Origin of the sequence: Peribacillus sp. NPDC097295, from assembly GCF_044761665.1 — a bacterium.
In the GTDB taxonomy this organism is placed as follows: domain Bacteria; phylum Bacillota; class Bacilli; order Bacillales; family DSM-1321; genus Peribacillus.
Genome location: NZ_JBIWCW010000004.1, coordinates 114,968 through 230,310 on the forward strand (window position 1 = coordinate 114,968; position 115,343 = coordinate 230,310).

Sequence of the window (115,343 nt, forward strand, 5' to 3'; positions counted from 1 at the left end):
TAAGACTAGAGGCTACAACACTTGTATACTATTTTTTTCCTTGCAGAAATTATTACAACAAACAGTGTGGCTTTCGTATCTGCAATCATTTTAAAGTCCATTTTTCCTTTGAAGCCTTGCCATCCTTTTTTCTAAATCCAAAAGATTCTTTTTCAGGTTTTTCCCAGTTCCCGTCTTCATCATTTCTTCGTACGCTTTTTTTGTACATATAAGAGCAGAAACCGCGTCCTTAGATTGGTGTTCCAAAATTTTCGCACATTCTATCTGAGCCTCGATTCTCAATTGAGGACTACCACCCTTCAACGCCACTTCTTTCCAGATCGCAAGTGCTTCATCGAATTTCCTTTGTTTCTTTTTCTGGAAAGCTATGGCGTGACCGGCCATGAGCCGATCTTCCTCATTCCCCACTTCCCTTATTTTTTCATACGTTACAACTGAATCTTTCTTTTTCCCTAAATACGCGAACCAGCGAGCGATTTCCAATGATTCTTCCGTATATCCATCCATTTGGAGGATTTTTCGGGACAAGTGAATATATAAAGTGATAAGCGATAATATATCCAGTTCATTATGTTTCATGATTCCAAAAAGAATTTCAGGGTTCTTCCGCTCCACAAAATCGAAATAAATCATCGGCGCCAAGTATCCCGGAATATCATCTTGCCGGCTAAAACCTAAAATATCTGTTTCCACGGCAGATAATTTAACCCGTTCCAATTTATTTTTCCAAAGGCGCCTTGATGCATGATACAAATCAAAATGACCGAATTCCGGAAGTTTTGGGACATGCTCTTTAATCAAGGTATGCCTGGTTTTTAACTGTGGCCAATCGAATGCCTTGCCATTATACGTAACGAGTGTTTCATAATTGATGTTCTCAAGAAAACTTTGGTAAAGCGGGATTTCACTGCCAGGCTGCGGTAGGATATGCTGCTTGACGACAACTTCTTCCCCTTCAAGATAAGCATAGCCTAGTAAAAAGATCGTATTTCCAGCTCCGCCTCCAAGCCCTGTCGTTTCCGTATCAAAGAAAAAAAGTTCTTCGCTCTTAACCCCTTTGGCAGAAAGGGGATGCTCAACGGAAGATTGGTTCCACGCATTTACAATCCTCTTCAATTCCAGGAATGAATACAAACCATGCTTATGTTCCAACGGATAACGTACTTCTCGTACGAAACAATAATCACCATCGAAATGATAGGCAACGGTATCGTTCCCGATCCACTTATCAAGAAATGGAATATCTTTTTCCAACCTACCCGGCTCCTCTTTCGGCGAAGGTCGATCCGGTGCTTCAAGGTTCATGTGGTTTTTCATTCGATTCAGTTTATTTTTTAATGACAAAATTACACCTCTATTCATGTGTTTCGGCCATGTTCCATAATCGTTACCTGTCCTTAATACCTTCAGGCTAGAATTGATCCAATAACTGAATGCTTCTATTTTTGGCGTGTATACCTTCTATTTCAGTCCCTATACACGAAGGGCATCCGTCTTTGCAAGGACATTTCCGAATAAGATTCTTCGCCGCATCCCTAACATGGTCAAACCGCTTATAAACATCTTCAGCTAGCCCTATCCCTCCTGGATAATGATCGTACAAGAAAATGGTGGGAAGCTGGGTATGCGCCGCTTTTATCTGTGCAACGACATGGATATCATTCCTATCGCACATAACATGAATGGGGACTATATGCCCTAAAACATTTGCAATACCTTGTAGGAGCTGCTCCAATGTTTTTTCGCCAAGTGTAGAATCAACTTCTTTTAATTCTAACCAGGTTGCGCTAGTATGCAGTTCTTCCTCTGGTAAGTAGATTGGGCCAGAGCCTATATTTTCAAAAGTCGTAAGCTTAATTTTTTTAAATATGCTTGGTAAGATATTAATGGTTACATCGCCATAATTAATGGACGACTCTCTTCTATTTACCGTTTTATCTATTTCCAGTACTTTCAGCTGTACGGCTAAGTTAGCATCTGTATAATACTCCACGTCCACTTCTCGCACATAAGCCTTTTTATGTTCCCAATCCAGCTTTTCAACTTGGTACTGGACACCTTCATGTAAGTATATTGCTTCATCATGCAAGAGGGTCATGGCGCTAAACCGGTCCATTTCACCGATGATTCTTACGTTCGCCGTTTCTGATTGGTCGACTATAACGACATTTTCTTGAGACGCTGACCGTAAACTGATATTGCCAGCAGGAAAGGATTGGTGGGCCCAATAGAATTTATCCCCATTTTGGTGGATAACCCTTTCTTCCACTAGATATTCTAAAATTTCCTTCACGTCCAAGGGCCCGAATTCTTCATTCTCATTAAAAGGGAGTTCATAGGCGGCACACTTCAAGTGGTCAACCAAAATGATTAAATTCTCCGGATTGATCCGGGCAGACTCAGGAGAACGGTCGAAAAAGTATTCCGGATTTTGTACAATGTACTGATCTATGGGGGTTGAACTTGCGACCATCAGTATTAATGCTTCCCCATGCCTTCTCCCTGCCCTTCCTGCTTGTTGCCATGTACTAGCTACACTCCCGGGGTATCCTGTCATGATGCAGACCTGCAACTGTCCTATATCCACTCCTAATTCTAAAGCGTTCGTACTGACGACCCCTAATATATCACCATCTCTTAATCCCCGTTCGATTTCCCTTCTTTGCTTTGGTAAATATCCGCCGCGGTACCCTCTAATTGATTTTGACCCGATTTTATTTTTCACCAATTCCTGCAGATGGCTTAAAATGATTTCCACTCTAACTCGGCTGCGAGCAAAAACGATTGTCTGAATTTTATTCTTCAAGAATTCCTTCGCTAGATTATTAACTTCCACAGTAGCACTTTTTCTTATGTTCAAGGGTTTATTAACAATTGGAGGATTGTAAAAAACGAAATGCTTCCTTCCACTAGGTGCCCCATTATCATCTATTAGCCGCATGGGATTTCCTGTTAGCTGTTCGGCTAATTCTTTAGGGTTAGCGATAGTGGCGGATGTACAGATAAAGATTGGGTTACTACCATAAAATTCACAGATCCTTTTTAACCGTCGAATGACGTTCGCAACATGACTGCCAAACACACCCCTATATGTATGAAGTTCATCAATGACCACATACTTCAAGTTTTCAAATAGGCTTACCCACTTTGTATGATGTGGAAGAATGGCTGAATGCAGCATATCCGGGTTTGTAATGACAATATGGCCAGCCTTCCTTACCACCTGGCGAATAGCAGGTGAAGTATCGCCGTCATAGGTATAGCTTTTGATATCTATTCCCATTTCGTTTATAATCTCGTTCAATTCGCTTTTCTGGTCTTGCGCCAAGGCTTTCGTTGGGAAAATATACAAAGCACGATTGGCATCATTTTCTGCAATGGACTGTAAAACTGGAAGGTTATAACACAATGTCTTTCCAGAAGCGGTAGGAGTTACCGCTACAATATTTTCTCCATTCCTCAATGTTTCGTATGCTGAATACTGGTGGCTATAAAGTTCACCAATCCCCCTTTCTTGTAAAGCGTTCTTAATTCTATCGTCTACGCTGGAAGGTAACGGTCTCGTTTTCGCTTCCCGCGGTTCAATTTCATGCCAATTGATAATATTTTCATTTTGCCTTAGTTCTTTTATTAGTTCAGAAAGTGATTTCTTTCCAATCATACTAGTCACCTCTATTTTAGTTTACCGAATAAACGTTTGGTTGCCTAGTTGGGGTATACTGGAAAACGAAAAAAAGACCTAAAATGCTTAGGTCCCATAGTAAGTTTGCTCCTTCTATTTATTTTCTTCAACAAACCGTCCAATTTCTCTTGCCAGCTGGTCAGGATTTTCAAGCATCCCCATATGGCCGCATCCTTCTAAGACTACTTCTTTAATATGCTTTCCCTTTACGGAAAACGTCTTTTCCAGCGGTATGACTTTATCTTTATCTCCCGCCACCAAAAGGACAGGTAGCTCGGTATCCTTTAATACGTAATTTTTGTCTTCCCTATTTCTCATAGCATGCAAAGAACCGATTGCTCCCGTTTCCTTTGTTTGATACCCGATGTTCTTAACCAGTTCGATATGGGGATCATTTTGATCTGCAAATAACTTCGGGATAAGCCCATCAATGAAAATCGGCATGCCAGCGGTCTCGATTTTTTCAACAGAACTCATTCGTCCTTCCTTACCTGCCTCATCGTCTGGGAAAGCGGTAGAATGAATAAGGGAAAATCCTTTCAATTTATCCGGGAACTTTTCAGCAAATGCCAAAGTGATGTAACCTCCAAGCGAATGACCGAATAAATAAACCTTCTCAATATTTTGTTCTTCCAAAAACAAAGCTACATCCCTAGCCAAATCTTCGATGGAAAAGGATGCCGCATCAGAATCGCTTGCACCATGACCACGCAAATCCACAGCAATGACCCGGTACTCTTCTTTTAACTTAGGAAGCACCTTTTGCCAGTATTCGCGACTACCGCAAAATCCATGGATAAATAATAGTGTCTCACTTCCTTCTCCACTGTCTATGTATGAGAATTTTCTACTACCTGACATATTCAATCCCTCATCCCTTAATAATTGTTTTAATATTGTTATTCCCTGCTTACCTATAACTAAACCAACATAGTCCATTCACATATTTCCGGTTCCTACATAGCCTATAGGCAAAGGAATTTTTAGTTAGGAGGACCGGTGATGACCCCATTTGAAAGGAACGATAATCAGGAAAGAAAAGAACCCTTTACCCACTTCATCAACAAAATGGATCGTTTGTTTTCAGAAAGGCCCCCTAGAGGAATGCTACAGTCACTGGATGGTCTCTTTGGTTCGACAAAAGAACAAAGTTTCCCCGTCCGTCTTCATGAAACTAATACCGAATACATTCTCACGGCAACCTTGCCTGGTATTCCTCGGAGCCATATTTCCATTGATTTATTGCCACAATCGGTTACCATTTCTACGAGAGTTAGTGCCGAGAAGAATCATCAATCAACAAATTTCATAAGAAATGAAAAATCAGCAAGCCAATTATCAAAAACCCTTACATTTTCAAAACCCATTGATGAAAGAAAAGTAAGGGCAAGCCATCGTGATGGTATCCTAACCTTGAATTTGCCAAAAGTAAAAGGGAACCGCATCGAAATCAATGATTAATTTTTTGGACAAATTAAAGTAGACTTAAAAGAGGCTGGGTCCCTTTCAAGTCTACTTTTTCTATTTTCACCACCTAAACTTTGAAGAACCCTCCTACTCCCTTAACCATGGTAGAAACTTGAGAAACTGTATTCATCATTTGTCCAGCCGTATTCATCATTTTCGTAATATCCATCGAACCATCTTGGGTTTTAAATTGGTTCATGACGGATTTAATGCCCGAAGGCTGCTGTTTTTGCATGAACTGCTGTTTTGGATATGGATTATAAACTTGCTGCTGCATTTGCGGAGGTCGTTTGGTCGGCTGGAGAGGATTATCAAAAGGATTGAAACCCTGAGATTGCTTTTGCATATATTGATTGCCCAGCATTTGTTGGCTAGGCGGCATCGGCTGGTTGCCTAGCATTTGTTGGTTGGGCGGCATCGGCTGATTGCCCAGCATTTGTTGGTTGGGTTGCATCGGCTGATTGCCCAGCATTTGTTGGTTGGGTTGCATCGGCTGGTTGCCTAGCATTTGTTGGTTGGGTTGCATCGGCTGGTTGCCTAGTATTTGTTGGTTGGGTTGCATCGGCTGGTTGCCTAGCATTTGTTGGTTGGGTTGCATCGGCTGCATTACACTGCTGCCTGGCAGTGCCCCTGCATTCACGGAGTGTGGCGGCACCTGTTCGTTAGGTGTATAAGCCGCTTGCTGATAAGAATCATGATAGGGCAGCCCGTAGCCTCCATTATGTTGCGAAGGATAAGGATACATCATTGGTTCCTGCTGAGGGTACGGCATTGGTTGCTGATATCCCCCCCAGTATTCTGGCATGGATTGTGTGTACTGTTCTTGATGGGGGAAGACTGGATTATAATCCGATCTCATCATATTTCATGCTCCCTCCTCTTTTTTCCTGACTTGGTTCCTTATTATATGAAAAAAGAGGATATTAGTGTAAAAGATTTATGATAATAATCGGTCTACTTCTGTTTTCACATTGTTAAGGATATATTCAATGGATTGAATGTGACTCTTAAACCGTTTGTAACTGGTCTTCGGAAAAAACGCCTGAACGGCAACATCCGAAAGATTATTGGCGGTTTGTTCAATTTGCTCAGGATACAAATGTTTGAAAGGTGTTTCCTTCATCCACACTTTTATTCCATTTTCCCATTCCGTACAACTAGCTTGGACTTGATCAGCAAAAGGCTTAACCTCCGTGAAGAAATCTTTTTCTTTTCCTTCACTCCGGACACTGTCATATATATCATTCGCTCGATTTACATATATTAATAATTGTTCAGTCAGTTTTTGAAGATTCTCTTTTTGCACAATAATTCCTCCGTAGCCTGTTTCCATCAGTATAATCGAGTTTATGAAAAAATGAAATGCTACGGCTTATATTCAAACTTCAGCTAAAATTTTTGGATTGACAATTGATTTTATCGATTTAACCGGTGAGAGGCGGCTAACATCTTCATTCTCTACCCAGAATTCCCCGGCTTTTTCCATCGATTCCTGAACCTCGTTCACTAATTTATGCTGTTTTGCCCAAAGTTTACAACGAGCTGTATTCATGGACTCACCATAGACATTTTCCAAATGGTCCAGGCTGGTACTGATCTCTGCTATCATACTTAAAATTTCTTCTGTTGCTACACTTTTATCGTTCATGCTGACCCCTCCCATTCTATACGTGTATTATTCTTTTTTTGAATAGAAAGCCCTTCCAGGTTGACAAAACTAGAAGTGAATCGGCAAAGAAAGTGTAAATTTCTTAATTTATAGTGGCCTTCGACAATAAGTAACGAATGAAGCTGGCTATTTTAAACAAGAATACAAGCAGGAGGTGATTTATATGCAGTCGAATGATAGCAAACAGCAGAAAAACGAAAAACGACAAAAGCCGCCCACCGAAAAGGAATTAAGTGGAAATCCGAAGCTTAATGGAGAAAACAAACCCTCTACCTAAACGTAAAGAGGATTGATACACATCAGGGAAGGCAGAATCACCGCCTTCCCTTTTTCATTTTTTTAGAGATCAGGTACTTGAACATTGCGGTGGTATGCAGTTGCTTTTGTTTGTGATCGAACCAATCGGTCAAATGCGGGTCTTCATTCCACTGCGGTTCATGGAACCATTCCTTTTTCACTTTATTCTTTATGGCCCAATTTTTTGGCACAAGAGGCCGGTGATGGACGATTGGATATACTGCCCTCAGCATCGGGGTTTCATATAGCCTGGGTCTCTTTCTGTACTGTTCATAATCAAACCTTGCTCCAGTTGGCTCCGTTCTGCTGGCGAATTCGAAAAAAAGGGGAAATAATTCTTCCCTAAATAGAAGATCAGCCAATCTTTTTCCCAATTCGATTCTTTCATCTACGTTTCGAAAATGCGAGACGGACGCTCCATACAACTCCCCCTTACAGGTTGGAAATAATACTGTACTAAAGTGCATACAGTCTTGAAGAAAAAATAGTATAGAATGAAATACGAGAGATCGCTTTTTGATGATTGGCTCAATAATGTTCTGTTCATTTATAATAAGGGCGGTCATTAATCTATCTCGATCTCCAGATTCCCAAAAAGAGCACCATTCATTTTCGATGAAGCCAGTAATAAAAAAATGTGGGCATAAGTGAAACAAAGGACGTTTATACTTCGTCGAATAATGATAGAGAAGTAACTGCGGATAGGCATCCTCAAAGATTCGCCAATTCGCTTCTTCGTAAGTCAGAAATAACTGCCTTCTATATTTCGGACTCAATAATTTCGAATACCAAACTCCTTCAAGGTCACACATATTCCATCCTGCATTACGTGAAACCATCCCTGCTAGATAGGACCATTTTATTTCCGGATGGAGGACGAAGAAATTTTCATAAGCTTTAGTTCTTGATACATTATCCTTGTTCCATTTTGCTGTATGACCTCTAATGATTGATAACAATTGTTTTTCCTTGTTTGTTATGTGCATACCCACGAACCGCCATTTCCATTAATTATGACAATTTATATCACTTAAATCCTATCGTTCTAAGAAACAATTCTTTTTATTCACATTTTGGTTTCTTTTTTTGCTAATATAGATAGGTGAAAAAAAAGGAGGGGTAAAAGTGGCGTTTAATTATCCCAACGGACGAAAATTCGTACCCCAGCCCATGAAAGAAAGGAAAAGTCCACTAAAAAAATTCAGTTACAGTAATCGGGGAAAAACATTAGAGGATGATTTGAACGAAACCAATCAGTATTATTTAGCACATGGGATTGCGGTCATACATAAAAAACCGACTCCCGTCCAAATTGTGGATGTCCACTATCCTAAAAGAAGTGCAGCGGTCATTAAAGAAGCTTACTTCAAGCAAGCGTCGACCACGGATTACAATGGTGTCTATAAAGGTAGATATATTGATTTTGAGGCCAAGGAAACTAAAAATAGCAGTTCTTTCCCTCTCAAGAATTTTCATGAACACCAAGTTGAACATATGAAGCAAATCGTTCAGCACGATGGAATTGCTTTTGTAATTATCCGCTTCTCTGCGACGGATAGTATATACTTAATGAGTTCAGAACAACTGGTGTTGTATTGGAATCGGATGAAAGATGGTGGACGGAAATCCATTACGCTGGAAGAGGTCAAGGCCAGTTCAAAGAAGATTACGCTTGGCTTTCAACCGAGAATTGACTATATTAAAGTAGTAGATTTACTTATCGCAGAAAATTTTTAGGTTTTTTCTAGAAAGGCAGGTTAGCTGTAATGGCTGAAAAATATAATACAAGAGAAGAACGTAGAAGGCAGGGTCAGTCACAGAAGAAGACACCCAAAAAAGGCCCGAAAAAACCCACGAACATGCTTAAGCGAGTTTTTCTCATTCTCGTTGCAATTGGAATTATTTGTTTAGTTGTCGGAGGAGCTACATTAGCTTACTTTATCAGTGATGCACCGAAACTTGACGAAAAACTTTTAAAAGATCCTGTCACCTCCAAAATCCTTGATAAAGAAGGTAAATTGCTTGGGGAGGTCGGCACTGAGAATCGTGACTTTATCAATTATGAAGATATACCTGAACAAGTGGAAGACGCATTCCTAGCAACGGAAGATTCCCGTTTTTATTCCCATCATGGGGTGGACTTCCTACGTCTGGGCAGCGCAGTCGTTGCCAACGTCAAAAATGGCTTTGGTTCAGAAGGTGCCAGTACTTTGACCCAACAGGTTATCAAACGCTCTTACTTAACACCTGATAAAACGATTAAAAGGAAAGTTCAAGAAATGTGGCTGGCCATACAGCTAGAAAGAAAATATACAAAACAAGAAATACTGGAGATGTATGTAAATAAAATTTTCTTTGCCAATCGTGCGAACGGGATTCTGACGGCTTCCCAGACCTATTACGGCAAAGATCTGGATGAGTTGGAGCTAAATGAAGTAGCCATGCTTGTCGGGTTACCGCAAAGTCCAAGTCGCTATGATCCATATAAATATCCAGAACGTGCAAAAGAACGTCGCGATATTGTACTTCACCTCATGAATAAACATGGGTATATTAGCGAACAGGATATGAAAAAGGCACAAAATGTTAAAATAACAGCCGGACTTCAAGAGGTAGATAAAAACCAAATCGATACGACTGCTTATGATGCCTTCATCGATTTAGTAATAGAAGAAGTCGGAAATATGGGTGACTACAATGTGTTTACTGATGGTCTGGAAATTCAAACGACCATCGATAAAGACGCCCAAGAATACGTTTATAAAATGTTGAATAGTAATGACATCATTAGTTATCCTAGTGAAGATTTACAAGCCGGTGTTACTTTGCTCGATACGAAAACTGGCGAAATTAAAGCCGTCGGCGGTGGCAGGAACACGAACGTCAAACGCGGTTGGAACTACGCAACAGACGCTAAGCGATCACCAGGTTCGACAATCAAACCTATTTTAGATTATGGGCCAGCAGTGGAATACTTGAACTGGTCAACCTATCAACCTATTAAAGATGAAGAGTATACATACTCTGATGGAACTCCCCTTAAAAATGCATCAGGCTCTCATTATGGAACGGTTCCTATTCGGGAAGCCCTATCGAGGTCATTGAATATACCGGCCTTAAAAGCATTCCAAGAAACCGGGAAAGAACGAGCACGTGATTTTGCAATCGACCTTGGCATACCTTTTGATAAAAATAAGGAACTTACCGAATCCGCTTCAATTGGCGGTGGTACAGATGTTTCTACTTTAGAACTTGCCGGAGCATACGGGGCATTTGGTAATGGTGGGATTTATAACGAACCACATACCGTCAAGAAAATTGTATTACGTGATAAAACTACCATCAAAAACAAAACAGAAACAAAACCTGTCATGAAGGATTCCACTGCTTTCATCGTCACGGATATGCTGAAAAGCGTCATGACTGAAAGCTACGGAACAGGAAGATTGGCCAACATACCGGGGCTACCTGTAGCCGGTAAAACCGGATCCACCAACTTCACGCCAGAACAACGTGCAGCAAACAACATACCATCTTCAGGTGTAAAAGACAGTTGGATGGCTGGTTATACGACTAACTATACAGTTGCCATCTGGGCGGGGTATGATAATGCTTCAGGCAAAAAAATGGAATACCTAGGCGATTCTTCTCAAAGAATACCTAAATACATTTTCAAGAATTTGATGGAACACATGGCCCAATCAAAAGAAACTAAAGACTTTGAACAACCGAGCAGTGTTGCAAAAGTTGGCGTCATAAAAGGATCTAATCCTGTAGTGAAAGCCAACCAATACACTCCAAGTGATAGAATCAGTTATGAATACTATGTTAAAGGACACGAGCCAACACAAGTTACCACAGAATATGAGAAAATAGATACACCTAGTGTCAGTGCGTCTTATAATCAGGAAAGCAACGAAATTCAGCTTTCATGGTCTCATAGTGATGGAGATCCACAATTTGAAGTCCAAATGTCTGTTGACGGCGGCTCAAATAGTGTACTAAAAAAATCGAAAGATACTAGTTTAACTATTCCAAACCCTACACCGGGAAGTAAGTATACTTTTTCTGTCGTAGCCATCGTTGATAATCAACGAAGCGACCCTGCTGGTGCTACAGTAGAGATTCCTAGCGCAATTGAAGAAGAGCCTGAGGAAGAGGAAGATATTGAAGAGCCAGCCGAAGATGAGGATTTGGAAGAAGATACTCCTACCGATGAAGAAGGTAATACAGACGAGGATCCGAATAAGAATCCGGACGAAGGCAATACAGATAATAACGGAAACAATGGTAATGGCAACGGTAATGATGATGCCACCAAAGACGACGATGATGTCGAGGATGAGGATCCAGGTAAAGACGATGAGGATAAACCCACAGAAGCTCCTGAACCTGCTCCTGACCCAGAAAAAGACAAAAATAAAAACAAAGATAAAGAAAATAGCAATTAAAAAAAGGTCTAAGCTTAATCGCTTAGACCTTTTTTCGCTTTTAGTAGCTTGTTTCTTACAAAGAGCTTTTCAAATTCGATGAATAATTCGCTGAGCTGTCTGAATGAATGGTAAAACGCCGGTCTTTCCATGATGAAAGATAATCTTTCAACCAGGTTTATCGGTTTAACCGGAAAGGCTTCCATCTGTTTCTTCCATGCACTTAGCTGCACAGGTTTTTCATTCATCCAATAGACTGCCGAAAAGAATAATTTAATTCCTTCTTTCATAGGCTCCAAAGCCAGTCCCGCTTTTCTATTCGAAAAGAACAATTCGCAATCCGTTTTAATGAGCATCCATTTTTCAAACAGTTCAGGTATATGCATTTCCCCACTCTTCCAAGGTGAATACACTTCTTCCCCCCTGAAAAAAAGCAGCTCATATGAAAACACTTCAAACTCATTGGGATTTCTCCACTCTTGATAGTCTTCCTTTTTTAAAGGTTTTATTTCATTAGGGAAGAAGAATGGATTGTCTAATTCGACCGGCACCTTTATTGAATTTAAATCGTTCATTTGGCTTCTATCCTTTTTAGCCGCTTTTTCCCTTCACGACACAAATCAAGAAGCGGACAGGTTTCACATTTTGGAGACTGGGCTTTACAATGATAGCGACCAAAGAAAATGAGTCTATGATGTGTAACGGACCATTCATCCATTGGCACTTTGGTCATTAAGGTTTTTTCCACTTCAAGCACATTGTCTTTCCAGCGGCATATACCCAGTCTTTTGGACACACGCTCTACATGGGTATCCACTGCTATCGCCGGTACGCCAAAAGCTACTGAGACGACCACATTGGCCGTTTTCCGACCGACACCTGGTAACTTGGTAAGCTCATCACGGTCCCTAGGAACTGTTCGATCATATTCATCAATCAGCATGCGAGACAATTTTTGAATATTTTTAGCTTTATTACGATATAGGCCTATTGAACGAATATCATTCTCTAGCTCCTCTAAAGGGACACTCAGATAATCTTCAGGTGTTTTATATTTTTGAAATAAATTATGGGTCACTTTATTAACCAGTACATCTGTACATTGAGCCGAAAGGGCAACAGCAATCACCAATTCAAATGGATTGGAGTGATTCAGCTCACAATGGGCATCAGGAAACATCTCGCCCATCGTATCCAGACAGTAACGAATTTGAGCTTTATTCAGCATGTTTGTTCTCCTTTAATTCACATTACTGTTCGAGCCAATTATAAAAGGGCACGTCTTTCAAAGGTTGTGTCGATTCTATTTTACGGTCCCTTTTCTGGTGGACTCTGAATTTTTGCCCTTGTTCCCTTGCTTGTTCCAAGGTTTTGATTCCGTTCTTTTTCCACTCGAATAAAATTCGGTCTATATAACGGAAATTCAGTTTACCCGAAATGACCGCCTCCCTTAAAGCGGCTTTGATGATATCAGGTTGATGATCATCCTCCATCCACATTGCAAGGGTCTCACATTCAAATGGTGATAAGGGACGCCCGAACTCCTGTTCAAATATTGTATATAGACTTTCCCCTGCCTTCTGTACCTCGGCAGATTCAGCCTTTTTCAAAGTCTTTAAGAAACAGTCCATCATTTTTTCATACAGTGGATCGAGCGAATATTTCTCCTGGCCAATTTCCTGATTATTTTCAACGACCATCTGAACGAATCCTCTTTGAACTAAACGTTGTATTAAGAATAAGCACTCAGATTCCTGTAAAGTCATTCGGTCGGACAGTTGAGATGGTGCTGGAAAGGGATTGTCTTGTTCGATGAAGCTTTGCAATTGGAGTAGGAGAACCATTTCCTGCTCATTCAGCCCCATTGTCTTATAGTTAGTCAACAAAAAGGATGGAATCGTAATCGTTCCTTCCTTAAACCAAGCATATAAATGTTCTTTATTCATGTATTGGACACCTCTAAATAAGTATAACATGAAAAATGTGATTCGAATAAGCTTATAATTTTAACAGAATAAATAGAAAAAAACGGTTATCTGCCCAATCTGACAGAATAACCGTTTCTCTTGTAATCAAGGATATAAGCGGTTCAAAAGGCGTGGGAACGGAATGGTTTCACGAACATGTTCAACGCCGCTAATCCATGCCACTGTCCTCTCCAAGCCCAAACCAAAGCCCGAATGTGGAACAGATCCGTATTTCCTTAACTCCATATACCATTTATAAGCATCTTCACTCAAACCATGTTCAGCAATACGCTGTTCAAGGAAATCCTGATCATGGATTCTTTCCGATCCACCGATAATTTCCCCATATCCTTCTGGGGCAATCAAGTCGGCACATAGAACGACTTCCTCCCTATTTGGATCAGGCTGCATATAGAATGGTTTAATTTTTGTTGGATAATGAGTAATGAATACTGGCTTATCATAGCTTTCAGCAATCGCTGTTTCATGTGGTGAGCCAAAATCGTCTCCCCATTGAATGTCTTCAAAGCCTTGTTCATGAAGGAATTTGATAGCTTCATCGTAAGTGATCCGTGGGAACGGAGCCTTAATTTGTTCAAGCTTCGTTGTGTCACGACCCAGAGTATTCAATTCAAGCTTACAATTCTTCAGTACAGACTGAATGACGGCTGTGACAAATTGTTCCTGGACTTCAAGGTTCTCTTTAAATTCCACGAATGCCATTTCCGGTTCAATCATCCAGAACTCGATTAAGTGCCTTCTTGTTTTAGATTTTTCTGCCCGGAAGGTCGGACCGAAAGAAAATACTTTTCCTAGGGCCATGGCTGCAGCTTCCATATAAAGCTGGCCGCTTTGTGAAAGATAGGCATCCTCATCAAAATATTTTGTCGCAAATAGCTCACTCGTTCCCTCTGGTGCACTTCCAGTCAAAATCGGCGGATCCACTTTGACAAAACCTTCTTCATTGAAGAATTCATATGTAGCGCGGATGATTTCATTACGGATTTTCATGACCGCATGTTGACGCTTTGAACGAAGCCATAAATGACGATTGTCCATTAAGAATTCCGGTCCATGCGCTTTTGGTGTAATCGGATAATCAACCGATTCATGAATGATTTCTATATTTTTCACCTGTAGTTCATAACCAAAAGGTGAACGCTCATCCTTCTGAATGACTCCCGTTACATACATGGAAGATTCCTGTGTGACCGACTTCGCAGTAGAGAAAAGTTCCTCTCCTACATCTGCCTTCACAACCACCCCTTGGATGAAACCAGATCCATCACGGATTTGAAGGAAAGCAATTTTACCACTTGAACGCTTACTAGCAAGCCAGCCTCCAATTGTCACTTCTTGATCGACAAATTTACTAGCTTCTTTTATTGTAATTTTCACGGAATTTCCCTCCAAATTAACTTAACTTACTAAGAAATTTACTCTATTTATTATACCTATAGGGCACCTTACAAGCAAATTATTCACCTAATCTACTATAAATGCAATAGTTTATCTTCCTGAAAGTTATAAAAGTAAAAATAAGAATCCATATCAAACAGATGGAAGGCAAAAAAAAACCTACAAATCCCTTAATGAAAAGGAATCTGCAGGCTAATTACATACTAAGCCATTTTCGCTTTAACGAATGTATGAATTCTTTCTACAGCTGCTTCAAGAAGATCTAAAGATGTCGCATAGGATAGCCTGATGTTATCTGGAGCTCCGAAACCCGAACCTGGAATAACGGCAACTAGAGCTTCTTCCAATAAAGCTGTCGTAAAATCTTCGACATTGCTGAATCCTGTCAATTCAACTGCACGTTTGACATTGGGGAACAGGTAAAATGCCCCTTGTGGTTTAATGCAGCTCACTCCCGGTATTTCTACCAATTTCCCATAAATCGTATTCAATCTACTTTCAAATGCTTGTCGCATTTCTTCCACCGGTTCTTGTGAACCATCATATGCTGCAATTGCACCATATTGAGCGGTTGTCGTAGGGTTAGAAGTGCTGTGGCTTGCTAGGTTTGTCATCGCCTTGATGATGGCTTCGTCACCTGCTGCATAGCCAATTCTCCATCCTGTCATCGAATGTGATTTAGAAACGCCATTGATGATGATCGTTTGCTTTTTCAATTCAGGAGATATTTCTGCAATCGATGTATGTTTTGCTGTTCCATATACCAATTTTTCATAGATTTCGTCCGATATGATCAAAATGTCATGCTCAAGACAAACTTTACCGATGGCAGCTAATTCCTCTTCTGAGTAAAGCATTCCAGTTGGATTACTTGGAGAGTTGATGATGACCGCTTTCGTTTTCTCAGTGATAGCTTGTTCTAGCTGTTGGTTCGTTATTTTATATTGGTTTTCTTCAGAACCGACAATATAAACTGGTTTACCGCCGGCAAGTTTGATTTGTTCTGGGTAACTTACCCAATATGGGATAGGAACAATTACTTCGTCTTCTTCGTCAAGAATCGCTTGGAACAAAGTATAAAGAGCATGTTTAGCGCCAGAACCGACAATAATTTCCGAAGGCTTGTACTCTAGGCCTTGATCACGTTTTAATTTAGCCGCAATCGCTGCTTTCAATTTTGGAAGTCCAGCAGAAGGCGTGTATTTCGTTTGTCCTTCATTCATGGATTGCATGGCTGCATCGATAATATGTTGAGGAGTATTGTAGTCAGGTTCGCCGGCCCCTAAGCCAATAATATCAAGACCTTGCGCTTTCAGTTCTTTTGCTTTTGCTGTGATTGCCAATGTTGTAGAGGGTGTTAATGACTGAACCCGATTAGCTAATTTCATAGTAAAAAATCCTCCATTCTATATACTTCGATAATATTTAAGCCATTCCCCTGTTTTGAAATCGTAATAATCATAATTGTAACGTTCAGAGTCGTCGAGATATGTTACTTCCCAAAGTGGGACATTCTTTTCCATACCAAGCTTAACTGATATGATTTCTTCAGGTTTTAGCTTTTCGTTCACTATGCTTAAAATCTCTTTTTTTGTCTTGCCTTCTTTAAAATCCCTTACAACTATTTTTTTCTTCTCGTCTTCAGGAATCCAGACAATTTTTTTGCTTCCATTTTTCGTCTTTCCAATGATGACAGAATATGAAGTCTGACCATTATATAGGTAAAACTCGTCCTTTGTATCAATTCCGCCTGCTTTCTTCGCCTTTTCAAAAGCCTCATTTCCAGCTTCTTTTTTATGCTGTAATGCTTTAATGTATGCTCCGCTGACAAAACCGATAAAACAAAGGACTAGGATAGAAGCAATAATCAACCATTTTTTCAAGACCGCTTTTCCCTCTCTCTATGTACGATAAATAGTAAATATCGCTTTTTCTTGATCTTTTGAATCCAATGCCAGCCCGAACATCAAATCGTCCTTTTTCAACGTTCGATTCAAAGAATCCACTATCTTATACAAATCAGGTGAATTTTGCAGCCTGACCGTCGAGATCACTTCAATTTTACTTTCCATGAAAATGCTCCTCCGTTTTAACTAAAAATTGTCAACAATCACTGGTATGTATGGGATTTCAAGGCATAACCACCTTCACATTATACCAGTTCATAAGTTATTTTTCTTCATTAATCCGCAAAATTCCACCTATATTCAGGAAAAGAATATTAGATTTTTTAAATCCACTCTTCAATCATATCTGCCATTTCACGGATTGAGACATGTTCCCATTCGGTAGCAGGAATCGATTTTTGAAATTCCGGACCGTATTTAGCAGTGATAACACGCTTATCCAGAACAATTAGCAAGCCTCGATCCTCCGGAGTACGGATTAGCCTACCGAATCCCTGCCGGAACCTTAGGAGGGCTTCAGGTAAAGAATAAGCAGAAAAGGCGTTTTTGCCCTGTTTTTCGAGTAGCTGGCATTTTGCGGCCGTAACCGGCTCATCAGGAGGTGAAAATGGTAGCCTGACAATGACCAGACATGATAAATCTTCACCCGGTATATCGACACCTTCCCAGAGACTTGTCGTACCAAAGAGCACCGCTTTCTCGAAACTTTGGAAGTTCCTGAGTAATCTCATGCGGCTCCCACCAGAAATTCCTTGTGCAAACAAAGTGAAATCATCCAGAACCTCAGAATCCTTTATGGCGTAATATGTTGCCCGCAACATCTCATGTGAGGTAAACAAGACCATCATCCTACCCTTGGCAGCCTGGGCAGCAACAATGATGTGGTTGGCCGCGTTCTCTGAAAATTCCTCAACCGTTAAACAGTTAATGTCGGGGAGATCGTTCGGCACCAAAACCTTCACAAGGTCTTTATAGGGAAAGGGTGAAGGGTAAATGGCTGTCTGGATCTTTTCATTTTCCAAGCCAAGTTGTGTTTTAAAATACTGAAAGGAATTTTTCACAGCTAAAGTGGCCGATGTCATAATCACACTCTTTTGACGTCCAAAATAAGAATCCCACAACCATTTGCTACCGGAAATGGGTTGGACAGTTAATGTAACACCGTGCTGTGGCGCCGCTTTTGTATAATCCAGCCAATAAATGTTTTCTTCATGTGGCATGATGAAACATTCATGTAAGGAATCTCTTGTATCTTGCAGATGTCCAAGCAACACCTCGATATCATTTAGGTAGAACAAGGCATTCTTCCCTAAAGATAACTCATTGTCCATTAACCGGTGCAATCGCTTCTGCAGTTCCATGATGATCGAACCTAACAAATCCACTAACCGTTCAGCTACAAGAATGGCCTGTTTCCAAATAGGCTCATTTATTTTAAAGGAAATTCGTTTTGGACTTACAGACCGTGAGAGCTTTTCTGCCTGAATGGCCAAAAAATAAAAAAGTTGGTCGAATTCATAGGAAAAGTCACTTAGCTTTTGATCAAATACATGGGATGGGTTACCATCTGACAATCCCTTATTCACAAGCAATTTTTCAAGTCTATAAAATAACTGCTTTTGATCGAAGGTTCCGAGCCTGTTAATCATGGTCTTAACTGAAATATAATGGAGCCGGCGTCCAAGTTGTGTAGAAGCAGCCTGTTCCAAATGATGGGCTTCATCCAAGACTAAATATCCTCTTTTGGGAATAAGGGCGTCTTCTGTAAGAAGATCGCTCATTAAAAAGGAATGGTTTGTAATAATGATATCGGCTTTTGCAGCTGTCTTCCTAGCTCGTTCAAAAAAGTCCAGCTGTATCCATGGCTTTTTCAATCCTACATATGTAAGACCATCACTTTGAAGCCTGTTCCAAAACAATTGTCCACCACTAGTAAGATTCAGTTCATCTTTATCGCCTGTTGCCGTTTCCGTCAACCAGACCAATATCTGCATCTTCGTCAAGGCGGTTTCATAATTATCTTCTTTTTCTCTCAATGCTCGCTCGAACTTGGCCAGACTCAAGTAATTGCTTCTTCCTTTTAATAAAACCGCTTTAAAGGAAAAAGGAAGGATTTTCTTCAACTTAGGTACTTCATTTTGAAGAAGCTGGTCCTGTAACTGAAGTGTATATGTAGAGACAACCACAGGCACATGATGCTTCTTGGCAAAGTATACAGCCGGAAGCAAATATCCCAGTGATTTTCCGATTCCCGTTCCTGCTTCTATAATGGCATTCTCCCGAGATTCGAAGGCGTGATGAATCAAGTTCATCATGCCTAGCTGACCATCTCTTGCTTCAAAGGCAGGGTATGCATTTTGAAGCATGGCTATTTTACCCTCATCATCCGCCGGGAATTCCGTCTCTTTATCAATATCTTCACTATCTTCGGTCACCTTTTTGAATGCAAGGCCCCTAAAGGTCGTAATTCCGGGTGAATGGACCTCGGTTTTTGCTAGTTTGCTCGCTATGCAAGCGTCGATTAATTCGGAAACCTCACTTTGTAAGGAAAAAGATAGTCGATATAATTGCTTAAGTGTCATCAATGGCAAGTTTAGGAGCTTTTTCTTCAACTCTAACAATAATAAAGCGGTAGCAAATGCATCGCTATCCGCTTGATGTGGGCGTGAGTGGTCTAAATTTTCTTCTTTAGCCAGCTGATGCAATTTATATCCATCGGATGTCGGTTTCATGATTTTCGCCAACTCAACCGTATCTAGCGTAGAACCATAAAAGGGCTCGAATCCGCATCTTACCAATTCTTCTTGTAAAAAAGATAAATCAAATAAAACATTATGGGCTACAAAGCAAGCCCCTTCAATAAGTTCGGCAATATTCTTTGCAACATCTTCAAAGTCAGGCGCATCTTTTACCGTCTCGTTACTGATTCCCGTCAATTCTTCGATGAACAGGGATATTTCTTGCCCAGGATGGATGAATGTTGAATATGTGTCAACAATCTGATCATTTTCAATGACCACACCTGCAAACTGGATGATCCTATCCCCTTTTTTGGGAGAATTCCCGGTCGTTTCTAAGTCAACCACTACATATCGTTGTGTCATGAATTTGTACCCCTCAAACTTCACTTTCTCTACTAGCTGATGAAATTCTCATATCTTTTTTATACCATACTACAAAGAATAAAGGAAACACTCCGATTATAAGAGAGCCGTATTACTTAATTAATGGAGATTACTTCGCCTATCTTGAAATGGCTGAAAGAATGCAAAAAAAAAGAGACGTCCTTATCATATGTATAAATCATACGTATGATAAGCCGCCCTTTATACTCTACATGACCGTCGCTTGCGGTTCATGTGAAATCAGTTCAATGATTTGGTTATTTTCATTCATGATTGCCACTTTAGGCTGATGTTCACTCAGCCTCTCTTCCGCTACCATCACGTAAGAAATGATAATGATGATGTCTTCTGGCTGAACGAGTCTTGCAGCTGCTCCGTTTAAGCAGACAACTCCGCTACCCCGTTCTCCTGCTATAACATATGTCTCTAACCTTGCACCATTATTATTGTTGACGATTGCCACTTTTTCATTTGGTAAAATGCCCACGGCATCGATAATATCTTGATCTATCGTAATACTGCCGACATAATTCAAATTTGCTTCCGTTACCCGTGCACGATGGATTTTCCCATTCATCATAGTACGATACATGATTATTCCCCCTATAGTTGTTTTATATCGTCAATGTAATATTATCAATGAGTCTTGCACGTTTAAACTTCACGGCCAATGCAATGATGATTTTCCCCTTCAGTACATCAAGTAACTTCAGATCCGGATATTGATAAACTTCAACATAGTCAATTATGCCTTTTGTCTCTGCTTGTATATGCTCCTTGATGAGAGCAATAACCTTTTGTGGATTTCTTTCCCCTCTATCGATGGCAGCCTTCGCCTTCACTAAACTTTGGTACAATTCTTTTGCTTCGAGACGTTCTTCTTTAAGCAGGAAGACATTACGTGAACTCTTTGCCAAACCATCTTCCTCCCGAACTATATCAACAGGTACGAGCTTAATGGGAAAATTGAAATCCTGTATCAATCCGTCGATGATTGCTACTTGTTGTGCATCTTTCATCCCGAAATACGCCTTATCAGGAAGAATGATATTAAAAAACTTGGTAACGACAGTTGCTACGCCATCAAAATGCCCAGGTCTCTTTCTACCACACAAGCAGTCGGTGCGATTTTGAACAATGACTTTGACAGAGGGATCTTCCCCATACATTTCATACACTGTCGGATAGAAAAGATAATCCACTCCCGCATCGACTGCAAGACTTTCATCACGAGCCAAATCACGTGGGTAAGTCTCAAAATCCTCATTGGGTCCAAACTGTAATGGATTGACGAAAATGCTTAAAACGACGAGATCATTTTCTCTACGGGCATTTTCTAAAAGGGCAACATGCCCCTCGTGCAAATACCCCATCGTGGCCACATAGCCTATACTTTTTTTATTGGATTTTTCATGGCGGATTACTTGCTGTAATTCCTTTGCTGACGTAAAAGTTTTCATCTTTTGCCCCCGTAAAGCGCATGAAGATGTTCTTCCTTCATCGTAAAAGAATGCTCTCTAGTCGGAAAATCACTTTTTTTCACTTCATTCACATAACTTTTAATGGAATTCCCAATCAATTCATTAGCATTTCCATATACTTTGACAAATTTCGCTACCCGATCCACCCCGTATGTGATGAGATCATGAAAGACGAGGACTTGTCCATCCGTTTCCGATCCTGCTCCAATTCCAATTGTGGGAATGGTTAAGGTTTGGGTAATACGCTCCGCTACTTGATAGGGGACGCATTCAAACACAATGGCCATCGCCCCTGCAATTTCACATTTTTTGGCATCTTCCATTAGCTTTTTAGCAGCTTCGGCATCTTTCCCCTGAACTTTATATCCCCCAAGCACGCCAACTGATTGGGGTGTCAAACCAAGATGTGCGACAACTGGAATCCCGGCCTTCGTCAAAACGGAAATTTTTTCGACAACATCATCTGCCCCTTCAACCTTCACAGCATCTGCCTTGCCTTCCTGCATAATTCGGGCTGCATTCTTAAGCGTTTCATCCCTAGATAGATGGTAACTCATAAAGGGCATATCCGTTACGACAAAGGTATCAGGAGCCCCACGCTTCACTGCTTTTGTATGATGAATCATGTCTTCAATGGTAACCGGTATAGTAGAGTCATAACCTAACACGACCATCCCTAATGAATCGCCAACCAAAATCATATCGACACCGGACTGTTCCGCTACCTTTGCCGACGGATAATCATAAGCAGTCAGCATGACGATCTTTTCACCATTTTGTTTCATTTCCAAGAAATCACCGGACAACTTCATTTCGTTTCCTCCTTAATTAGAGGAGATGAAAACATCAGCGTTTTATAAACTGGTGTCAAACATTAGGTGCACAAAAAAAGACCGACTAAACAGAGGCCCTGCTCAATAGAATAAATGACCAACACTGGCCTTTATTTTCTTGAGCAAAGTACTTTTCCCTTTAGTCGATCTTTTATTAACATCAGAAGTTTCATCCCTCCGTCCCCGTCCAACCGTTTGGATCAAGGCAGATTTTCAAATATTTTTTGTATGCTTGAGGTGCAGTTCAATCATGATACTGCCCACTTGAATTATATCAAGCCACATTCGATTATTCTATTTATTTTTCTTTAATTCTACAAAAATCTACTGAATTTCTATGTCAGCAGAATAAATAGAATGGACGGTTCCTAGGTCATCTTCAAGAAGCAGAACGCCTGCATCCGTTATTCCAAGTGCCTTACCCACGATTGTCTCATTAACGGTACGTGCTTTAATAACTTGTCCTAAACTGATGGCATAGCTTTCCCAAAGGAGCTTGATAGGCATGAATCCTTCTTGTAGATAAAGTGTATACAAATTTTCCAGGCGTATCAAGAATCGCTGAATGACTTTGGCTCTCGAAACCTGTACCCCACCTTCAATGAGGAGAGAAGACGCTTTCTCCTGCAAGTCTTCTGGAAAGTCTTCTATTTGTTGATTGGTATTTATGCCAACCCCAATAATGACGGAATGTATTCTATCGGATTCCGCCTGCATTTCTGTCAGGATCCCTGTTACTTTTCTACGATTTATTAAAATATCATTTGGCCATTTAATCTGAGGTTGGAGATTGGTAGCATCCTCTATGGCCTGGGCTACAGCCACCGCTGCCAACAATGTCAATTGTGGCGCCTGGTGGAGCGGTATTTTTGGACGCAGTATCAGGCTCATCCAAATTCCAGTGGATTTAGGAGAATGCCATGATCTCATGAGCCTTCCTTTCCCTGATATTTGTTCCTCCGCTATGATAAGAGTACCTTCTTGAGCACCTTCATTAGCAAGCTGGTGGGCAATTTTTTGTGTGGATTCGACCGATTCCTGATAATGAATCTGTTTTCCGAGAGTTTTTGTCTCCAGACCAAATTGGATTTCACTTGTCGACACTTTTTCTGGAGCGGAAATAATTCGGTAGCCTTTTTTCCGAACAGCTTCAACCTTATACCCTTCATTGCGAAGGTCTTCTATATGCTTCCAAACAGCTGTACGTGAACAACCAATATATTCAGCTATTTCCTGTCCGGAGATAAATGCGCCATTCGCTTTTGAGAGGGCTTGCATCATCTTTGTTCTTAAATCAGATTGCATGTATTTAGCCACTCCTTAATTTCGCCTTTTTCATTTTTTATTTCCGAATTCAATACAGCTACCAAAATCTGTTCCAAATATTTTTTTACCCATGGCCCTGGTTTTTCTTTATGCCATGTCAGTAAATCCTCACCCGATACGGCAAGATCGGACATGTGCGTAAGAGAAAGGCTTTCGTGCATTAACTTCATCAACTCTTCGGCCTCCAAAACATTTCGATCATTTACGATAGCCTTGACTTTAGCTGCTTGAACCGCATGAATCTGCCCTGCCTTGAACACTTCTAAGGTAGACGCTTCAAATGTGGGTTCCTTTTTGACTAGTTGAAGAATGCGTTGGATGCTCCTGATTGTTTTCACAGGAAGCTTCCATTCTCGCAATGAAGCCTCAATATTCTTCATGTTGGTATAAATTAAGATGACCGCCCACATTTCAGTCACTGTTAATTGATGAAGCGGGAGGAGTAATAACTTTTCCAAATTACCCTTTTGACCAGCAAATTGAGGAAGATATTGATATAATCCACTTTCCAGAAGAAGATTGAGTGCCTTGATCCGATTGTCGCCTGCTAAAAGCTTTTCAAACTCCACAAGGATTCTTTCAACCGCTATTTCTCTCAAGATAGGGCCATTCTTCTTTAATGAATTGAACGTTTCCTGATCAAGGTGAAAATCCAGCTGACTGACAAACCTTAAGGCGCGCATCATTCTAAGGCCATCTTCAGAAAAACGGTCATGTGGATTACCAACCGTCGTTATCTTTTTTTGTGAAAGGTCACGTTGCCCATTATACGGATCGATGATTTCTCCGGATTTATCCATGGCGATTGCATTCATCGTAAAGTCCCTTCTTTGTAAATCCTCAGTCAAGGAACGAACAAATTGCACGGAATCAGGCCGGCGATAATCCGTATATCCACTTTCTGTTCGAAAAGTCGTAATCTCGTATGTCCCCGACTTCATTATCACAAGGACTGTTCCATGTTCGATTCCGACATCTGCCGTTTTAGGAAAAATCGCTTTCACTTCCAAAGGCGTGGCGGAGGTTGCAATATCTACGTCATTAATGGGTCTACCAAGTATGTAATCCCTTACCGATCCCCCAACAAAATAAGCTTCGAATCCCGCCTCTTCAATCCTTTCAAGAATCGGCACTGCTTCCAAAAATAACTGATCCATCAGCATTCCCTCCTCACTACTCCAATGAATTAGTCCCGAGGATATCCATATAAATTGCTTCATACTCTTTCATGATGGTATCTGAATGGAATTCTGAATTGGCACGTTCAAAAGCAGCTTTTGAAAACTGTTGATGTAAAGTTGGATCGCTTAAAAGTTTAATCGCTTTTTGAGAGACCATTTCGATGTCTCCCAATTCACAGATATAACCTGTTTCTCCATCTACAATGACTTCGGGTATCCCCCCTACATTCGTTCCAATGCAAGGTACACCGCAAGCCATCGCTTCTAACAGTACAAGCCCGAAACTTTCTTTTTGTGATAACAATAAAATCAAATCACTGATCGAATACAACTCGGCCAGGTTATCCTGCTTGCCTAAAAATAATACCTTATCGCTGATACCTAGGTCTTTCGTCAATTTTAAAACAGTCGTGACTTCAGGTCCATCCCCAACAAGAAGAAGCTTACCCGGCACCTTTTTTTGCGTTAAATAGAATGCCTGTACCACATCTTGGACACGTTTGACTGTACGGAAATTAGATACGTGAATGATGATTTTCTCATTTTCCTTGATTCCATATTCATCCCTTAAATATCTGGAATCTGTTTTATGGTAATCCCGTTCATCAATAAAATTATAAATCGTTTTGATATCCTTATCCGGGGCAATTAACTCATGTGTTTGCTGAACAAGTGAATGAGAAACTCCTGTAACCACATCGGATTGTTCAATACCAAATTTGATCAAATTAGATAATGATGGATCATGGCCAAGGACAGTTATATCCGTCCCATGGAGCGTTGTGACGATTTTCACTTTATTCCCTGACATCTGCTTTGCCAAAATGGCGCAAACCGCGTGAGGTATTGCATAATGAACATGCAGAATATCGAGTTCTTCCCGCTTAACAACCTCCGCTATTTTGCTCGCAAGGGCCAAATCATAGGGTGGATATTGGAAGACGGAATATGAATTAACCTCCACTTGATGATAATATATGTTATGGTACATCTTATTTAGCCGGAACGGGAGACTCGAAGAAATAAAATGAATCTCATGTCCCTTTTCCGCTAACATTTTGCCCAACTCGGTTGCAACGACGCCTGACCCGCCTACAGTCGGGTAGCAGGTAATTCCGATTTTTAATTTCATATGCTTATATTTCCCCTAACAAATCAGTTTCGACCAAAAATGGTTTTTTTGACATGAACCCTTCCGCATAGTCGACGCCCACTTCTTTGCCAAACATTCTCTCACGTGCTTCGACAGTCTCGATATAGCCGTTAACAAGCGGAGTATCCACCGTGGTGAGCTTTTGTTCGAATTGACTTTCATAGGCTCTAAGACTATCCAATTTCGTTAAAATCGTAGAAGTGATGTCAATGACAAATTCAGGCTTATGAAAGCCATTTATCATGTAATAGTACATATTTTTAACACGGTGGGCTTCCAGGCCGGAATTCTCCATGTATTTTCTAACACCTGCAGAAAAAACTGCCTCTTCAACTAATTTTGCACAGTTTCCATGGTCTGGATGGCGGTCTTCATGATAAGGTGCAAATACAAGTTTTGGCTTATACTGACGAATGACCCCAATTACTTTTTGTATGTATTCTTCTTTCATATATAATCCGCGATCTGGAAGATCGAGGGAAATCCTCTTGACTCCAAGGATTTCTGCCGCCCTTTCTGCTTCCTTCATCCTCAATGGGACAGTCCCATTGGATGACATCTCAGCCTTCGTCAAATCGCAGATAACGATGTTCTTACCTTGTAGTGCATATTTGGCTAACGTGCCGCCCATACCGATTTCAACATCGTCTGCATGGGCCCCGAATGCCAAGATATCTATATTATTTTTGCTTGTCATTAATCTCACCTTGTTTTTCTCTAAGTTTGAGCCAGTCCATATATCCATGTTTAAGTCCTTGTATAAGAACTTCCGCCGTTCCCATATTCGTGGCCAGCGGTATTTCATAGACATCGGAGAGGCGTATAAGTGCTGATACATCCGGTTCGTGAGGTTGGGATGTTAAAGGGTCCCTAAAAAATAGAACCATATCCATTTCACCCCTGGCTATCATCGCCCCGATTTCTTGGTCTCCCCCAAGGGGTCCAGAATGGAAGCGGTGGATGGGCAATGATACTTCGTCGATGATCCGTTGACCCGTTGTACCCGTAGCGAAAAGTTCATGTTGCTGAAATACTTCCTTATAGGCCATAACAAATTGTATGATATCTTCTTTTTTCTTATCATGAGCAATTAAAGCAATTCTCATCATTTGCCTCCTTAATTCCTACTCGATAATATTTTCTAAACCATATACAAGTACATCGAGTTTCATGACTGTATCGACCGCAAGCTTTACTCCAGACATGAATGATGCACGGTTAAATGAATCATGCCGTACCGTCAAAAGTTCCCCATCACTACCGAACAGTACCTGTTGATGAGCAACAAGTCCCGGAAGACGTACACTATGGATATGCATGCCATCGATATTTGCTCCTCGAGCTCCTTGAATCGTCTCTTTCTCATTCGGGTGACCTTGTTCTTTTGCTTCACGAACAGCCGCTATCATATCTGCCGTTTTGGCAGCAGTGCCAGACGGTGCATCCAGTTTTTGATCATGATGCATTTCGATGATCTCTACGTCAGGGAAGTATTTGGCTGCCATTTGTGAAAACTTCATCATCAAGATAGCCCCAATTGCAAAATTGGGTGCGATGATGCAACCAATGCCTTTTTCCTTAGTCAAAGAATCCAGTTTCTCTAAATCGTCCTTTGAAAAACCAGTCGTACCCACTACGGGACGAATGCCGTGCTTCAGCGCAGTTTCCGTATGATACATCCCCACTTCTGGCGTTGTTAAATCAATTAATACATCTGCTTCTTCATTTGAAAAACACTCATTGATATCTGAATAAACGGGAGCTTCAATCCCACTGAATCCTTCGATATTCGAGAGATTCTCTCCATCATATTTACGATCGATAACAGCGGCTAATTGAAACCCTTCTGTTCTATGTACTAATTTTACCGCTTCATTTCCCATTCTGCCACGAGGTCCTGCTACAATAACTCTGACATTACTCACCTATCATTTCCCCCTCTTCGCCATCATCTTTTTTGTCCATCTGTCTTTATCCCGGGTTGTAAATTTATGCATAACTAAATCATGCGAATCTTGTAAATCTATCCCCAGTGAATTTGCAAAACATATCATCACAAACAGCATATCACCCAATTCTTCTTCAACCGTATTTTCTTTCTCAGTCGATTTCTTCGGCTTTTCGCCATAGTAATGATTAACTTCTCTTGCCAGTTCCCCGAGCTCTTCAGACATGCGTGCAAGCATGGCCAAAGGACTAAAATATCCTTCTTTAAATTGTCCTATGTATTGATCGACCTCTGTTTGCATTTGTTGAATCGTTTTCTTTTTCTCCATAATGTCACCCATTCTTGATTTTGGATTACAAAAATATCATTTCTCTTCCATGTTAGCTAAAAGTGTATGAGATGACAACCGATACGACCTTGTAATCATTGCTCATATGTGGGTAATTAGTTATAATAAGTAAATTATCTGTATACATACGTTTTGGGGGTATAGACATGCTTTACGGTTTAAAATTCAAAAATATGTTATTCATTTTTGTAGGAGCTGGAATTTTTGCATTCGGCCTTGTCCATTTCAATATGCAAAATAACTTGGCAGAAGGTGGGTTCACTGGACTTACCTTGATTATATATCAACTCATTGGAATAAATCCGTCATATTCCAATTTGATCTTAAATATTCCGCTTTTCTTTTTAGGTTGGAAATATTTAGGTCGGACTTCTTTTTTCTATACGATCATCGGTACGGTCAGTTTATCGGTCTGGCTATGGATATTCGAAAGATACCAGTTTAAATTCGACCTTGGTGATGATTTAATGTTGGTTGCCTTGTTTGCAGGGGTCTTTGTTGGTATAGGTCTGGGCATCATATTCCGTTATGGTGGAACCACTGGTGGTGTTGATATTATTGCCCAGTTTGCTCATCGCTATTTAGGAATGGGAATGGGAAGGACCATGTTTATCTTCGATGCGGTCGTTATCGGCCTCTCCATTTTAACCTATTTGGATTACCGAGGAGCAATGTACACCCTCGTAGCTGTATTCATAGGTGCACGTGTGATCGATTTTATGCAGGAAGGCGCCTATGCAGCAAGAGGAGCGCTAATTATCAGTGAGAAAAACGCAGAAATTGCCGAAAAGATCATGAAAGATATGGAGCGGGGTGTCACCGTGCTGAAAGGATATGGTTCTTTCACAAAAACCAATAGGGAAGTCCTTTATTGTGTCGTGGCAAAAAATGAGCTTGTCCGTTTAAAAAATGCCATTACTTCAGTGGACCCCCATGCCTTTGTTTCTGTCAGTGAAGTGCATGACGTGCTGGGCGAAGGCTTTACCCTCGATGAAAACAAAAATCCAATTATACGTTAATCCGCTAATGGATGTATCGAGGGCCATGGAGTAAAAGAGTATATATAGAAAAAGGCATGATTTCGAAATGAAATCATGCCTTTTTTTAATCTTCTTCTCTCATGCCAGTATACATAAGCAAAAGTCGAACTAATTCAAGTACGGCTACAAGAGCAGCAGCTACATATGTCATTGCGGCAGCACTCAACACTTTTTTCGTTTCTCTTTCTTCGTCATTACGGATGACTCCGACGGAAACAAGTTGATCCATTGCCCGTGAGGAAGCGTTAAACTCTACTGGCAGCGTGACTACCTGGAACAATACGGCTGCTGCCATGAATACGATACCCGCTAATAGTAGGCCAGGTATATTAGCTAACATACCAACCAATATCAAAATCCAAGAAATGTTGGATCCAAAGTTAGCAACCGGAACTAACGCATGGCGTATGCGCAAGAATGCATACGCTTCTTGATCTTGAATAGCATGTCCCACTTCATGGGCAGCAACAGCTACACCCGCAACGGAATGACCGTGATAATTATCCGTCGATAACCGAACCGTCTTATCCCTAGGATCATAGTGATCTGAAAGCATACCAGGTGTTTCTTCGACCCTTACATTGTAAAGTCCATTCTGATCCAAAATGGCCCTAGCCGTCTCTGCACCATTCATACCTGATGAAGCTGGCACTTGAGAGTACTGTTTATACGTACGCTTCACTTTCATTTGCGCGTAAATCGGGATTAAGATGATAATCGCCAAATAAATGAAATACATGGTTTCCTCCTAAAAACATTAATTACTTTTTATTCTATGGATAGTAAATGCTTATGTCAAATATAGTGTTCTTTCCAAAAGGGCTTCAGTCTTCCCGTTCCTTTTTTGGTTTTTCACGGTCTCCCTCGTATTTTCTGAAACCCACATAAGAAAGCGTCATAATTATAATGCTACCCGTGGATATGATTACCCACCATAAGGAAGGATCCGTATCATCCTGTCCCATTTCTTCAAAAACAGAGGTAAGTTCTTCCTGTAAAGCTTCAAATTCCTTTTGACTGCCACTTTCCCTCATCACTTCAGGACGGTAATGATCAATATATTGTATTCGGGTATCCAGCTGCTGGATCGTTTCCTTAGAAAGGTCCACTTTTAAACTCGGATATATCATTTCATACTGAGAAAGGAATAAGTTCAATTGATTATTGAATGCAGTGGCGTCTTGTTTGAATGCTGCATCCTTCGTTTGATTGAAAGAATTCATCATTTGATCCTCCATTTCGGTCCATAGAGGCTGATGTGTAGACTTCACTGCATCCATAACAAGCCTAAACTTGGTTACAGAGTTAATCTTTTCAGAATCCCCCTTATTCATATCCCTAATCGCCAACAACGCTTCATTATGTGCTACTGTGATTATCCGAAGTTCGTCCATATCAAGGATGGGCTCTATCGCTGTTTTTTTAATAAATTGATCAGAAAAATATGTCAGCATCTTTTCTGAATCATCATATCGCTTCAACTTGGCCATTTCGAGAGCTTTATCAGAAATGTTATCTAATTTATCCAAATTTGAAGAGGATTCTGCATAAACAGGAAAAATCAAGATGGCAAATAAAAGGGCAGTGATTAATATGAATTTTTTCAACATGCTACTCGTCCCTCCTCATATCTCTACTAAAACGATATGAGCCAAAAAACATGAGTAGACCATGTTCACAATAAAAAATTAAACCCGCTCATACAAATATGAACGGGATGACCTGTTTATTTTATGAAAGAAAGTGTAAACCGCTTTTTTCTTAACCCAAAATACCAACCGACGAAAATAGACAATATACTGAGCCAAAAAGTGAAATAGCCTATCAAATCCATATAAGCCAACAGATCCCGATAGCTTGGCATCATCCCAAAAACATAGTCAATCATCTCATTATGTATCGTCCATATCCCGGCTACAATTAGATGCCAAGGCTTTATCCTGTAGAATGGTGCGTAAATAATCCCCTGAATCGCCATTCCTAAATGAGATGCCATTAACATATAACCTTCTAACGGCAATGAGCCAGTCGTCATAAAGGTCAGCATGTTCATCACAACAGCCCAGATACCGTATTTAAATAAGGTTATGATTGCTAAAGCCTCAAAAAGACCAAAGTTCTTTTTCAATATAAACCCTAATAAAACAAGTGAAAAAAACAAGGAAGCCGTTGGACTATCCGGGACAAAAGCTAGGAAAATAGCCGGTGTGTCCGCCAATTGATAACCATACCAATAATATCCATATACCGTTCCGAATACATTCACTAGTAACAACAAAATGAGGATTTGCCGATTTGCAAACCAACCATATATCACATTCATCACTTTTCCCCCATATTCTCAATACATCCATATTACAGATTCTATCCTATAAAATCCAAGATTTCTTGGCAAATAAAAATTCATTTCATTAAAAAGGGCTGACAACTAAGCTGTCAGCCCTTTTTATTCAACATTATAATTAGAAGACACTACTTTCAACCATTATTTTGCCGATAAACCAGAAACGAATTCTGCTAATGTCTTCAATTCTTCATCAGTACCTTTGAACATGCCAGCTGGCATAGCTCCTTGACCTTTGACGGCAATTTTTGAGACTTCTTCTGGGCTCAAACCTGTATCAATCAAGCTAGGTGCTCCTGCTCCACCCGTGAGCTCTGCTCCATGACAGCTTATACAGCCACTTGATTCCATAATCTTATAACCATCACTATCTTTATCGATGTCAGCACCTTCTACGATTGCTCCTTGCTTTTTAGAAGCTTCCCAATCGTGATGGGCTGCGGATTCCCATGTTAGATAAAACACGCCAGCAATGGCTAGTAACATGAAACCTACAGCAAATGGCCGTTTAGCGGGACTACGCTCAGGACCACGATCTAAAAATGGTGCCAGTAGTAATGCGCCAAAAGCTAAACCTGGTATAACCATAGCTCCAATTGCATTGTATGGACCTGAAGCATAGGTATACTTAAGTAACTGGTAAAGGAATAGAAAATACCAGTCAGGCAGCGGAATGTACGCTGTATCTGTCGGATCGGCTATCCTTTCCAATGGGGACGGATGTGCAACTGTCAAACATAAATAGCCAACGAGAAATACAGCTCCGACCATCCATTCTTTTAAAAGGAAATTTGGCCAAAATGCTTCAGTTTTCCCTGGATACTCAGAATAATCTTTCGGAATATTCGGTTTACGGTTCGCAGAAATACGCGAGTCACCTACGAATTTCATACCTTTCCCACGATGCATCGAATGATCCCCTCCTTTATGAAAAGGTTTTTATGATTCTAATTTCATAATTATTTTATAGTGGACCTGAAATACCTTGTTTGCGAATCATCAAGAAATGAGCCGCCAGTAATGCAAATAATGCTGCAGGCAGGAAGAATACATGAATGGCAAAGAATCGAGTCAATGTCTGTGCTCCAACGATTGTTGGGTCCCCTGCTATCAATGTCTTAAGTGCCGGCCCCATTAATGGTACCGATTCGACAATTGTCAGTGTAACTTTGGTTGCGAATAGCGCTTTCATATCCCATGGCAATAAGTAACCGGTTAAACCCAATGCCAACATAATGAAGAAAATTAATACGCCGACCATCCAGTTCAATTCACGCGGTTTTTTGTAGGCTCCCTGGAAGAATACACGAAGAGTATGTAAGAACATCATAACGATAACTAGACTTGCTCCCCAGTGATGCATGCCACGGACAATTTGACCGAAAGCGACTTCATTTTGTAAATAATATACCGATTCCCAAGCGTTCTTGATATCGGGTACATAATACATCGTCAAGAACATACCTGACAAAATCTGGATGACCGTGATAAAGAAAGTTAACCCACCAAAACAATATACGAATGCAGAAAAATGATGCGCAGGGTTAACATGTTCAGGAACCTCATGGTCAGCAATATCCCGCCATAACGGCGTAATGTCTAAACGCTCGTCCACCCAGTCATATAACTTTGTTAGCAATGTTTACGCCTCCCCGTGCGGTTTTAGTTGACCTAAATAAAGAATTCCGTCTTTTTCTTTCGTTTCAAAGACATCCAAAGGTGAAATCGGTGGTGTCCCTTTCACATTCATGCCATCTTTTGTGTACCTACCATAATGGCAAGGACAGAAGAACTGGTTCGGATTGGATTTATCCGTATTCCACGCTACCGTACAACCTAAATGCTTACAAATTGGAGATAGGGCAACCAACTTCCCATCATCCGTTTTATAAACCCAAGCTGTATTTGTTTCTTCGGACTCATACCACCCGTCGACCTGCTTAAAGCTAAAATCGACGCGGACTGGTTCTGTAGTCAGTTCACTTACCTTCTGCTTAGTTGCAATGTAATCCCCGCCTTTATCTGCGGATAGTACAGGATCGATTGCGAACCTAACCATAGGCATCAACATTCCGGCCGCCATAAATCCACCAACGCCAGTAAGTGTGTAATTAAGGAATTGACGTCGTGAAACATTATGTTTGCTCATGCGTTTTCCCCCCCTCTATTACTATATTGAGAGCCCAATGGACCACTAAATAGCAACACTATAAAACTAGGACATTTCCATGATATATCAATAATTTCCCAAGGTCAATATTTGGAAAACCCAAAAGGTGGCAAGTATGTGTCAAAAATTGAAAAAAAACCTTATTTTTTAACTTTTCCAATAAAAAGTAAATATATCTCTAATTTGACTTACCTGTTGGTTAACCATGTCTCTAGCTTGAGTATTTTCTAAATTTTCAAGCGGAATGGAAGGAATCCAAATTAAATGCTGCTCCAATTCCTTTTCGTACTTTTTCCACTCAATGTCTGATGTAAGGTAAAATACATGTTTAAAATTGTTTGTCTCCAGTTTTTTAGTCCAACGCTTTATCATGTGAAGCTTTTCCTCTTCATCACTCAGGTAATGATAAGTTGGCATTAAAAGCATTCTGCCTTTCATTTGTTTCTCAATTTCCAGGCTTAAGATAGTAATGAATTCATTGTTCGACCCGGACTGTGTCATATGTTCTCCAAAAGAGAGGGGAACCAATGGTATTAACGCCGTATCTACAAACTCTTTTGCTTGGACATACATATCCAATTCTTTTGCTGACCACTTCATAATCTACACTCCAATCCCACTTTAACGAATCAACTCCATTCCATTGTACCATTTATTATAATATCTTTACCATATACCCCTAGTATTCATAAAAATGTAGTTTTTAACCATATTTTCATAAAAAAAATAAAAACCTTTCCTGCGTTCCGGAAAGGTTTTTAAAAGGTTAGCCTAGCACTTTTAATTGATTCAATTGTTCGGTTAGATCCTTAAATGCTTGTTCATCATGTTTATCCAGCGCTTCATCGATTTCCTTGAGAATTCGGTCCCTCTCGAAATGAAGCATGCTTTTCTCTAAAAATTGCTCAGCCAGTAGCTGATCTTTTTCATTGGCAGCTGTCGACTTCGGCATGAACGGATTATTCTCCAATACTGCGGCGTAATGATATGATGAATAGGCTGATTTAAAATTAAGTTGGATATAAATATCCTCATCGCGATTTAATCGAATATCGTGAAAAGATTTTTCTGCATCCGTTGTCATGATATTCGACTTATAAAATCTAAACGGGACTTCTTCCACACAATGGGTAGACATGATAAGACCACGGGGACAATATTGTGCATTCTCTACAAAATGGACCTTTTTCATTAATTGGTCGTGACTCATCAGATAATTTAAAATCCAAACACATTCTCTTCTTTTAAGTTGATAATGATTTAAAAACCACCGAATAAAATCCTTTTTCTCATTTACAGAAACAGGGGTAGCCACCATGAATTCCCTCCTCTGTCTTACTATTTTTTTTAAAACTCTGAACTTTCCCCTAGACGCTCCAATATCATCACATATTCATCATTTGCAGGGTTCAACACAAGGAGCTTATTAAATACTTCTCTAGCTGTAGCGCTGTCTCCTTCTTCAATTAAAAAGAAACCGTAATCTTCAAGAAAATCTGGATTGCTCATGAAAGAATTATATGCTTTATGATAGCTGGTTAATGACTCTTTAAATTGTTCTGTTTTTTGATAACAGACAGCTGCTATCCATTCAAATTGTGGATCATCCTCGCCGTATTTCCTTACCTCACCTATACATTCTAATATATCTTCATATCTTTCATGGTGCATATAGAGTTTAAGTAGGGTTAGCGCAGCTTCCAAGTATCCGGGATCGATGGCCAACGCCTCTCTGAATAGGTTCTCCGCTTCTTCCTCCAAACCGCTTTTCAAGGCAATCTTACCACCGAAGAAATAGAGTTCCTTATTGAACTCGTCTGCTTTGATACCTTCCTTGACGGTATTCAAAGCTTTTTCGAGATCCTCTAGGTGCTCATAACTCTTAGCCAGATATAAATATAGGGAGTGGTACTCATGGTCTATTTCCTTTAATTCATTGAACTTACGAACGGCTGTTTCATAAAGACCAGCTTGGAAAGCCGTAAACGCATATTCAAATAGTGTATTAATTTCAATTCCACTATCCAAAGCTTTTTCAAAATAAGGAAGGGCCTCTTCGAATTTTCCAGAACTACTTAGCGCTTCAGCAAGACGCTGATTGACATTCACCCCTGCAATATCATTTTCCTGTTCTAAAACCTTTATGTAATTTGCAATGGCTTCCTGATCTCTTCCTTGATGGTAAAACAGTTCAGCTAGCGCAAAATCAATGATTATCTCATCTGGCAGTAATTCCTTTGCCTGCAGCAGTTTCCTTTCACTGACCTCGCTCATTCCCTGTAATTGATAAAGGTCCGCTTCTAATAAAAGGGCACTTGGATAGACTTCATCGTCCGGACTGACTTTTTCAAGCATAAGCATTGCTTCATCTTCTTGGTCCATGTCAATGAGGATTTCAGCTAAAGAAACAATCAACTCACCTTCGTCAGGATACAATGCCAGCAAATGCTCAAAAAGATCCTTCGCTTCTTCTACAAAACCAAGTTGAAACATTTCCTCAGCCAACAATAAAATGTCCTCTGCCGACTCTGATGATTTAATTCGATTTATATGTTTAAGAGCTTCTGTTAATTCCCCTTTTTTTAAATACTGAATAACTTGTTCTACTATATTCATAGCTGCTTCCTTCCTTTTTACATAGACTTAGTCTCTAGACAAACAGTATCACGTACAAGCGTCTCTTTTCCTATCACAGAAAGAAGTAAACGAATCGTGAAGATGTTTAGTAAAAACGGTAATGTTTAGTTTACCATACTGCAGCCCTGAAATTCCATCGATGTAATTCCCCCCATTCTTGATAAAAAAAGGTTACTATCTAATTCTCCATAGAAAGGTAAATCTCCTTTTTGATTAAAGAGAACCTTTTCCAATAATAGCAGCAATTAAATTACATGGTTAGTTAAAATGATAGCGTTTACAATATTTTTTCTAGGTAAGGCCGTCATTTTAAAAAAATAAAAAAAGTTTGCAGAACCTGACTGTCCGCAAACTTTTTTCACTTCACTTTATCAAGTATGTTAAATGTTCGAAAAATTGAGGGTAAGAAACATCAATCGCTCCTGGGTCCTCAAGTTCAACTTCACCATCCGTAATCAATGACGCTATCGCAAGCATCATTCCAATACGGTGATCCCCATGGCTCGTCACCGTTCCACCCTTTAGGGATTTACGTCCACGGATAATCAATCCATCTGAAGTAGGCGTTATATCCGCTCCAAGGATGGTTAGCTCCTCGGCCACTGTATCTATCCTGTTTGTCTCTTTCACCTTTAATTCACTTGCATCCTTGATTGTGGTAATGCCTTCCGCTTGGGTGGCTAGAAGAGCAAGGATCGGAATTTCGTCAATTAGGCGTGGAATCAAGTCGCCGCTAATCGTCGTCCCTTTTAATTGGGAGCTCCGCACAGTAACGTCCCCTGCTGGTTCTCCTTCTCCTGCATATAACTCGACCGTTATATCCGCTCCCATGGCCTTCATTACTTCGATAATGCCCGTTCTTGTTGAATTAAGCCCTACGTTCTTCAAAACAACTTCACTGTCCTTTGTAATCGCCGCAGCTACCATGAAGAACGAAGCCGAAGAAATATCGCCCGGTACATGTATAGTGGTCCCTTTGAATGATTGGTTTCCACACACTTTGATTGTGTGCCCGTCTTTTTCAATTTTCCCACCAAACTGCTGGATCATCCGTTCAGTATGGTCACGGGTTGCTTCCGGTTCCACGATGATCGTTTCTCCTTCGGCTTGTAGCCCCGCAAGGATAATGGCAGATTTGACCTGGGCACTCGCTACAGGCAATTGATAGCGAACCCCTTGTAATTGCCCGCCCCTTATGGAAAGGGGCGTGTATTCGCCGTCTTTACGTCCGTCTATGAGCGCTCCCATCTCCCGGAGGGGATTCACCACTCTTGTCATCGGCCGTTTAGCGATGGAGGAATCGCCAGCGAGGACTGCAGAAAAGTCTTGTCCAGCCAAGATACCTAGCATCAGTCGAATGGTCGTTCCAGAATTTCCGACATCCAGAACTTCTCTTGGCTCAGTCAAACCATTGAATCCTTTTCCTTCTATTCGGACCTGCTTGCCATCTTGTTCAATGTTGACGCCAAGCTGCTTGAAACAGGAGATTGTACTTAAACAATCCGCACCAGGTAAAAAATTAGTGACCGTCGTAACTCCCTCGGCAAGCGCTCCAAACATAATCGACCGATGTGAGATAGACTTGTCTCCCGGTACTGCTATCGTACCTCGCAATGATTGAATGTTCGTCTGCAAACTTTTAGTCTTCATACAACCATCCTTCCGCTATTTTTTTAGGTCATGCCAAAATCGTTTCATAATCGGTATGTCTTGCCACGCAATCTGCGGCTTTAATCCGGTCTTCCTCTGTCTGAAAGCTGATGACGAGGACACCATAAATTTCTTCCCTAGTTTCGATGATACGTATATTCGTTATACTGATTCCTTCCTGAGCCAAATAACCGGTGATCTCCGATATGATACCTGAGTAATCAGGTATATCAATATATAAATCGTAAAAGGCTGGAATGGCCCCTTTCATATTGCTCGGCAAGTCGTCCCTATATACCTTGGCATCAGTAAAGAAACGAAAGATTTCTTCAGAATCTTCATTGGCTACGAGCTCTCTGATATGTTCCATTTCCGTTAACCAATCATTCATCAAAGTTAATAATACATCTCGATTATGTAATAAAATATCACGCCACATTTCCGGATTACTGGAAGCTATCCTTGTAATATCACGGAAACCTCCTGCAGCAAGCCTTGAAATCAGTTCATTTTCCTGACTGTATAATTCCGCCTGTTTGACAAGTCCTGAGGCGATGATGTGGGGGAAATGACTGATTACGCCCGTAATTCTGTCATGGGTAGCAGGCGAGACAACCAAAAAGTTAGCTCTTGTGCCACTTAACCATCCTTTCAAATGGTCTATTTTTTCATCCTCAACATCTTCCCCTGGAGTAAGCAAATAAAACGCATGCTCAAATAAATGCAATTTCGCGGCCCCTGCCCCGCTTTTATGGGAACCAGCCATTGGATGGCCCCCTATGAAAGTGTAGCCCCTATTCACCAAGCTGCTCGCAGCATTCACAACGGTTGTTTTTGTACTGGCAGCATCCGAAATGATGACATCCCTTTTCAAATCCAAATGAGCTAATTCCGATAAAATCCGTACCGTTTCATTGACGGGCACTGCCAATAAGATTAAATCCGCTTCACAAGCACCCGCATCGAGAGAAGGAACGGAATCATCAATGATTCCTAATAATGAAGCCAGGTGTGAATTTTTTTCGTTTACATCATAGCCAACAATCACAGCGTCAGGATGAGCATGGCGGATAGCCATCGCCAAAGATCCACCAATTAGTCCGAGGCCGATTACAAAAACCTTTCCCTTCACTCTTCTGTCCCCCCGCTTCTTTTGCTCCTCTAACTTTAATGAAAGATTAAGATAATGAATTAGAAGGCAAAGCCAGTTCATTCAAGAATGATTTAATGGTACGAATCATTCCCTCATTTTCTTCTGTCGAACCTATCGTTACACGGACGCTATTTGGAAAACCGAATGATTTTCCGGATCTTGCAATGTATCCTCGCTCGAGCAAATACTGAAATACCACATCCGCCTCATGTTTGAAGTGAATGAAAATGAAATTACCTTGAGAAGGGTAATAAGCAAGATTTTCCGAATCGCAAAACTCATAATATTGTTGCAGGCCATTTTGGTTCTCCGTCCTACATTTTTCAATGAAGGCTTGATCCTCTAATGCCACGACAGCAATTTTCTGCCCAAATGTATTTACATTGAATGGTTCACGTGATGGATCAAGTTTTTGGATAATATCCTCATCAGCCAATCCATATCCAACTCTAAAACTTGCAAGACCATAAATTTTTGAAAAGGTTCGTAGAATGATCAGATTTTTATATTTATTGATCCACTGATTGGTCCGAGGATAATCCTCTGCCACTGCATATTCACTATACGCTTCGTCCAAAACTACAAGTACATCTTCCGGAACCTTTTCAAGGAATGCTACTAAATCGGTTTCAGGTATGTATTTCCCTGTCGGATTATTAGGCGTACAAATCCAAACAACAGACGTATTCCCATCAATGGCTTTTAGCATACCATCTAGATCATGTGCCCCATCAATATGCGGAACCTCTCTAACTTCTGCCCCTTCAAGTGTTGCATTATGAAGATACTGTGAAAAAGTTCCCGTCGCCATAACGGTATTTTTGCCCGCGCCGAGCAAACTTCTGGAAATTATTTGAATGTTCTCATCGGATCCATTCCCGAAAATAAGCTGTGTCTCTTTTACACCTGTATGCTTGGCAACAGCCTTTCTTAGAGAAGTTGCATATCCATCCGGATAAATAGCGAAGGAATGGGTTGCATTTTTTATGCTTTCTTTAACCTTTTCCGAACACCCGAACGGATTTTCATTGGAAGCAAGTTTCACTATCTTCTCCAGCCCATACATTTTCTTCACTTCATCGGTTGATTTTCCTGGTTGATAAGATTTTAAGGAAAGGACCGCTTCATTCCATTTCATATCATTCACCCCTATTTTCACTACTTTAAAGCGAAAAAATTTTTATATGATTTGTGCTTGAATTAACGTTTATTGGTTAAATCCGGTCTCAAAATGGTGGCTCCTGCTTGATAAACATGTTCAATTTCTCTTTGCGATTTTGTCGTCTCAACATGGAGCATTACTCTTATACAAGAGGGCAAAGAATTTGTCACTGGAATTTCTTGCATACAAGTGACTGGTACATATGTCCAGCCTTCAAACTTTCGAAGGGCTTTGGCAGGAAAGACGGAGCGTATGTCAGCCGTTGCAGAAAAAAATACGGAGGCAACCATCTCGGGATCAATATCGTTGTTCCGAATAATTTCTTCCAACAGTCGTTCAACAGCAGTAATCACTTCTAATTCCGTGTCGTTTTCTACCGTTGTCGCGCCCCTTATTCCTCTAATCACACACGATTCCCCCATTTCTATTCATTCACATTAATTCATTCATTTCCTCTAGCAATGCCGAATCATCCATATCCATTAACAGGGGAGTACCCAACTGACTTAGCAGGACAAATGTGGCACCACCATGAACGGATTTTTTATCTGTTTTCATCAAATGAAGCAATACTTCTTTTTCAAGCTGACGGGGAATGGTCGTTCGATAGCCTAAAGAGGTAACCCAATCTATAAACTCGTTAAGGTTAAAATTGAGATCCAGCTTCTTCTTACTTAACTTAAGAGCATAGACCATTCCTATTAAAATAGATTCACCATGAGTAAAGTTACCATATCCCATGGATCCTTCGATGGCATGCCCGAGTGTATGACCGAAATTTAAAAAGGCGCGAATCCCCGTTTCTTTTTCATCCTTTTCTACGATGGAAGCTTTTATGCTAATCCCTTTCGTAATCATGGTTAAAAACTGTTCATCCTTCACATTGTTCAAATCAACGATATTCAGTCTTAACCATCGATAAAACTCTTCATCGGCAATCAAGGAATGTTTGACCACTTCTGCAAAACCGGATCGTAATTCTTTTAACGGTAGCGTATGTAAAAATTCCAGGTCATAAATGACCGCTTCGGGCTGGTGAAAGGCGCCAACCATATTTTTCCCTAACGGATGATTGATGGCAACCTTACCCCCAACGGCACTATCATGAGCAAGCAAAGTCGTAGGAACCTGAATAAACGGGATTCCTCTCATAAAGGTCGCGGCCACAAATCCAGCCAAATCACCGACTGCACCTCCACCAAGCGCAATAATCAATGATTTTCGATTAAGCTGTTGGGATAAAGCGTAGCTTTGGCACTCATAAAACACATCGAATGTCTTAGCGTGCTCCCCTTCAGGCACGACATGTTGCAATACGGGTTTTCCCGTCTTTATCAATACCTTTTTGACTGTTTGCAAATGTAACTCTGCCACTTTCTCATCTGTAATAATTAAAATCTTGCTTAAGTGGCTAAATTCATTTGTTATAAAATCCGACAACTCATTAATCGCATTCTTCCCTATTAAAACCGGGTATTGCTTGGAAGCCGTTTTAATTCGTATGGATTCCATCTTTTAAAACCCCTTTACTTCTTCCCGATAAGAATGTATGTATTCTTCCAGTCGATCGAAACGGTCCGAAGGGAATTGCTCCACAATTGCCGTTGCTAATTCCCAGGCCACTACCGCCTCTGCAACAACAGCTGCTGCTGGAACCGCACAGCTATCGGATCTTTCGACACTTGCTTCAAATACTTCTTTTGTATCGATATCAACGCTCTTCAAGGGTTTATATAACGTCGGGATCGGTTTCATGACGCCTCTTACAACAATCGGCATACCAGTCGTCATACCGCCTTCAAAACCTCCGAGACGATTCGTTTTCCGATGATACCCGGTATCCTTGTCCCACACTATTTCATCATGAACATCACTACCGAATCGATGAGCAGCTTCAAATCCTATGCCGATCTCTACCCCTTTAAAGGCGTTTATACTCATAACTGCGGCTGCGAGCTTGGCATCTAATTTACGGTCATAATGAACATAGCTCCCTACACCCACTGGCATCCCTTCAACAATGACCTCAACGATTCCGCCAATAGAGTCTCCTTTTTGTTTCGCATCGTCGATTGCATCCTTCATTTGCTGCTCGACATTTTTATCAAAACATCTGACTGAGGATTCTTCCGTCACCTGTTGTAACTGCTGAATCGTTTCATATTGAGGAGGATCGGCCTTTACACCGCCTATTTCCAGGACATGTGAAGCCACTTCAATTCCTAATAAAGCCAATAATTTCTTAGCTACGGCACCCGCTGCCACACGTACGGTCGTCTCACGGGCTGATGAACGCTCTAATACGTTCCGTAAATCACGATGCCCGTATTTAATACCGCCATTCAAGTCAGCGTGACCAGGACGAGGACGTGTAATTTTACGTTTGATTTCTTCTGCTTCTTCCTCTGATAGGCCTTCACTTCCCATGATCTTGGTCCAATGCTTCCAATCATCATTCTCGACCACTAATGCGACTGGTGATCCCAAGGTGTAGCCATGCCTGATTCCAGAAGATATAAATGCTTGATCCTTTTCAATTTGCATTCTTCTTCCCCGGCCATGTCCTTTTTGTCGTCGACCCAAATCTTTGTTAATATCTTCATTCGTAATTGGCATACCAGCCGGTAAACCTTCAATAATTGTAGTTAGCTGTGGACCATGTGATTCTCCAGCTGTTAAATATCTCATTTTCCTGCCCCCTTTTAGCACTTTAAAGGATTTATGTATCAATATAACACAATTTTATGAAAAGTGGGAATACAGTTAAAGTAAAATCATTATTTCTTTATTTTTAACTCTTTTCTTTTATTATTTTACATCTTCTCAAACAATTACGATATAGTTTAATCTTTCCCATGCTAACATTTTCATCACCATATCCTCTTTATACCTGTAACGAAATCGGCCATTTAGTCCATTAGTAACAATAAGAAAAAGGGCTGATTGTTACATTCAGCCCCCTTACCCAAAGTGTATTTACTTTTTCTTATAAAAGAATGTGTCTATTGTTTCAAATTCATATTTTCCAGGATTGAAAATTTGTTCTGTACTGCCGACAAAAAATACTCCACCACATTTCAAAGATGCACTGAATTTATCATATAAAAGGGATTTTGCATCCTCAGTGAAGTAAATCAAGACATTTCGACAAACGACTAAATCAAAACCGTGTTCAAACCGATCCGCAAGGAGATTATGTTTCTTAAACGTTACTGTTCGCTTAATTTCATCTTCGACGCGGTAAAAATCATCTTCTTTTTTAAAATACTTCTTTAGCATACCCTCTGGCACTTCATTCAAGGACCGCTCAGGATAAATGCCCATTTTAGCTCGAGCGAGTACATTTTCATCTAAGTCAGTAGCCAATATTTCAATTTGGTTTAAAGGAACAAGGTTCGATAAAATCATGGCGATTGTATATGGCTCTTCCCCGGTTGAACAGGCAGCGCTCCAAATCTTCAATTTTCTTTTGTTCTCTAATAGAGAAGGGAACACCTTTTTCTCCAAGACTTCCCATCTCTTCGCATTTCGATAAAACTCTGAAACATTGATCGTCATTCTGTCTAAAAACTCATTTAAGACTTTTGAATCGGTTTGAATGTCTTTATAATATTCACGGAATGATTGATACCCTCTTTTTTCATAAAGAGAAGTAAGTCGGCGTTTCATTTGCCCTTCCTTATATAAAGACAAATCGATGCCTGTCAACATTTTAATATTTTGAATGAACTCTTCATATTGAGGCATACCTGTGACTCCCCCGAACATTTTCATTTTATGTAGTTCTTCTCTTTATATCGGAGAGGACTCAACATTCTTTAAACAAAAATGGTGCTTTACGACTATATTTTTTTCATTACTAGAAGATACAACAAAAAAAACGGGTCCTATCGCTGTGCGATAGGACCCGCTTCCTGCTCATATTGAACTAACCGATTAGTAAACCCATTCGTTAGCGATTTTAGAGTACTCAACTAGTTCTTCTTCTTTGAAGAATAAGCCGATTTCACGTACAGCACTTTCAGCTGAATCTGATCCGTGAATAATGTTTTTGCCTACAGTTACTGCGAAATCCCCACGGATAGTTGCAGCAGCTGCATCTTTAGGATTAGTTGCACCCATCATTTGACGTGCAGTTGCGATAACGTTTTCACCTTCCCAAACCATTGCGAAAACAGGGCCTGAAGTGATGAAGTCCACTAATTCGCCGAAGAATGGACGTTCTTTGTGCTCTCCGTAATGTTGCTCAGCTAATTCCTGAGAAATAACCATTAACTTTGCTCCAGCTAAAAGGAAGCCTTTCTTTTCGAAACGAGAAACGATTTCACCAATCAAATTACGTTGAACGCCGTCAGGCTTAACCATTAAAAATGTTTTTTCCATAAATGTCACTCCTAATATGTATCATAGTTATTTGCCTATTATAAGGCAATCCTTTTAAAATACTATCATGGTTTGTCAAGTTTCGCAACTGCAAGCGTTAAAACTTTCTTTTCCCAATATTTTTAGCTATATCTGATAAAGTCTTCCTAGCCTTTATGGCCGGAAGGCCCTTCAATTCGGAGAATGCCTTTTCTAAATAGAGGTCACTGATTTTTGCCGCCCGTTCAATAGCACCCGAAGACTTAATAGCCGTAATGATTTTGAACATGTCTTCTTTAGGTGTATCCTCCCTAACCGTTTCGATGAGCTTTTTTAATGTTGGGTTTTCCATAGCAATCAAGACTGGTAAGGTAATATTTCCTTGTATCAAATCGCTGCCTGCAGGCTTACCCAATTCTTCTTCGGAAGCAGTGAAGTCCAGGATATCATCTGTTATTTGATAGGACATGCCCACATAATACCCGAATCTAAATAGTTTCTGATGGATTTTCTCATCAACACCGGCTGCAATGGCCCCTAACTGGCAGCTTGAAGCTATGAGTAACGCTGTTTTTCTCTTTATTCTTCGAAGATAAATCCGCCAATTTTGATTAAAATTGTATTTATCTTTAATTTGCTCAATCTCCCCTAGACACAATTCAACCATGGTATCTGCGAGAATCTTATGAGCAAGCGGAGCTTCAATAACGGCCATCATTTCTAGCGCTCGTGCAAAAATGAAGTCGCCCGTATACATGGCAACACGATTGTCCCATTTTGATTTTATCGTTGCAGACCCTCTGCGTAAATCCGCATCATCGACAACATCATCATGTACGAGTGACGCAGTGTGTATCAGCTCCAAAGTCGCTGCAACATGCTTTACAACATGGATATCATAATTGCCAAACTTCGCCCCCAATAGGACGAATACCGGGCGAATTCGTTTTCCCCCTGATTGCAGTAAATGTAGTGAAGCTTCCCGCAAAACTGTGGAATCCGCTACTATAGCCGCCTCTAGTTCTTTTTCAATTAAATGCAAATCTGTATTCAAAAAGGAATACATCATTCTAAATTTCATAAATTCCACCCAGCTTTGTCCATTGCTATTATGCTTTATTTGAAGGCTTATATCCAAAATGTGTTGCAGCTACGCCACCGAAATGTGCTTTATAACTCACTTTTTCCATGCCTGCTTGCTTGAACATACTTTCAAGTTTTTTCATACCCGGGAAATCGCGTGCCGATTCTTGAAGCCAAGAATATTCGCTATAACTTTTAGCAAACAATTTGCCGAAAACAGGCATTATAAAACGGAAATAAAAATAATAGCCCTGTTTAAAACCTAGCATCGTTGGTTGTGAAGTATCGAGACAAACGACCATTCCCCCTGGTTTGACAACACGGTTTAATTCTTTAAGTACTTGCATGTAGTCCGGGACATTCCGAAGTCCAAAACCAATCGTTACGTAATCAAAGCTATTATCATCAAAAGGGAGTTCCATTGCATTCCCGTGCATAAGAGATACATGATCCAGTTTTAGATCTTTCACTTTTTGTTCGCCGATTTTCAGCATGTTTTTACTGAAATCCAAACCAATTACTTTCCCTTTCGGTCCTACTTCATTAGCGAGCGCAATGGTCCAATCCGCAGTTCCACAGCATACATCAAGGGCATGGGCGCCCTTTGGAACTTTCATAATGTCCATGGTTGCCTTCCGCCATTTAAGATGCTGCTTAAAGCTGATGAGGGAATTCATCTTGTCATAATTACCATATATTTTTTCAAAAACATGATGAACTTTTTGCTCTTTAGACTGTTCCATGGCTCAACCTTCTTTCACACATGAGTTCGCTTGACTCTTTGTTTGCTTAAGTATCTCGCTCACTCTTTGTAAGATTTCTTCGTTTTCCTTTGTTAAATGCCGAGAAGAAAGCATGACGGCTTTTCTAACTTCTCTTAGACACTTGTCCATTTCCATCCGTACCTGGTCATCCTTTTCTGAAGGATGAACTTCATTATGATTCTTATCAAGCATCATGTTTCTCATGTTATCAATGACAACCGATTCGCCAGTACGCAAGTAGTTTGCCTTTTCAGCCACCAAGCGATTCAAGAGAAGAAGGTCTTCCGATAATTCCATCCAATCTGGTCGTTTATAATATTCGGCCATTTTATAAACAAGAGAGGCTTCAATTGCCTTTAACGTTTTTAAAAGTGTAGGAATGTCACGTACACTCTTTTGATAAAGGATGATTTTATTATCGTTAATATTTTTAATCGCACCTGAAAGTACACGAATCATCTCAATATTTCCGATACCCGCTAACCCCTGATAATATAAACCGCTATAATAATCACCTGCTAGGACCTGTAATTGCCGGTTTTTTAACACTTCCGGCATTTCCGCCCCTTCGAACGAATTAGAGACGATTTCGTGGGTATCAAGTGCTATTTGAACAAGCATAGTCGACTTAATGTATTGATCCCGTTCTTCGCTTAAAACGTCCAACTCATTAAATAGACCCCAAAGCAATGTTAATTTATTTTCATCAACAAATGGCTTTTGGATATATTTAAGTAAATATGGATGTTGCGCTTTTTTTTCTATCGATTGTTTTAATTGTCTTAAGTCATTCGTTATGTTTAACAATTGAGATCACCTTTGCATCCCCGAAAGATAATTTTTCATACATATTCGTTTTTTATCTGTGTAAAATACACATTATTATACCATAAAAACAATCAGTTGAAATGAACAACGTTTACAAAATGAACATCCCTTAATATGGGAGCTACTTCTTTCTTAATAAATGGATGCAGAAGTTCACTTAATTAAAAAACCAAAACTAGTGAGGAAGGAAATGTATATCCTTACAAGCGACAAAATCACCCAAACAGATACCGAGTTATTTTACGGCAGGATTCTTCTTTGAATCACTTTCCATTTCACCGTAGGGCGTGTATATTTTTGCATGTCCCCTGATTTTAATGGCAGACGTATGTTCCGTGAATTGAGCGATCATCACTTCCCCTGAATCAAGCTTTTCAGAGTGGTGAAATTTAGTATCTGTCCCTCTAGTTAACCCGATAACGTTTACGCTATCTTCTATGGCCTTGATGACAACAAAATCACTTGAGAACTTTTCATCCATTCTATTCTCCCCCTATATCCTTAATCATTAATCTTTAATGAATGCCAATACTTCAGCCCGTGTGCGGTGGTCTTTCGCGAACGACCCTCTCACTGCAGATGTCACAGTTTTAGATCCGGGCTTTTTCACGCCCCGCATTGTCATGCACATATGTTCAGCTTCCACCACTACCATCACACCATGCGGTTCAAGTTTTTCCATAATGGCATTGGCTACAGTGGAGGTAATGCGTTCTTGCAATTGAGGACGTTTGGAAACCGCCTCAACGGCACGGGCTAACTTACTCAACCCTGTCACTTTTCCGTTTTTAGGAATATAAGCGACATGGGCTTTACCGTAAAAAGGCACTAAATGATGCTCACATACCGAGTAAAAAGGGATATCTTTTACGAGAACAAGCTCTTCATGATCTTCACCAAAAACGGTATCAAAATATTCTTTCGGATCCTGTTTTAGCCCTGAAAAGATTTCTTCATACATCCTCGCCACGCGCCCTGGAGTATCCAGTAGCCCTTCTCTCTCTGGGTCTTCCCCAACAGCCTCAAGAAGCATCTTCACTGCTTCTTCTATTTTTGCATGATCAACAGTTGCCATTCCCTTACCTCCAATTTAATTTAAAAATATATGTATGAGTAAAAAACACAAGGCAAACACCCTGGCATTTAACGTTCTATTATCAAATAACTGTTTTAGAATTAATCTACGTGTTCGTTACCTTACATCACGTTCAACGATTCTTTTACTAAATTACCTTTTCAACAGTATTCACTGCCTTTAATAATAGCATAGATAGAAATTAAGAAGCAAAAAAAGACCGCGTATGCACGCGGTCCTTTTTTTCGGTTAAGCACCCGTATGTAATGGTAAAATTACTTCACTGCATCTTTCAGGGCTTTACCAGGTTTGAAAGCTGGCACTTTGCTAGCTGCTATTTCGATTTCGTCACCAGTTTGTGGGTTACGACCTTTACGAGCCGCACGTTCACGAACTTCAAAGTTACCAAAACCGATCAATTGTACTTTATCTCCAGATTTAAGAGCTTCTAAGATTGTATCAAAAACAGCATCAACAGCTTTTGTAGCGTCTTTCTTAGAAATTTCAGTTGCTGTAACAACTTCATTAATCAATTCTGTTTTGTTCATGCCATTCACCTCCTCCCAAAAGGATCTTATAAAAAATCATTATTACAATTCGATAATAGTGATTTGATATTTAATTCAGTGGTAAATTTCCCTACCTGCCAATCATGTGTGCCTAGAAAAGGGACACATCAACAAAGTTAAATAATAGGTTGAAATCGCTGTTATAACGCGTTTTCTGTATGTAGATTATCACAAATCCTATTCGCATAGCAAGGGAATTCAAAAAATAATGGGAATCTTTTCATAAAAAATTGTATAATTTATAAAATTTGTCTCTCGCTAATCATCATTTCCCTATTTTATAGAAATTAAACTTCCACTACCACTTAAAATCCCATAACAATGGGGTTTTTAGAGTATCTGCCAAATAAAACATTTAACTTCACGCACCCGATTTTATCGAGTAGCTGTTTTTTTCATGTTTCACAACAAAAAGACCAATCCCATTAAGGAGTTGGTCCGGCCAATATCTCACTTATAAAATGATCGCTATTAATCCTCCACTACCTTCATTGATGATTCTTTCAAGTGTCTCTTTCAACTTATAGCGTGCATTATCCGGCATCATGGCTAATTTCACCTGAATACCTTCTCTAACATACGAACTTAGGCTTCGGCCGAAGATATCTGAATTCCAAATAGAAAGTGGATTGTCTTCGAAATCCTGCATTAAATATCGGACTAACTCTTCGCTTTGCTTCTCTGTGCCGATGATAGGAGAAAATTCTGATTCCACATCGACTTTTATCATATGGATAGATGGTGCGACCGCTTTTAACCTGACTCCGAACCTGGCTCCCTGACGGATGATTTCCGGCTCATCCAAGCTCATATCATTAAGAGATGGAGCCGCCACACCATATCCGGTTTGTTTAACCATTCTCAAAGCATCTGCTACTTGATCATATTCCGCTTTGGCATAGGCAAAATCCTGCATCAAAGATAACAGATGATCCTTTCCTCGTATCTCAACCCCCACGATTTCCTTTAAGATATCATCATATAGTTCATCTGGAGCGTACAAATCGATTTCTGCTACACCCTGCCCCATTTCAATCCCAGCCAGCGCCGCATGATCAATAAACTCAAACTCATTGAAATGTCCCACTACACGATCGACATCTCTTAGACGTTTAATGTCCTTTACCGTCTCTTTAACAGCATCCTGATAGCTTTCCCGTAACCAATGATCCTCACGAAGGACCATTACCCAGCTCGGAAGGTTGACATTGACTTCAAGAACCGGAAATTCATAAAGGGCTTCACGAAGCACACTATATACATCCGATTCGCGCATTCCTTCGACACTCATGGCCAATACAGGGATATCGTACTTTTCCTGCAATGATTCTTTCAGGGCGACTGTATTAGGGTGATGTGGTTGCACGGAATTAATCACCATGATAAAAGGCTTACCAACCTCTTTCAATTCCTCTATGACCCTTTCCTCCGCCTCTAAATAATCACTGCGGGGAATCTCTCCAATTGTCCCATCCGTTGTGACCACTATTCCTAAAGTCGAGTGATCTTGGATTACCTTTCGTGTGCCAATTTCAGCTGCTTCATTGAAAGGGATCGGTTCTTCATACCATGGAGTATGAATCATGCGGGGGCCATTTTCGTCTTCATACCCTTTGGCCCCGGGTATTGTATACCCTACACAATCCACCAAGCGAATGTTCACTTCCAAACCTTCCGCTACCTGAATGGAAGCTGCCTGATTCGGGACGAATTTAGGTTCAGTCGTCATGATCGTTCTTCCCGCTGCACTTTGTGGCAATTCATCTTGAGCCCTTGCACGGTCCGCTTCTGACGGTATATTCGGAATCACGACAAGCTCCATGAATTTTTTTATAAATGTGGATTTCCCTGTTCTGACAGCACCGACTACACCTAAATATATGTCTCCACCAGTTCTTTCAGCTATATCTTTAAAAATATCTACCTTTTCCAAGGTATCCCCTCCCGAATTAGCGTTTTGGGATCAATTATCCATTTGCTCGTGTTTAGGACACGATATGTCTATGATGTTGTCCGAAAAATCCATTCCGTTTATACTTTTTCCAATACCTTCCTCCACCGACAGATTTTATATAAGGGTTGTTATTTTAAAAGTAAGATAAAATGAAGATAAAGAAATAACCCTTCCCCTACAATATATTTTGTAGAAGAAGGGTTATGACTATTTTGTAAGAAATATTGGACTTTTGTTTTTTTCATCTATCGTATATGGCAGCGAATACGCTGGCACAAATTCCGATTTTTCCACCAGGAGTTCACGAATATCTTCGCCAGGCTTGATTTTCCCATCATACTCCTGCAATACATCATATAAATCCGGGGTGTAATCAACAAAAAGATTTCCTTCCCCATCCACCACCAAATAGAGGTCCTTTTGTGAATACGGGCTCGTTACCGTTGGGGCTTCCTTCAGACCCATCTTTTCATAATCAAGCGTAAAGACATTTTCCGATACCCTCTCTTTAAAAGGGGGGTATCCATTGCTTTGCTGATATGCCTGCAAACGTACAGAAATATCTTGAATTTTCTGGGCCATCCTGACATCCAAAAGCTTTACGGTCGGATCATCTTCTACATTCACTAAGACGTATTGAAACACTCCCCCTGATTCATAAGCATTATCTGGCGGCTCCGCCATATACCTCGGTGAAATCTTAGTGAATTTGATTACGTACTTTTGGTAGATCGGCGTTTCAGCTTCCTTCGTAACGATTGGCAGAATGCCGCCCTCATCTTCTTTAAATTGATCAACAGCACTTTGGACGGATTGCATTTGCTCTTTGTACGGTAATTGATTTTGAACTTTTTGCTCCTGAGGATACAGACATCCTGTCAATAGTCCAGAGATGCATAATAAACATAATATTTTGAAAGAATTTCTCATGATTTCTCCTCACCTATTAAGTGGTTGGGCCGCTCAGAACAACGATAAGGATGATCAAACCGGCTAAAAGCATAAGTATGTATGCAATAATTGCTGTTAAGCCTTTCCATATTCCTTTTAGTTTATAACGACTTCCGTAAATAAGTAAGATAGAGATAACCATAAAGCCCATTGCTATGAAGGATATCCACATTTTTTGCAGAGCTGGTGTCATATCATCATCACTCCTTTTTCCAGAAATTATTATAACATACCAAAATACGTTAAAGGTATTAAATAGTTGTCCAAACTATTTAAAATATTCGTTTTTGAGTAAAGAATGAATATAATACTCAATGGCCCATCATTCCCCAATCGTTTAGAAAACCTCACGTATTAACCTCCTATATGAAAAATATAGAATACTTTTTTCCTTCTGCCCCAAAATAAAAAAAAGACCGAAGGCTGGCTAGAAATATAATGGGATAGACCGTCAAAACTTCTTTACATCCGCTATTCGCTTTTGCAGATAAATGAAAAGAGTTCTACATAAAAAAAGCAGAAGATAATTAAATATCTTCTGCCATTTGACTAAATCCCCCGTGCCGAGGTCAAATTACTAGTTTACTTTCGTTGCATTGTATGCTGATATTCGGTAAGGGGCATCCTCAAATGCCCATTTTAATGAAATTCTTTTATTTTATGGAGTTAATTTTACTGTCTGCTATCCATTATGTTAAAAAGTTCTTCCATTTCATTCGTTTTTGAGCGATTCATCAAGAGATCAACAGCCTTTTTCACTTCTTCACCATTGAACAACACACGGTATAAGGCTTCTGTGATTGGCATGTTTACATCATACTTTTGTGCAAGCTGGTAAGCCGCTTTAGTCGTTCTGACCCCTTCAACCACCATACCCATATTTTCTAAAACTTCTTCTAGATTTTGGCCTTTACCCAGCAAATTCCCGGCTCTCCAGTTACGTGAGTGCACGCTTGTGCAGGTCACGATCAGATCACCGATGCCAGCTAGTCCTGAAAAGGTAAGAGGGTTGGCCCCCATTGCAACACCTAGACGAGAAATTTCTGCCAGACCACGCGTGATCAAGGCAGCCTTCGCATTATCCCCATAACCTAAACCGTCCGTGATGCCGGCAGCCAAAGCAATGATGTTCTTTAAGGCTCCGCCAATTTCTACACCAACTAAATCCGGATTAGTATACACACGGAATGAATGATTGATAAAGAGATCCTGAACCTTTTCTGCCGCTTTCATATTTTTTGAAGAAACGGCAACTGTAGTCGGATGACGCTTGCTGACTTCTTCAGCATGGCTCGGTCCTGAAAGAACGACTATATCTTTAAGCCATTCTGGCGAAGAAACTTCCTCAATCATCTCAGATATGCGTAAAAGCGAATCTGGCTCAATCCCTTTACTCACATGTACTATCGTTAACGGATTATCGTGAACGGCTTCAATCTTCTCAAGCACTTCACGATAGGCTTTAGTCGGAACAGCCAAAATAATGGTTTCAATGCCAATTAAAGCCTGTTCCATGGAGGAATATCCTTTAATCCCTACAGGCAGCTCAATCCCTGGCAAATATTTATTATTAGTATGTTCAAGATTTATCTCATCAATCTGCTTCTCGTTATGTCCCCATAATCTCACTTCATGATGGTTATCAGCTAACACCATGGCTAGAGCGGTTCCCCAGCTCCCTGCACCAATAACCGCGATACTTTCCTTTACTTTCACCATTGTACATACCGCCCTTTCTATTTTCTTTGGCGTCCAAAAATCCGTATCGGTGTACCTTCGAATCCAAAGGCATCCCGAATACGATTTTCTAAAAATCTCTCATATGAGAAATGCATTAACTCTGGATCATTAACGAATACAACGAAAGTAGGTGGCTTGATTGCTACCTGGGTCGTATAGTAAATTTTCAAACGGTTACCATTATGAGTAGGTGTTGGATTCATAGCTACAGCGTCCATGACCACTTCATTCAATATATTTGTTTGAACACGAATAGCATGGTTTTCACTAGCCCGATCAATGACCGGCAACAAAGTATGTGTCCGTTTTTTAGTTAACGCGGATAGATAAATGATCGGCGCATAATCCAAGAATTGGAAATGAGCTCGTATCTTTTCTTCGAAATCCTTCATGGTCTTTTCATCTTTCTCGATGGCATCCCACTTATTGACTACGATGATAACCGCCCTGCCTGCTTCATGAGCATATCCAGCAATTTTTTTATCCTGTTCACGGATACCTTCCTCCGCATTGAGGACAACTAGAACAACATCAGATCGTTCAATAGCCCTTAATGCACGAAGTACACTATATTTCTCTGTACTTTCATACACTTTCCCTTTTTTCCGCATTCCTGCCGTATCTATGATGACATATTCTTTTCCATTGTATTTATACGGTGAGTCAATTGCGTCACGGGTCGTTCCTTCGATATCACTTACGATGACACGTTCTTCCCCTAATAAGGCATTAACCAGCGATGATTTACCAACATTCGGGCGACCGATCAAACTGAATTTAATTACATCATCAGCATAGTCCTGTCCACCGTAGTTAGGGAAATGTTTTGCTGCTTCATCTAACAGGTCACCAAGCCCTAATCCATGTGAACCTGAAATAGGGAATGGATCCCCAAAGCCTAGCGCATAGAAATCATAAATCTGATCTCTCATTTCCGGATTATCAACTTTATTGACAGCCAGAACGACTGGCTTTTTGGATCTATAGAGAATCTTAGCTACCTCTTCGTCCGCTGGAGTTATACCTTCGCGTCCATTCGTCATAAAGATAATAACATCTGCTTCATCAATGGCTATTTCAGCCTGGGAACGAATTTGTTCCAGGAACGGCTCGTCACCGATATCAATTCCACCTGTATCAATGATGTTAAAGTCATGCGTTAACCATTCACCTGAACTATAGATCCTGTCTCTTGTTACTCCAGGAACGTCCTCAACAATTGAAACACGTTCTCCCACTATTCTATTAAAGATTGTTGATTTACCAACATTTGGCCGACCAACGATCGCAATTACCGGTTTTGGCATTGCTATTCACCCTTTCTGCTACTATATCTCTGTCAAAGTCACGAAATTCTTGGGTGCATTCTTTTAATATTTCATCTGCACTGTGATTTTCATTATTTCCTTTTTTTTAAGGAAAAGGCTGTATTCATCATCATATAAAGGAAACTTCCATCAGTACGAAAATTCATACTGTTGGCAAGTTAAACGTATCATGTATATACAGGCATGCGTCTGCTTACTCCCCTGTTCCTAAGGGAACATACAGCAGATCAACCGCTTGCTAAACATAATTAAAACAGCCAAAAAAATGAAGACAGCCAAAAAAAGCTTTCGGCAACAGCTTCCATTTAATATAATTAGAGCACTTTACGATTTATCTACAGACCTCTAACTATCCTATAGTAACAAATTTCTCACTAATCAACAATGTTTGTATGTATAAAAGCCTCTCTCTTACAATATTCCCCTAAAAATACTAAAGCATTAAAGGATTTAAAAATTCAAAAAGCAGACTTATCTATTGGGTGTAGTTCTCCTTTCCCTCCTTCGACAAAAATCTCGTCTGCGATAATGAAAATAAATATCCGCTTAAGAGTTCGAGTACTCTCCATAGTGCGTTCGTAGATAAGACCATGACTGCATGATCATGCCATTCATAGGAAAGGGCCTCGTGATTCAATGAATGAAAATGAAGGAGGGAAGAATACACAATATCACCAAGGATCATTCCTAATAACAGGACGGACATTCTACGTTTCCAGTCTTTAAAAAGCATAAGTATTAGATAATTCAGGAGCATACATAGAAGATAGGGTGCCTTTATGATAAGCCAAATCGGATCAAGTAGAGAGAACAACTGAAAACTTGCATAGGCAAGAGCGACAATTATGCTACCTATGACAACATCTAATGTCTTCATGAAGGATAGCTTTCTCATGTATACACAAAGGATGAGAAAAAGATATATACCGCTTATATGCACAGTAAAGGAGGAAATCTCAAGGGTAAAACCAACAAGGACCATGGTAGCCAACAGGTGGAAAAGAAAATCAAACCGATAGGCAACGGTATTGGGAATAAAAAACACGACACAAATCCACACTATCCATGAAACCCAATAAAAGAATATCCCATCCATAACAGTTTCCCCCCTTTTTAAGTAACATTATGGGTTATTTATGAAAAGAATAAACATGGACTTTTGATAGGTGTCTAAAAAACAAGCCTTACAATAAAGGAAAGGAGGTGGAATCTTGTGGGCAAAGACCGCCAAGAAAGGAAATTAAGAGAAAGTAACCGTGTGGAATCCGATCGGGACCAGTCCCTGGAATACAAAGGTGCAACTAAATTAGAAAGTCCTGAAGAGGCTAGAAAAAGAAACCGTACTTAAGGACAAAAAGAAGCACCTTCTATCTGTAGCAAATAGAAGGTGCTTCTTTCGTTATATTCATCTGGCATAAGCAGAGCAATCTATGCCCCTTTGAGTCAACCAGTGAAAGGTATCACCGGTAATTACCATCTTGGTCTTTCTAAGCTCTGGAAGATTCGCGGCGCCAAGTGCAGTCATGATGATTTTTAAATCTTCATGTATGTAATTTATTTCGTCAATCAACTTCTTTAAGCCATTTTCCTTATGCAACTTTAAGAAATGGCCGGCTACCCCTAGTCCTTTTGCTCCTAAAGCTAGACTTTTTGCCATTTCCAAAGGATTTTGAATACCGCCGGAACCCAAAATGGACAACGCTGGTGAGACATTGACTGCCTCTATTACGGATGCAGCTGTTGGAATACCCCAATCATTGAAGTAACCGAGTACTTTGGAGCGTCTTTCATTTTCGATTCTAGCGAAATTCGTTCCCCCGAATCCACCAACATCAATGATAGATACCCCAACAGAATGCAACTGTTCCACGGTTTCCTTACTCATACCAAAGCCAACTTCCTTAACTATGAGCGGAACATCTAGGCTTTTATTGATCTCTTCTATCCTGGACAATATACCCACAAAGTTTCTATCTCCTTCAGGCATTGTCAGCTCTTGAATGACATTGATATGAATTTGAAAGGCATTAGCCTGAATCATATCACTCGCCCGCTTTGCTTGTTCGACAGTGGCTTCACCACCAAGATTTCCAATTAAGATTCCATCAGGGTTTTCCTGCCTCGCCACTTTATACGAAGCTTCCTGGCCAGAGTCTTTGATAGCTCCCATTTGCGAGCCAACAGCCATTGCCATCCCAGTTTCCCTTGCAGCAATTGCCAGCTCCCTATTGATTCGTTCGGTTTCAACTCCACCGCCACCGGTCATCGCATTTATAAAAATTGGCGAACTTAGTGTAAGTCCGCCAATTTCGGTTGTGAAATCTACATTATCCAAAGAAATCTCAGGTAAGCTTTGGTGAACAAACGAAACATCTTCTAATCCGGATTTACGTTGCTGACCAGTTCTCAATGCAATGTTTATATGGTCTATTTTTCGTTGTGCTCTCTCCAAGGCTCTCTCCAATTTATCATCTTATTTTAGTTTTTTTAATTGGTCGCCAATCATTTCTCCCAACTGGAAACCTTTCGTTTCGGCAGGAACCTCATAATCGGACGAGTAATTTGATTGAGGGTCTTCCAGTTCTTTTATGCTCAATGATAACCGTTGTTCTGCTTCATTGACATCCAGAATTTTCACTTTGACTGACTGACCCTCTTGTAAAACTTCTTGCGGCGTTGCTATATGTTTATGAGATATCTGTGAAATATGGACTAGGCCTTCCACTCCCGGGAAAATCTCTACGAAGGCACCAAAGGAAACGAGGCGTTTAACGACCCCTTCTAGTACGGAACCCTTTGCTGCTTTATCAGAGACATCCACCCAAGGACCAGGCAACGTATCCTTTATGGACAGTGAAATCCTTTCATTATCACGATCAATTGAAAGGACTTTCACCTGTACTTTATCGCCTTCGGTAACGACATCCGATGCTTTATCTACATGCTGGTGAGAAAGTTGTGAAATGTGAACAAGCCCGTCCACGCCTCCAATATCAACAAAAGCACCGAAATCGGTTATTCTTTGAACAGTTCCTTCAATCACTTGACCACTTTCAATCGTATCAAGAACACTAGCTTTCTGTTTTTCCTTTTGTTCCTGGACGACCGCTCGATGGGAAAGAATCAAACGGTTCTTATCCTTCTCAAGTTCTACAATCTTGAATGTTAAAGTTCGGTTTTTGTAATCAGAAAAGTCTTCAACAAAATAGTCTTCTACTAAAGAAGCTGGAACAAAACCACGCACGCCTAGATCTACAACAAGTCCGCCTTTGACAACATCTTTTATTTCTGCTTCAAATACGACTCCATTTTCAAATTTTTCTTCTAGGTCATCCCAAGCTTTAAGTGCATCAATTTTACGTTTTGATAGAATAAGAGCTTCTTCCTCCACTTTGATAACTTCAAGTTCTAAGATGTCTCCTTCTGAGACGGCATCAGACGCTTTTTCGACATGAAGACTTGACAACTCGCTGATAGGAATGATCCCATCGGACTTGCTGTTTACCACATCGACAATAACCTGTTTTTCCTCTACCTTTGAAACGGTTGCTTTTACTTGATCCCCAACATTATAGTTGTTCACTTCTACTTGATTCATCTCTTCTGTCATTACTAACTCCTCCTTAACCCATGACTGATCTGCAAATTCATCGGCCACATTTTTTATTTAAAGTGATTTTTAAAAACACTTTCTATAAAGATGAAACAGCCTCTTTTTAGAGTAATAAAATTAAATTTCCATTTTTATTCCTTTAAAGGAATATTACCCCTATTTTATAAATTCTAACAAAATCAGTGAATTGTCAAGCGTAAAGGATTATTTATGCTCAGAAATCAATTTTCCAATATGGCCCATGACTATCTTGGTAGCTTCATCAGCTGAAATCCTTTTCTCTCGATATTCTTTAAAATCAATAGGTGGTCCATATACGACCTTTAAAGGACGCAATAATCGATACGGACCAATTATTGCACAAGGAACGATTACAGCTTCGGATCGCAATGCGAAAAAACCGGCTCCAGCTAATCCTTCTTGCAATTCACCTGTTTTACTTCTTGTACCTTCGGGAAATAGCCCAATTACTTTGCCTTCTTTTAAAAGTTTCAGCCCTTTTCTAAGTGATTCCCGATCGCTGTTTCCTCTCTTAACGGGGAAAGCATTTACCCTAGGTAATATACCCTTTAATATGGGGGCATGAAACAATTCTTCCTTCGCCATGAAGTGAATATCCCTAGGAGACGTCATCCCAACGACGGGCGGATCCAAATTATCAATGTGATTGGCACAAATCAGCACGCCTCCCTCTTTAGGTATATTTTCCTTCCCTAACGTTTTAACCCTGTAAGCGGGTGTTAAAACGCCTTTTACGACGTTTTTGCCAAAAGTATAAAAATCCAAGGTCATCTTTTCCTTTCTTCTATCAATGACATGATGCTCTCTGCCACTTCTTGGATTGATAAAGAAGTCGTGTCAATCTCTACAGCATCATCTGCCTTTTTCAAGGGGGAAACTTCTCTCTCAGAATCTAGCTTGTCCCTAGTAGCAATTTCTTCTTTTAATACTTCAATGTCAGAAGGAAAGCCTTTTAGAATATTTTCCTGATGTCTTCGTTGAGCTCTTTCATCCACAGAAGCAATGAGGAATACCTTTACTTCAGCATTTGGCAGTACATGCGTACCTATATCTCTGCCATCCATGACAACTCCGCCATTTTCTCCGAACATTTTCTGCCTTCTGACCATTTCTTCGCGAATACTTCGGTGCTTTGCCACTTCGGAGACAGACCCGGTTACTTCATTATTCCTAATTTGTGTAGTAACATCTTCATTATCCACAAACACCATTTGTCCCGACTCACTAGGTCTTAAAGCAATGTCCGTATGGATCAGAATATTGAATAAAGCGTTCTCATCATTCAGGAGAACCCCGTGATTCAACGCTTTATAAGTTAGTGCACGGTACATTGCACCTGTATCTACATATATGTAATTGAACTTTTCTGCAACAATTTTCGCAACCGTACTTTTTCCAGCAGCGGCTGGCCCATCGATTGCAACTGATAATTTTTTTTTCATAAATCCTCCCAAGAATCCTACGATCATGATGATAGTTTATTTCCCTTTCATTTTATCACAATTAACGAGAAAAGATTAATAAAAGGATGTGTGAATTGAAAATCACATCAAGACATGAAACCTATAGATATTAACCAAAATTTTTCTTGACTAGTGAAATATTCAGAAAAAAAAGCGGGTATCCCACGCTTTATTTTATTGTACCGTTAAAGGTCTCAATAATTTTTGTATAGTTATTGGTGTTAACTCCCTCATACTTCGAGAGCTTTGTCAGTTCAAAGATACGATTTTCCCTACTAAGGAGAAGCTGAAAAAAGAGTAAACAGATTAGTTGGATTACAATCACTTTGATTAACAGCCTTTCGAATGTTCTCATAACTGTCCCTTTCCAAACTTTGTTATACACTCAGTATGGTAGGAAATCGGACTTCTCATTCACTTCAGTTACATATAAAGCCCTTTTTTCTTCAAAACCACCTGCTTTTCAAAAATAAACCGCATCAATGTTTGAACATCATTTCTTGGAGGGTCTATAAATTGAATGTGTAACAACCTATTACCATGGTCCTGCTCGGTTATCCTAATCACTTTACTTCTTAACCGTAAATATTGAATCTCCCCTGACTTTAAAGTAAGGGCCATCCATAGATATAATTGTGAGGAAGAATCGATATCCATCCCTTTTAAAAGCCTGATGGAGGCTCCCCCTGCACTGATGTCCTCAGTCAGCGTGTGAAAAGGGGCAAACTCATAATTCACCGGATGCAGTGCGGTATCTAAGGTCACATCAAGACGGACATACTGTCTCCGTTGAATTTTCACAAACGTTTCTTCATTGGGTAACAAGAGTTGAATCATGGGTATCTGCCCTTTAACTTTTCCTAACACTTCAGAATCAAAAACATATACGGCTTGTTCCTCATCCGAGAAGGAAATATTCAGTTGTGTTCCATCCACAAGAAACGCTATTTTCCCCGTCTCGATACTTATGGGATAGTCTATATAAAAGTAACCAGATTCAGGTTCCATTTCTACGACCATACATTTAAACTTTTCCTTTTGAGAAGAGTATTTTTGTTCCAGCATTAACATATCACCTATTTTAAACATCGTTCTCCACATCCTCCGTTTTAATAAAAAGGATAACCAATCAAGGAAATCATAGAAAATTCACTATAATTTATCCTGTATAATCCATAAAAAGTCTTTTTTATTATGTCATGGAATTAAAAAAAGAAAAAGTACCTAGGTACTTTTTCCTATTATTGTTTCCATTTATTATATAAATCAACTCAGATTAACTTTTCATAAACAGGTTCCGAATTTTTCAATTTCTCCACTTTTTCTTCCTTGCCGTCGTTAGCATTGATGAATATTCTGTATGTGTCGTTCTTAATCGTCCCAAGAAATTCGTAACACAGTACCTCCTCACCGAGATCATTAAGAATTAGTGCTTTTCCCTGTTCCATGATTTTGACATTGGAATTAATTTTTTCTTTAGCTTCATTTTCAGTAATTTTTGCATTATCAATTTCCCGTATTTTATTAGCCTTTAAAAATTCATCTGCCGAAAATCCGATGATTGATCCATCGTCCAACGCTACTTTTACTTTCACCGAATCTGGGTATATCTTTACCCCATTGACTGATGAAACAAAATTAAATAATCCGATATGACCATATTGTGCACTTTCAAACAGTTCAAGTGATTTGAAATCATGCTTCTTAAGGAATCCGGATGCTTTGGCATAAGCTTGATTTAAATCGATATTCGTTTTCTTCACGTCTCGGTTATTGATATACCAGATTGGATACCCGCCTTTTTTGGTCATATCCATATTCACTTCAGTATCCGTTTCCTTATCTAGTAGGCTTACGCTATAAAATCCATAGTCGGAGCCTTTTCCATTTTCCTCAACATTGACTTTCAAGTTGCCTTTTTTGATATTTGCATAATCTTTTGCAGCAGATGCAGCTTCTTTTTTAGTTAATACTTTCCCCTTCACATTCTGATAGTTTTTATCTTTTTGCTCTGCAGGGGTAAATGTGGGATTCATTTCATTTGTTTCACCATACCCTGCAACCTTTTTCTCGACCGTTTTAAACCCATCGATGATTGTGTTATCTTGATTTTCTTTTCCAGTCGCGAGGGCTAACTCGACATCCATCCATCGCAAATTATTCTTGAGTACAAGATACTGTACCTTTCTCAGTTCACCTTGTATGTCTCCTGCTTGAGTATATAAAGAATTTAGTGTCGAATATTCTTTATCGTTTAGCGGCTCTTTTTCTAAATCCCGAACTGCCGTTTGATAACTGAAGTCTGCTATTTTCGATAAGAATTCTTCCGTTTTATTAAAAGGAAGCAGTGTCAATGGTAGCTGACCGACATCACTTTGCGCCTCGGAAGTGATACGCCAAACATCGGTAAGGGCGGGGCTCAAAGAAGATTGTGAATTCATCGCGAGTGTACTCCCGATTTTGTCATGCAGTAGGTCCACTTGATAGCTTAAATCATGAAAGGCCCGCTGATATGTGTTTTCAGCATTGATTAATACGGCATTCTTTTCTTTATGTTCCTGGTACCCCCAAAATGCGGTTCCACCAACGACAATAACAAGTATGGCAATCACTATATTCCTAACCATTTTTCTTCACCTCTTTACTTACAGAAAATATGTTTTCCGATTTTTTTTATTTGTGGCCTAGACCATATCCACTTACTGGTTGCTGTATCAGGGTTAAAATAATATTCCGCGTTGCCGCTTGGGTCCCAACCGTTAATGGCATCCAGGACGGCTTCTTTTGCTTTTTCATTCGGGGTCAGCCAAATTTGTCCATCAGCCACTGCCGTGAAAGCACGTGGCTCAAAAATCACCCCGGAAACGGTATTGGGAAACGAAGCGCTCTCTACCCTATTCAAAATGACAGCTGCAACTGCAACCTGCCCAGTATACGGTTCCCCTCGAGATTCACCATAAACTGCGTTCGCCATCAGTTGGATATCATTCTGTGAATATCCTCCTGGAAGATTGGCCGAAGTAGCTGCACCTGGCGATGAATTTTCCGATGAAGAGTTATTTGTTTCATTTTTCGAGGCACTATCTTTAACTTTGACTTGCTTATCAATGTCAACTCCCCCGTAGTAAGTAAACTCATTTCCTTTTTTAATCTGGTCATGAACAAATTCCTTATTGTAATTAGAAGCTTTAACAAGCTTCTTTTTTGTCGTTTCTCCTGCCAACCCATCGATCGGCAGACCGAAATCTTTTTGGAAATTCCGAAGTGCCCAATATGTACCCCAGCCATACACTCCATCAATTTTCCCTTGATAGTAACCGATGTTCTGTAAGCGTGCCTGTAATTCGATTACATCATCGCCAACTGCGCCCCTTTGAATAACTTGACTCGAAAAGGCATTTGTTCTTGTTTCCGGGAAAACTCCGAAACAAATCGCAATGCATGAAAACAGCAGGAACCATTTCCATGTTAACGAATTCCCTTTCATCAAAACACTCCTCTTCATTTAAATTAACGTACTTCTATTTTCTTCTTAAGCGGTAGTTTTATTCCATGGCAATAAAAAACGGAGTGGGCAATTTATGCCAACACTCCGAATCAGGAATACTATTATTTACTAACATAATGATTTTGAGAAAGTTCTTCTGCATGAAATTTAGATAGAAGTCGAGCCTTCTTTACCTTTTTCATTCCCAGCCACCAAAGGTAAATCATGAACGGCATGATTAAATGCACCCAAAATTTTTGGGAGATCAAGATATAATCATAAATTCCATGTAACATAAAGGGAACGAGAAGAGCCAAGAGTAAGTAGGACCTGTTATTTTTAGAGGAAAATTTAGCTTTACCTAAATAATACCCCATGATAACACCAAATAAGGCATGGCTCGATACTGGTAGGATTGCCCTGCTAAAAGCATGTTCTACACCATTGGCAAGCAAATACAACGCATTTTCCATTGTGGCGAAACCTAAAGAAACTCCTGCCCCATAAACGATCCCATCATAAGGCTCATCAAAGGCAATATGCTGGTAGATGACATAGATCAGTATGAACCACTTGAAAAATTCTTCAAGCAACGCAGCCCATAAAAACGCATTGGCAAAATCCGTATCTAAAATGTGTTCCGTTTCGAGCACATATTGTATAAACATGATTGGGAGAACAAGGAAGACACCGAATAGAAAAGTTTTGATGACCACTGAAATAGGTTCGGTATCATATTGATCTTTCAAGTAAAAATAGCTAAGTAACGCCAACCCCGGCGCAATAGCCGCTGACAAAATGACCAGCATGAGCTGACCTCTTTTCTTTTCTTTAATCGTACCACGGAATGCACAAAAATTAAATCCTGTAATCAAAGTCTTCCATTTTATTACCCGTCAGTATTTAAAGTGATCCTCTTCTAAAATCACTTCGCTTGCCAGTATGACAGCTAACTTTATGCGTGCTTTTTTACTGTCATAATCCGCACCTAAAATCACGCCTCTTTGTTTTAAATCCGCGGCACTTCCGACATAGTCATAGGCGGGGTATACCTTCCCCTCTTCCGCAGCTGTCGTCATGACGATAGCAATCCCTTTATCCATAGCATCTTGTATTGCAGGCACCATTCGTGGTGTTACTTGACCCCTGCCAACACCCTCGAGTACTATTCCTTTAGCTCCATTGTTAACAGAGGCTTCGATATAGATACCATCGGCGCCTGTATGGCATTTGATGATATCCACTCTCGGAATCGAACCTTGCACATCAAAACTCTCACGGTATAATGGTTTCTGATATAGGCTGACCACTTCATTGTCAATGATCCCCAAGTAACCATATCCAAAGGATTCAAATCCTTGTAAATTGGAGGCATGCACTTTTTTAACATACTTAGCTGAATAAATTCTTTCATTAAAAACGACAACTACACCAACATTTTCAAGAAGGGGGCTTGCAGCTGTTAAAATGGAATTTCTTAAATTCGAATACACATCCGTTCCAACTTCTTGTGGAGAGCGTTGCGAACCAGTTACCACAATCGGCCGTTGATCATTCGTGGTGAGATCAAGAAAAAATGCCGTTTCTTCCAATGTATCAGTACCATGGGTTACAACTATCCCAGCAACATCCGGGTCTTTCAATTCTTTTTGGATGGCCAGCTTTAGTTCATCCATTTTATCTAAATCCATGGACATGCTCGGTATTTGAAAAAGATCGACAAGTTTAACTTCAATTTCCTTTGGCAGCTCGCAAAGGGAGGCCAACTCTTTTCCACTCAAAGCTCCTGATGACAACATGCCATCCGTGGTTTCTTTACTTGCAATCGTTCCACCTGTCGTAATTAATGATATTTTCCGCATCCTTATTCAGCTCCTTATTTACTTTTGTTTGAAGCTAAATGATGGGCAATTAATTCGCCGTGGAACCTGCCGTTTTCGATAAATATTTCGTTGGCATTATTGCCTGCTGCCAGGACACCCGCGATATAAATGCCTTCAACATTTGTCTCCATCGTATTTTCATCATAAGTAGGTCTTCCTGTTTTCTGATCAATTGAAATGCCCATCGAAGCTAAAAACGAATGATCGGGATGGTAACCCGTCATCGCAAATACAAAGTCATTGTCAATCACCTTTTCCACGTCACCTACACGATACACGACACTGTCTTCCGTGATCTTATCTACTGTGGCGTTGAATTCCATCACAACTCTCCCATTGCGAACCAATGACTCGAACTCAGGAAGTATCCACGGTTTGATGCTTGTTGAGAACTCAGAGCCTCTATACAGGACAGTGACCCTTGCCCCGGACTTGACCAATTCCAATGCCGCATCCACACTTGAATTTTTACCTCCGATGACTGTAACGTCACAGTTAAAGTAGGGATGTCCCTCTTTGAAATAATGAAAGACTTTAGGAAGCTCTTCTCCTGGAATACACATATAATTAGGATGATCATAATAACCTGTAGCGACGATAACACGCAACGCTGTATAATTCCCTTTAGATGTTTTCACAAGGAAGCGTCCGTCATCCTGTTTTTCGACTTTTTCAACTTTTTCGAACTTATGTACCCGCAATTCTTTTCTTCTGACAACTTCCCTGTAATAGGCAAGGGCCTGATTTCGGACGGGTTTTCGATTTTCGATAATGAATGCCGTATCACCTATTTCCAACTTCTCACTGGAACTAAAAAAGGTCTGATGTGTGGGATAACGATAAATGGAATCAACAACATTGCCTTTTTCTATAACAAGGGCGCCAATCCCCGCTTCTTTCAGTGCTATGGCAGCTGCCAGTCCACATGGACCCCCTCCGATTATAATAACTTCTTCATTATTCATTTTTCATGCCACTGCCTTTCTATCTATAATATAAAATATAAATCATTCTACGTAAAAAATCCTATCATTAAATGATAGGATTTTTTACAAATCTTTTCAAAGATAATGCTTGTACCCACTAGCATTTACAAATTAAGCATACATTATATAAGTATTAAATCCACCCACGGAAACGGGATGCTTCCGCCATTTTCCTTACCCCGACCATATAGGCTGCTAATCGCATATCAACACGTCTGGATTGGGAAAGATCATATATATTATTGAATGACTTCACCAGAATTTTTTCGAGTTTTTCGTCAACTTCTTCTTCAGACCAATAATACCCTTGGTTGTTTTGAACCCATTCGAAGTAAGAAACAGTAACGCCTCCAGCCGAAGCCAAGACATCAGGAACCAATAAAATACCACGGTCAGTTAAAATTTGCGTAGCTTCTATTGTAGTAGGTCCGTTGGCCGCTTCCACCACGATGGAAGCTTTAATGTTCGCGGCATTATCTTCCGTGATTTGATTTTCGATAGCGGCTGGAACTAATATATCGCAATCCAATTCAAGAAGCTCTTGATTGGTAATGGTCGTTTTAAATAATTTCGTAACAGTTCCAAAACTGTCTCTACGGTCTAGCAAATAATCGATATCCAAACCATCAGGATCATGTAACGCACCATAAGCATCCGATATCCCTATAACTTTAGCACCCGCATCATGCATGAATTTCGCTAAGAAACTACCTGCATTCCCAAAACCTTGAATGATAACACGTGCCCCTTTTATATCAATACCGCGTTTCTTTGCGGCTTCATTAATACAAATAGTCACACCTTTAGCAGTCGCAGATTCACGACCATGAGAACCACCTAGCACAAGGGGTTTACCAGTAATGAAACCAGGCGAATTGTATTCATCAATTCGGCTATATTCGTCCATCATCCACGCCATGATTTGTGAATTGGTAAATACATCTGGTGCAGGAATATCCTTTGTAGGCCCCACGATTTGGCTGATCGCACGGACATAGCCCCGGCTAAGTCTTTCCAACTCTCGGAAGGACATATTACGAGGATCACATACTATTCCACCCTTACCTCCACCATAAGGAAGATCAACAATTCCACATTTCAAACTCATCCAGATGGATAACGCTTTCACTTCACGTTCCGTCACATTCGGATGGAAACGAATTCCACCTTTTGTAGGACCAACAGAGTCGTTATGCTGTGCCCTGTACCCTGTGAATATCTTAACGGATCCATCATCCATGCGAATGGGCATTTTTACCGTTAATAACCGTAATGGCTCTTTTAACAGTTCAAATACTTCTTCAGGATACCCCAGTTTGTCCAGTGCTTTATGTATTACAGTCTGGGTAGACTTTAGCACATCATGTTTTTCTTCCTCGTTCACGTGGCCATTCCCTTTTGCCGATTCCATTATAGTACCCCCTATATAATCTCATCCATATATTATAATTAGCGATTAGAGCTCTTCAGTGCTAGTATACACCTTCGCAATATTAAAGCAAAGAGTAAAAATGTGAATTTAAAATTTAGAAATATTCAAAAAATGAAAACGGTATCATTCCACTTGTTACTTTTTAATTCCCCCTATTCTCTAAGACTAAAACCGAAAGCGATGAGGTTTTTCAGGCAAACCGTGTTCAGCTATATTAGAAGTGTCTGCCCTGTCTCCCCTTTTAGGCTAAATGAAATGCGTGCTTAAAGCATGTATGGCTTCCTTTGCGATCAAACGGGTCCCATATTCATTAATGCGGTATAATGTCAGCGTCGATGCATGACCATACTCAGCCGCTAAAGAGATAACCGTTTCATAAGTAGCATCCTTCACGTCTTCAATCAATAAATAATATTTTCCCTCATAAAAATAAAGAGAGCTATTAAGCATACCTTGAAAAGTCAAGCGGTGACACAATTGGATTACATCTTCAAAATCGTGAAAAACATAGAGAATATGGGGCGATTCATCGATTTTCACCTGTAGATCAAGGAACTCTTCTTCATTAAATAATTCTTCTTCATCTTTCGTTACAATGATGATCAAACCCTGAGCAGGCAAAGAAAAAATTTCAATGGCAATAGAACCACTCATCTTAAAACTGAGTTCTTCACATGCTTCCTCGACCATATCTTGAAACAATTTGTGCACTTTCAAGGAATTCCCTAAGATATCCTCTTTTGTAATGCCTCTATCAATTAAATCATCAAGGGTCAGAAATATCTTGATTTTATTATTCGTTAATCGCTCCAACTTCATAAAAAAATGCCCCCTGGTTTCCATCTTCATACATCATATGAAGACTTGGTCTCAAGGTGCATATCCATTATTTTCGAGGAATGAATTAAGACTTCAACCATTTAGTCCAATCGGCTTGGATGCCGCCAATTAAAACATGATTGAACTTCTTTCGGTTATCCTCCGACATATGATTCAGCGCTTCTCCCCCAAGCCCCACCTTCAGGTCAGGGAACTCTTGCCAAAGCTCTTCTATCAACTTTAAAGTTCCAGGGAGATTCCCAGAAAGCGAGCAAGACATGAAGAGAAAAGCTGGTTTAATTATATTCAATGCGATAAAGAGATCCTCGTCAGCAATCGATTCTCCTAAATAAATCGTTTCATATCCTTTTCTTTTTAGGAAAATAGTAAAAATCAACAACCCAAATTCATGCTTTTCCCCCGGCGCACACACGGTTAATGCTTTAGGTAACAAACCGCTTGTCGGAATGGTATGCATGATGGAGCTGATTCTGGCCTTGAGAATGGAGGAAGCAAAATGTTCATGAGCCGAAGTGATTTCTCCACTTTCCCATTTGTTACCAATTTGAACAAGAATGCCTCCGAGTATCTCAACTACCGTATGTTCAATCGTATACATACTGAAAGCCTGACTAATGATCGTTTGAGCCTTATTTTCATCGAAGTCTAAGAGCGCCTCAAGCAACTCATTAGCTAATTTAACCGTTTGGTCATTATCTTGCTTTGTTTCATAAGCTTCGCCCTCTATCTTTTCAGAGCTCTCAAGCAACGATACAGCTTGACTGATTGTAAACCCTTGATTCGTTTTATTGATTAGCCATTTTAGGATATGGAGATGTTTTTCCGTATACAATCTATGACCTGAATCATTCCTGATGGGTTCAATGAAGTGATACCGTCTTTCCCATGCCCTTAAAGTACCAGGCTGGATACCTAGCAGTTTAGAAACCGCCTTTATATTATATTTACCTTCTTGCATAATTTAACAAGGCCTCCAATAACAGAACATCATTTGTAGAAATTATAGTGGATTATCTCCACCCTGTAAAATTCAAATATGCTCATTTTAGCTGTTAGCCTAATAAACCTTCTCTAAAGCGTCCCCAAATCCTGTACTTTCCCCTTTTTTCAATGTAAACAAATGGGTTTCCGGCTTCGCTTCGAGTCTCAAGGGCACCGTACTTGTCCCATATCCGTTACTCGTTATGTACATACACTCCCCTTCTTTTGTGATGCCTCCCAAACGATATGGACCAAATCCAAATAAACGAATCTGCCCTCCATGGGTATGTCCTGAAAGAACGAGATTAATACGGTGTTCTGACTTTATTTGATTTTTCACTAGCGGGTTATGACTGATCAATATCCGGAAGTGCTCATTTCCGCAATCCGACAGAGCAAGGTCGAGCCTGTCCCTTTCTACAGATATATCATCTATACCTAAGAGGGCGAGATGCTCACTTTTCTTCGACTCGAACGAAACGGAGGTGTTATCCAAGATCTTGACCCCATGTTTCAAGAGCGCAGCATCCAACTCGTGAAAATCCCCTTCGTAATCATTATTTCCCCACACAAAATATAAAGGACCAATTCCCTTCAATTTCAAGATGTTTTTTTCGACCCGCTCTAAAGGAACTCCACTTTCCCGAATATCCCCTCCGATAATCACTAAATCCACTTTACCTATGACATCCGTGATTAGACGATCCGAAACGGTTCTCCGATGTATATCGGAAATGAAAAAAATCCGAATTTCCCCAAACCCTTCCGGAAAATCGTTAAAATATAAATCTTGAATAATCAGCCTATCCTGATTAGCCACTCGCCACATGTAAACAACCAAAAAGAATAGAAGCACTATCAAACCTAACAATCCATATGCCAGAACCATCTTCCACTAAACCTTCTTTCTCTTCAATTGCCAAATAACATCCTAAATTAATTATAAAACCTTGCCTTCAATTAAATATTCTCAAGTAAGTTTTTATTTATTTTCATGAAATAAGTTAATGTCATAATTCTTCTTCATCATATCAAATACCTTATGCCGGCTTTTCCATTCTTCCTCTTTTTCCCATAGTTGTTTGCTTTTATTGATGATTTCACAGCGAAGCAATTGAAATTCCTTCTCTGCCTTATCCATTTTGTTTTTAATCATCATCATATAACCATATATTCCTGCGGCTGCAGCTAAAAATAGATAATGTTTAAAATCATCAACAAAGATACTGAACATCTTAAAAAAGGAGTATGAATAAGGAACAACTATATATAGATAAAGGTATATCAAAAAAAGAGCTACAATGATCATTGTTGCCCATAAACTATGAATGTGCTTCTTTTTGAGAGCCTCGAATTTTTTTTTGCGGACCACAACGTTCTGTAACATTTGTTTTGCTGCCTGATCGGTTTTATCATCAAGTAAAATGATTGCCGGTTCCATTTTTTCTTCCGCCTCCTTCATATCCTTCAAGTCATGATATGAGGTTGTCTCGAAAAAAATGATAAATAAAGCTGCCTTTCTACTATCTAAATGACCTAAACCTTTGGAAAGTAAAGCACCCTGTCAACTTTAGAGACAGAGTGCTCATACCTTTTATTTTTTCAAGGGAATCTTTAACACTTGTCCCTTGGAGATCTCATTCCCATTCAGGCCGTTCCATTCCTGAATTAACGCGATTCCTTCTTGTGACTTGTAGTAATTCATGGCAATTCGGAATAGTGTTTCCTCTCCCTGAACCGTATGATATACAACTTTATAGCTGTCACTATCCGATTGGGAAGTAGCACCGTCAGAAGTTTTTTTATCCTCTGCTTCCCGCTTAGCCTTCTCTTCCGCTTCCTGTTTGGCCTTTGCTTCTGCTTCCTCTTTGGCTTTCGTTTCCGCTTCTTGTTGGGCCTTTGCTTCTGCCTCTTGTTTCGCTTTTGCCTTAGCTTTTTCTTTAGCTTTTGCCTCTTTCTTCGCTTTCTCTTCTGCAGCCTTCTCCTCTTGCAGCTTTTCTTCTTTAAGCTTATCAGAGTCTTTTTCTTCCTTTTCCTTCACATCTCCGGCCGTCGCAGTGGTCGGCACCGTCTCTTCTATCGTTTCTTCCCCATCACTAAAATTCACCACTTCACTACTTTTTGTATCCTTCTCAGGTCTATCTTGAAGATATGTATAAAGACTATAAAACCCCACAGGAAGCAAGATGAAAAATAGCGATAATAATTTAATCATGGGAAATTTTATCTTCGCTTTGCTTTTTTTCTTTTTATTTTGATGAATTTCACTTCTCTTTGGCAGAGATGACTTCGCCTTTTGACGATCGACTCGCGTACGAAGTTCTCCAGCCTGATCTTTTTCACTCTCTTTTATACGACTCATCTAAGTCACCGCCTTCTTCAGTTAATCCCAGCTTCATACTTACGTCTTATTAATATCCCAAGGATAAAATCTATTAAAAAATGGGCTGTGATTGTCACTAAAATATTTTGGGTCCATTCAAACAAGAACCCAATAAAAAAGCTTAGAACCATGACACTCAAAAATAAAAACCAATTAAATAAATATCGATAATGAACAACCGCAAATATAAGGCTCGTCCATAGCAGTCCTATATGGGTCTGGATAACTCCTCGAAATAATATTTCCTCACTAACCGCCACCACTAAGGCAACAATGAAAATCATAAAGTAAGGTAAACTTCTGAAAATACGTTCATTGACCCCACCATCATCTTGATAGGAAGCCGGTGTCACTTTCATCAGACTCACATCAAACATAACCACTAATATCCCTGCAGGAACACCCACTAACAAAATGTTCATGTCATTAAAGTTAAATAAATTAAGAAAAGCAGAAAAATCTTTAAATAAGATTACGCCTAAAAAAAAAGCAACAGTTAAGATAATCATTTGGGTCAGGAATAAATTAGAGAGTAGTTGTTTATCTGTAAGCTGTTTTATTAATTCAGCCTGTTTATTTTTCATCTTTAATATCCCTATCCAATAAAACAAAAGCTAATTCCTCTTTCCAGGTTGAATACGTATTAACCTGTTGTTCCCTTACTGCAGGCCATACATCCAGGATGTTTTTTACACCTATCCCGCAACAATCGCAACAGATGGGATTCACTTTCTGCTGCTCTTCCTCAAAATAATGCAAAATCCCTAAACGCCGACACAATTTTGTATGAAGCCAATTTAAAAACACGCCCAATTTAGCTTGGTTCTGTATTTTTCTAGTCTGACAATACGCTTTCATCGCATCCATATGAAACAGCGGATTGTTATCCTTCAGAAATTGTGTAAAGAAACGAAACTGTATATCAGTTAAGGAAAAACGTTGGAAAAGCTGTTCTTTTTCAGAAAGGGTTAAATCGCCAACGGATCTTTTCACTTCATTTAAATACGAACAAACCGCTTCGATTTGGCTATCAGTGGGAAGTTGTTGTTCCAATAAATGCAAAGGAAGCCCTTCATCTCCTTCACAGTATAATAATACCGCAACACTTTGTTTTTGGTCACGTCCCGCTCTACCTATTTCTTGAAGGTATGATTCCATGGTGGAGGGCATATGAAAATGAATGACAAACCTAACATCCGCTTTATTGACTCCCATTCCAAAAGCGCTGGTCGCACAAATGATCTTTAATTGGCCTAAGATGAATTGCTGCTGAATAAGCAATCTTTGTTCCTGTTCCATACCACCGTGATAATAATTGACGCTACTGACCCCATTATCCTGTAAAAATTCCGTGACGGATTCCGCTACTTTTTTCGAAGAAAAGTAAACAATACCACTACCTGGAAATTCCCTTACCAATGAAAGTACACGGAAAAGCTTTTCTTGATAATCAGCTAAGTTTTCTACGAGTATGGAAATATTTTCCCGATCAACAGATGAAATGACTTCTTTGGCATAAGTGATATTCAATTTCCCGATGATGTCTTGACGCACTTCTTTTGTTGCAGTTGCAGTCAAAGCTAGCGTTAGGGGGTTATTTAACTTTTGTCTTACTTCTCCCAAATTCAAATAGTCCGGACGAAAATCATACCCCCACTGAGAAATGCAGTGTGCCTCATCAATGACGAACAAACCAATATCGATGGCTTTCAAGGACTGAATCACATTATCTAGCCCAAGCATTTCGGGGGATAAGAATATAAACCGATACGTATGCAAACGTTCAAAAGCCTGTTTTTTTTGATACGGATTCAGAAAAGAATTGAGGGTCAATACACTTTTTTCCCCTCTCATTTTGAGCTGATCTGCCTGATCCTGCATCAATGATAATAAGGGCGAAACAATGATAACCGTCTTATTGAAAAGGTAAGCAGGAAGCTGGTAACATAATGATTTACCTGATCCCGTGGGAAGCATGGCCAAAGTATGGTTCCCTTCAAGCAAGGATTGAATCACCTCTTGCTGCCCAGGACGGAAATTGTCAAATCCAAATTTTTCTTTCAAGACTGAATTCAAGTTCATCCTCTATCACCTATTTTCGCAAGTACAAGCCTGATTTGAAAAAAGCTGATTTGGTCATTATCAACTGCTCCCTTGATAGCCTTCAGCTTTCTTGTCTTAAGTTCTTTGATGACCGTAATGATTTGGTTTTCAGCTTCGTTTGAAACATAATCCTGTATCGAAAAGCTTTTATCCGATAGGACGATTTCCACAAGGTGATCCTCAATCGTATTGGCTTTTAAACGACGGATTTCTGCAATTTCAGATATCGTTTTCCCTGCCTGAATATAGTTCAGAGTCATTTGGGTGGATTGTGTCATATGAAGATTCCCACCATTTTTCCAGTCAACGATCAGTGAGGCCAATAGAGGGTAATCACTTACCGTTGAAATTTCCATGAGCATGTGATGCAGTGTTTCGAGAAAAATGAACTGCACATACCACTCATCGACCTCTTTCCTTTTTCCAATCTGTTCAAACGTAAGCCCAATGCGATTCACTCCCGTAATTTTCAAGACAAAAATATCACGGTTCAACTCCCTTTGTAACTCCAAAAGTGTTACAAGTTCCTCATAAAGATGTTGGGCAATTAACTCCCGATTTTGTCGATTGGTAGATAAAAATCCCTTTACGAATTCCTGTATTTGTTGATTTTGTTGTATCGGATAGAATGACCTTTCATTGTGGACAATATGGGATATAGTTTGAATAAGTAAAGTTAGTCTTCTCCAAAAATCTTGAGTGATGCTTTGGTATTTCCACCCGTTCAGGGAAGTAGGAAGCGGGCATTTTATGAAATAGGCCTTCAATGCCTTCCTTCCTTGTTCACTAATCATATAAACATCGTCATTTCCTGTTGCGTCGATTAACTTCAGTTCAATGAACAATCTTATGTTTTGAATTAACTGCTCACGGGTAAAACGAGGGACAGTCCCAAAAATATTCGTTAATCCAAATAAATGTGCATCCTGGATTGTCTGGGACGATTTTTTACCCTGTAGCATATGATAAATAGCGAAGATGGAACGCTCACCTTGAAATTTTTCTATCGCATTTAAAATGATTGCTTGAAGATAATTGTTCATGAAGCTCACATCCTTGTTCCATTTATCCAATTATATTGTAACAAAAATCTTCAAAAACCGCCGTTTTTTTTATGTCAAATTCGCATTGATATTTGTGTGAACCTATCGAATGAGAACACATTATAATGAAAATCTTCCAATAATTTTTGTTGACATTCCATGTAATGCCATACTATCGTTACATTTTCTATTGATAAGTTCGGCATTCGGTCTTACAATAAGGAAGAGATAATAATTTATACTAAAAAGGTTATGAGTTGTATATCAACTTAGGAGGGGTTTTAATCATGGCTAAATTTACTATTGTTGATAAAGAAACCTGTATCGCTTGTGGAGCTTGTGGAGCGGCAGCACCGGATATCTACGATTATGATGATGAAGGAATTGCATTTGTTACGCTAGACGATAACGAAGGAATCGTTGAAATCCCAGATGTTCTTATAGATGACATGATGGATGCTTTTGAAGGCTGTCCAACGGATTCTATTAAGGTAGCGGATGAATCATTTGAAGGCGACGCCCTTAAATTCGAATAGGTCAAAAAGCCATTTTCATTATGAGAATGGCTTTTTTCTTTAATGGTACCTTCATACAGAAAGAGGTAGAAAAAACGCAGGATATCTGGTTTTTTCTACCTCTTTTATTTTTAAGCATTTTTATATAAAACTTGTTTATTGATCCATGCTTGAAGTTTAACGAATAATAGCATGAAAACAGAAGTGATAAGCAATCCTTTAATTACATTAAACGGAAGTATTGCCGCTGTTACGAATTTCCTGGACTCCGGTGCCGTCATTGCATCCCATCCCATAAAGAACGTATATGCCGGTAAAAAGACATAATAGTTTAGGACACTCATAACTAGCGCCATAGAAACTGTCCCGGCTAGCAAAGCAAACGTCATCCCTTTTTTAGAGCTGATGTTTTTATATACATAGTAAGTTGGCAGAATGAATATTATTCCCGCTATAAAGTTGGAGATATGTCCTACCGGTACCCCAGTATCGGTTCCTGTCATGACCAAATCCAGTAGATTTTTCAGGAATTCAACCAATATCCCTGCCAGCGGTCCATAAATCAATGCGGCCATCAGCGCAGGAATGTCGCTAAAATCAATGTTCAGAAAAGGTGGAAATCCTGGAAATGGGAAATTCAAAAGCATAAGTAAGTACGACAGACTTCCAAACATTGCAAGCGTGACCATTTTTTTAATATTATTCGATTTCATAGCTCTCTCTCCTTCTTTTTCTTGATCTACCGTGAAAAAGAGGTAAGGGATCCTTCATCATGTCGATGTTCAATAAAAAACCCTTTAATTCCGACAGAATTAAAGGGATAAATTAAAGGTTTCATCAAACAAACGTTCAGCATTTGACTGTTTGAACGCAATCAGGAACCTCCATCTTCTCCCATCCAGACTATACTGTCGGCTTTGGAATCTCACCAAATCCTGCCCCTAAAGGCTCGCGGGCTTAGAAGAAATATTCTTCATCACCGCCGGTGGGGAATTACGCCCCGCCCCGAAGATAGACCTATAAAATTTCTTTTACAATTTTCATTATAAATGATTATTCTTTTTTTGAATAGTATTTTTACCTCACCTTTAGTTTAATCAGCACTAAGTGATGTCATTTATAACCATTTTAAACAAAACTGGCTTAAATCCTTATCTCGTTTAACACTATCGAAAATAATTTTTTATTAATAGACGATTGACGGAAAAAGCCCTTACCATTGCTGATTTTACCGGATAATTTACAAGGCTAACTTTTTTAAAAGCGCTTACAAAACGAAATGTTAAATTGACATATTTGCTAGTTCAATTGTAAAATTAACTGAAATTTAAGAGAATTGAAGGTGTTTACACGTGTATCAGATTTTAGTAGCAGATGCCATTAAACCAGAAGGACTCGGACCGCTTTCAGAGGCATCCAATATTCTTCTTATTCAAAAGACTGTAGAAGAAGCAGCAAACGAACTTGATCAAATTGATGCGATTCTTGTAAGAAGTGCAACAAAAGTTACAGAAGATTTAATGAATCGCATGCCTCAATTAAAGATTATTGCACGCGCAGGTGTCGGCGTTGATAACATTGACATCCCGGCTGCCACCAAAAGGGGCATTGTCGTGGTAAACGCACCTGATGGCAATACAATCTCCACAGCTGAACATACTTTTGCCATGATGGCCTCTTTGATGCGCCATATTCCACAAGCTTATGCTTCCCTTAAAAATGGAGAATGGAAACGCTCTTCGTACACGGGAACGGAACTTCGCGGGAAAACTCTAGGTATTATAGGCTTTGGACGTATTGGTGGGGAACTTGCCAAACGCGCCAAGGTTTTTGGTATGGAAGTCATTGTATTTGATCCATTCCTAACTGCCGATCGCGCAAAAAAGATGGCTGTAACCTCCCTGCCTTTAGATGAATTGCTTCCTAAAGCAGATATAATCACTGTACATACGCCTCTAACGAACGAAACTAGAGGGTTAATCAATAAAGATAAACTACTTACCTGTAAAAAAGGTGTGTACGTACTAAACTGTGCACGCGGTGGAATACTTGATGAAGATGATTTATACGAGATGATCGTCCAAGGACATGTAGCTGGAGCTGCGATGGACGTATTCGTTGAAGAACCACCATTTGGCAACAAATTACTTGAACTTGATAACGTCATTGCTACTCCCCATTTGGGAGCTTCCACCAAAGAAGCCCAGTTAAATGTAGCCGTTCAAGTTGCACAAGAAGTATTAACCTACTTTGAAGGCAACCCAGTATCCAGTTCGATTAACCTTCCAGCCATTTCTAAAGAAGTCTTTGAAAAGGTGCAGCCGTTCTATCAACTAGTCCAACAAATGGGTTCCATTGCCTCTCAATGCATGAAAGAAGGCATACAAGAGATTTCCGTTACTTACGCAGGGGACTCCTTGGACTTTGATACAGCCATTTTAACAAAAAGTCTAATATCAGGCTTCTTCAAATCGAGAGTCGATGCTTCAGTCAATGAGGTGAATGCGCTATTGGTTGCCAAAGAAAGAGGAGTTACCATCGGAGAAAAAGTTTCTACTGACTCCCTAGGATATTCAAACCTGATTAGCTTGAAAGTAAAAGGTGACACTCGTGAACTAACGATTAGTGGAACTCATATTGAAAACTATGGTTCTCGGATTGTCAATCTGAACGGTTTCAAAATCGATTTCCACCCTGAACCTAATTTACTTTATATCCAACATACCGATAAACCAGGGGTAATCGGTAACGTAGGCAAGATCCTTGGTGATCACGCAGTAAATATCGCGACTATGCAAGTAGGTCGAAAAGAAGCTGGCGGGGAAGCCATCATGGTTTTAAGCTTTGATAAACCATTAGAGGATAATATGAAGCAATACTTAGAGGAAACTCAAGAAATTACTTTCATGGCCCGTATTTCATTATAAGCCTTTAGGGTGCACCCGATCATCTCGGGTGCACCCTCTTTCTTTCTTTCTGAATGGGAATGAAACTTCGTTAGGAGCATTCGGAACTGTAATCTCTTCCAATAGGGTCAGATTTCATCCATATTTTTCACTACTTTTATCCCAGAATGATTACAAGCCTCCACTCCCCCCTGATATAGGCTTCTTGAACAAGGTCCTTTCCTTTTCACGGATTTAATAAATGAAAAAATGGGCAAAGGCAATTTGGAAATCCAATTGCCTTTGCCCACCCCGTTTCTCATGTAACAAGATTTTTTGCCAATCTACCTGACATTCATTCAGCATTTTCCATCATTCGAGGTAGAATAAAGCTGAATGTTGTTCCCTTTTCTGGTAGGCTGTTCACCGAAATATATCCATCATGTGCATCTATGATATTTTTAACGATGGCCAGGCCTAATCCTGTACCGGAACGGCCACGGGTACGTGCTTTGTCTGCTTTATAAAACCTCTCGAAGACGAATTGCAAATCTTCTTCCGGAATGCCTGAACCGGAATCCGTCACATCTATAATCAACCCTCTGCGATCACTCATTCTTTGCTGGACATCGATTTTCCCGCCTGCCGGCGTATGTCGAATCGCATTATCAATAAGATTCGTCAAGACCTGCTCAATCCTGTCAGGATCGAAATTCCAAGTGATTCCGTCGTCCTGTAGATGTGTCGTAATCGTTATCCCTTTGTCTCTAGCCAGTCCTTGAAACTTACTTGTAATCCTTTTTAAATATGGAGAGATAGAAATCAGCTCATAACTAAGGTTCATTTTACCTGATTCCAATCTGGCCAAATCTAATAAGTCATTAACTAAGCGTCCCATCCTTAAGGATTCATCATAAATTATCTGAGCCATTTCCATTTTTTCTTCTTCACTGCCTGCTATATCATCTACAATCGCTTCACTATAGCCTTGAAGCATCGAAATCGGAGTTCTCAACTCATGGGACACATTGGCTATGAAGTCCGTCCTGAGTTTATCCATGCGCCTTTCATCACTCATATCACGAATGATAGCCACAGCTCCGCGGATATTATTCGCATTTGAATATAAAGGACTGACTATCAGACCCCAATTTCTTCCCTGTAAAGTAATTTCACCAACTTGTTCCTTATCAAAAGACTCAGATTCATCGAATAGATTCATCAGCACGGATGGTACATCCAGATTGCCTTCCCGGTTATAACCTTTTTCAAAGTACCAGGCTTGCAAGAAACGTTCAGCCGGAGGATTCGTTTCCAAGATCGTACCACTTTTATTAAATGTAATTACACCATCTGCCATACTGCTTAAAATGCTTGCAAGATGCTCCTTTTCCTGACTGAGAGCATTCATATTGAATTTTAGCTGTTTTCTCATCTGATTGAATGCAATGGCCAATTCACCAATTTCATCCTGGGTGAGAATGGGAACCTTAGTATCAAATTTCCCACGAGCTATGGCCAATGCAGCTTCTCTCATTTTGACAAGCGGTGCGTTGATTCTTGTTGATAAGAAGAAAGCGAAAATGGTCGTCAAAATGATGGCGATTCCTGCAGCTAAGAGAATGAATTGCGTAGTGGACTTAGTTGTCTCTTTCGTCGATTCCAATGACTGAATCAAAAAGAATTCGTCTTGCTGTCCATTGAACTCGAGTGGCACTCCCACTATAAATGCTGACAATGGTTCAGTGCCTTGCCCCTTTGCTGGAAGCATCATTTCTTTTTTTACAGTTTTCCCCTCTGTAAACACCTTGATTAATTCGGGATCTTCCATAAAGAATTCAGAAGTTATATTAATGCCATTTTCATCATCCGATGAAAAGACCATCTTGTCATCATTCAATATGATGACTTTTGTTTCATCGCCTATTAACTCAGATGCAATTTGCAGAACATCGTCCCCATTGCCTCCATGTTCATTCGTGACTGTAATGATTTGCTGTGCCATTTGGGTTAAATCATTCTCGACATTTTCTATCTGAAAATTATCAAAGAATTCAACTAGAAGTACTGTTAAAACCATCAACACAAAAGAGACAAGCAAGAGAATCGTTGCCCAAAGCTTACCAACAACACTGCCCCATAACATCAGTCGTTTATTACTTCGAACTTGTACCCGACGCCCCAAACAGTGACAATCATCTTAGCAGCATTTTCGGATATACGGTTTAACTTTTCACGCAGGCGTTTGACATGCGTGTCAACAGTTCGAAGGTCTCCAAAGAATTCATAATGCCACACTTCTTTTAACAACTGTTCTCGATCAAATACTTTATCGGGCGATTTCGCTAGGAAGTATAATAATTCATATTCTTTAGGCGTAAGCGAAACATCCTTTCCATCCGCCAGTACACGATGGGCATCATTATCAATCGTTAGATGGGAAAAGACGATCACATCTTTTGCTGACGTTTCGGTCTGCATGTAATTTACGTTGGAAGAACGGCGCAAAAGTGCTTTAACCCTCAATACTACCTCACGCGGACTGAATGGTTTGACTATGTAATCATCAGTCCCCACTTCGAATCCCTGCACTCGATTGACTTCTTCACCTTTAGCGGTCAGCATGATGATAGGTGTCGTTTTTTTCTCTCTTAACTCACGACATACTTCAATTCCATCTTTACCAGGCATCATAATATCCAATAAGATTAAATCATAATCATTTTCGAGAGCTTTTGTTAAAGCGACATCTCCGTTTTCGGCTTCATCGATTATATAGTCTTCTCTTTCTAAATACATTTTTAGCAAGCGGCGGATTCTTTCCTCATCATCCACCACAAGAATTTTAATTGCATTATACATTATGTAACCAGCCTCCTATCGTTTATTTTACAAAATCAATGCATGTATGACTAATATTATTTCTTAGCAAATGCAGATAAATAGCTATATCCGTTCCCCTTTCATTAACTTTTCACTATATTGTCACAATGATTCCAACATAACTTGTAACGTTCACTCGAATACTTGGGAATTATAAATGAAAAAAACAGAAAAAAAGAGAGGTCAATTGTAGACGATATCGATAAATCTTTTTTCGACATCACTAACAAAAGACCCCCTTTATAGTTAATTAGGCATAAGAATGCAAACCGGCAATTACCAAATTGACGAATATCAGATTGAAAATCATAATGGCAAAACCGATAACGGCAAGCCATGCTGATTTTTCTCCCTGCCAACCTTTAGACATCCGCAGATGCAAGAACGCTGCATAAAACAACCAGGTAATAAGTGCCCATACTTCCTTCGGGTCCCAGCCCCAGAAGCGTGTCCAAGCAATTTGTGCCCAAATCATCGCAAAAATAAGTGCCCCTAGTGTGAAGACTGGAAATCCAATAAGAACGGAACGGTAACTGATTTCATCCAATAAGTTCAAATTAACATTTTTAACAAGCGGTTTTATTAGAGCGCCCACTCTTTTCCGAGCAATCAACCTTATTAAACCATATAAAACAAGTCCTGCACCTATCGACCAAATGACTGTGTTCAGTTTTTTCGCATTGATAATTGCAGGCATCTCCACCAATGGTTGGAATTGATCTTTTTCGATCATTACCCCTTCATGAGGACCTACCAAGGCAGGAAGAGTATATTCCTGTTTGGCTGCCATATCTTTTTTATCAACCCAATCAAAACTAGCTTTATAATCCATCATGGAGAAAGTGGAGGATACAATGACAAGCGCAAGTGTACTGACTAACGTATACATAATGATTTCAAGAAAAAATGTCCGTTTGCTTGCTTGTGTCTGTTCTACCGATTTAACCAGATAAATGATAGCGGCGATAAAGCTAATGGCTAGAATAGATTGTCCTGCAGCAGCAGTAGTTACATGAATATGAAGCCAATCACTCTGTAAGGCAGGGATGAGTGGCGATATTTCTGTAGGGAATAAACTTGCATAGGCAATGATTAATAAAGCAATGGGTAAGGCAAACAATCCAAGTACTGGCGTTTTATAAAGAAAATAGATCAAGATAAATGCGCCGACCATCATCATTCCGAAGAAGGTCGTAAATTCAAACAAATTACTTACAGGGGCATGGCCCGCTGCAATCCATCTTGTAATAAAATAGCCTACCTGTGCGGCAAAACCTAAAATCGTCAGGGTGATGCCTAATTTTGCCCAATTATTTTGTTTTTTCTCCTCTGCTCCTCTTTTATCCTTTATCGACCCACCAAATATAAAGGTCGCAATCAGATATAAAAAGAAGGCTGCATATAATAAATTCCCACTCAAATCAGCCATTTAAAACTTCCCCCTTATTAGAAGATTTCTCCTCTTCTAGTAAATCTGTTGGTTCACAAAGTGGTGTTGACTCTATCGCTTTTTTTATATCTTTCTTAATGCCGTGCCAGTTTTTGTTTGTATGGCCGGCGATCATTATTTCATTCTCTTTCCGTTTAATCCATATACGACGATGATTCCAATATGAACCTTGGACAACACCTATCATGAATATGATTCCACCGGTGAAAAGAATCCATAGGGTTAAATCTTTTCTCACTGTTAAACCTGTAACGTCTTTCGTCTCCACTCCGGCAAATGCCAGTTTATATGTATTTTCTCCCATTGGTTCCACCGTCTCTTTTATCGCTACAAAACTGACTTCCCCATCTGGTTTATCTGGCGTCTTCATTTTAAAGATAAATGCTGGATTATTCGGAACTTTCGATATGGTAATAGGTTTCCCGTTTTCATCAAATTCGAAATCGGGGAAATAACTCATTAATTCGACTGAATACCCTTTATCCAATTGATAGGTCTTTTGCGGATTATTTAAATCCACGGTCATATTTCCAAATTTCTCTTCTGTTTCTTTATCAATTAAATGAAAGGACATGGTACTAAGTTCATCTAATTTATAATCCACTTGATAGTAAGCAAAATGATCATGTTTCAATGGCTCGTTCACTTTTATTTTAAAATCTTTGATTTTATCGAGCTCCACTTTCTCACCTGGCAACCCTTCATCTCGACGCTCGAATAATGTTACATCCGCTTCAAAGGTCTTAGCTATCGTACCAGTTTTATCTATCGCGGCGCTGAACTGCTCGTCATCTTCATTCTCTTTATCATACACTTCTAATTTGAACTCATTATTCTTGAGATAATATTCCCCATGTGTCCCAGGAATCTCTTTTGTTTCACCTTCTCGTAGCCAAAGCACTTTATCAATATACATACCAGGGACGGAGCGTAGTAAAGCCCCAATTAAAAAAATGATAAGTCCGATATGGTTGACATACGGTCCCCATCTTGAAAAACGCCCTTTTTCAGCTAGAATGTTCCCGTTTTCTTCACGTATATGATAACGTTGCTTTTTCAGACTTTCTTTTACTTCTTCCAAATTCACATCGTGACCATCAAGCTTCGTTACTCCCGATACCCTTTGTCGCTTCATAAATCCATCATGACGAGTGATTCCTTGTTTCTTTAAGGATCTGTATAATGGGAAAAAACGATCGATACTAGCAATCAGAAGCGATGTGCCCAACATCGCAATGATGATTAAATACCACCACGAACTGTATAAATTATGAAATCCAAATTCGTAATACAACTTGCCCAGTTTTCCATACTCTGTTTGATAATGTTCTGCAGGTGTCACAGTGGAAGGAATATACATTTCCTGAGGGAATATCGTTCCAATTGCAGAAGCCACCAAAGCCAAGACAATAAGGGTAACCCCTACCTTCACGGAGGAGAAAAAGTTCCATATTTTATCGATGACCGTCTTATTATAGGTTTGTGAACGTCTCGCACTGCCCTCATATCGCATATCAATCAACTTTTTATCTTCTTTATTGTCTAGTAAGCTCCCGCAAACTTCACAAATCTTCGTACCGAATGGATTTACATGGCCACAGTCACACTTTACTTCTTTCATGTCAAAAACTCCCCAATATTATGGTTTAATTCTCTCCATATGCTTTTGGATGATCTCTTCTGTCAAGGCTCCGGTAATGATATCTATCACTGTTCCTTCTTTATCTATTAAAAAGGTAACCGGTAAAATATCTACGCGATAGGCATTCTCAACTTCCCTGCCTTTATCTATCATGATTGGGAAAGTAAGATTATGTTTTGCCGCATATTCATTAACCGAATATTCAGATTCCCCTACATTGACTGCTAATATCTCCACGCCTTTGTCTTTGTATGTTTGATATTGGCTTTCCATATACGGCATTTCATATTCACAAGGCTTACAATATGTACCCCAGAAGTTCAGGAAAACACCCTGTCCTTTATAGTCCGATAACTTATGCTCTGTTCCTTCCATGTCAGTCAAAACAAAGTTGGGTGCTTCGTTCCCCTTTTGAAGACTGTCATTCTTATCTTTAGTGAAGTTCGTATAAAGGGCAAACACTAAAGCTGCACCTAATAACAGTAGAATGATGGTCCTACTTACTAGGCGTCGCTTTTTTCTATCCATAGAAATCCTCCTAAGGCAGCTCTAAATTTCACCAAACCAATATACCTATAAACAAGATGACCATATTTTCTAAGATTCGTTGACACCTTTTTCGCGTCATGAAAGAAAAGGGATTTACAGGCTGTTTTCCACCACCCATTCAACGCTTTGATGAATGGGGTAGTGGTTTCAGCCTGTTAATATTGAAGTGAACCTTATTACATTCTCCGCTGTTTCGGATCAGTCGATGCCATCGTCCTCATTAATTTAACTTCATGTGGCGTTAACTCCCGGGAATCCCCAGCCGTCAATCCATCTAATGTCAAGAAACCATATTGTTCCCGTTTTAATTTAATAACAGGATGTCCAATCGCTTCGAACATCCGACGGACCTGGCGATTTCTACCTTCATGGATCGTGATTTCAATAATCGCCGTTTCCTTCTTCTTATCTGTCGTCAATACTCTGGTTTTGGCTGGAGCAGTCTTGCCATCTTCGAGCATAATTCCTTTTTCTAACTTCCTTAAGCTTTCACGTAAAGGTATCCCTTTCACTTTAGCCACATACACTTTATCTACTTCATGTTTCGGATGCATAAGTGTATTGGCAAAATCTCCGTCATTTGTTAACACCAATAAGCCCGAAGTATCATAATCCAGACGTCCCACAGGGTAAATCCGCTCTTGTACGAAAGGGAAATAATCCGTTACGACTTTTCTTTTTTTATCATCCGAAACAGCTGAAATGACGCCGCGCGGTTTATAGAATACGAAATATACAGGTGGCTCTTTCTCAAGTGGGACTTCATTTACCTCTACCTTGTCATTAGGACCAACCTTCACGCCTAATTCTTTCACTACTTTTCCATTCACTTTTACTTTACCTTCTAATATTAACTCTTCTGCCTTACGACGCGATGCTAATCCTGCGTGTGCTATTACCTTTTGCAATCTTTCCATCTATCTTCACCTCATAGTATAATCATTCGTTTGTTATTGTCTGTACATACACAATCATACAATTATTACATATAGCGAGGCAAAAACAAAAGGTTTTTCACGAATATGGCCGTTTCTTTTATTATTTCACCCATTTAGGATCGGTTATATAGGTTGGTTTCCATAATGAGTGTAACATAGCTTATTTTTCCATGGCAAAAAAATGTATTATTTTCTTTAAACCGTCATATATGTGATGCCCTAAAAAAGCTTATTAAATAAAAAAAGGAAATGGATACAACCATTTCCCTTAGCTTTATTTTGTCCCAAAAACAAGTGTGACGACCACGACCGCCGCTATAATTCCCACTAAATCTGCCAACAGGCCAACCTTGAGTGCGTCCCCCATCTTTTTGATACCCACTGCACCGAAATAAACGGTCAAGACATAGAAGGTCGTATCTGTACTTCCCTGTATTGTAGCAGCCAAGCGACCAACAAAGGAATCGGGTCCATACACGGAAATCAAATCGCTCGTCATCCCCAAGGCAGCCGTTCCCGATATCGGCCGGATGATCGCCAGAGGAAAAATCTCCGCTGGAAAATGGAGAAAGGTAAGTAGTGGCTTTATTACTTGCACAAATGAATCAAGAGCCCCTGATGCCCTAAACACCGAAATGGCGACAAGCATACCCACCAAGAAGGGGATTAGGGAGAAGGACATATCGATTCCTTCCTTCCCCCCTTCTACAAAGGTTTCATAAGTGGGTACCCTTTTAAACGTTCCGTATACTAAAATTGAGAGAATCAAAAGGGGTATCAGCCATATCGAAATGGACGTCATCCAATGTAACATCCTTATTCCCTCCCGTTCCGTTTTCTCCTGTAATAGAAATAGCGATCTATTGCTATTCCCCCAAATGCCGAGATGGCTGTAGCCACAATAGTAGGAAACACGATGTCAGTCGGAGACACTGCATCGTAATTCATCCGAATGGCAATGACGGTCGTTGGGATTAACGTGACGCTTGATGTATTTATCGCTAAAAAAGTAACCATGGAACGGCTGACCGTTACTTTATTTCCATTTAACTTCTTTAACTGCTCCATGGCTTTAATGCCTAATGGCGTCGCAGCATTTCCCAAGCCAAATGTGTTCGCCATCATATTTGATAAAATATAGCCCATTGCAGGATGGTTGGGAGGGACTTCTGGAAATAACCATCTCATGAAAGGCCTGAACAAACTGGATAGTTTTTCAAGCAGTCCTGATTCTTCCGCAATTTTCATTAATCCCAGCCAGAAAACCAAGATGCTCATCAATCCTAGTGAAAGTGTGACCGCTTCCTTGGCACTCACGAAAAGTGCCTCATTCACTTGATTCATGGTTCCGTTAATCATGGCAAACACTATTCCGATTACGGTCATGCCAACCCAAATATAATTAACCATTACGGTCAATTCCCAATACTGATTCAAATAAGGCCGCCCACGAAGATTTAAACGATTGCTGATTGAAACTTTCTAGTGTTTCTCCATAAAAGATGGACCTGCTACCGACCTGTTTTCCATTCAAATAGATATATGCCTTACCCACCACCTCAGGTATATTTCGTTTATCTTTCCACTTGCTCTCGGGCTTGAGGAATTTCATTTTGACTTTTATTAATTCTCTTTCGTCTTTAGTAAGTGGATAGGAAAAATCATTTTTGAAGTATGCATGTCCTTGGTATATAGGTTCTTTTATATCTTTTATGGCGCCTTCAGGTAGAATTTCAGTCAAACTATAATTCTTGAACGCAGCTTCATACATGCTGATATGATCATTCCAATCATCCGGCCCATTCAAAGTGACAGCGATAAGATCATGGTTGTTTTTTGTCGCTGTACTAACCAATGTCCGTTTTGCCAGTTTAGTATACCCCGTCTTTCCACCCGTACAATACTCATATAACTGTGTCAAAAGTCGATTTTTGTTTTTCCAAACGTAATCCCAATCTTCTGTGGAGTTAGGAGCCCGATGTACTTTAGTCCCAGCAATCTTGGCATAGGTTTCGTTCTTCATGGCATAACGAGTCAGTAAAGCCATATCATATGCCGTTGAATAATGATTCTTCGTATTATCCAATCCATGGGGATTCGTGAAGTGGGAATTCTTCATCCCAATTTCTTCTGCCTTTTGATTCATCATCCAGATGAAACCATCCAGGCTCCCCCCCACCTTTTCACTTATCGCAACAGCTGCATCATTCCCCGACCGGAGCATCAACCCATATACCAAATCTTCAAGCTTGATCTTTTCACCTTCTTTTAAATAAAGAGAAGATCCCTCCGTTCCAAAAGCATTCCCACTAATCGTGACGGTTTCATCCATCTGTCCCGATTCTATAGCCAAGATAGCCGTCATGATTTTCGTGATGCTTGCAATACGATTCTTTTCATGGGCATTCACTTCATAAATGACCCTTCCGCTTTCCTCGTCCATTAAAATGGCACTATGGGCACTGACCCCAACGTTAGCACTGACGCTCTGAACCGGTGCTAAAAAAGAAAAAAAGAGAATGACCATACATAATTTAGGTATTTCTTTATATAGAAAACGCATGAGTGCCCTCCCGTTTCTTTACTTGTTTTTGTACAAGTTTATGCAAATGGACAAGGGTTATGATTAAAATAATCGGATCCCCTTAAAGTTCCAGCAACACTCCGAAACAAATCAGGTGGGGAGATATATAATGACAAACTTGAAGGGACATATAAAAAACAATAAAAAAACCGATAAACAGACACTGTGTTAGGTCCATCCATCGGTTTATTCTTCCTATTAAACTAATAAAGCAGCGATTTCATCGATTTTTTTAGCACCAAAGACTACTTCCTCATCATTGATGATCATAGCCGGGACACTCATGACTTTATACTTTTTCTTAATGTCTTGGAAATTACTGATGTCGACCATTTCGGCTTCAACATTCGGGTTTTCTATCGCGATTCGTTGGGCACCAACTACAACGTCAGGGCAGAAGTGGCATGCCAAAGAAACCATTACTTTAATATTTGTCTTCTTGCTGATTGATTTGATTGAATCCCGGACAGCTGAATCCATTGCTTGACCTGGACCGGCAAGATTATAGATGGCTAAAATGAAGGAGTTCAGCTCATGCCCCCCTGGTACGCCATGGTACTTGACACCACTGTATTCCCCATTCGAATTCAACAGGGAGACTACAGGGAATTTATCGGCATTCACTTTTTCTTCCATATCTTTATTTTCGCCTTTATTATATAGCTCAAGATGAAGCTTATCCCCTAATTCGGCAACATCTAATAAGAAGTCACGTAATTCTACCGATTTGGGTAGGCTTTCATCCACGATTGATACTAAGGTCACGTCATTCTCCATCTTATCGAAGATTCCTTTTAGTTGGCCTCTTAACGTATCGCTCAGTAAGGAGCTCTTACCTGCTGGTGCAGCCGCTTGTTCCTTTTTCTCTTGCTGTTTTTCCACTTCCGGCTCATCTTTGATGCCTAAGCGGTCTTTTTCTTCTGCGATGTATTTACCTGCGTCCGTTGCGGCTATCGCTCCATCAGATACTGCTGTAATGATCTGACGTAAGGACTTCGGTCTCAAGTCACCCGCTGCGTAAACACCCTTTACATTTGTGTTCATATCGTCGTCAGTTAGAATATAGCCAGCACGGTCCATTTCAATATGGCCTTGGAAAATGGCCGTTTGAGGTTGATAACCAATGAACACGAAAATACCAAATGTACTGTCTTCTTCCTTCGCTTCATATTCCCACTCTTCTTTTGTTACGTTATTGATGAAGCGGGCACGTTGAATCATGCCATCGCCATAAGCACCTAGAATCTCTGTATTGAATTTGACCTCGATTTTCTCATTGGCCATTACTTTATCGACAATGGAAGGGGCACAAGAGAAGGCTGATTCGCGGGCGATGATGGTGACTTTTGTGGCAAATCGGGTAAGGAAGATAGCTTCCTCAGCCGCTGCATAACCTGCTCCGATGACAAAAACCTCCAATCCTTCAAAGAATTCTCCATCACAAGTTGAACAATAGGCTACGCCACGACCTGTAAATTCTTCTTCTCCAGGGAATCCAAGTTTTCTTGGAGTGGCACCCGTTGCAATGATTACAGCACGTGCACGATAGTCTCCACTAAGTGTTTTAACGACTTTTACCTCACCAGAAAAATCAACGCCTGTTACATCGACTTTAGCGAACTCCACACCGAAATCTTCGTTTTGAAGTTTCATTTCCTCCACTAATTTTGGGCCGGAAATATTGCGGATTCCAGGATAATTTGCTATTTCTGAAGTTGTAGCAGCTTGTCCTCCCCCCGTTCCTTTTTCCAGGATGATCGTTTTTAATTTTGCTCGTCCGGCATAAACCCCCGCTGAAAGACCTGCTGGTCCTCCCCCGATAATCAATAAATCATATATTTTTTCCATAGTTGTTCTCCTTGCTGTTTAAAAAATTTTATTTTTAAAGGACAAAAGGCACTTATTGAAGTAAGTGCCTTTTGTCAATCGTAGCTGTTTTATATATCAACTAGTTGATATATGTATAGGGAAATATCCTAAAATTAAAGTTTTCCTACTAGGTCAAAACTTGGCTCTAATGTATCTTCACCTGGAGTCCATTTAGCAGGGCAAACTTTATCTCCATGTTCTGCTACGAATTGTGCAGCTTGAACTTTTCTAATAAGTTCTTCAGCATTACGGCCGATTCCCATGTCATTCACTTCATATGATTTGATTTGCCCTTCTGGATTTACGATGAAAGTACCACGTAAAGCTATGCCTTCTTCTTCGACTAATACTCCAAATTGACGAGATAGAGCTAGTGCTGGATCTGCTAGCATTGGGTATTCGATTTTACCGATTGTATCAGTAGCATCTGCCCATCCTTTATGGCTGAAGTGAGAATCAGTTGAAACCGAGTAAACTTCACAACCGATTTCTTTGAATGTTTCATAGTTATCTTGAAGATCAGCTAATTCTGTTGGACATACGAATGAAAAGTCCGCTGGATAGAAGAAGAATACAGCCCATTTTCCTTTTACGTCTTCTAGTGTAACTTCTTTGAATTCTCCTGCTTGGTATGCTTGCACTTTAAAGTCTTCAACTTGTTTATTAATTAATGACATAATATTATTCCTCCAAATGAAATATTTTATTGATTCCTATTTATAGTAATTATTATTTAGTAATTAGTCAATAAATATACCTTAATAATTGTCATGTTCACATTTTTGCCACATCTTTATACTAATATAGATAAAAAACATTTAAAATTCCCTTGACTAGTCTATTTAACATACAATTATTATTATATCAAGAATAAAAATAACAAAGATTAAAGTTATTTCAATAAAAATAGAAAGGTCTATTTCTTATAACAATATTTTACAATTGAGAATGAAATTCGCTTTAAAACAAAAAAGACAGAACCCTCTGGTCCCGTCTCTCCCTCTCTTTTCGTAAACAACTCCTTAACTTGTCTATTGTTTTTTCCAAGTTAATTTTTTTGCTTTATTAAAACGCAAAGTTGTTTGCGGCCAATTCACAACATTCCACCATTTTTTTACGTAAGCAGCCCTATTATTTTTATATTGGAGGTAATAGGCATGCTCCCAGACATCCAAGACCAGGATCGGTATTGTATCCCATTGCGTCAAAATCATATGTCTTTCGGATTGAAGGATCTCTAGTCTACGTGCTCGTGGAACCCAGACTAAGATTGCCCATCCAACACCTTCCACCTGTTTGGCCGCTTCACTGAAATGACCTTTAAAAGCCTCAAAACTTCCGAAATCCCCTACAATCTGTTTATATAGCTCTCCTTTTGGCTGACCACCGCCTCCTGGTATCATGCCTTCCCAAAAAAGTGTATGCAGGTAATGTCCCGAACCATGGAAGGCAGCCTCCCTTTCCCAATGTTTCAAAAGCGAAAAATCATTGGTTTCTCTAGCCTTTTTCATCATTAACTCTGCTTTATTTAAGCCATCAACATATGTTTGATGATGCTTGTCGTGGTGCAATCGCATAATTTCAGCCGATATAATCGGTTCAAGTGCATCATAGGCGTATGGCAAAGGAGGTAGTGTATGTTTTCCGATCCCAACAGATTGCATTGTTTCATAGTTGATATTAATGTTTTTCGCTCTTTCTTCAATTTCTTTATAAATTTTGCTGATTTCTTTATCGATATTTTCCATTTCTTCGCTTTCTTTATCCCCAGTTACTAATGATTGTGTCGAATGTGAAAGCCTTTCTATACTTGATAACAGTTGCGGTTCATTGATATCTACACTATCCATGAATTTCTTCATTTCCTCTATCCAATCACGAACTTCTGATGCATATTGTCTTATATCCAATAAGCCACCCCCAAAAAATTTCAAAATAAGGCATCAGCGTATTTTATGTTTCAGCACAAGAGGAAATACCGTAAACAAAAAAACAGCAAGGCTATAAACCCTGCTGTTCTCTTATCTAGACTGTAACATCTTAGTCCGATAATCCGTTTCATAAAATTCAAGTTCTTCCCTCATATTCTGAAAGCCACTCTCCACCGTTTTTAAGATTGCGATAATGCTATCTGGCACGGCTTGATGAAACTTAATGGAATTCTTTCCCGTATAAGCAGATCGACTGTCTTCAAACCAACGGTCCGACTTCGGAGAAAAATACTCTTCTATACATTGATGATACACTCTATATAGCGTCTTTTCCGCAGCCGCTTTATTAAAAACCTCATTTTTAAGAACGATTTGACAAGCTTCCAAGCCTTCCTCACAACTTACAAGCATTCTTCTTAAACTGGAGAGTATTCCTTTATAGTAGCTTTCCTCACCCTTCTTTTCCTGTTGCAATTTAGTATAGGTGGTTTCATTCAAGAACTCCTCTAACTGAGCCACTGTCGTCTCTAAAAAGCTTTTTACATCCTCGAGCTGTGATTTCACCAAAGTATTCCCCAACCGTAAACCCTCCTCATAATGATTATGATAAATAAAAATCTAAATGTGTGTTAATATCATATGGTTTAGCTTGTTCAATCGATCTAAACACTTCCTCTAATTTGTGAAAATTCAGATCCAGGAAGCAACTTGCTAAATCTTTTTCAGAATTTATATATAATCGCTTTCGGCTGGACAAACTTGGTTCTTTAATCAAACAAATCAAAGCAATAATATCAGCCATATAAATATCTCTAGAATGGCTTTTGAAAATGGGATCTTTGGGATAGGGCGTCCATTGGGTAACCCGCTCATCGAAATAACGAAGATATACTACATTCAAGATCTTTTCTTCGCCGTCCTTTATGTATTTTACAGTGGAACGGTTAAAGAAATCCTCTGGAGAATTTGGTTTTCCTTTTTCAAGACCAACTCCATTGCATGCTAGAATGTGCAACTGCACCCCTCCAAACATCCATTTTTTTCTATATTATCACAAATCATGAAAATATGTTATTCGATTGTTTTTTGGAAGTTCTCGAAAAACAGGTCAGCTTCTCCATTTTCGAAGTTTTCTTCTGTATTATCGGCAAGGGGCGGCAACTCTTTAATCGAATTCAGACCGAAATAATCTAAGAATTCTTTCGTTGTACCATATAAATAAGCTCGGCCTGAACCTTCAGCCCTACCAACCTCTTTAATCAAGACTTTCGTAACAAGAGTATGAAGTGGTCGATCCGTCTTGACACCGCGAATTTCATCTATTTCAGCTCTAGTAATCGGCTGCTTATAGGCGATTATCGCCAATGTTTCCAAAGCTGCCTGAGTCAATCCCTGGGAACCTGATGTTTCCACAAGTTTTTTCAAGTAATCAGAGTGCTCTTTCTTTGTTGCCAACTGGAAAGCACCGGCTATTTCAATAATTTGAATTCCACGTAAATCCGAGAGATAGTCTTCCTTTAAACTCTCGATGATGTCCGTCGCTTGATATTCCGTAATTTCGAGGACAGAGGCAATTTGCTTGACGGAAAGACCTTCATCTCCTGATGCAAACAGTAATGCCTCTAGTATCCCTTTCCAATTAATAACTTCCAACTGGTTCTACACCTTCCTTAGCTACAATCATAATTTCCGAGAAATTATCTTCTTGTTCCACTTTAATTTCATTTAGTTTCATCAATTCCAGCACCGCTAAAAATGTAATGACTATATGTTCCTTGACTGGCTCTGGGAAAAGGTCAAAAAAGCTTTTCTTCCCTTTAAAGGTTTGGAGATCCGTCAAGATTTCTTCCATGCGTTTTTCAATGGAAATCTCTTGTCTCGTCACTTTTGTATAGAGGGGCTTTTGAATCTTTTGCCGGCGGAGTAGCTTTTGCAAGGCACCCAACATATCGTAAAGGCTAACGTTTAACTCCTGTAATTCACTTTCCGTTTCTTTTACATATTCGGACAAATCGCTTGGCGGTTTAGTAAATATCAAGTTCCGTTCTTCTTCCAGGCCTTTAAATTCTTCTGCGGCAGATTTGTACTTTTTATATTCCAATAGTTTCTCCACAAGCTCGTCTCGTGGATCTTCTTCGAATATTTCTCCATCCTCATCGATCAAAAGCTCATCTTCATGCTTAGGCAACAGCATTTTACTTTTGATTGCGAGCAAAGTTGCAGCCATAACCAGGTATTCACTTGCCACATCCAATTCAAGATGTTGCATGGTATGGATGTAACCTAAGTATTGTTCGGTGATATCAGCCATAGGAATATCATAAATGTCTATTTCTAGACGGTTAATCAAATGAAGGAGTAAGTCCATCGGTCCTTCGAATGCGTCAATCTTAATATTATAACCCATCAAAATACCCCATTTAAATCTAATTGGCCTTTTATTAGGCCTTTTTCTTCATTTCAAGTATAGTGGATTGCCGGCTCTTTATCCATTACAAATAAAGGAGCACTTGATTTAAAAGTTTCTCGATAAGGATTTTTTTTAATGGGTCGTTGCCCAATCATATTTGTAAAATGAACATAGTCTAAGAATGTAAGATAAGCAGAACAAAGGAGGTACTTATTATGGGTGGCAATGCAGGAGGTTTTGGCGGAGGTTTTGCGTTTATCGTAGTATTATTCATTTTATTAGTTATCGTCGGTGCTTCTTGGTTATAATCGAATACTGACGACACAAGCTGATTGCATAGCAATCAGCTTTCCTTATTTTTTCAGGACATTTTTTTATGGTACTATGGTGTTTATACCGAGAAAGTGGGTAGACGTCCAAGAACTGTCTTATCTATAGAGAACATCAGCTAAAAGGAGGGGCTTACCATTGCATTTACCTGAAGACTATCTCTCATTTCTCGTCCATTTTCACGGAACGAGGGATTACTTTGAGTGTCATGAAATACTTGAAGAATATTGGAAAGAAACCGCTCCTAAAGAACGTGATTCACATTGGGTCGGACTTATCCAAATCGCCGTTGCACTCTACCATGACCGCAGGGGCAACAACGCAGGAGCTTCTAGAACTCTTGCAAAGGCCATCTCCAACCTTCGTTTGAAAAAAGCCGAGCTGCAACAATTGGGCCTTGATTCAGAAGCCCTGATCGATTTGCTTCAGCAGACACATGAACGTATGTTGCTTAAAAGGCCATATAAAAGTATCAACCTCCCCATCAAGGACCCTGATTTACTTGCACAGTGTCAATCCTTATGTAATGAAGAAGGATACACTTGGTGCATGGAAAGTGATTGTACTAATTTGGAGCTGGTCAATAGGCATTCGACACGTGATCGTTCTGAAGTCATTTTAGAAAGGAACAGACAACTTTCTCAGAGGAAATTAAAAATAGAGGACGGCTCATGAGAGGCTCCTCTATTTTCGATTCACTTATTAGAATAAGTTTCTTAACACTTTTCAATAAAACTTTCAGTATGTTCGTTGGCCTTTAATTCTTTGTCAGGATATTGTTCCTTCACTGACCTGACCATTTCTTTGCCAATGCCTTGCTTACGGAAAGAAGGATTGACAGATATGTGTTGAATCTCGATGAAATCGGAACTTATCTGTATGCCAATCAGGCCGATAATTTCTTCATCTTTCCATAAGAACAACTGCAAGTTTTCATCTGTTTCATAATTCTTCATGGTATTCCGAAGCACTTTTATCTCTTTTTCCTTTGGCATGAAAGATAATAACCCCATGGCAAATTTCTCATAACTTTTCTTATACTTAATCAACATAATATCCCTCGTTACTAAATAACGTTTTTTATTAATTACTTGTTTATCTAGTTAATACGCTATGATGTACTCTCACTTATGACATTTACATCATACATAAAAACTTTCTTCGTTTCAACATCACTTTCAGCACTTGATTTATAGATATTCTAGTGCTACGCGATGAATGCCCAGTAGATAATTCCCCATATCAAAGCAACAACAAGCATCATAAGTAAAAGTGTTTTATTGCTTTTTCTCATCCCATACTCCCTTTATTTTTATGATTAACTATTTAAATATCGAATTCATTCTACTATAACTTAGCACATTTTGACAAATTCACTTGCAATCTTACGCTGTTTTTACTACATTGATAAAGGATACAATGGTTTCACAGCCTGGCCTCTTCGTTCACATGATAAAGAGGTGTTACTTTTGCGGCATATTTAATTCAGGAAAAAATTTTTCATGAAAAACTGTATCTTTTTTTCCCTTAGATTCGTCCATTGTAATGTAACCCTTTAAGTAGGTTAAAATCCTTTAAAGAAATCCATTTTTTAGAGGAAAAGTTAAGGAGGAAAATCATGAAAAGTATGAAAAAATGGGTCATTGTGACCATTTTATTGTGTCTGTTATTGCCTTATAAGGCCTTTGCGGATGCTGCCGTTGGCGATATGATTGTTACGCTTGGTGAGAATTTGTCTAAAGAACAAAAAAGCATGCTTCTTTCGGAGATGAAGGCCCCTGATGACGTGGAAATCCTGACGGTCACCAATGCGGAAGAACATGAGTATTTAGGAGATTACATTGCTAGCAGATTAATAGGAACAAAAGCTATATCATCATCTGCCATTACGTTAGAGGAAAAAGGTACAGGACTTAAATTGGAGTCGAAAAACATTAATTGGGTTACCGATGAAATGTATATCAATGCACTTGCAACCGCTGGAGTTAAGGATGCTACCGTCTATGTTACTGCACCAATCCCAGTTTCCGGTACAGCTGCATTGACAGGGGTCATCAAAGCATATGAGCTTTCTTCTGATAAAGCAATCTCTGAAGATGTTAAACAGGCAGCTAATGAAGAAATGGTAACCACTGCTGAATTGGGAGATGAAATTGGTACGGAAGAAGCTTCTGCACTAGTGACGAAAATAAAAGAGAAAATGGCAGAAAATCCTCCTGCCACCACGGAGGATGTCCGTAAGATTGTAGAATCCGCGGCAAATGACCTTGGCCTGGTCTTAAATGAAGGTCAAATTCAGAGCCTTATTGATTTATTTAATAAATTAAAAGAATTGAATATTGACTGGACCGCCGTTGGAGATCAATTGACGGAAGCTAAGGATAAATTGTCCAACTTCCTTGAATCCGAAGAAGGGCAATCTTTTCTGGATAAATTAAAGGATGTTTTCAATAGTTTAATAGAAGCTATTAAATCATTTTTCAGCTGATTAACATTGACCGTAACTGGATATATAGTAAAAGGCAGCACGTTGGTTTTCAACGTTTCTGCCTTTTTTTATTTTTGATTGCCATGATTATTCTTTATTATGGCCTACTGCTTCGTGGAAGGCTAAATCCTGGCGGATGAGATCATCGAACGTTTCACGCTTGATGACTAAACGAGCTTCCCCATTTTCAACGAAAACCACCGCTGGTCTTGGGATCCGGTTATAATTGTTAGACATGGAATACCCATATGCACCTGTACAGAAAACAGCTAAAATATCTCCGCGTCCAGCTTTTGGCAAGGGCAAATCCCAAATCAACATATCTCCGCTTTCACAGCATTTCCCTGCAATGGCCACCGTTTCCTCAACTGGATCAAGCGGGCGATTAGCAAGAACGGCATCATACTTAGCTTCATATAGAGCAGGACGAATATTATCGCTCATGCCCCCATCAACGGCTAAATATTTACGAACGTCCGGAACTTCCTTTTCGGAACCGACCTTGTATAAGGTTAGACCTGCATCCCCGACCAAGGAGCGACCAGGTTCTATCCAAATCTCCGGCATTTCTATATCTGAATCGGCAATCTGTTTTTGCACTTCCCTCACAATTTCCTCTACATATTGAGAAGCTGGAAGCGGATCGTCTTCTTCTGTATAACGGATGCCGAATCCGCCACCAAGATTCAACACCTTTGGCTGAAAACCTATTGATTTATGCCATTCTTTCAGCTTTCCAATAATTTTTTGGGCAGCCAGAAGGAACCCTGTTGTTTGAAAGATTTGTGAACCTATATGACAGTGCAACCCGAGAACTTCAAGCCAGTTGCTTTTTATCGCTTGGTTCAGGGCATTTTCGGCCTGTCCATTAATAAGATCGAAACCGAACTTTGAATCTTCCTGCCCCGTTAAAATATAATCATGTGTATGAGCTTCAATACCAGGTGTCACACGTAAAAGGATTTGGACGCTTTCTTCACGATTTGAACAAATCTCTTCAAGTAGCGTCAATTCAGAAAAGTTGTCCACAACAATGCAACCTATTTGATTATCCAGTGCCATGTGTAACTCTTCTATACTTTTATTATTTCCATGGAAATGAATGCGTTCAGCTGGAAAACCGGCCTTAATCGCTGTATATAATTCCCCTGCCGAGACGACATCGAGAGATAGCCCCTCTTGTTCTGCCAATTGGATCATGGCAATCGATGAAAATGCTTTACTCGCATATGCCACCTGCGCCGGTATCCCCAATTCTTCAAATGTTCGTTTAAAACCCCTTGCCCGCTCGCGTATCAATTCTACATCATAAACGTATAACGGCGTTCCGAACCTTTCGGTCAATTCAACTGTGTCCACACCGCCAATTTCGAGATGTCCTTGATCGTTTACATGACTCGTTCCATACATATGCATATTAGTCTCACCTTCCTGACTCAAAACTTACGGTTCAAGATAGGGGTGCTCAAGAGGGTTTTCCCTATGAGAAAAAGGTTTAGCCCCTTTGAGCTATTCTTATCCATTTTCATCCTATCTACCTGTTTAATACATGATCCATCAATATAATTACGGTTAGTTCGAAGTCAGATTGGTTTAACTTCAAAGAGTTTTAAACTCTTTGTAAAGCCACTTTACTGCTTTATTCGAATAAAATTAAATTAACACAACTTTTCGACAACATCAACCTTAAGATTTCTTAGGCTGTCTATATTTGTCCTGAGGATGGACGATACTCGGTCGTTCTCTAGAGCCCGGGAAAGGTCTTCTTAATATAATATGAGACAGGGCCCTCGGCTGAAATGGAATTAATGGCCATAGATACGGAGTATTCAACGCTTTTATGCTTGTTAATAATATGATATAAAGCGTTATGCCTATGATCAAGCCAGGCATTTTAAATAAAGCCACCGAAACGATCAAGGCCAATCGAGCAAGTTTATTGGCGACACCCAATTCCAAACTCGGGGTAACAAACGTTCCTATGGTCGCTACGGACGCATATAGAACGACTTCCGGGACAAATAACCCTACATCAATCGCAATCTGTCCAATCAATACTGCAGCGATTAATCCCATGGCAGTGGATAGTGGAGTCGGAGTATGGATGGCCGCCATCCTTAAAAACTCAATCCCGATATCCGAAATGAAAATTTGGACAACAAGCGGAATATGCGTTTTTTCACTCGGACCGATAAATTCCAGCTTATCCGGAAGAAAATGCGGTTCTAAACAAAACAACAACCATAAAGGAAGCAAAAATAACGAGGCCGCTATCCCGAGAAACCTCGTCCATCGCACCATGGTGCCGACAGCAGGAGATTGCCTGTATTCTTCCGCATGCTGCATATGATGGAAAAGGGTAGAAGGGGTGATGATGACACTAGGTGAAGTATCCACATAAACCAGCACATGACCCTCTAGCAAGTGTGTTGCCGCCACATCAGCCCTCTCTGTGTAACGGACAAGCGGATATGGGTTATATCCTTGTTTAACGATAAACTCTTCTACCGTCTTATCGGCCATCGTTAATCCATCTATTTTAATATCTTTCAATTTTTCACGAACGATCTCAATTAATCCCGGGTCTGCTATGTCTTTTATGTACCCGATGGCAATATCCGTTTTTGAGCGTTCCCCCACTTTCATGATTTCAAAACGTAATCTCTCATCGCGGATTCTCCGTCTAGTAATAGCGGTATTCACGATGATATTTTCAACAAATCCATCTCTCGATCCACGGACAACTTTTTCTGTATCTGGTTCTTCCGGCTGCCGTCCTGGATAACTCCTGACATCAACAACCAAAGCTACGTCATATCCATCGATGACAATGACAACTAAGCCCGAAAGAACTTGATCAACCAACTCATCCATCGTTTTTATTTCTTGAACTGATTGGTGAACGAGCAAGTTTTTAATGAAATCAAACACCTTGGTCGTCTTCAATTCTGTGTTTTCGGAATGGACCATCGAGTTAAGAAGTTCAATGATGAACTCCGCATCCGTAAGTCCATTCACATAATAGAGATGAATATCTTTTCTTAATACTTTTATTTTTCTTACTCCTAAATCAAAACTGACACCTAGACCGACCTTATCTTCCATGTAGGAATCAACTTCCACCACTTTACTCGGGATGGGCTTCATATTTTGTTTATCCTCTGATGCCATCAAGACCACTCCTTTCCAATATAATTTGCACCGCAAGTTTTGTGATTGGTGCTCCTTTTTTAAAGTCATCCTGGTGTGACATTTTTCCAATATCCCCAATTCCAACAACGATTGGAGCCTTTAATTCATCAATGCAGTAAACCGTATCGCCCGTGATTTTTCCGATTTCGTATTCCTGGGCCCCAAATTTGTCGACCCCATTCTCCGTCAGTTGTCCGTCCCTGTCTATGCAAACATCGACCTTGGTCCATTCTTCTCTCCTAGTTCTGGAGGCGACGGCAATAACGCCAAGGACATGGATGTCAGGATGGCTTGCAACCACTCTCATCGCCGTTTCACCAAATCCTTCCCCAATGAAGCCACTATCATCGAACATGACCAAGACGGGGTCATGCTTCGCTTGCTTTATGAGCTCCACTAACTCCAAACCCGTATATCGTGACGGATTACCCTGTGACATAGAAATGCAGCGTCCTCCGATTTCTCTAGCCACCAGTTCCACTGCGCGATTTGCATATACATCTCCATCCGTTATCAATATCACTTTCCGTTTGGTCACCATCTGGAGCCCTCCTTTCATCATCAGGTATGCGTATGGTCATGATTATAGATCGATAAAATAAATCCATTGAAATAGCGAACCAACTATTTTACCTAAAACAAGTGCCATAAGAAGGTAAATGATTTTATCTTGTATCCCAATTCGTTTAGAGAGGATAGGGAAAACATTCAATACCTCGGTCAAGGCCGCTGCAAGCATTCCATTAAAAATCCCATCTGCGAGACCAATGGGAATCAATAAAATGCTAGGAAGAGAAAAGATAGTCCCCTGCAGGCCAAACCATGTTCCCCCAACCACTCCCGATATAATGGCCGCTTCATAAAAGCGAACCATTTTTAACGTTTTCGTCAGCTGAGTCAGTCTTGGTATCACACCAAGCACAGTCAGAAACGCTACAAAACCAGCACCTGTAGCAATACCTCCGGCTAGCCCTACAAAAATCCCGAAGATGATATTACCTGTCATCGAGATGTCGCACACTCTCATTATTTTCATTCATAATGACGTAACGGTCTAAATCCTGCTGGTAATTGAACATTTCCACCTCGAGCGGGCTAGGTTCTTCATTAAAACGCTTCTTAAAGAAATGATTAAAAAATAAAATCATTCCAATGCCAAGTCCAAAACTATAGGGTATTTGAATCAATAGAGGCTTTTCATCCACCCTTCCTGTTATCAGCGTAAAGAGTTTTTGATGGACTTCCGCCATACTGACATCGACATGGAAATTCATGATGGTGATCCCCCCTCCAATAAACAAGAGGAACCAAATAACGGCAAAGGTAATGAAAGACATTTTCCTTTTGGAATAAATGACTTCAATAATCGTCTGGGATGGCCCAATTGTCTCTACTTCAATATGTGGTTCGATTGCTTGTATCGCCATGATGAGCTGGGCCAAATCGATGATGATGATATTTTTATCTTCACTATTCACCGTCAATAAAAGAGTTTCGTCGATTTTCGAAATTAATTCTTCTGGACCGATTATTTTTGCAACATCCTTTATCCTTACCTTTTGGTTTACCTTGACATGTACTCGATTCCTCATCCTGGTATATATGACTGCCATCGCTTTCACATCCCGACCTTTTATTTCCTTATGATACTAGTATGGATTGGAAACAGAGTGAAAATGCAGGAAGAGAACGATGTCCAAATATTACTAATTCCAGAAATGTGAAAAAGAAAAAAGACATGCTGGAAGTCAGCATGTCTTTAGTTAGATGTCATTCAATTAATGAGTTGGGAAAAAGATCATTTGAATTAAGAATACTACGCCAAAAATATAAATAAGCGGGTGAACCGATTTTCCATTTCCACTAAACAGTTTCATCAAGGGATAAGTGATGAAACCCATTGCAATTCCTGTCGATATGCTTGAAGTAAGTGGCATCGTCAAAATGATGGCAAATGCGGGAAAAGCTTCATCGAAAGCTTTCCAATTTACTTTTGCCAGACCTTCCATCATAAAGCAACCAACAATGATCAAAACAGGTGCAGTGATGGCCGAAACGGAAGAAATAGCGGATATTAATGGTGAAAAGAAAACCGACAGGGCAAATAGGATGGCCACGACTGTTGCCGTTAAGCCTGTACGGCCTCCAGCTGCCACCCCTGTACTCGATTCAACATAAGCAGTGGATGGGCTTGTTCCAAACATAGAGCCAACTGTCGTCGCAATCGCATCTCCTAAAAATGCTTTTTTGGCTCGAGGGATTTTCCCATCCTTCGTCAATCCTGCCTGTTCTGTCACTCCGATTAATGTTCCAGTCGTATCGAAGATCGTTACAAGCAAAAAGGCAAAAACGACTGTATATAGAGAATTACTAAATACTCCAGTAATATCAATGTCAAAAAATATAGGTGCAGGTGGTGTCGATAACACACCATCAAACTTCAGCATCCCCATAAAGTAACCAATGATGGCTGTTACGATCATTCCAATGAAGATCGCTCCTTTAACATTTCGCGCCATCAAAATTAATGTTAATAACAAGCCACTAAGCGCCAGAACAGTACCCGGTTGGTGTAAATCCCCAAGCGTTACCATCGTTGACTCATTTGGTACGACAATCCCTGCATTTTTCAAGCCCATAAAGGCGATAAATAAACCAATTCCAGATGTGATTCCGTATTTCAACGAATTTGGAATGGCCTCTATAATCATTTTGCGTAAACTTGTCACACTGACCAAAATGAATAATAGACCTGCAATGAAAACTGTTCCGAATACGGTTTGATAAGAAAGACCTTGTGCTCCGACCACACTGGCAAAATAAGCATTGAGTCCCATGCCCGGTGCAACTGCTATCGGATATTTCGCTAACAAACCCATAATGAGTGTACCCAGGACAGCAGATATGACCGTTGCCATAAACACCTGTTCAAAAGGAATTCCAATCGAAGATAATAAAGCAGGATTCACAATAATAATATAAACCATGGTGAAAAATGTCGTAACACCCGCCATAACCTCAGTGCGAACATTCGTCCCATTTGCTTTTAAGGAAAAAAACTTTTCTAAAAACATTTTCTGACCTCCATATTAAAGGAAACACCCATTTCAACCGTTTGTACTAAGGGGACCTTAAATTAGTTCTTCATCTTCCGTATTCCAGACTGAAAAGAACCTTGAGAAAATAGATTTAAATCCGAATGAAACCGGCGACCTTTACTATAATATTCGTTTTTACCACTGAATTCAACCATAAATTTTGTTTTCTCTTCATTTTTCATAAAAATTTATGACTGACTTCTACTTTACTTCCTTACTATTTCCATAAATCCACTTTTTCTCCCAGCAAATGAAAGACCACATGAATCAACGATTCATGTGGTCTTTCATTTGCTGAAGGATTTTTTTCTCCAGCCGCGACACTTGAACTTGGGATATACCAAGCCTTACCGCTACTTCAGATTGAGTCTGGTCTTTATAATACCTGAGGAAAACAATTAACCTTTCACGTTCATTCAATTCTTGGATGGCTTCTTTTAAGGCGATTTGATCGAACCACGAAGTATCATTATGGTCGGCAATCTGGTCGAGAAGAGTAATCGGGTCTCCATCATTTTCATAAACAGTTTCATGTATGGAAGAAGGAGTACGGCTAGCTTCCTGGGCCATGATAATTTCTTCAGGTGATAATTCAAGGTGTGCTGCCAATTCGTTGACCGTCGGAACACGACCATACGTTTTTGAAAGTTCCTCTCTGGCCCTACGGATTTTATTGGCCATTTCCTTTAAGGAACGGCTAACCTTAACCGTACCATCATCACGAATGAACCGTTGAATTTCCCCGATGATCATGGGGACAGCATACGTTGAGAACTTCACTTCAAACGTTAAGTCAAATTTATCAACTGATTTTAATAACCCAATACAGCCAATCTGATATAAATCATCCGGTTCATAGCCACGATTGAGAAATCTTTGGACAACCGACCATACAAGCCTTAAATTGCTATTGACAATTAAATTCCTTGCATCCTGATCTCCACTCTGGCTGAGTTTAATCAGCCTCCGTAATTCCTCATCTTTTAAATGGGTCTGGCCTTTCTTGCTCTTCTCGTATTTAACCTCCACATCCATATGCAAGTCTCCCTTAATTGCACAAAGCTCTGCTTATAGTTAAGTGCTTTTTTAATCGAATGATCGTTCCTTCGCCTTTATGGGAAATGATATGGATTTCATCCATGAAGTTCTCCATGATGGTAAATCCCATACCCGAACGTTCAAGTTCAGGTTTTGTGGTGAACAGCGGCTGTTTAGCCTCCTCGACATCTTCAATGCCAAGACCTTCATCACGGATCGTCACTTCGACCATATCGTCTTCAATGACCACAGATATGTACACCCACCCTTCCGGATCGTTCTCATATCCATGGATAATCGAATTCGTGACTGCTTCCGAAACGACCGTCTTAATCTCCGTCAATTCATCCATCGTCGGATCTAATTGGGCAATGAATGCCGCAACCGTCACCCTGGCAAAAGATTCGTTTTGGCTAAGTGCAGAAAATTTTGTTTCCATCTTATTTTTCATTTTAGGCAACCCCCAGTCTTTGCAAAGCGTTTTGTTCGGATAGTTCTAGTTTAACAATTTTAAACAAACCTGACATCTCAAATAACCGCTTTACTGCTGGAGAAATTGCACAAACAACCATTTCGCCCTGTTTCTGGTGTACCTGTTTATAACGGCCTATTATGACGCCCAGTCCGGAACTGTCCATGAAATGCAATTCTTCTAAGTTCAGGATAATATGCTGGATATCATGCTTTTGAATGGCCGCCTCAGCCTGTTTTTTTAACTTTTCTGCTGTATGATGATCTAAATCACCTTTGAGACGAATGCATAATATTCTACTTTTCGCTTCCATTTCAATCGTAAGACTCACTATATACAGCCTCCTTCACTGTCTTATAATGAGTCAAATTCTCTGTTTAATCTGCAGATTCCTTCTTCATGGCAAAACTAGTGTCCATTCGCCTAAACTAGTATATTTACAAGCCTTTACGACAATTAAATCATTTGGTTTGTGTAAACATGCCGAATGCCCGTTTATACAGTTGCCACCAGCTGGCCTTTTCAACAGTTTCCTTCGAAACAATCGGCGATTCGACATACACTTTTCCATTTTTAATCAACTGGAGCGTACCAATTTGATCTCCTTTTTTGATTGGAGCCTTGAGATCTTTATCTAGAATCACTTTTTTAGTAAAGTCTTTTGCGGCCCCGCTTTTGGCCGTCAAAACAGATATAGGTTCACTCGTCACACCTACTGCCATTTTCTTGCTGCCTTTGCTCACCCTGGACTCGCCTAGCACTTCTCCCCGTTTGTAAATTGGATAGGTGATATATTGTGAAAAGGCATAATCCAGCATTTTCGTTACCTGAGCGTTTCTTTCCTTCGGATTAGCCGCCCCGAATACCACGGCAATTACCCGCATATTTCCCTTTTTCGCCGTAGCCGTCAAACAATATTTCGCTTCATTTGTAAATCCTGTTTTTAATCCATCGACTCCCGGATAGAATTTTACGAGTCGGTTCGTATTAACAAGCCAGAATTTCTTATCTGTATTTTCACGAAGATAATCTTCGTATGTACCCGTGAATCTTGTGATCATGTCATACTTCAACAATTCCTTAGCCATGATAGACATATCATGTGCTGAACTGTAATGGTCCTTGACTGGTAAGCCTGTTGCATTTTGAAACTTTGTATTTTTCAATCCGAGGTCTTTTGCTTTTTGATTCATTTTCTTGACGAACTCTTCTTCAGATCCAGCAAGATGTTCTGCCATAGCAACCGATGCATCATTTGCCGAACCAATCGAAATACCCTTGAGCATTTGTTCAGTTGTCATCTCTTCTCCTAATTCCAGAAAGATTTGAGAACCTCCCATCGATGCCGCATACTCACTCGTTCTGATTTTATCCTTCATGCTGAGTTCGCCTTTATCGATTGCTTCCATAATGAGTAGCATCGTCATGATTTTTGTCATGCTAGCAGGCGAAAGACGTTCATTTGCATTTTTATCATACAAAACAGTTCCTGTATCCCGTTCAATTAAAATGGCTGATTTTGCATTTGCCGCTAGGTCCACACCTTTTTTTTCTGATGCTTGAGTATGCGGGATGCTAAAGCCCATTGCCATTAACACGATTAAAAATAGAGAAAGAATCCGCTTCATCTCCATAGCCTCCAATCTTTATAGTTTCATTTTTTCCATATAACCCATTTTTATACAGAAAATCAACCGGAATTATTTACGATAGGAGAAATTTCAGGTTAACAAAGAATTATAAAAGGAGAGGATATGTTGCACCCTCTCCTTCCTGAGTAAAATATAAAAGGTCACCCTTTAAAAGGGTGACCTGCTTAAAGAGAAATCATTCCATGATTTCTTTATAGATTAATGTTGGTTTTTCGACTTTTTCTTTCGAAACGGTGATATTTTCATACAATTTTTCTTTTACTTTCGAAACATCTTCAAAGTTACTGTAGATTGTAACAAGGGATTCACCTTTTACGACAGACTCCCCAATTTTCTTACGAAGCATAAGACCTACGGCCAAATCAATTTCAGATTCTTTAGTAGCTCGTCCAGCTCCTAGAAGCATCGCAGCCGTGCCGATTTCATCCGCTACTATTTCCGATACATATCCATCTTCTTTTGCTTCAAGCTCAAATGTATAAGCAGCCTGCGGAAGTTTTTCTGGCTGTTCTACAACTGAGCCATCTCCTCCTTGTGCCTCTAAGAAGATCTTGAATGAACGGAGCGCAGAACCATCTTTGATCGCATTTTCAAGCAGGGTTCTTGCCTCTTCAAGTGAGCTTGCCTTTTTAGCAAGGTACACCATATGACTTCCAAGCGTTAAAGATAGTTCCGTTAAATCTTCCGGACCTTCCCCTTTAAGCGTATCGATAGCTTCTTTTACTTCTAAAGCATTTCCAATCGCGTAACCTAGCGGCTGGCTCATGTCTGAAATGACTGCCATCGTATTACGGCCAACATTATTCCCGATGCTCACCATAGCATGTGCTAATTTTTCGGAATCTTCTAGTGTCTTCATGAATGCGCCTGCACCTGTTTTTACATCAAGTACAATAGCATCGGCACCGGCAGCAATTTTCTTACTCATGATTGAACCAGCAATTAAACCAATACTATTGACGGTAGCCGTAACATCACGTAATGCATAAAGTTTTTTATCGGCAGGAGTCAAGTTTCCACTTTGACCGATAACCGCTATTTTATTTTTATTCACAAGTTCAATGAACTCGTCATTTTCAATTTCCACATGGAATCCTTTAACGGACTCTAACTTATCGATGGTTCCTCCTGTGTGGCCTAGACCCCGTCCTGACATTTTTGCCACAGGTACGCCTACAGCAGCTACTAACGGCCCTAGCACTAGTGTTGTCGTATCACCAACACCGCCTGTAGAATGTTTGTCGACTTTAATGCCTTCTATCATCGATAAATCAATTTGATCTCCTGATTCAACCATTGCCATAGTTAGATCAGCACGTTCCTGTTCGTTTAACTCCTGAAAGTAGATGGCCATTGCCCATGCACTCATCTGGTAATCAGGAATGGTACCATTTGTAAATCCTTCAACAATAAACTTTATTTCTTCAGTTGAAAGTGTCTTTCCATCACGTTTTTTTGCAATTAAATCAACCATTCTCATATAGGTTATTCCCCATTCTTTACAGTGCTAATTTTCACTGTACTTTTATTGTTTAAACTCGTTTTATAAATCTTTGACTATGGCCTTTACAAATTCCAAGAAACCACTTTTCACTTTTTCAGTCGTTTCAATAACTTCTAAGTGGGACAGGGGCTGGTCCAATATGCCTGCAGCCATGTTTGTCAGACAAGAAATACCGAGTACTTTCATCCCGCAATGTCTAGCCACGATAACTTCAGGAACAGTGGACATCCCAACTGCATCCCCACCAAGGACTCTTGCCATTCTAACTTCTGCAGGCGTTTCATAGGTCGGTCCTGTATTTCCGATATATACGCCCTCTTTTACATCCAAGCCAAGTGTTGAGGCAATCGTTTTAGCTTTCTCCCGCAATTCTTTATTATACGCTTCTGACATATCAGGGAACCTAGGACCAAAACGCTCTTCATTTGCGCCAATTAACGGGTTATCTCCCATCATATTGATATGGTCCGTAATGATCATCAAGTCTCCCGGTGAATAACTTTCATTTACACTTCCAGCAGCATTGGTTACAATCAACTGCTCAACACCAAGTAGTTTCATGACACGCACTGGAAATGTGACTTTACCCATCGAGTATCCTTCATAGAAATGGAAACGCCCTTGCATGGCGACAACCTTTTTGCCACTGAGGTCTCCAATGACGAGCTGACCTGCATGCCCCTCTACTGTGGAGACAGGAAATTCCGGGATATCATGATAGGGGATGATAATCGGATTCTCAATTTCATCTGCCAACACGCCAAGACCAGATCCAAGAATCAAGCCTATATCCGGTGTTCCATCTATCTTACTTTTTATAAATTCAGCGGCTGTTTCGATTTTCTCAAACATACATACCCTCCCTTATTTCAAGTCGCCCAAAATATTTTTCCCGTAGGTAGGCATTTTCACATCAAAATTAGCAGCTACCGTCGCGCCGATATCAGCAAATGTATCTCTTACTGGTAGTTCGGTACCCTTTGTGTAACGTTTTGAATAAACTAATAAAGGAACATATTCACGAGTATGGTCCGTACCTTCATGAACCGGGTCATTTCCGTGATCTGCCGTGATGATCAACAAGTCATCTTCCGTTAGCTTCTCTAGTACTTCAGGCATTCTAGCATCAAATTCTTCCAAAGCCTTTCCGTAACCTTCCGGATCACGACGATGACCATATAAAGCATCGAAGTCGACTAGATTCAAAAAGCTTAATCCTTTGAAATCCTGATCGATGGTTTGGATCAATTTATCCATTCCGTCCATATTGGAGACAGTCCGTAATGATTCAGTGACCCCTTCTCCATCAAAGATATCTGAAATTTTGCCGATTGCCAATACATCCAGCCCGGCATCTTTCATTTCATCCATTACCGTTCTATTAAATGGTTTCAAGGCATAATCATGGCGGTTAGGTGTTCTTTTGAAACATCCCGATTCACCATTGAAAGGCCTTGCGATAACGCGTCCCACTTTAAATTCATCAGCCATCGTTAATTCACGGGCAATTTCACAGATCTTGTATAGCTCTTCTAACGGAACGACATCCTCATGAGCTGCAATCTGTAAAACAGAATCAGCAGATGTATATACAATCAATGCACCCGTTTTCATATGATCTTCGCCAAGTCTTTCAATAATTTCGGTTCCGCTTGCTGGAATATTCCCAATGATCGAACGGCCTGTTCTCGCTTGAAGTTCATTGATTAATAACTCAGGGAAACCGTTCGGGAATACTTGAAATGGTGTCGAAATATTAAGACCCATAATTTCCCAGTGCCCAGTCATTGTATCTTTTCCTGTGGAAGCTTCTTTCATTTTCGTATAATAAGCAATCGGTTGCTCTGTTTTTTCGATACCTTTGATGTCACGTATGTTACCTAATCCCATTTTCGAAAGATTCGGCATGTTCAATCCATTCATTCTCTCCGCAATATGCCCCAGTGTATCTGCTCCTTTATCGCCGAACAAATCTGCGTCCGGTGCTTCGCCAATCCCAACTGAGTCCATTACGACTACAAAAATGCGTTTAAATGCTGAATTTTTTTCCATGCTAATTCCCTCCAATAAATAGTATTATACCCTTTTTATATTCCTTTTTTATATTCCCCTTTTATTGTCTACTTAACCTTCACTAACCTCCAAAGGATGGTAACGTCAGAAGTCTGACCTTTATATTGTAAACGACACCATTCGCTTTCGACAACATTTATGTACCTTTATCTCCTCCAGTTAATCAGACTCATAATATCCTAAAGGAAGCTCTACATTCATGATGGTAACGGTCCCCTCGATTGACGTATTCATTCAATCGGAGGGACAGTCCCCTCTATCAATCTACTAAAATCCTAAGCTCTTGGATGAAATTTAGAATAAACATCCTTTATTCGAACGTTTGTAATATGTGTATAGATTTGAGTCGTCGATATATCTGCATGTCCCAACATCTCCTGAACGGCTCGTAAATCTGCTCCATTCATTAAAAGATGTGTAGCAAAAGAATGTCTTAGGGTATGCGGTGTGATTTCCTTCTCAATTCGCGCCTCTTTCACTAGCTTTTTCAAAATCTTCCAAAAACCTTGCCTCGTCAGCCTATTTCCATGGTGATTCAAAAAAAGTGAATCCGTTCGATGCTTCGGACTCGCAAATATTCCACGGGCCCTTTCCAAATACTCTCCAATAGCCCCCAGTGCTGTTTGACCGATAGGGATGATTCTCTCTTTATCCCCTTTTCCGACACAACGGATAAAGCCCATTGTCGCGTGTACATCGCTCACATCCATTGAAATCAATTCACTGACACGCATTCCTGTCGCATACATCAGTTCGAGCATCGCTTTATCACGCAATCCATATTCGTTCATTACTTTCGGGGCTTCTAATAAAGCTTCAACTTCCTCCATGCTTAACACTTTCGGAAGGCTTCTCTCAGGTTTTGGAGTTTCTATATGTAAAGTTGGATCTTGGTCGGTCACCTTTTCACGAAGGAGAAACTGATGGAACGATCGGATGGAAGCAATATGACGTGCAATGGTTTTCGATGACTTCCCTTGATCTTTCAAATGAGCAAGAAAATGTAAGATATTCGCTCGTCGTGAGTCATTCCAATCGGTAATCGATTCTACATTCTTTAAATACGCCCAATATGACCTCAAATCCCGTTCATAGGAAACGAGTGTGTTCTTGGCAAGTCCCTTTTCGATTGTCAAAAAATGAATGAAATCTCTAACTTGATTCTCCATATTTATTACTCCCCGTCTAGATAAAACAACATTAAGCGTTCAAACCATGCATCATCGCCCGTATCAACCGCCTTCGACACTTTGACAGCTGTCCCCTTCGGTTCATCATACCGATGATAACTTTGATATTCCTGATTTAACCATACCATTCCTATATAAAAAAGAACAGTGAAGCTGACGAAGAGTATCATCACTTTAGCTGTATGTAAAACTAGCCTTAAAGACGTTTTCATCCTTTCCCCTCCCTAACCGATCACTTTGTATCAATCTATGCCCAAGAGGACAAGTTTTATACATTTTTCAGTAGGAGAAAGTAAAAAACAACTTTTGAAAAATAGCGGGAAAAGGTTTTGCCAATCCCCAGAAAAAACATGAATGGTTTTTTCTTAACAAAACCAGAAAACCTTCTCCATATTGAGGAGAAGGTTCGACTTTATTCATCTTAATCTTCGACTTTGTCATGGCATCGATGACAAATGCCGTGAAAGGTTAATCTATGATCTTTTATCTTGAAGTTCCAGTCACGCTCGACAATGGCTTCCACGTCTTCAAGTAAGTCTTGTTGAATCTCATCTACTGCTCCACATTCCACACAGACAAGATGATGATGGAAGTGTGCAGCGCCCTCTTGTCTTAAATCATAACGGGAAACTCCGTCTCCAAAGTTAATTTTATCTACTATTTTCAATTCAGTCAGCAACTCTAGCGTACGGTATACCGTTGCTAATCCAATTTCCGGCGACTTTTCTTTGACAAGGAGGTAAACGTCTTCTGCGCTTAAATGATCCTCTTCGTGCTCAAGTAAAACGCGGACGGTCGCTTCTCGCTGAGGCGTTAATTTGTAGCTGGACGAGTGCAACTGCTTTTTAATTCTATCAATTCTATTTTCTATTTCCATACCTATATTCCCTCCCGCGCCGCTATCCTATATATTATATCAAATGAGGGAAAACTGTCAAAATAGATTTCCTTATTAATAGCAAAAAAAATCATGAGGAATGGCATATACCTTCATTGTCCCAAGAAGCTAACGACATTTTTCATTAAGGAAGGGGATAAATATGCTTCAAATGCAGCAGCCGCAAACAAGAAAATCCCTGACAGGATAAGTGAAAAAATATAACGGGAAATAATCGGCTTTAAAGGATCCCGTACCTGTTTGAGAAAAATGCGGCTGATCATCTTCATGGATAGCGAGACGGCGAGAACCGTGATTACGATAAAGATTGGCACAATGAAAATATTTTGCGGCAGGATGGCTACAAATGACAAAAGAAATCCGCTCCAACCCATTTGATTGACTAAAAATCCGACCGTAAACCCCACTACCATCCCTTTTACAAATAGCAGTACTAAAATCACCGGCAAACCGATTACCGAAACCCCAAGAATCCAGATGACCCCAATATATTTAAGGTTATGCATAATACTTTGACTGAACATGTCATGTGAAGACGCAAATTCCCCTTTGGAAACTTGTCCGAAGAATTGTGACAAATAATAGAACAAATCTTCCTTTTGAGTGAAGCTCAAGCTGTTTACGAGAACAGCACCAAAAATGACGCCCATTAAAAAGAGTACGGTGATGAAGACGTACAATGAGGAATGTTCCTTAATGTGTTTCCTTACTACATTTTGTATGCCAGATCTATTTTTCATCTTTTATCTATCCTCCCAACTCCACTTACTAGAATCTATGTTTTTCCTCTTTTGATTATGACAAGGAAAAATAGAAGAAGATAAAGAAAAAAGGTTTGTAGAAGCCGACTTAGATATCAGAATCCTTATTTATAGGAAAGAAGACGTCCCGATTATTCTGTAGAACCGACTTATCTTCTATAGATACAATGGGATGAAAAAGACGACATTTGTGTATCCATAGTCATCTTTTTGAAGTTGCCTAGTATCTTTTTTGGAAATTTCTCTTCTATACATAATCTTATTCTTTAGTATGATAGGTGTGTCGTTAATATTCCAGTCACCGTATTTTAGCTGATTAACGTATTGCCTCTTTCTTGTTTTGAATAATTACTCGCTCACTCGGAGTTATTTTGGTATTTGTCACTAAACTTATTGTAATACCTATAATAAAGTTTGCAATCAAGGCTATCATACCCGTATTTAAATCATTAAGATAACTTGGGATATTATAGAATATATCTATTAGTTTAATATCTGTTATAGCATTATATAAGACTATTGAAACACCCACAACTATACCTGCCATCGCTCCAAATTTATTCATTAACTTGGTATCGAAGAAACCAAATAATAAGGCTGGAACAAGCTGTGTAATTAAGCCATAAGACATAATATTTAATATAGCAAGTGCCTCTCCACCAGTAATGGTAAATATAAATGCAATCACAATGATTATAAATACAAGCATTTTAGAGACGATCAGCTGTTGTCGATCGGTTGCATTCGGTCTTGTCAGTCGATAAATGCCCGTCATTAAACCTATAGAGGCAGACATTAACATTACAGAAGCAGGTACTAATGCTGTTAATAATCCTGCCGCTCCCACAATCCCTACAAACCAGGGATCAAACGTCTGCATCGTTAAACGTAATAGTGACAAGTCTCCATCTGAACCCTCTAGGCCAGGAACTTGAATAATGGCAGCAAAACCTATAAAAAACGCAAATAATAATAACAAAGTATAAAGTGGTAATGTTATTGCATTTTTCTTTAAAACCTTCTCACCATCAGCAGATAGAATTACAGAAAAGGATTGAGGTAATAAGTAAAATCCAAATGCATTTAAAATAATGGTAGAAATAAACCAAACTACACTTAACCCTTCGCTAGCTAATGTAAGACTTTCTGGTTTTACAGCTTGAACTGCTTCAAATAACGGCTGAATGCCACCGAAGTAATGATATGGTATATAGATTCCTAAGAACGCAATAACGAATAAAATCAAAATATCTTTCAAAACAGCTGTCCACGCAGAACCATGAATACCAGAAATAATTACATAAATAGTAATAATCAGAGCCCCAATGGCGCTTGCAGTAATTGAATCTATTGCACCATACGAAGCTTCTGATACTATAATTCCCAAGCCTTTAAGTTGAATTACAATATACGGAATTAATGCGATTGTTCCAAGTAAGGCAACGACAATTCCCAAAACTGGGCTTTTATATTTTGCAGAAAAATAGCTTGGCTGAGAAATAATATTATTATCCTTTGCAAATCTCCAAATTTTTGGAACCATCCAATAAGAAAGTACGTAAGCCAAACAAATATAAGCAGGTACGTAAAAGGCTGCTGCTCCTTTCGAGTATGCCCAACCACTTCCACCTAAAAAGGTAAACGTCGTGTATACCTCGCCCGCAATAAGCAAAAAAATAAATAGGGCCCCAAAGCCCTTATTCCCCACCGCG

120 protein-coding genes and 1 riboswitch (1 of these 121 cut by a window edge) are annotated in these 115,343 nt (G+C 39.8%); of the genes, 10 read left to right on the forward strand and 110 right to left on the reverse strand.

The genetic code is table 11. The annotated features are described in order from the left end of the window. Positions 1-90: 90 nt before the first annotated feature. The 3 genes from ACIQXN_RS09130 to ACIQXN_RS09140 all read right to left on the reverse strand — a co-directional run bounded on the left by ACIQXN_RS09130 (position 91) and on the right by ACIQXN_RS09140 (position 4,543). Complete coding sequence (locus tag ACIQXN_RS09130) at positions 91-1,344, reverse strand: ribonuclease H-like domain-containing protein (protein ID WP_402965128.1); 1,254 nt, start codon at positions 1,342-1,344, stop codon at positions 91-93. A gap of 67 nt (positions 1,345-1,411) precedes the next feature. After that, a complete protein-coding gene (locus ACIQXN_RS09135; protein WP_402966076.1) occupies positions 1,412-3,658 on the reverse strand; it encodes a DEAD/DEAH box helicase in 2,247 nt (748 codons plus the stop codon). A 117-nt stretch (positions 3,659-3,775) separates the two neighbouring features. Further along, entirely contained in the window at positions 3,776-4,543 is a 768-nt protein-coding gene (locus tag ACIQXN_RS09140) for an alpha/beta fold hydrolase (protein ID WP_402965132.1), read from the reverse strand. A gap of 141 nt (positions 4,544-4,684) precedes the next feature. On the opposite strand from ACIQXN_RS09140, the gene ACIQXN_RS09145 reads away from it, so the two are divergent. Then, complete coding sequence (locus ACIQXN_RS09145; protein ID WP_402965136.1) at positions 4,685-5,143, forward strand: Hsp20/alpha crystallin family protein; 459 nt, start codon at positions 4,685-4,687, stop codon at positions 5,141-5,143. 73 nt (positions 5,144-5,216) lie between these two features. Here the strand turns inward: ACIQXN_RS09145 and ACIQXN_RS09150 are convergent, their stop codons facing one another. From ACIQXN_RS09150 to ACIQXN_RS09165, 4 genes are all read right to left on the reverse strand, one after another. Next, positions 5,217-6,011, reverse strand: coding sequence for a YppG family protein (locus ACIQXN_RS09150; RefSeq protein WP_402965139.1), 795 nt, complete (start codon positions 6,009-6,011; stop codon positions 5,217-5,219). A gap of 75 nt (positions 6,012-6,086) precedes the next feature. Continuing rightward, on the reverse strand, positions 6,087-6,455 hold the full coding sequence (locus tag ACIQXN_RS09155; RefSeq protein WP_402965142.1) for a YppE family protein: 369 nt from the start codon (positions 6,453-6,455) through the stop codon (positions 6,087-6,089). A 72-nt stretch (positions 6,456-6,527) separates the two neighbouring features. Then, entirely contained in the window at positions 6,528-6,797 is a 270-nt protein-coding gene (locus ACIQXN_RS09160; protein ID WP_402965145.1) for a hypothetical protein, read from the reverse strand. A gap of 335 nt (positions 6,798-7,132) precedes the next feature. Next, positions 7,133-8,101 (reverse strand): DUF2515 family protein, encoded by a 969-nt coding sequence (locus ACIQXN_RS09165; protein WP_402965148.1) that lies wholly within the window; start codon positions 8,099-8,101, stop codon positions 7,133-7,135. 139 nt (positions 8,102-8,240) lie between these two features. On the opposite strand from ACIQXN_RS09165, the gene recU reads away from it, so the two are divergent. Together recU and ACIQXN_RS09175 are read left to right on the forward strand one after the other, a co-directional pair. After that, on the forward strand, positions 8,241-8,852 hold the full coding sequence (gene recU, locus ACIQXN_RS09170) for a Holliday junction resolvase RecU (RefSeq protein WP_402965151.1): 612 nt from the start codon (positions 8,241-8,243) through the stop codon (positions 8,850-8,852). Positions 8,853-8,881: 29 nt separating this feature from the next. After that, positions 8,882-11,566 (forward strand): PBP1A family penicillin-binding protein, encoded by a 2,685-nt coding sequence (locus ACIQXN_RS09175; protein ID WP_402965157.1) that lies wholly within the window; start codon positions 8,882-8,884, stop codon positions 11,564-11,566. A gap of 14 nt (positions 11,567-11,580) precedes the next feature. On the opposite strand, the gene ACIQXN_RS09180 is transcribed toward ACIQXN_RS09175, so the two are convergent. The 18 genes from ACIQXN_RS09180 to ACIQXN_RS09265 all read right to left on the reverse strand — a co-directional run bounded on the left by ACIQXN_RS09180 (position 11,581) and on the right by ACIQXN_RS09265 (position 28,213). After that, positions 11,581-12,120: a YpoC family protein gene (locus ACIQXN_RS09180; RefSeq protein ID WP_402965161.1), complete on the reverse strand. Its 540-nt coding sequence runs from the start codon at positions 12,118-12,120 to the stop codon at positions 11,581-11,583. After that, a complete protein-coding gene (gene nth, locus ACIQXN_RS09185; protein WP_402965165.1) occupies positions 12,117-12,773 on the reverse strand; it encodes an endonuclease III in 657 nt (218 codons plus the stop codon). Before nth ends, ACIQXN_RS09180 begins: the two co-directional genes overlap by 4 nt. Before the next feature lie 22 nt (positions 12,774-12,795). Further along, positions 12,796-13,491, reverse strand: a complete 696-nt coding sequence (locus ACIQXN_RS09190; RefSeq protein WP_402965168.1) for a DnaD domain-containing protein — start codon at positions 13,489-13,491, stop codon at positions 12,796-12,798. Between the two features lie 126 nt (positions 13,492-13,617). Then, positions 13,618-14,910, reverse strand: coding sequence for an asparagine--tRNA ligase (asnS, locus tag ACIQXN_RS09195; RefSeq protein WP_402965172.1), 1,293 nt, complete (start codon positions 14,908-14,910; stop codon positions 13,618-13,620). Between the two features lie 224 nt (positions 14,911-15,134). After that, the gene (locus ACIQXN_RS09200) at positions 15,135-16,319 is read right to left on the reverse strand and encodes a pyridoxal phosphate-dependent aminotransferase (protein WP_402965176.1); all 1,185 of its coding nucleotides are present in this window, start codon (positions 16,317-16,319) and stop codon (positions 15,135-15,137) included. An 18-nt stretch (positions 16,320-16,337) separates the two neighbouring features. Beyond that, the gene (locus ACIQXN_RS09205; RefSeq protein ID WP_402965180.1) at positions 16,338-16,814 is read right to left on the reverse strand and encodes a cell wall elongation regulator TseB-like domain-containing protein; all 477 of its coding nucleotides are present in this window, start codon (positions 16,812-16,814) and stop codon (positions 16,338-16,340) included. An 18-nt stretch (positions 16,815-16,832) separates the two neighbouring features. Beyond that, positions 16,833-17,003, reverse strand: coding sequence for a YpmA family protein (locus ACIQXN_RS09210; RefSeq protein WP_402965183.1), 171 nt, complete (start codon positions 17,001-17,003; stop codon positions 16,833-16,835). A gap of 158 nt (positions 17,004-17,161) precedes the next feature. Next, positions 17,162-19,942, reverse strand: coding sequence for an ATP-dependent DNA helicase DinG (dinG, locus tag ACIQXN_RS09215; RefSeq protein ID WP_402965188.1), 2,781 nt, complete (start codon positions 19,940-19,942; stop codon positions 17,162-17,164). 229 nt (positions 19,943-20,171) lie between these two features. Further along, the gene (panD, locus tag ACIQXN_RS09220; RefSeq protein WP_402965193.1) at positions 20,172-20,555 is read right to left on the reverse strand and encodes an aspartate 1-decarboxylase; all 384 of its coding nucleotides are present in this window, start codon (positions 20,553-20,555) and stop codon (positions 20,172-20,174) included. 22 nt (positions 20,556-20,577) lie between these two features. Beyond that, the gene (gene panC / locus ACIQXN_RS09225; RefSeq protein ID WP_402965197.1) at positions 20,578-21,423 is read right to left on the reverse strand and encodes a pantoate--beta-alanine ligase; all 846 of its coding nucleotides are present in this window, start codon (positions 21,421-21,423) and stop codon (positions 20,578-20,580) included. Then, complete coding sequence (panB, locus tag ACIQXN_RS09230; RefSeq protein WP_402965201.1) at positions 21,420-22,256, reverse strand: 3-methyl-2-oxobutanoate hydroxymethyltransferase; 837 nt, start codon at positions 22,254-22,256, stop codon at positions 21,420-21,422. The genes panC and panB overlap by 4 nt, the downstream gene beginning before the upstream one ends. Positions 22,257-22,601: 345 nt before the next feature. After that, the gene (locus ACIQXN_RS09235; protein ID WP_402965205.1) at positions 22,602-23,582 is read right to left on the reverse strand and encodes a biotin--[acetyl-CoA-carboxylase] ligase; all 981 of its coding nucleotides are present in this window, start codon (positions 23,580-23,582) and stop codon (positions 22,602-22,604) included. Continuing rightward, positions 23,567-24,760: a CCA tRNA nucleotidyltransferase gene (locus tag ACIQXN_RS09240; protein ID WP_402965209.1), complete on the reverse strand. Its 1,194-nt coding sequence runs from the start codon at positions 24,758-24,760 to the stop codon at positions 23,567-23,569. The genes ACIQXN_RS09235 and ACIQXN_RS09240 overlap by 16 nt, the downstream gene beginning before the upstream one ends. 16 nt (positions 24,761-24,776) lie before the next feature. Continuing rightward, positions 24,777-25,916: an N-acetyl-alpha-D-glucosaminyl L-malate synthase BshA gene (gene bshA, locus ACIQXN_RS09245; protein WP_402965214.1), complete on the reverse strand. Its 1,140-nt coding sequence runs from the start codon at positions 25,914-25,916 to the stop codon at positions 24,777-24,779. 4 nt (positions 25,917-25,920) lie between these two features. Further along, a complete protein-coding gene (gene bshB1, locus ACIQXN_RS09250; protein ID WP_402965218.1) occupies positions 25,921-26,634 on the reverse strand; it encodes a bacillithiol biosynthesis deacetylase BshB1 in 714 nt (237 codons plus the stop codon). Then, on the reverse strand, positions 26,618-27,043 hold the full coding sequence (locus ACIQXN_RS09255) for a methylglyoxal synthase (RefSeq protein ID WP_402965222.1): 426 nt from the start codon (positions 27,041-27,043) through the stop codon (positions 26,618-26,620). Before ACIQXN_RS09255 ends, bshB1 begins: the two co-directional genes overlap by 17 nt. An 18-nt stretch (positions 27,044-27,061) precedes the next feature. Continuing rightward, a complete protein-coding gene (gene dapB / locus ACIQXN_RS09260) occupies positions 27,062-27,862 on the reverse strand; it encodes a 4-hydroxy-tetrahydrodipicolinate reductase (RefSeq protein WP_402965226.1) in 801 nt (266 codons plus the stop codon). 3 nt (positions 27,863-27,865) lie between these two features. Further along, positions 27,866-28,213: a nucleotide pyrophosphohydrolase gene (locus tag ACIQXN_RS09265; protein WP_402965230.1), complete on the reverse strand. Its 348-nt coding sequence runs from the start codon at positions 28,211-28,213 to the stop codon at positions 27,866-27,868. 167 nt (positions 28,214-28,380) lie between these two features. On the opposite strand from ACIQXN_RS09265, the gene ACIQXN_RS09270 reads away from it, so the two are divergent. Then, positions 28,381-29,253: a YitT family protein gene (locus ACIQXN_RS09270; RefSeq protein WP_402965233.1), complete on the forward strand. Its 873-nt coding sequence runs from the start codon at positions 28,381-28,383 to the stop codon at positions 29,251-29,253. Between the two features lie 85 nt (positions 29,254-29,338). Here the strand turns inward: ACIQXN_RS09270 and ACIQXN_RS09275 are convergent, their stop codons facing one another. The 29 genes from ACIQXN_RS09275 to ACIQXN_RS09415 all read right to left on the reverse strand — a co-directional run bounded on the left by ACIQXN_RS09275 (position 29,339) and on the right by ACIQXN_RS09415 (position 56,140). After that, complete coding sequence (locus tag ACIQXN_RS09275; RefSeq protein ID WP_402965237.1) at positions 29,339-30,013, reverse strand: zinc metallopeptidase; 675 nt, start codon at positions 30,011-30,013, stop codon at positions 29,339-29,341. Between the two features lie 85 nt (positions 30,014-30,098). Further along, positions 30,099-30,884 carry a sporulation protein YpjB gene (gene ypjB / locus ACIQXN_RS09280; RefSeq protein ID WP_402965241.1) on the reverse strand — a complete coding sequence of 262 codons (786 nt, stop codon included), beginning with the start codon at positions 30,882-30,884 and terminating at the stop codon, positions 30,099-30,101. Between the two features lie 116 nt (positions 30,885-31,000). Then, complete coding sequence (gene lhaT / locus ACIQXN_RS09285; protein WP_402965246.1) at positions 31,001-31,597, reverse strand: lipoprotein heptaprenylglyceryl N-acetyltransferase LhaT; 597 nt, start codon at positions 31,595-31,597, stop codon at positions 31,001-31,003. A gap of 162 nt (positions 31,598-31,759) precedes the next feature. Next, positions 31,760-32,527, reverse strand: coding sequence for a menaquinol-cytochrome c reductase cytochrome b/c subunit (locus ACIQXN_RS09290; protein ID WP_402965249.1), 768 nt, complete (start codon positions 32,525-32,527; stop codon positions 31,760-31,762). A 55-nt stretch (positions 32,528-32,582) separates the two neighbouring features. Continuing rightward, entirely contained in the window at positions 32,583-33,257 is a 675-nt protein-coding gene (gene qcrB, locus ACIQXN_RS09295) for a menaquinol-cytochrome c reductase cytochrome b subunit (RefSeq protein ID WP_034307974.1), read from the reverse strand. Positions 33,258-33,260: 3 nt separating this feature from the next. After that, positions 33,261-33,767, reverse strand: coding sequence for a QcrA and Rieske domain-containing protein (locus ACIQXN_RS09300; protein ID WP_402965252.1), 507 nt, complete (start codon positions 33,765-33,767; stop codon positions 33,261-33,263). A 168-nt stretch (positions 33,768-33,935) separates the two neighbouring features. Continuing rightward, a complete protein-coding gene (locus tag ACIQXN_RS09305) occupies positions 33,936-34,388 on the reverse strand; it encodes a YpiF family protein (protein ID WP_402965257.1) in 453 nt (150 codons plus the stop codon). Between the two features lie 166 nt (positions 34,389-34,554). Beyond that, entirely contained in the window at positions 34,555-35,103 is a 549-nt protein-coding gene (locus ACIQXN_RS09310; RefSeq protein WP_402966078.1) for a ReoY family proteolytic degradation factor, read from the reverse strand. 32 nt (positions 35,104-35,135) lie between these two features. Beyond that, the gene (locus ACIQXN_RS09315; RefSeq protein WP_402965260.1) at positions 35,136-36,404 is read right to left on the reverse strand and encodes a tetratricopeptide repeat protein; all 1,269 of its coding nucleotides are present in this window, start codon (positions 36,402-36,404) and stop codon (positions 35,136-35,138) included. Positions 36,405-36,788: 384 nt separating this feature from the next. Beyond that, entirely contained in the window at positions 36,789-38,075 is a 1,287-nt protein-coding gene (gene aroA / locus ACIQXN_RS09320; RefSeq protein ID WP_402965264.1) for a 3-phosphoshikimate 1-carboxyvinyltransferase, read from the reverse strand. 28 nt (positions 38,076-38,103) lie between these two features. Next, complete coding sequence (locus ACIQXN_RS09325) at positions 38,104-39,207, reverse strand: prephenate dehydrogenase (RefSeq protein ID WP_402965268.1); 1,104 nt, start codon at positions 39,205-39,207, stop codon at positions 38,104-38,106. 46 nt (positions 39,208-39,253) lie between these two features. Then, positions 39,254-40,366, reverse strand: coding sequence for a histidinol-phosphate transaminase (hisC, locus tag ACIQXN_RS09330; RefSeq protein ID WP_402965272.1), 1,113 nt, complete (start codon positions 40,364-40,366; stop codon positions 39,254-39,256). Positions 40,367-40,428: 62 nt separating this feature from the next. Continuing rightward, positions 40,429-40,797: a chorismate mutase gene (gene aroH, locus ACIQXN_RS09335; RefSeq protein ID WP_402965276.1), complete on the reverse strand. Its 369-nt coding sequence runs from the start codon at positions 40,795-40,797 to the stop codon at positions 40,429-40,431. A gap of 25 nt (positions 40,798-40,822) precedes the next feature. Continuing rightward, positions 40,823-41,902, reverse strand: a complete 1,080-nt coding sequence (gene aroB / locus ACIQXN_RS09340; RefSeq protein WP_402965280.1) for a 3-dehydroquinate synthase — start codon at positions 41,900-41,902, stop codon at positions 40,823-40,825. A gap of 3 nt (positions 41,903-41,905) precedes the next feature. After that, positions 41,906-43,078: a chorismate synthase gene (gene aroC / locus ACIQXN_RS09345; RefSeq protein ID WP_402965284.1), complete on the reverse strand. Its 1,173-nt coding sequence runs from the start codon at positions 43,076-43,078 to the stop codon at positions 41,906-41,908. Between the two features lie 288 nt (positions 43,079-43,366). Further along, complete coding sequence (locus tag ACIQXN_RS09350; RefSeq protein WP_402965288.1) at positions 43,367-44,137, reverse strand: CheR family methyltransferase; 771 nt, start codon at positions 44,135-44,137, stop codon at positions 43,367-43,369. 189 nt (positions 44,138-44,326) lie between these two features. Beyond that, positions 44,327-44,773 (reverse strand): nucleoside-diphosphate kinase, encoded by a 447-nt coding sequence (gene ndk / locus ACIQXN_RS09355; RefSeq protein ID WP_402965292.1) that lies wholly within the window; start codon positions 44,771-44,773, stop codon positions 44,327-44,329. A 97-nt stretch (positions 44,774-44,870) separates the two neighbouring features. After that, on the reverse strand, positions 44,871-45,833 hold the full coding sequence (gene hepT / locus ACIQXN_RS09360) for a heptaprenyl diphosphate synthase component II (protein WP_402965296.1): 963 nt from the start codon (positions 45,831-45,833) through the stop codon (positions 44,871-44,873). Positions 45,834-45,861: 28 nt separating this feature from the next. Then, positions 45,862-46,578, reverse strand: coding sequence for a demethylmenaquinone methyltransferase (locus ACIQXN_RS09365; protein ID WP_402965300.1), 717 nt, complete (start codon positions 46,576-46,578; stop codon positions 45,862-45,864). A gap of 3 nt (positions 46,579-46,581) precedes the next feature. Then, the gene (locus ACIQXN_RS09370; RefSeq protein ID WP_402965304.1) at positions 46,582-47,406 is read right to left on the reverse strand and encodes a heptaprenyl diphosphate synthase component 1; all 825 of its coding nucleotides are present in this window, start codon (positions 47,404-47,406) and stop codon (positions 46,582-46,584) included. Between the two features lie 256 nt (positions 47,407-47,662). Further along, positions 47,663-47,908 carry a trp RNA-binding attenuation protein MtrB gene (gene mtrB / locus ACIQXN_RS09375; protein ID WP_402965308.1) on the reverse strand — a complete coding sequence of 82 codons (246 nt, stop codon included), beginning with the start codon at positions 47,906-47,908 and terminating at the stop codon, positions 47,663-47,665. A gap of 27 nt (positions 47,909-47,935) precedes the next feature. Further along, positions 47,936-48,502 carry a GTP cyclohydrolase I FolE gene (gene folE / locus ACIQXN_RS09380; RefSeq protein WP_402965312.1) on the reverse strand — a complete coding sequence of 189 codons (567 nt, stop codon included), beginning with the start codon at positions 48,500-48,502 and terminating at the stop codon, positions 47,936-47,938. Between the two features lie 275 nt (positions 48,503-48,777). Next, positions 48,778-49,050, reverse strand: coding sequence for an HU family DNA-binding protein (locus tag ACIQXN_RS09385; RefSeq protein ID WP_318683240.1), 273 nt, complete (start codon positions 49,048-49,050; stop codon positions 48,778-48,780). A gap of 475 nt (positions 49,051-49,525) precedes the next feature. Further along, positions 49,526-51,004 carry a stage IV sporulation protein A gene (gene spoIVA, locus ACIQXN_RS09390; protein ID WP_402965316.1) on the reverse strand — a complete coding sequence of 493 codons (1,479 nt, stop codon included), beginning with the start codon at positions 51,002-51,004 and terminating at the stop codon, positions 49,526-49,528. 228 nt (positions 51,005-51,232) lie between these two features. Continuing rightward, on the reverse strand, positions 51,233-51,955 hold the full coding sequence (locus ACIQXN_RS09395) for a hypothetical protein (RefSeq protein WP_402965320.1): 723 nt from the start codon (positions 51,953-51,955) through the stop codon (positions 51,233-51,235). A gap of 16 nt (positions 51,956-51,971) precedes the next feature. Further along, positions 51,972-52,169: a DUF2768 domain-containing protein gene (locus tag ACIQXN_RS09400; protein ID WP_402869182.1), complete on the reverse strand. Its 198-nt coding sequence runs from the start codon at positions 52,167-52,169 to the stop codon at positions 51,972-51,974. A gap of 479 nt (positions 52,170-52,648) precedes the next feature. Beyond that, the gene (locus ACIQXN_RS09405) at positions 52,649-53,695 is read right to left on the reverse strand and encodes an NAD(P)H-dependent glycerol-3-phosphate dehydrogenase (RefSeq protein WP_402965340.1); all 1,047 of its coding nucleotides are present in this window, start codon (positions 53,693-53,695) and stop codon (positions 52,649-52,651) included. Between the two features lie 17 nt (positions 53,696-53,712). Further along, on the reverse strand, positions 53,713-55,023 hold the full coding sequence (der, locus tag ACIQXN_RS09410; RefSeq protein WP_402965344.1) for a ribosome biogenesis GTPase Der: 1,311 nt from the start codon (positions 55,021-55,023) through the stop codon (positions 53,713-53,715). A gap of 496 nt (positions 55,024-55,519) precedes the next feature. Continuing rightward, entirely contained in the window at positions 55,520-56,140 is a 621-nt protein-coding gene (locus ACIQXN_RS09415) for a YphA family membrane protein (RefSeq protein ID WP_402965348.1), read from the reverse strand. Positions 56,141-56,257: 117 nt separating this feature from the next. Between ACIQXN_RS09415 and ACIQXN_RS09420 the strand changes: the two genes are divergently transcribed. After that, a complete protein-coding gene (locus ACIQXN_RS09420; RefSeq protein ID WP_402965352.1) occupies positions 56,258-56,392 on the forward strand; it encodes a YpzI family protein in 135 nt (44 codons plus the stop codon). 57 nt (positions 56,393-56,449) lie between these two features. On the opposite strand, the gene fni is transcribed toward ACIQXN_RS09420, so the two are convergent. From fni to ACIQXN_RS09520, 20 genes are all read right to left on the reverse strand, one after another. Beyond that, entirely contained in the window at positions 56,450-57,496 is a 1,047-nt protein-coding gene (fni, locus tag ACIQXN_RS09425) for a type 2 isopentenyl-diphosphate Delta-isomerase (RefSeq protein WP_402965356.1), read from the reverse strand. Positions 57,497-57,517: 21 nt separating this feature from the next. Continuing rightward, a complete protein-coding gene (gene rpsA, locus ACIQXN_RS09430) occupies positions 57,518-58,654 on the reverse strand; it encodes a 30S ribosomal protein S1 (protein WP_402965361.1) in 1,137 nt (378 codons plus the stop codon). Positions 58,655-58,861: 207 nt separating this feature from the next. After that, positions 58,862-59,449, reverse strand: coding sequence for a lysophospholipid acyltransferase family protein (locus ACIQXN_RS09435; RefSeq protein ID WP_402965364.1), 588 nt, complete (start codon positions 59,447-59,449; stop codon positions 58,862-58,864). Next, positions 59,446-60,120, reverse strand: a complete 675-nt coding sequence (gene cmk, locus ACIQXN_RS09440; RefSeq protein WP_402965368.1) for a (d)CMP kinase — start codon at positions 60,118-60,120, stop codon at positions 59,446-59,448. The genes ACIQXN_RS09435 and cmk overlap by 4 nt, the downstream gene beginning before the upstream one ends. A gap of 190 nt (positions 60,121-60,310) precedes the next feature. After that, positions 60,311-60,496, reverse strand: a complete 186-nt coding sequence (locus ACIQXN_RS09445; RefSeq protein ID WP_402965372.1) for a YpfB family protein — start codon at positions 60,494-60,496, stop codon at positions 60,311-60,313. A gap of 68 nt (positions 60,497-60,564) precedes the next feature. Further along, positions 60,565-61,230, reverse strand: a complete 666-nt coding sequence (locus tag ACIQXN_RS09450) for a flagellar brake protein (RefSeq protein WP_402965376.1) — start codon at positions 61,228-61,230, stop codon at positions 60,565-60,567. A 182-nt stretch (positions 61,231-61,412) separates the two neighbouring features. Beyond that, a complete protein-coding gene (gene ypeB, locus ACIQXN_RS09455) occupies positions 61,413-62,768 on the reverse strand; it encodes a germination protein YpeB (protein WP_402965380.1) in 1,356 nt (451 codons plus the stop codon). Positions 62,769-62,782: 14 nt separating this feature from the next. Beyond that, positions 62,783-63,628, reverse strand: a complete 846-nt coding sequence (gene sleB, locus ACIQXN_RS09460) for a spore cortex-lytic enzyme (RefSeq protein ID WP_402965384.1) — start codon at positions 63,626-63,628, stop codon at positions 62,783-62,785. Between the two features lie 122 nt (positions 63,629-63,750). Continuing rightward, the gene (gene prsW / locus ACIQXN_RS09465) at positions 63,751-64,437 is read right to left on the reverse strand and encodes a glutamic-type intramembrane protease PrsW (RefSeq protein WP_402965388.1); all 687 of its coding nucleotides are present in this window, start codon (positions 64,435-64,437) and stop codon (positions 63,751-63,753) included. An 87-nt stretch (positions 64,438-64,524) separates the two neighbouring features. After that, positions 64,525-65,490, reverse strand: coding sequence for an asparaginase (locus ACIQXN_RS09470; protein ID WP_402965392.1), 966 nt, complete (start codon positions 65,488-65,490; stop codon positions 64,525-64,527). A gap of 14 nt (positions 65,491-65,504) precedes the next feature. Continuing rightward, positions 65,505-66,476 (reverse strand): YpdA family putative bacillithiol disulfide reductase, encoded by a 972-nt coding sequence (locus ACIQXN_RS09475; RefSeq protein ID WP_402965396.1) that lies wholly within the window; start codon positions 66,474-66,476, stop codon positions 65,505-65,507. 154 nt (positions 66,477-66,630) lie between these two features. Continuing rightward, positions 66,631-67,908, reverse strand: coding sequence for a Glu/Leu/Phe/Val family dehydrogenase (locus ACIQXN_RS09480; protein WP_402965399.1), 1,278 nt, complete (start codon positions 67,906-67,908; stop codon positions 66,631-66,633). 267 nt (positions 67,909-68,175) lie between these two features. Continuing rightward, positions 68,176-68,748 (reverse strand): genetic competence negative regulator, encoded by a 573-nt coding sequence (locus ACIQXN_RS09485; protein ID WP_402965403.1) that lies wholly within the window; start codon positions 68,746-68,748, stop codon positions 68,176-68,178. 85 nt (positions 68,749-68,833) lie between these two features. Then, complete coding sequence (locus ACIQXN_RS09490; RefSeq protein WP_402965407.1) at positions 68,834-69,727, reverse strand: MerR family transcriptional regulator; 894 nt, start codon at positions 69,725-69,727, stop codon at positions 68,834-68,836. A 99-nt stretch (positions 69,728-69,826) separates the two neighbouring features. After that, the gene (locus ACIQXN_RS09495; protein ID WP_402965412.1) at positions 69,827-70,639 is read right to left on the reverse strand and encodes a metallophosphoesterase; all 813 of its coding nucleotides are present in this window, start codon (positions 70,637-70,639) and stop codon (positions 69,827-69,829) included. Positions 70,640-70,732: 93 nt separating this feature from the next. Beyond that, entirely contained in the window at positions 70,733-71,191 is a 459-nt protein-coding gene (locus ACIQXN_RS09500; protein ID WP_402965415.1) for a YpbF family protein, read from the reverse strand. 153 nt (positions 71,192-71,344) lie between these two features. Continuing rightward, positions 71,345-72,112 (reverse strand): LysM peptidoglycan-binding domain-containing protein, encoded by a 768-nt coding sequence (locus ACIQXN_RS09505; protein WP_402965418.1) that lies wholly within the window; start codon positions 72,110-72,112, stop codon positions 71,345-71,347. A gap of 17 nt (positions 72,113-72,129) precedes the next feature. After that, entirely contained in the window at positions 72,130-72,717 is a 588-nt protein-coding gene (locus ACIQXN_RS09510; RefSeq protein WP_402965423.1) for a CPBP family intramembrane glutamic endopeptidase, read from the reverse strand. Further along, on the reverse strand, positions 72,707-74,215 hold the full coding sequence (locus ACIQXN_RS09515) for a RecQ family ATP-dependent DNA helicase (protein WP_402965426.1): 1,509 nt from the start codon (positions 74,213-74,215) through the stop codon (positions 72,707-72,709). Before ACIQXN_RS09515 ends, ACIQXN_RS09510 begins: the two co-directional genes overlap by 11 nt. Further along, complete coding sequence (locus ACIQXN_RS09520) at positions 74,212-75,279, reverse strand: YpbB family protein (protein ID WP_402965429.1); 1,068 nt, start codon at positions 75,277-75,279, stop codon at positions 74,212-74,214. Before ACIQXN_RS09520 ends, ACIQXN_RS09515 begins: the two co-directional genes overlap by 4 nt. Before the next feature lie 287 nt (positions 75,280-75,566). Between ACIQXN_RS09520 and ACIQXN_RS09525 the strand changes: the two genes are divergently transcribed. Then, a complete protein-coding gene (locus ACIQXN_RS09525) occupies positions 75,567-75,815 on the forward strand; it encodes a ferredoxin (RefSeq protein WP_402869232.1) in 249 nt (82 codons plus the stop codon). A 110-nt stretch (positions 75,816-75,925) separates the two neighbouring features. Here ACIQXN_RS09525 and ACIQXN_RS09530 read toward each other — a convergent pair whose 3' ends face one another. Further along, entirely contained in the window at positions 75,926-76,507 is a 582-nt protein-coding gene (locus ACIQXN_RS09530) for an ECF transporter S component (protein WP_402965432.1), read from the reverse strand. Positions 76,508-76,676: 169 nt separating this feature from the next. Beyond that, a riboswitch (FMN riboswitch) is annotated at positions 76,677-76,811 on the reverse strand. A 335-nt stretch (positions 76,812-77,146) separates the two neighbouring features. Between ACIQXN_RS09530 and serA the strand changes: the two genes are divergently transcribed. Further along, positions 77,147-78,721, forward strand: coding sequence for a phosphoglycerate dehydrogenase (gene serA / locus ACIQXN_RS09535; protein ID WP_402965435.1), 1,575 nt, complete (start codon positions 77,147-77,149; stop codon positions 78,719-78,721). 313 nt (positions 78,722-79,034) lie between these two features. Here serA and ACIQXN_RS09540 read toward each other — a convergent pair whose 3' ends face one another. The 16 genes from ACIQXN_RS09540 to ACIQXN_RS09615 form a co-directional block, all read right to left on the reverse strand. After that, entirely contained in the window at positions 79,035-80,828 is a 1,794-nt protein-coding gene (locus tag ACIQXN_RS09540) for an ATP-binding protein (protein ID WP_402966080.1), read from the reverse strand. Then, positions 80,825-81,541, reverse strand: a complete 717-nt coding sequence (locus ACIQXN_RS09545; RefSeq protein WP_402965439.1) for a response regulator — start codon at positions 81,539-81,541, stop codon at positions 80,825-80,827. Before ACIQXN_RS09545 ends, ACIQXN_RS09540 begins: the two co-directional genes overlap by 4 nt. 271 nt (positions 81,542-81,812) lie before the next feature. Next, the gene (gene ccsB / locus ACIQXN_RS09550; RefSeq protein WP_402965443.1) at positions 81,813-82,991 is read right to left on the reverse strand and encodes a c-type cytochrome biogenesis protein CcsB; all 1,179 of its coding nucleotides are present in this window, start codon (positions 82,989-82,991) and stop codon (positions 81,813-81,815) included. Beyond that, positions 82,984-84,633 (reverse strand): cytochrome c biogenesis protein ResB, encoded by a 1,650-nt coding sequence (gene resB, locus ACIQXN_RS09555; protein WP_402965448.1) that lies wholly within the window; start codon positions 84,631-84,633, stop codon positions 82,984-82,986. The genes ccsB and resB overlap by 8 nt, the downstream gene beginning before the upstream one ends. Before the next feature lie 18 nt (positions 84,634-84,651). Then, a complete protein-coding gene (resA, locus tag ACIQXN_RS09560) occupies positions 84,652-85,182 on the reverse strand; it encodes a thiol-disulfide oxidoreductase ResA (protein WP_402965452.1) in 531 nt (176 codons plus the stop codon). A gap of 197 nt (positions 85,183-85,379) precedes the next feature. Further along, positions 85,380-86,120, reverse strand: a complete 741-nt coding sequence (rluB, locus tag ACIQXN_RS09565; protein WP_402965456.1) for a 23S rRNA pseudouridine(2605) synthase RluB — start codon at positions 86,118-86,120, stop codon at positions 85,380-85,382. Positions 86,121-86,415: 295 nt separating this feature from the next. After that, positions 86,416-86,955 carry a spore maturation protein gene (locus ACIQXN_RS09570; RefSeq protein ID WP_402965460.1) on the reverse strand — a complete coding sequence of 180 codons (540 nt, stop codon included), beginning with the start codon at positions 86,953-86,955 and terminating at the stop codon, positions 86,416-86,418. A 2-nt stretch (positions 86,956-86,957) separates the two neighbouring features. Then, complete coding sequence (locus tag ACIQXN_RS09575) at positions 86,958-87,551, reverse strand: nucleoside recognition domain-containing protein (protein ID WP_402966082.1); 594 nt, start codon at positions 87,549-87,551, stop codon at positions 86,958-86,960. After that, entirely contained in the window at positions 87,544-88,704 is a 1,161-nt protein-coding gene (locus tag ACIQXN_RS09580) for a serine hydrolase (protein WP_402965464.1), read from the reverse strand. Before ACIQXN_RS09580 ends, ACIQXN_RS09575 begins: the two co-directional genes overlap by 8 nt. 219 nt (positions 88,705-88,923) lie before the next feature. Then, positions 88,924-90,573: an FAD-dependent oxidoreductase gene (locus tag ACIQXN_RS09585; RefSeq protein WP_402965468.1), complete on the reverse strand. Its 1,650-nt coding sequence runs from the start codon at positions 90,571-90,573 to the stop codon at positions 88,924-88,926. Between the two features lie 134 nt (positions 90,574-90,707). Continuing rightward, on the reverse strand, positions 90,708-91,271 hold the full coding sequence (gene ahpC / locus ACIQXN_RS09590) for an alkyl hydroperoxide reductase subunit C (protein ID WP_402965471.1): 564 nt from the start codon (positions 91,269-91,271) through the stop codon (positions 90,708-90,710). 354 nt (positions 91,272-91,625) lie between these two features. Continuing rightward, positions 91,626-92,504, reverse strand: a complete 879-nt coding sequence (locus tag ACIQXN_RS09595) for a superoxide dismutase (protein ID WP_402965474.1) — start codon at positions 92,502-92,504, stop codon at positions 91,626-91,628. Between the two features lie 111 nt (positions 92,505-92,615). Beyond that, the gene (locus tag ACIQXN_RS09600) at positions 92,616-93,104 is read right to left on the reverse strand and encodes a YpuI family protein (RefSeq protein WP_402965477.1); all 489 of its coding nucleotides are present in this window, start codon (positions 93,102-93,104) and stop codon (positions 92,616-92,618) included. Positions 93,105-93,126: 22 nt separating this feature from the next. Next, positions 93,127-93,540 carry a hypothetical protein gene (locus tag ACIQXN_RS09605; RefSeq protein ID WP_402965480.1) on the reverse strand — a complete coding sequence of 138 codons (414 nt, stop codon included), beginning with the start codon at positions 93,538-93,540 and terminating at the stop codon, positions 93,127-93,129. 56 nt (positions 93,541-93,596) lie between these two features. After that, entirely contained in the window at positions 93,597-94,178 is a 582-nt protein-coding gene (gene scpB / locus ACIQXN_RS09610) for an SMC-Scp complex subunit ScpB (RefSeq protein WP_402965483.1), read from the reverse strand. Beyond that, on the reverse strand, positions 94,165-94,932 hold the full coding sequence (locus ACIQXN_RS09615) for a segregation/condensation protein A (RefSeq protein WP_402965486.1): 768 nt from the start codon (positions 94,930-94,932) through the stop codon (positions 94,165-94,167). The genes scpB and ACIQXN_RS09615 overlap by 14 nt, the downstream gene beginning before the upstream one ends. Positions 94,933-95,150: 218 nt before the next feature. On the opposite strand from ACIQXN_RS09615, the gene ACIQXN_RS09620 reads away from it, so the two are divergent. Both ACIQXN_RS09620 and ACIQXN_RS09625 read left to right on the forward strand, forming a co-directional pair. After that, on the forward strand, positions 95,151-95,243 hold the full coding sequence (locus ACIQXN_RS09620) for a YjcZ family sporulation protein (protein WP_402869262.1): 93 nt from the start codon (positions 95,151-95,153) through the stop codon (positions 95,241-95,243). A gap of 160 nt (positions 95,244-95,403) precedes the next feature. Then, the gene (locus ACIQXN_RS09625) at positions 95,404-95,940 is read left to right on the forward strand and encodes a DUF309 domain-containing protein (protein ID WP_402965489.1); all 537 of its coding nucleotides are present in this window, start codon (positions 95,404-95,406) and stop codon (positions 95,938-95,940) included. Positions 95,941-95,981: 41 nt separating this feature from the next. Here the strand turns inward: ACIQXN_RS09625 and ACIQXN_RS09630 are convergent, their stop codons facing one another. Then, a complete protein-coding gene (locus ACIQXN_RS09630) occupies positions 95,982-96,317 on the reverse strand; it encodes a GNAT family N-acetyltransferase (RefSeq protein WP_402965492.1) in 336 nt (111 codons plus the stop codon). 566 nt (positions 96,318-96,883) lie between these two features. On the opposite strand from ACIQXN_RS09630, the gene ACIQXN_RS09635 reads away from it, so the two are divergent. After that, positions 96,884-97,753, forward strand: coding sequence for a DUF1002 domain-containing protein (locus ACIQXN_RS09635; protein WP_402965495.1), 870 nt, complete (start codon positions 96,884-96,886; stop codon positions 97,751-97,753). An 87-nt stretch (positions 97,754-97,840) separates the two neighbouring features. On the opposite strand, the gene lysA is transcribed toward ACIQXN_RS09635, so the two are convergent. From lysA to ACIQXN_RS09725, 18 genes are all read right to left on the reverse strand, one after another. Then, positions 97,841-99,169 carry a diaminopimelate decarboxylase gene (gene lysA / locus ACIQXN_RS09640; protein WP_402965498.1) on the reverse strand — a complete coding sequence of 443 codons (1,329 nt, stop codon included), beginning with the start codon at positions 99,167-99,169 and terminating at the stop codon, positions 97,841-97,843. 270 nt (positions 99,170-99,439) lie between these two features. Further along, positions 99,440-100,924 carry a spore germination protein gene (locus ACIQXN_RS09645; RefSeq protein ID WP_402965500.1) on the reverse strand — a complete coding sequence of 495 codons (1,485 nt, stop codon included), beginning with the start codon at positions 100,922-100,924 and terminating at the stop codon, positions 99,440-99,442. Then, positions 100,908-101,486: a stage V sporulation protein SpoVABEA gene (gene spoVAEA / locus ACIQXN_RS09650; RefSeq protein WP_402965503.1), complete on the reverse strand. Its 579-nt coding sequence runs from the start codon at positions 101,484-101,486 to the stop codon at positions 100,908-100,910. Before spoVAEA ends, ACIQXN_RS09645 begins: the two co-directional genes overlap by 17 nt. Before the next feature lie 42 nt (positions 101,487-101,528). Then, positions 101,529-101,951: a stage V sporulation protein AB gene (locus ACIQXN_RS09655; protein ID WP_402965506.1), complete on the reverse strand. Its 423-nt coding sequence runs from the start codon at positions 101,949-101,951 to the stop codon at positions 101,529-101,531. Further along, positions 101,941-102,558, reverse strand: a complete 618-nt coding sequence (locus ACIQXN_RS09660) for a stage V sporulation protein AA (RefSeq protein ID WP_402965509.1) — start codon at positions 102,556-102,558, stop codon at positions 101,941-101,943. The genes ACIQXN_RS09655 and ACIQXN_RS09660 overlap by 11 nt, the downstream gene beginning before the upstream one ends. Positions 102,559-102,723: 165 nt before the next feature. Then, positions 102,724-104,019 carry an NCS2 family permease gene (locus ACIQXN_RS09665; protein WP_402965512.1) on the reverse strand — a complete coding sequence of 432 codons (1,296 nt, stop codon included), beginning with the start codon at positions 104,017-104,019 and terminating at the stop codon, positions 102,724-102,726. A 291-nt stretch (positions 104,020-104,310) separates the two neighbouring features. Further along, the gene (gene sigF, locus ACIQXN_RS09670) at positions 104,311-105,078 is read right to left on the reverse strand and encodes an RNA polymerase sporulation sigma factor SigF (RefSeq protein ID WP_402965515.1); all 768 of its coding nucleotides are present in this window, start codon (positions 105,076-105,078) and stop codon (positions 104,311-104,313) included. Positions 105,079-105,091: 13 nt separating this feature from the next. Continuing rightward, positions 105,092-105,532 (reverse strand): anti-sigma F factor, encoded by a 441-nt coding sequence (gene spoIIAB, locus ACIQXN_RS09675; protein ID WP_402965518.1) that lies wholly within the window; start codon positions 105,530-105,532, stop codon positions 105,092-105,094. Position 105,533: 1 nt separating this feature from the next. Next, the gene (gene spoIIAA / locus ACIQXN_RS09680; RefSeq protein ID WP_402965521.1) at positions 105,534-105,884 is read right to left on the reverse strand and encodes an anti-sigma F factor antagonist; all 351 of its coding nucleotides are present in this window, start codon (positions 105,882-105,884) and stop codon (positions 105,534-105,536) included. 130 nt (positions 105,885-106,014) lie between these two features. Beyond that, positions 106,015-107,181 carry a D-alanyl-D-alanine carboxypeptidase family protein gene (locus ACIQXN_RS09685; protein WP_402965524.1) on the reverse strand — a complete coding sequence of 389 codons (1,167 nt, stop codon included), beginning with the start codon at positions 107,179-107,181 and terminating at the stop codon, positions 106,015-106,017. 199 nt (positions 107,182-107,380) lie between these two features. Then, positions 107,381-108,685, reverse strand: a complete 1,305-nt coding sequence (locus ACIQXN_RS09690) for a pyrimidine-nucleoside phosphorylase (protein ID WP_402965527.1) — start codon at positions 108,683-108,685, stop codon at positions 107,381-107,383. 63 nt (positions 108,686-108,748) lie between these two features. Further along, a complete protein-coding gene (locus tag ACIQXN_RS09695; RefSeq protein WP_402965530.1) occupies positions 108,749-109,561 on the reverse strand; it encodes a purine-nucleoside phosphorylase in 813 nt (270 codons plus the stop codon). A gap of 12 nt (positions 109,562-109,573) precedes the next feature. Continuing rightward, positions 109,574-110,761 carry a phosphopentomutase gene (gene deoB / locus ACIQXN_RS09700; protein WP_402965533.1) on the reverse strand — a complete coding sequence of 396 codons (1,188 nt, stop codon included), beginning with the start codon at positions 110,759-110,761 and terminating at the stop codon, positions 109,574-109,576. A gap of 296 nt (positions 110,762-111,057) precedes the next feature. Then, positions 111,058-111,951, reverse strand: coding sequence for a site-specific tyrosine recombinase XerD (gene xerD, locus ACIQXN_RS09705; RefSeq protein WP_402965536.1), 894 nt, complete (start codon positions 111,949-111,951; stop codon positions 111,058-111,060). A gap of 5 nt (positions 111,952-111,956) precedes the next feature. Then, positions 111,957-112,184, reverse strand: coding sequence for a YqzK family protein (locus ACIQXN_RS09710; protein ID WP_402965539.1), 228 nt, complete (start codon positions 112,182-112,184; stop codon positions 111,957-111,959). 209 nt (positions 112,185-112,393) lie between these two features. Next, positions 112,394-112,843, reverse strand: coding sequence for a ferric iron uptake transcriptional regulator (gene fur, locus ACIQXN_RS09715; RefSeq protein WP_402966084.1), 450 nt, complete (start codon positions 112,841-112,843; stop codon positions 112,394-112,396). 119 nt (positions 112,844-112,962) lie between these two features. After that, positions 112,963-113,610: a stage II sporulation protein M gene (spoIIM, locus tag ACIQXN_RS09720; protein WP_402965542.1), complete on the reverse strand. Its 648-nt coding sequence runs from the start codon at positions 113,608-113,610 to the stop codon at positions 112,963-112,965. 337 nt (positions 113,611-113,947) lie between these two features. Then, positions 113,948-115,343, reverse strand: the 3' portion of a protein-coding gene (locus ACIQXN_RS09725; RefSeq protein ID WP_402965545.1) for a sodium:solute symporter family protein. It continues 98 nt past the right edge of the window; only the last 1,396 of its 1,494 coding nucleotides appear in the window; its start codon lies off the right edge, out of view — the gene reads right to left on this strand; the stop codon is at positions 113,948-113,950.

Coding starts and splice junctions, on each gene's coding strand:
- ACIQXN_RS09300 (WP_402965252.1), bottom strand. CDS start 33,767: ATGAGCAAACATAATGTTTCACGACGTCAATTCCTTAATTACACACTT.
- panD (WP_402965193.1), bottom strand. CDS start 20,555: ATGTATCGTACTATGATGAATGGGAAAATCCATCGTGCACGGGTAACG.
- ACIQXN_RS09580 (WP_402965464.1), bottom strand. CDS start 88,704: ATGCGTTTTCTATATAAAGAAATACCTAAATTATGTATGGTCATTCTC.
- ACIQXN_RS09500 (WP_402965415.1), bottom strand. CDS start 71,191: ATGGAACCGGCAATCATTTTACTTGATGATAAAACCGATCAGGCAGCA.
- folE (WP_402965312.1), bottom strand. CDS start 48,502: ATGGCAACTGTTGATCATGCAAAAATAGAAGAAGCAGTGAAGATGCTT.
- ACIQXN_RS09480 (WP_402965399.1), bottom strand. CDS start 67,908: ATGGAATCGGCAAAAGGGAATGGCCACGTGAACGAGGAAGAAAAACAT.
- xerD (WP_402965536.1), bottom strand. CDS start 111,951: ATGGAGAATCAAGTTAGAGATTTCATTCATTTTTTGACAATCGAAAAG.
- ACIQXN_RS09405 (WP_402965340.1), bottom strand. CDS start 53,695: ATGGTGAAAGTAAAGGAAAGTATCGCGGTTATTGGTGCAGGGAGCTGG.
- ACIQXN_RS09655 (WP_402965506.1), bottom strand. CDS start 101,951: ATGACAGGTAATATCATCTTCGGGATTTTTGTAGGGCTAGCCGGAGGT.
- sleB (WP_402965384.1), bottom strand. CDS start 63,628: ATGAAAGGGAATTCGTTAACATGGAAATGGTTCCTGCTGTTTTCATGC.
- ACIQXN_RS09315 (WP_402965260.1), bottom strand. CDS start 36,404: ATGAATATAGTAGAACAAGTTATTCAGTATTTAAAAAAAGGGGAATTA.
- ACIQXN_RS09470 (WP_402965392.1), bottom strand. CDS start 65,490: ATGCGGAAAATATCATTAATTACGACAGGTGGAACGATTGCAAGTAAA.
- der (WP_402965344.1), bottom strand. CDS start 55,023: ATGCCAAAACCGGTAATTGCGATCGTTGGTCGGCCAAATGTTGGTAAA.
- ACIQXN_RS09665 (WP_402965512.1), bottom strand. CDS start 104,019: ATGTTTTTAGAAAAGTTTTTTTCCTTAAAAGCAAATGGGACGAATGTT.
- ACIQXN_RS09255 (WP_402965222.1), bottom strand. CDS start 27,043: ATGAGAATTGCTTTAATTGCTCATGATAAGAAAAAAGAAGATATCATA.
- ccsB (WP_402965443.1), bottom strand. CDS start 82,991: ATGGCTGATTTGAGTGGGAATTTATTATATGCAGCCTTCTTTTTATAT.
- spoIIM (WP_402965542.1), bottom strand. CDS start 113,610: ATGAAAAATAGATCTGGCATACAAAATGTAGTAAGGAAACACATTAAG.
- ACIQXN_RS09545 (WP_402965439.1), bottom strand. CDS start 81,541: ATGTATAATGCAATTAAAATTCTTGTGGTGGATGATGAGGAAAGAATC.
- lhaT (WP_402965246.1), bottom strand. CDS start 31,597: ATGAATGTGATATATGGTTGGTTTGCAAATCGGCAAATCCTCATTTTG.
- ACIQXN_RS09235 (WP_402965205.1), bottom strand. CDS start 23,582: ATGCAATCTGATTTAAGAACAAAGATGATGCAAGCCCTCTCAAAAGCG.
- ACIQXN_RS09620 (WP_402869262.1), top strand. CDS start 95,151: ATGGGTGGCAATGCAGGAGGTTTTGGCGGAGGTTTTGCGTTTATCGTA.
- lysA (WP_402965498.1), bottom strand. CDS start 99,169: ATGCATATGTATGGAACGAGTCATGTAAACGATCAAGGACATCTCGAA.
- ACIQXN_RS09630 (WP_402965492.1), bottom strand. CDS start 96,317: ATGTTGATTAAGTATAAGAAAAGTTATGAGAAATTTGCCATGGGGTTA.
- ACIQXN_RS09645 (WP_402965500.1), bottom strand. CDS start 100,924: ATGGCATCAGAGGATAAACAAAATATGAAGCCCATCCCGAGTAAAGTG.
- ACIQXN_RS09685 (WP_402965524.1), bottom strand. CDS start 107,181: ATGAAGCGGATTCTTTCTCTATTTTTAATCGTGTTAATGGCAATGGGC.
- ACIQXN_RS09520 (WP_402965429.1), bottom strand. CDS start 75,279: ATGAACAATTATCTTCAAGCAATCATTTTAAATGCGATAGAAAAATTT.
- ACIQXN_RS09570 (WP_402965460.1), bottom strand. CDS start 86,955: ATGTTACATTGGATGACGTCCATTTCGATATGGCTGATACCCCTTTTG.
- ACIQXN_RS09275 (WP_402965237.1), bottom strand. CDS start 30,013: ATGTATTTCATTTATTTGGCGATTATCATCTTAATCCCGATTTACGCG.
- aroA (WP_402965264.1), bottom strand. CDS start 38,075: ATGAAGACTAAAAGTTTGCAGACGAACATTCAATCATTGCGAGGTACG.
- ACIQXN_RS09290 (WP_402965249.1), bottom strand. CDS start 32,527: ATGCATCGTGGGAAAGGTATGAAATTCGTAGGTGACTCGCGTATTTCT.
- ACIQXN_RS09350 (WP_402965288.1), bottom strand. CDS start 44,137: ATGCCTCAATATGAAGAGTTCATTCAAAATATTAAAATGTTGACAGGC.
- panB (WP_402965201.1), bottom strand. CDS start 22,256: ATGAAGTTGTCCGGTGATTTCTTGGAAATGAAACAAAATGGTGAAAAG.
- spoVAEA (WP_402965503.1), bottom strand. CDS start 101,486: ATGGTGACCAAACGGAAAGTGATATTGATAACGGATGGAGATGTATAT.
- panC (WP_402965197.1), bottom strand. CDS start 21,423: ATGAAAACTTTTACGTCAGCAAAGGAATTACAGCAAGTAATCCGCCAT.
- ACIQXN_RS09585 (WP_402965468.1), bottom strand. CDS start 90,573: ATGGAAAAAATATATGATTTATTGATTATCGGGGGAGGACCAGCAGGT.
- mtrB (WP_402965308.1), bottom strand. CDS start 47,908: ATGGATGAAAAGTTCTCAAGTGATTTTGTTGTCATCAAGGCCATAGAA.
- ACIQXN_RS09475 (WP_402965396.1), bottom strand. CDS start 66,476: ATGAATAATGAAGAAGTTATTATAATCGGAGGGGGTCCATGTGGACTG.
- ACIQXN_RS09525 (WP_402869232.1), top strand. CDS start 75,567: ATGGCTAAATTTACTATTGTTGATAAAGAAACCTGTATCGCTTGTGGA.
- ACIQXN_RS09180 (WP_402965161.1), bottom strand. CDS start 12,120: ATGAACGATTTAAATTCAATAAAGGTGCCGGTCGAATTAGACAATCCA.
- dinG (WP_402965188.1), bottom strand. CDS start 19,942: ATGACACAACGATATGTAGTGGTTGACTTAGAAACGACCGGGAATTCT.
- ACIQXN_RS09365 (WP_402965300.1), bottom strand. CDS start 46,578: ATGGAACAGTCTAAAGAGCAAAAAGTTCATCATGTTTTTGAAAAAATA.
- sigF (WP_402965515.1), bottom strand. CDS start 105,078: ATGGATGTGGAGGTTAAATACGAGAAGAGCAAGAAAGGCCAGACCCAT.
- resB (WP_402965448.1), bottom strand. CDS start 84,633: ATGAAAGAAGTAAAGTGTGACTGTGGCCATGTAAATCCATTCGGTACG.
- ACIQXN_RS09530 (WP_402965432.1), bottom strand. CDS start 76,507: ATGAAATCGAATAATATTAAAAAAATGGTCACGCTTGCAATGTTTGGA.
- aroB (WP_402965280.1), bottom strand. CDS start 41,902: ATGGAATCCATACGAATTAAAACGGCTTCCAAGCAATACCCGGTTTTA.
- ACIQXN_RS09395 (WP_402965320.1), bottom strand. CDS start 51,955: ATGAGAAATTCTTTCAAAATATTATGTTTATTATGCATCTCTGGACTA.
- ACIQXN_RS09175 (WP_402965157.1), top strand. CDS start 8,882: ATGGCTGAAAAATATAATACAAGAGAAGAACGTAGAAGGCAGGGTCAG.
- ACIQXN_RS09695 (WP_402965530.1), bottom strand. CDS start 109,561: ATGTTTGAGAAAATCGAAACAGCCGCTGAATTTATAAAAAGTAAGATA.
- ahpC (WP_402965471.1), bottom strand. CDS start 91,271: ATGTCATTAATTAATAAACAAGTTGAAGACTTTAAAGTGCAAGCATAC.
- ACIQXN_RS09200 (WP_402965176.1), bottom strand. CDS start 16,319: ATGAAATTAGCTAATCGGGTTCAGTCATTAACACCCTCTACAACATTG.
- ACIQXN_RS09575 (WP_402966082.1), bottom strand. CDS start 87,551: ATGGTTAATTATATTTGGGTTGGCATGACCGTAATCGGAATAGTGTTT.
- ACIQXN_RS09435 (WP_402965364.1), bottom strand. CDS start 59,449: ATGACCTTGGATTTTTATACTTTTGGCAAAAACGTCGTAAAAGGCGTT.
- ypjB (WP_402965241.1), bottom strand. CDS start 30,884: ATGTTGAAAAAATTCATATTAATCACTGCCCTTTTATTTGCCATCTTG.
- rpsA (WP_402965361.1), bottom strand. CDS start 58,654: ATGACAGAAGAGATGAATCAAGTAGAAGTGAACAACTATAATGTTGGG.
- ACIQXN_RS09495 (WP_402965412.1), bottom strand. CDS start 70,639: ATGGTTCTGGCATATGGATTGTTAGGTTTGATAGTGCTTCTATTCTTT.
- hisC (WP_402965272.1), bottom strand. CDS start 40,366: ATGAAATGGAATGAAGCGGTCCTTTCCTTAAAATCTTATCAACCAGGA.
- ACIQXN_RS09490 (WP_402965407.1), bottom strand. CDS start 69,727: ATGCAAGAAGGTAAATATAATATAAAGGCGGTTTCTAAACTGCTAGGT.
- ACIQXN_RS09515 (WP_402965426.1), bottom strand. CDS start 74,215: ATGAACTTGAATTCAGTCTTGAAAGAAAAATTTGGATTTGACAATTTC.
- ACIQXN_RS09190 (WP_402965168.1), bottom strand. CDS start 13,491: ATGAATAAAGAACATTTATATGCTTGGTTTAAGGAAGGAACGATTACG.
- ACIQXN_RS09510 (WP_402965423.1), bottom strand. CDS start 72,717: ATGAAAAATAAACAGGCTGAATTAATAAAACAGCTTACAGATAAACAA.
- ndk (WP_402965292.1), bottom strand. CDS start 44,773: ATGGAAAAAACATTTTTAATGGTTAAGCCTGACGGCGTTCAACGTAAT.
- ACIQXN_RS09160 (WP_402965145.1), bottom strand. CDS start 6,797: ATGAACGATAAAAGTGTAGCAACAGAAGAAATTTTAAGTATGATAGCA.
- deoB (WP_402965533.1), bottom strand. CDS start 110,761: ATGGAAAAAAATTCAGCATTTAAACGCATTTTTGTAGTCGTAATGGAC.
- ACIQXN_RS09270 (WP_402965233.1), top strand. CDS start 28,381: ATGCTTTACGGTTTAAAATTCAAAAATATGTTATTCATTTTTGTAGGA.
- ACIQXN_RS09445 (WP_402965372.1), bottom strand. CDS start 60,496: ATGAGAACATTCGAAAGGCTGTTAATCAAAGTGATTGTAATCCAACTA.
- ACIQXN_RS09690 (WP_402965527.1), bottom strand. CDS start 108,685: ATGAGAATGGTTGATTTAATTGCAAAAAAACGTGATGGAAAGACACTT.
- ACIQXN_RS09140 (WP_402965132.1), bottom strand. CDS start 4,543: ATGTCAGGTAGTAGAAAATTCTCATACATAGACAGTGGAGAAGGAAGT.
- ACIQXN_RS09145 (WP_402965136.1), top strand. CDS start 4,685: ATGACCCCATTTGAAAGGAACGATAATCAGGAAAGAAAAGAACCCTTT.
- ypeB (WP_402965380.1), bottom strand. CDS start 62,768: ATGGTTAGGAATATAGTGATTGCCATACTTGTTATTGTCGTTGGTGGA.
- resA (WP_402965452.1), bottom strand. CDS start 85,182: ATGGATAGAAAAAAGCGACGCCTAGTAAGTAGGACCATCATTCTACTG.
- ACIQXN_RS09265 (WP_402965230.1), bottom strand. CDS start 28,213: ATGGAGAAAAAGAAAACGATTCAACAAATGCAAACAGAGGTCGATCAA.
- ACIQXN_RS09485 (WP_402965403.1), bottom strand. CDS start 68,748: ATGAAGTTGGAGCGATTAACGAATAATAAAATCAAGATATTTCTGACC.
- ACIQXN_RS09615 (WP_402965486.1), bottom strand. CDS start 94,932: ATGGGTTATAATATTAAGATTGACGCATTCGAAGGACCGATGGACTTA.
- nth (WP_402965165.1), bottom strand. CDS start 12,773: ATGCTGAATAAAGCTCAAATTCGTTACTGTCTGGATACGATGGGCGAG.
- bshA (WP_402965214.1), bottom strand. CDS start 25,916: ATGAAATTAAAAATCGGAATTACCTGCTACCCGACTGTAGGCGGGTCA.
- ACIQXN_RS09240 (WP_402965209.1), bottom strand. CDS start 24,760: ATGGATCAGTTATTTTTGGAAGCAGTGCCGATTCTTGAAAGGATTGAA.
- ACIQXN_RS09415 (WP_402965348.1), bottom strand. CDS start 56,140: ATGGATGGGATATTCTTTTATTGGGTTTCATGGATAGTGTGGATTTGT.
- hepT (WP_402965296.1), bottom strand. CDS start 45,833: ATGAAATTTAGAATGATGTATTCCTTTTTGAATACAGATTTGCATTTA.
- cmk (WP_402965368.1), bottom strand. CDS start 60,120: ATGAAAAAAAAATTATCAGTTGCAATCGATGGGCCAGCCGCTGCTGGA.
- ACIQXN_RS09400 (WP_402869182.1), bottom strand. CDS start 52,169: ATGACACCAGCTCTGCAAAAAATGTGGATATCCTTCATAGCAATGGGC.
- bshB1 (WP_402965218.1), bottom strand. CDS start 26,634: ATGACAAGCAAAAATAATATAGATATCTTGGCATTCGGGGCCCATGCA.
- ACIQXN_RS09635 (WP_402965495.1), top strand. CDS start 96,884: ATGAAAAGTATGAAAAAATGGGTCATTGTGACCATTTTATTGTGTCTG.
- ACIQXN_RS09450 (WP_402965376.1), bottom strand. CDS start 61,230: ATGTTTAAAATAGGTGATATGTTAATGCTGGAACAAAAATACTCTTCT.
- ACIQXN_RS09305 (WP_402965257.1), bottom strand. CDS start 34,388: ATGAAGTGGTCAGCAAAAGAATTGGATATGTATGTCCAAGCAAAAGAG.
- spoIIAB (WP_402965518.1), bottom strand. CDS start 105,532: ATGAAAAATAAGATGGAAACAAAATTTTCTGCACTTAGCCAAAACGAA.
- rluB (WP_402965456.1), bottom strand. CDS start 86,120: ATGGAAAGATTGCAAAAGGTAATAGCACACGCAGGATTAGCATCGCGT.
- ACIQXN_RS09150 (WP_402965139.1), bottom strand. CDS start 6,011: ATGATGAGATCGGATTATAATCCAGTCTTCCCCCATCAAGAACAGTAC.
- ACIQXN_RS09505 (WP_402965418.1), bottom strand. CDS start 72,112: ATGAGTCGTATAAAAGAGAGTGAAAAAGATCAGGCTGGAGAACTTCGT.
- ACIQXN_RS09165 (WP_402965148.1), bottom strand. CDS start 8,101: ATGCACATAACAAACAAGGAAAAACAATTGTTATCAATCATTAGAGGT.
- prsW (WP_402965388.1), bottom strand. CDS start 64,437: ATGCTGGTCATTTTGTCAGCGGCTATTGCGCCGGGGTTGGCGTTACTT.
- aroC (WP_402965284.1), bottom strand. CDS start 43,078: ATGAGATATTTAACAGCTGGAGAATCACATGGTCCACAGCTAACTACA.
- ACIQXN_RS09385 (WP_318683240.1), bottom strand. CDS start 49,050: ATGAACAAAACAGAATTGATTAATGAAGTTGTTACAGCAACTGAAATT.
- ACIQXN_RS09210 (WP_402965183.1), bottom strand. CDS start 17,003: ATGGAAAGTAAAATTGAAGTGATCTCGACGGTCAGGCTGCAAAATTCA.
- ACIQXN_RS09710 (WP_402965539.1), bottom strand. CDS start 112,184: ATGAAAACGTCTTTAAGGCTAGTTTTACATACAGCTAAAGTGATGATA.
- ACIQXN_RS09660 (WP_402965509.1), bottom strand. CDS start 102,558: ATGGCAGTCATATATACCAGGATGAGGAATCGAGTACATGTCAAGGTA.